Origin of the sequence: Arcicella sp. BE140 (genome assembly GCF_031456255.1) — a bacterium.
Lineage (GTDB): Bacteria > Bacteroidota > Bacteroidia > Cytophagales > Spirosomataceae > Arcicella > Arcicella aquatica.
On sequence record NZ_JAVDUE010000014.1, the window covers coordinates 1 to 115343 of the forward strand.

Sequence of the window (115343 nt, forward strand, 5' to 3'; positions counted from 1 at the left end):
CAAGAATGGTAGGTTTATTTTCAAATCAATGTAGCAAGACAACTAATCTATTAGTTAAAAACCGTAAATTTTCGCACAAATGTTATGAAAACCTCTTCTACATATTACGATAACAAAGTTGCCCATATTATAGCCAATGAATTACTTTATACTTATATGCTTACCAAAATCAACCCCGAAGAAAACCCCGATACTATTTTACAAAATTTAGATGCAAATAAGGATATTTCGTGGACTAATTCACAAAACGCACTTATTGAATTGATTTACGCCCTATATGTTTCTAATTCTATCACACACGGTAAAATAGGTATCAGAAAATTAGCATTGATTTTTCAAATCTTATTCCGAACGCCCTTAAACGATATACATCATTCTTTCCACCGAATGAAAACAAGAGCAGGCTCCCGAACCGCGTTTTTAGACCAACTCAAAATTTCCCTCGAAGAATATATGGATAAAGACCTTTAGCAGTATCAGCAAAGTGTTTGAAAGCAGTACATTTTTTGTACTGCTTTTTCTTTGCCCATATCTGCCAATTGGCAAATGTTGGCAAACTGCTATTACAAAATATCCCAAATGCTCCAAAACCCTTATCAAACAAGGGTTTTCGCTAATTGTAAAAATTTTCAAAAAAGTGCCAAACCAATGGGTAAGCATTGGCAGACAAACACTGCCACACTTCTGAATTTTGCCCTGTGAACATTAAACAACAGCGCAATGAATATTATAACAGTTGACGAAGAAGTGTGGAAGCACCTCAACGAACGGTTGAAAGCCATTAGCGAATATATCCTCAAACTGGAAGATACAAGCTACGATAGCTTGTGGCTCAACAACCACGAAGTCTGCCAGTATCTCCACATCAGCGAAAAAACATTATGGCGTATGCGTACCAATGGGCAGATAGCTTTTTCAAAAATGTACGGGCAGTATTACTATACGATTGGTGCGATTAAGGAAATGCTAAACGCTAACGCCGTGCAGACCACGGATGAATATGTTGAGCAGCTTATGGCAAAAGGCAAAAGCTATATCGAAAAAGGCAGAAAGCTGAAATCAGGTAATCATTAAAAGCGTACCCGTATGAATATCGACAAAATGGAATTTGTGGCGTGGATGGAACGCATAATGGACAGGCTGGACATTCTCGGCAACCACATAGACGATTTACAAAAGAAGCGCATAAGCGTTGGCATTGGGATTTGTCCGTTTACAGCAATGGCTCGTTTAGGTTTTTTCCTAAGATCACGGTGGTGTCTCTCACGTATAAATCGTATATAACTGTTTTGGAAAGATGATTTTCCTTTTTATTTGAGATATTATCATTGATTTTCTCTGCAGCTATAGTTTTTTTGGGGGACGTAGGCATTGTATGATGCTCATCCTGGGCTTTTATAGAAAGTGTCCCAAAGGAAATACATACGATTAAAGGAATAGTGAATTTCATATTATTTTGATTTTCTTTGAATTACAAAAAATAGAATAAATTCTGTTGAAATAGTAAGCAAGCCAAAAATTGAAAAAGCTTTTAATAGCCATTCGATATATTATCACGACTTTGTTAGTCCATCAAATGAAGCATCAAAAGAAAATTGAAAATTCTCAATTTGTTGTTTATGAACTTCCCTTAATTCTGAACTCACATAGAGTGTTGTATTTGAAGAGTATTCAAAAGTAACAAAATAAGCATACAATTGGCGGCTTTCTAGATATTCGTGCTGCATATTTGTAGCAGGGTTGTTAAGTTCTGATATTAGCATATAGCTCTTTGAAATTTTGACCAAATATTATTTGGGCGTACTTAATAGAATCATTGACATTTTGTCTGAGATAATTAAGAGAAATAGCATTAAATATTGCCATATTCACGGCTATATTTTGATGCTTAATTCTATTTGTTAGCTTCTTGATAATTGACATCTTTTACACAATGTAAGCGATTCTCAATACCCAATGTTTTCTGATTCCCTCAGCAAACTCTTTTGCAGAAAGCCATAAGTCACTTATACGATATGACACACTTTGAGTAAGATGTTCTTGTTGAGCTTGAGGTGTATGTTTCTTTCCTTTTTGAGTAACTTGCTTTTGAATCAAAATAAAAGATTTTAATTGCTTCCATTGTTGCTGAATGCTTTGATTTTCTATTCTATGAACCTTTACAAACCAATTGGTTAATCTTCCATGAGTATGTTATGTAACTTGATAAGTGTCCTGACATTCATTTTCCTGACTACAAGTTTGGATATATTTACAAAGAGCTCGCTGGTTTGCTTTGACTTGTAAAACATAGTGATTACCTGAATCAACAATAGCATTTACTGTTCTTTTTGAGTGTGTAAGGCATCCAATGTAAGAATTACTCCCTTATCTTGTAAAGAGTGTAATAAGCTTCTTACAATTTCTGCTTCACTGATTTTCTTATTACGAAAATCAGCAATACAATAAGTTAATCCAGTCTTTTGAACATAAAGACTAACAATGGAGCAAAAATCTTGATACCTTTCTGTAAAATCACTCAAGGTAGATTTTACAGATTTTCCGTCAGCACTTACCCAGTCTAAAGGTGATAAATCTTGATGAGAACACCATTCATTAAAACGTTGTTTGACAAGGTGTCTTTATCTAAAGCAAGTAATAGTTGCCGTAAAGTCACATGACTTGGGACTCCGTGTTTTAGACTGAAAATATCCGTAAAATAAGCTTCATTAGCTTTAGTAAACTTATGAATAGAACGATAACCAATACGTCCACAAGAAATCCCTAAAAAGATAATTCAAAGCATACTCTCAAATGGATAGCGTTGACCTCTACGAGGGTCAGAAAGGCTTTTTTAAAAATCATTAATCTCCATTTCAAAATATTATTTGGTCAAAATTAATAAATTGTCATAACTTAACAACCCTGCCATTTGTAGGGGTCAAATACTCAATATTTTTTACTTTCCCATCATCTGAAAAGTTTTGTCGTGCTACTTCGGTTGCCTCTTTTTGTTAATAATGGTTTGTGTAGTTCATGCTGACACCGCATGAACTAATTATATTTTTTTCTCTATCATGCTCTTTTGAATAGAAAGTTGGGTAAACAGGTTTCCCTATAAGGTAAACCAACCGAATATCAAAATTGTAATTAACTGTATCTTTTTGTTTAACTTTTTGAATAATTTCTTGTGGGTTTACCAGTTTTATTTCGCTTTTAATAGGATGAACATGAGCTTTTTGATGGTCTCAATGAATTTCATCCATGCCAGTAGAACCCAAATATAAGTATCCAATCGTCCAAAATAGAAATTGTATACTAAGAATTACTCAAAACCAATGATTAGACCTACCTATTTTACGATGAAACTCTGCTTTAAAATGAACAGTAATTTGTTAATATCATCTTCTGTTTATAAAACCTATTAGTAATTCTTTGTCTGTTTCATTTAGTATTTCATTGTGATAAAGCATTGTTAGGACTATAATGGTATTTCATTTGTTTTAATTTGCTTTATTATTCTATTTAATTGAGTTTGTTGCTTACGGCTACTATATTTGCCTCATTCGCTAAAGTTTAATTCTTTCTTTGCATTGTTAATATGATTTTCCACTATTGTTCTTGCTGGTTGAATTAGTCATACCAATGATAGTTTGTGTTATTATTATGGCAATCGTAGCAAGAGGTTCGCAAAATAAATGCAATGTTTGTTCTCTTATTATAGTATAGGTCTTTTCAAAATGAATGGGTAAAACCTGCCCATTATCAATGTTACGAGCAGGTTGATAAAACTGTATCAAGACAATTACCAAAAGTAAAAAAGAAATTATTCTATTTGTTTTTTTATTATGCATTTAAATAAAGGAATATTTTCAAAAGACAATTTACATTTTCATGCCAGCCATAGGGTCAGCACCATTTTTAAAAATAAATTCACTATTTAGTAAATAAGCACCAGAGGTTACGACTACATCTTTTATATTCAAACCACTTTTTATTTCAATCTTATTTTCACTCTCTATACCAATCTCTACCATTTTACTTTTAAATGTGTTTTTGCCTGTTTGTATCCAAACAGTTACCCCCTTATCATCACGAATAACAGCATCTGTTGGAAGTGTAATTGAATGTATGCTTGGATTTTCGATTATCACATAAACCGCCATTCCTGGTTTAAGTTTTTGGGCGTTATTCGCTACTGTAAATCGAACAGTATTTATTCTTGAGTTACTGTTTAATTCCGGATTAATGAACTCTACTTTTGCATTCATTTCAAGGTTATCTAAATCTGGGATAAGAATTTTAGACGAACTGTTTTTTTGTATCAGTGATAATTGAGATGAATATGCCTGTGTTTCTACCCACAATGTTGAGAGATTAGCTATATCTAAAATATTTCCACCTTCCATTACATAACTGCCTTCCTGAGTAACTATAGAAGTAATGTAGCCTGAAGATGAACTATAAAACGTAGTGGTATTCGATAAAGTTTTATTTGACTCTAAATCTTTTATTTGATTTTTTGAAAGCCCCCACAAAAGCAATTTATTTGCGGAAGCGGCAATTATATCATCGACATTAACAATTGCTTTATTGAAACTATTTTTTTGTTTTATAGCCAAAATATATTCTTGTTTGGCGTTATTAAGCTCTTCACTATAAATTTCGTATAATGGTGAACCTGCCACAACATAATCTCCTATACTTTTAAAATATAGTTTATCTATTCGTCCCATTATTCTTGAACTTATGGATTGCCTTTCATTTTGGTTATAATTGAGAACACCAGTTAAAACCATCTTTTCATTTAAATTTCCAATTGAAAGTGTATCAGTTTTAATATTACCTAAACGTAATTGGTCATCGTTTAAATAGATTTCTCCTGGATTTAAGCTATTATGTTTTTTTACCATTACCAAATCCATATGACAAATTGGACAAGTCCCCATTCTATCTGAAACTACTTGTGGATGCATTGAGCAAGTGTAGTAAGTATTATGGTCAGTGTGTACCATCTTTTTGTCTTTACAAGACATAAAGAATATCAAAATTGTTAAAAATATTATTACAGGTTTCATTTTTCATTTTTTTATTTTAATAAAACTCTCACTGTCCATTAAAAACTGAGCATTAATGGCTATGCTATCATTTTGAGTTAGTCCATTCGTAATTTCAATTAGGTTATTGTACTTAATACCTGTTTTAACTTTAACTGGCACTAAACCTTGTTGATATTTCTTTAACACTACATTTTCTAAGCCAATATCCAGTACAGATGTGCTTGCTACCCAATTTGAATGTTTGGGTTCTGTCATAATAGCTGCTTTAACTTGCGATCCAATAGGCAATTGCAATGATTTGTTATTAAAATATACCCTTACAGTCTGGTTTTTATTTTCATTCCTATAAAATGGTTCTATAACATCTATTTTTCCATAAATTTTTCTTCCTGCATTTGATTCGGGTGTTAATTCAACAGAAATCCCTTTTTGAATAAGAGATACATCATCATTATAGATACTTAGTAAAGCATAAACCTTGTCTTGATTAAAAATTGTAAATACTGTTTGTCCTTTTTGAACATACATTCCCTCCTTGATTTTTAATTCCGTATTATTTGCAGAAGCACCTGTACTATTCATTGATGAATTACTGTAAGCGTTACTGATTTGCATTTCGGCACTGGCATCTTGTAGATGACCTGTATAATTGGCGTAAACATTTATGTATGGATTCGATTTTAATGTTTTAATTACATTTTGAATATCTTTATCATCTACTCCTAATAAGTGCAAACGCTGTTTTGATGCATCAATTAGTGTGATATTGGTTTTATCGTTCTTTAATAAGAATATTAAGTTTTGTTGTTCTGTTAATAATTCTGGGCTATATATTTCCATAATTTTTTGTCCCTTATTAACCTTTTGATATTGGTATCTTATCAATAATTTCTCAATTCTTCCAGCAATTCTCGATGAAATACTTCCAACATAATTTTTATCGTAGCTTACAATCCCAAGAGCTTTTGTTAAAACATTAACAGTGGAATCCTGCAAAGTGATTAATGGTATGGAACTAATAGCAAACTCATCCGTTGGTTTAAGCAAAAAATCAAACGCTGCGTCTTCATCAGTTTTATTATTGTCTGAATGCTCCTCAAATTTAATAAGTTTCATCCCACATTTAGGACACTTACCTGGCTTATCACTAAAAACAGAATCAGAGGGCATCGGACAGGTATAGGATACTACCTGCGTTTTATTGTTGTTTATTGTATTGCAACCAATCAAAGCCAGTAATATGAAGAATATGATATTTAAACTTTTCATTTTTTTTCAATTAATTTATCTATTGAAACTTGTATTTCAAGAGCTTTATTAAAAATATCAAAGTATTCGAGTTGAGTCATATTTAATTTTTCCCAAGCATCAAACAACATAAAAAGCTCTTCGGTATTTTGCTCATATGCCAATTGCATTGTTTTGTAATTGTTTTTTAATGAAGGAATAATGTGCTCATCATATAAACTTAATTGTTGTTTTTTTAATTGAAACTCATTTAGCATACTATAACCCATACCACTATATTCAAGAATCATCATTTGTTTTTGTGATTGTAGTGCATTGTTTTTCCAATTTATACTTTTTATGTTAGCTGTATTCATTTTAGATGCCCAACTTACAATAGGTAATTTGACCATAGCCATAAGATTATATTGTAAAGGCTGCCCACCAAAGCCAAGCATATTTTCATATCTCACACCAAACTGTGGCTTTAGGCCTGCCTTTTCAGTTTCTATCTTTAAAACATTTAAGTTAATTTGTTTATCAATCACTTTCAAATCACTCCTATTACTATAAAATAGCGAGCTATCAAAACTGAATGAGGTGTAATCATTCCATTTAATGAGTGTGTCAATTTGAATATTTGAAAGTGGGTTTATATTCATTAATGCATTCAATTTTATTCTTCGGTCTCTTATTTCACTTTCATACATCAATTGCATATTTTTGGTATAGCCCAATGCGGCTTTTGCTTTGTAATAGGCACTTATTTTACTTAGACCATTTTTATATCTTAGTTCTGCATTTTTAATCATAAAATCTAAAAGTTCTTCATTGTTTTTCGCTAAGTTTAACCTTTTTTGAAGAATTAGCCAATCATAGTAAAATATTTTAGCTTGTTGAATAAGTTCATTTAGGTCAGCATTTTTCTTTTCCTTCTCAACTGACGACATAGCTTTCATATAAGCTTCATCTGCGTTCAATTTCTTTTTGTTTGGAAACATCTGTTCTGCAGATAACATAACCGAACCCATACCTAACATATCACCATTTCTTTTCCAAAGGTTTACATTATAGGGAGTCATAAATTGCCCGATACCTGCGGTTGGTGGCATCCAACTTTTAGCCCCTAAAGCTGCTTCATCCATCGAGCGTATCTCATTTTTGTACATTTCCACTACGGGATGATTTTTTTCAACACTATCAATAATGGCTTTTAATGAAAGTGTTTGTCCATAGCCATATTCTGAAAAGAATATCAAAAGGCTAAATATAAAACTTCTATTCTTTAACATCTATTAGTTCAATTTTACCTTTACGTAATAATTCTCTTTCCTTTATTATTTCAAACACTACTGGTGTGATAAGTAACACATAGATAGTAGAGGTAATCGTGCCACCAATTAATGGGATTGAGATGGGTCGCATCATATCACTACCTACGCCCGTGGCCCATAATATTGGAATCAGACCAAATAATCCTACACTGACTGTCATTAGCTTCGGGCGAAGTCTTTTGGTGGAGCCATCCATTACAAATTTTCTTATTATTGATGGATTAAGTGTCTCTTTTGAATTGCCATGTTCTTTAACCATTTCTATCATTGAAGCATTTAGATAGATTGTCATTAACATAGCTGTCTCAATTGCCATTCCAAAAAGAGCAATAAAACCAACCGCTACTGCAACGGATAAATTAATGTTATAAAAATAAACCATAAAAACACCTCCAACTAACGCAAATGGCACGGTAATCATAGTAATTAATGATTCTTTAAAAGAATGATAGGTAAAATATAAAACCATAAAAATGATTAATATCACAATAGGCATTATCAATTTTAAAGTACGGTTTGCCCGAATTTGATTTTCCCATTGACCACTCCATTCTATGAAATACCCTTTTGGTAACTTGGTAAGAAGTGCATTAAGTTTTTTCTGTGTTTCAGTTACAGTACTGCCTAAATCTCTTTCTCGGACATTAAATAAAACAGTACCTCGCAACATTGCATTTTCAGAATTTATCATAGGAGGCCCATCACTTAAAGAAATATCTGCAATGGATTCTAATGGAATTGTCCCATATTGCATTGTTTGTACTTGCAACCTTTTCAATGCGACAAGGCTGTTTCTAAAGTCTTGTCCGTATCTGGCATTCACAGAAAACCTTTGCCTTCCTTCTATTGTGGTGGTAAGTTTCATACCACCTAATGCACTTTCAACTACTACATTTACATCGTCAATAGATAGTCCATATCTTCCAATTTCATCTCTTTTTATGGTAATATCAATATACTTTCCCCCTGTAATAGGCTCAACATATAAATCTTTCACACCATCTATTCCTTGTAATTCTTTTTTTATTTTTTGAGAAAACGCATAAATAGTATCTAAATTCTGACCATATACCTTTACTCCTACATCGGTACGAATACCAGTTGAAAGCATATTTATGCGATTAATGATTGGCATTGTCCAGCCATTGGTTGTGCCAGGTATTTGAATTTTTGCATTCAGTTCATTTATAATATCATTTTTAGTAATCCCTTTACGCCACTCATTTTGTGGTTTTAGTAAAATAATTGTTTCAATCATACTGATAGGTGAATTATCTGTTGCGGTGTTTGCTCTTCCTGCTTTTCCTAAAACGTGAACTACTTCGGGTACAGACCTTATGATTTTATCCTGCACTTGCAATATTCTTTTAGTTTCAGAATTTGAAACATCAGGTAACGTTACTGGCATAAATAGTAGCGAACCTTCATCTAAAGGAGGCATAAATTCAGAACCTAATTTGGTCATCATTATCCCCCCAATTACTAAAGCCACTACATTTAATAAAATTGTAGTTTTTCTCCATGTTAGGCAAACCCTTAATATTGGAGTATATATTTTCTCTAAAAAACGAGTAATGGGGTTCGCCTCTTCAGGTTTTAGTTTACCTTTTAAAAGCAAAGAGATTAATACTGGAGTAAGTGTAATTGCCAAAAAAGCATCAATGAGTAAGATAAAAGTTTTTGTCCAAGCTAATGGATGAAACAGTTTTCCTTCCATACCCGTTAGCATAAAAACAGGAAGAAAAGAAGTAACCACAATAATAGTTGAATAAAAAACGCCTGGCCCCACCTGTTTAGAAGAGGATTCAATAATTTGCATTTTTTCATCCGCACTCAATGGGTCTATTTGTTTGGCAAATATTTTTTTTTTATTTAAGTTCATTGCTTTATTTTTTTAATTCTTGAGCGTGACTTATATGTCTGTACGCATTTTCAACCATTACGATTCCGTCATCAACTACTACGCCTATAGCCAAAGCAATCCCTGTTAATGACATTATATTTGAGGAGATACCAAACATTTCAAGGAAAATAAAGCCAGCGGCAACCGATATTGGCAATTGTATAAGAATTATTAATGCACTACGCCAATGAAACAGAAAAATGAATACTACAATAGATACCGTTATCATTTCTTCAATCAAAGTGCCTTTTACTGATTCAATAGCCGCTTTTATGAGCGTACTTCTATCGTAAGACGTTTTAAATAAAACACCTTCTGGTAAGCCTTTTTGAACTTCTTTCATTTTTTCTTTTACCCCTGTAATTACTTTATCGGCATTTTCTCCATATCTCATAACTACAATTCCTCCTACAACCTCACCCTTACCATCCATATCAAAAATGCCCAAACGTAAATCACCACCCATTTGCACCGAACCAATATCTTTTACTCTGACAGGAATGCCATTATTATTACTAATAGCCGTATTTTCTATATCCTCTAAATTTTTAATATACCCAAGTCCCCTAATAATATATGCCATATTGCTCATTTCAAACTTTCTCCCACCCACATCATTATTGTTTGCCTTTATTTTATTCATCACATCCATCAAAGTGATATTGTAATATTGAAGTTTGACAGGGTCTATTATTATTTGATACTGTTTTTCAAAGCCGCCAAATGATGCTACCTCAGCCACCCCAGGCACTGTTTGCAAGGCAAGTTTTACATACCAATCTTGTAAAGCCCTTTGTTCGCCCAAATCCATTTTGGGTGCATCAATATGATACCAAAAGATATGACCAACTCCCGTGCCGTCGGGACCTAAGGATGGAGTAACACCTTGCGGTAAAAGTCTTTGGGCGTAATTCAACCTTTCTAATACTCTTGTTCTTGCCCAATAAATATCAACATCGTCTTCAAAAATGATATAAACAAAACTCATTCCAAACATTGACGTACCACGTACATTTTTAATTTTTGGAATACCTTGTAAATTACTAACCAAAGGATATGTCACTTGATCTTCTATCACTTGAGGACTTCGACCCATCCATTCAGTAAAAACAATCACCTGATTTTCACTTAAATCAGGGATAGCATCTATTGGATTTTTTTGAATGGAATAAACACCATAGGAAAATAGTGCCATTGATAAAAGCATCACTATTGCCCTATTTTTTAGAGATAATGATATTAATTTTTCAACCATTATTATTTTATTTTAATATTCTTTTTTTAAAGTACCACACCTTAGCATTTCTGTACCATAAAATGGATTTTCTATTTCTTTTGTTTCGCTCAGCCAATTAGCTCCTTTATTGTCATCATACATTGGACAAAAATTCAGATAGAGTTTTTTCAAGGTACCAGTTTGGTTTATTAAATCAATAAAATCTTTGCTAATCAAAGCAAAATGTTCTCGTTGATGGTCTATTTTACCTACATTATCTCTGATATGTTCAGCATTTTCTTTGATACTATCTAGTATTTCTGATATTTCTTTATAGTCACTTTTACTTACCTTTTCGAGTGAAGCCAATAACGTCTTACCAGCCTCGCTTGCATTTTTGCTATTATCATCAACTAAGGCATCTTTTAAGTTAGTATAATCATTTAATAAGATATCAAAACTCCCCTTTTCAGAAATATTCAAATGTTCCTGATGATTACTCTCCATTGCAGACACAGCAGTTCCCACTTCAGCTTTGACAGAATCAGTATTATGAGAATGAGATCCATGTGAGTTAGAATTTGAATTACAGGATCAAAAGATACTTGAAATGATTATTAATGTGATTGTTTTACCATTTTTGATAATTTTTACACTTATTTAGCAATCTTTTCCATGATTTGATGATTATGACCAAACCGACAAAGAGCTTCGCAATGTTGGCGAAGTTCTGAGAATAAAATATATTTAATGGGCGTTTTGATTTGTTTGATGGATGGGCGTGAAAGTTGTACAATCACATCTTTTTCTCGACTATTGGGTATAATTAGATAGAAAACTTCATCACCATCAGCAATCGAGTAAGAGAGGTCTGTTAATCGTAGAATGCCTGAATAAATACTGGTACTTTTCTCTACTTCAAAAGCACAAATCACGTTGTTAGTTCCTTTTTCAAACCATAAAACATCAATCAATTTAATGGTATTAGCCGTTTCTTTGTCGCAATTAATGATTGGAAATTTATCTGGGCTTATAAATGAAAAACTTTTCCCTTCATAAGATCTTGAACGGTCATTAGATGCCACAAAAGCATCATATCCCAAGCTTTGTCCAATTTTTAAGAGGTGAAATTGCATTTCTGTGTGTTGATTATCTTCTTGCTTTTCCTCCTGTATTTCCTTTTGGCGTTTTTCGACACTTTTCTCTAATTTCTTTCTTTCTTCTTCACTCAAATATTCATCCTTTCCTATCAACATTTTTTGCGTTCCAATCTCAAAACAAAGCCCAGTTATTGCTCCTAAATCATTAGAAAGTTGGGTTTTGTATTTGCTATTGGTCTCCAATAGCACTTCTCTGATTTTTAGATATTCAGACCAAGAACCCAACTTCTTTTTATCATTGAATAACACATTAAATCCATTCACGATCGCAGTATTGAATGGCGGAAATAAAGTGGGATGCAGAAAATACAAAATACTCCCAACCGCTGGACCTAAACCTTTTATTTTCAAAGCATCTAATCGGACAATCTCTTTAATAATTTGTTCTTCCGATTTAGCATTGATACAGTTTTCCAAAAATTGTCCAAAAGCCATTTTATTCGCTTGGTGCTCGTAAATATCAGGAATTCTCAGTTTGGGTTTCCAGTAAAAAGGGTGTGAAATACCCACAAATATTTGTTTCTGCTCAGCTATACAACTCAACACAAACTCGAGAGAACTACCTTTAAAATCATTTGGAAAGGTTTTATTTTTTATGTCTTCTACCACCTGTAAAACACCTCTTCTAATAGTCCGAAAAGCTTTTAGACGCTGGTTATTATCAATGAACCACGTATTAAAGACACTTTGATTATCGTTTTTATATTGAGTAATAATGTGGTTTAAATCTGTATTCATAGTTGATGCGGTTCAATAGATAAATACTTTGTTTTGTAGGTGGTATTTTACTTTCTGTTCGGGGTTCCTACTTAAGGGAATATCAACCGAAAAAGTATTTTTAACATCAATCCATAACCTGCCTATCCAAAGGGATAGGCAGGTTATGGAGTTTTATTATTTTTAACAAAAACTCTTTATTATAAAAAAGACAATTTTATTTTTTGTTAAAACTTTGTTGTGGTATTTTGTGAATTTATTCAACATGTATATTATATATATTATAGAAATTGTAGAAAAGAATATTGCATCAAATAACCATGATTTAAAAGAATAGTATAAATAATTAATGGAATATTTCATTTCTAACTTGCTTTCAATTCTCCATCTCAAATAACCTACTTCTCTGATTTTTTTACCTTCTTCCGTTAATATAAAATTACATTGATTGAGTCTATAAATTATATTTTCAGATTCTAATCTATTAATCAGATTGTCTATTTCGGAAATTGGAATATTCAATTTTGTGGAGATTTGGTTAATTGAAGTTATATAGAATTGTCTATCGAATATCATTATTAGTTTATCTATTATCATTTCAATTTTATATTTTAGGGTAACAATTACATGAAAATTGCAAATAAGGCAGAAAGAAAAGCTTACTATTTTATTTATATTAAGCACCACATGTAAACTCTTCTTTCTGAATTCCAAAAGACTTTTAAGAGTTGGTCCTTATCAATAAACCAAGGGTTGGATGTGCTTTGAGTATCGGCTGTGTATTTATTAGCTCACATTAAAATAGGAAACAAGAAACTCTATCGGTTATGTTTCCTATCTTTATTCTAAAAATCAATGTTTATGTTCTTTCATTTCATCTTCGGGCATACAATGGTTTTCGTGTAAACAGTGAATTGCACAGGCAGCTTGTTGTTTATAATTATTGTGTAAGAGCATCACTATTTCACCTTTAGCGTTTGTCACCTTACACATTCCCGTATGGTTCGCTTTTCCAATGGTATATTTCTCTTGATTACCTTTGAAATAGTAGACAAATGAGTTACCATTTTTAGGAGCTTTACCGATTACTTTGCCCGTTAAATCTACCACATTTCCATTACCATCAATTCGGGTCATTGATTTACCCGATGGGTCAAAACTACCTTCTGGGGTCATTTTACCAATAATCGAATTGTGGTTCATAATATGCCCTTTATAATCAACCATAGGTGTTGATTTTTGTGAGAATACGCTTAATGAAGTGATAAAAAATAAGGCGATAATTGCGATTAATTTTTTCATTTTTCTATGCGGTTCGTCGCCACGTTTGATTAAATTATACTCTTAAATTTTAATTTTTTTTAATCTCAAAGCATTTATTATTACGGATACTGAACTGAAACTCATGGCAATGGCAGCAATCATTGGGGAAAGTAAAATACCAGAGAATGGATATAAAACTCCTGCTGCAATTGGAACACCCAATGCGTTGTAAATAAAAGCAAAAAATAGATTTTGTTTAATATTTCTCATCACGGTATGGCTCAAATTTTTGGCTTTTACAATTCCTTGCAAATCCCCTTTTACAAGTGTTATTTTTGCACTTTCAATTGCCACATCTGTTCCCGTTCCCATAGCAATTCCAATGTCGGCTTGAGCTAAAGCAGGAGCATCATTTATGCCATCACCTGCCATTGCTACTATTTTCCCTTCGACTTGCAATCGTTTAATCTCTTTCAATTTATCTTCTGGCAAACAACCTGCTTTGTACGAACTCAAATGTAGTTCAGTTGCTACCGATTTTGCTGTATTCTCATTATCACCCGTTAGCATTATTACCTCAACACCTTGTCGCATTAATTCTTTGATAGCATCTTTACTGGTTGTTTTGATGGCATCGATTATTGAAACAAAACCTATTACCGTTCCAGCAATGGAAATATAAGAAACGGTTTTCCCTAATTTCTGTTCAGCAATAATTTTTTGTTCAATATCATCTGGAATTATTGCCTTTACTTGCTCCATTAGCTTTTTATTACCCAAAGCTACTTTATTATTAGCCACTGTTCCGATAACGCCTTTACCCAAAACAGCCTCAAAATCTTTAACTTCTACTAGAGAAATACTTTTCGATTTAGCATATTTTACTACGGCTTCGGCTAATGGATGTTCACTATATTGATTTAAAGAAGCAATATAGTGTAAAATTTTTATCTCATCATTTTGACTTGTATAAACTTTTTCTACGGTAGGTTTTCCTTCGGTAATTGTGCCTGTTTTATCAGTAATTAATACATTTATTTTATTCAAGTTTTCTAAGGCTTCTGCATTTTTTATAAGAATGCCTGATGTTGCTCCTTTGCCAACGCCCACCATTACAGACATAGGCGTTGCCAATCCCAAAGCACAAGGACAGGCAATTATCAACACTGCAATTGCATTAATAAAGCCATAAACTAAGGCTGGGTCTGGTCCAAATTTTGCCCAAGCCAAAAAAGTTATGATTGAAATGACAACTACAATTGGAACAAAATATTTAGCAATGTTATCCGCTAATTTCTGGATAGGTGCTTTAGAACGACTGGCATTATTAACCATTTGAACAATTTGAGAAAGTAGGGTTTCCGCTCCTACTTTCTCCGCTATGATCACGAAAGATTTATTGCCATTTATCGTTCCTGAACTAACAGAATCACCCTCCATTTTATCTACTGGAATAGGCTCACCCGTAATCATGGATTCATCAATTGTGCCTTCACCATCAGAAATCTTGCCATCTACGGGGATTTTATCACCAGGTTTTACCCGTAAAAAATCGCCTTTTTTAATGTCGTTAATTGAAATAATACTATCGCTCCCGTCCTTAACCAAGGTAGCTTCGGTGGGAGCTAATTTTAGTAATTCTCTGATTGCGCCACTGGTTTGGCTATGGGCTTTTGCTTCTAATAATTGACCTAATAAAACCAATGTCAAAATAACTGCGGTAGCCTCAAAGTATAATGAAACTGTCCCATCCATACTTTTAAACTCATTGGGAAATAAATTTGGGAATAACATCCCTACAATACTGAACAAAAAAGCTACGCCTGTACCAATTCCTACAAGCGTAAACATATTCAGATTCCAAGTGATAATTGATTTCCAAGCTCTTACAAAAAACATCCAACAAGCGTAAAAAACTACTGGCAACGTTAAAATAAACTGAACATAATTCCATTTTTGCATATCCATAGTTTTCATTAATGGATTATTAGGAATCATAGAAATCATCGCAATAGCAAAAACGGGAACTGTGAAAAAAATGGCGACTTTCATTTTCTTCCACAAACCGTCATACACATTGCTTTCTTCACTAACAGTATTAGTTATCGGAATTAAGTTCATCCCACAAATTGGGCAAGCTCCCAGTGAATCTCTTATAATTTCGGGGTGCATCGGACAAGTATATTGGGCTTTTTGTGAGACAGTTTGTTCTTGAACTAAGTGCATTCCACAAACTGGACAATCTCCCGATTTATCATACATTTTTTCCCCTTCGCAGTGCATCGGACAATAGAATTTACCCATATCTTTTGCTATTGATCTTACTAGCTCAGCTGTTTTTATCTCATGGCGAGCATTCATTTTTGAGCCATGAGCATCTTCAATAATATAGTTTCCTACCTTAGAAAGTGCCATTTGCAACCTATCAGTAGTAATATGATGCTGCATCGTAATGGTTGCCATTGGTGGATTTAACGTTACTATGGCAGACAATTCCTCAATTTGATTCAGAGTATTCTCAACAGTTGAGCGACAACCATTACAAGTCATTCCATTTATATTATACGTGTGAGTCATAGCTTTACTATTTTACAAAAATGACATAATTACTTAGTTTAAGTATTCAGAATTGTATCATACAACAAGTTCTTATTATTAAACCTTTAAAGTATTATACAATTTTGAATATGTCTTATATAATTATCGGGTTTTTACGTTCATTTCAACGTCTCCGATACCTTTCCACAAGTAAGCATACTTTTTCCGTAGTACGGGTTTTTCACCGCAGCGTTATCACTCAGCCAATAGGCTTTTGCCATTGGGCAGTATTGTTGATAGATGGGGCTTTCATTAGCATTTAAGCCTTTTAGTAGGGCAAAAACATTATTCGATAAATCATTAAAATGCTCTCTTTGGTGCTTTACATCCTTCGTTTCATTAATATGGCTAGCATCAAATTTAATTTTTTCGGATAATCCCATGAAAAAAGTATGTTGCTGAGGACTTAATTTTGCCATTGGGAGTGCAGAAATAGACTTTACTAATTCACCAGCTTGCACATTGGCAGTATTTCCATCATCGGCTATTAAAGCATTTTTCAAGGCATAGTAATTGCCTAAACTTTTGGTGATACTTTCCTGTACTTCTGCATCCAATTTTGGTTTTTGTACAGTATTTTCTGTTTTCATATCCCCCATCCCTTTATCCATATCGTGTCCAGTGTGAGCATTGATGTTGGTTGTTTTTACACCCATTGTTTGTTGCCAAATAGCAATTTTTTTCTCCCAATTTTGGGCAATTGGAATGATATTTTGCTTTTTCGCTAATTCAACAGCTTTCTGTGCTACTGGAATTGCTTCTGCAAATTTGCCTTGACTTTCCAAAATATTAGCTTGTAAATTAGGATAATAAACATTGTCCATTTCCATCATCCTAGCTTTGGCAATCCATACATTTGCTTGGTCGAGTTCGATTCTTTGGTTATAATAATATTCAGCAGCTTGATAATAGAGCTTTGCATTTTCTGTTTTTAGCTTATTTATTTTGTGGTCAATATCTACCAAAATGCGTTCTTTGGCACTACTTACCAAATCAAACTTAACCATTGTGTTTTCCCACAAAATGTAAAGTATTCCGTTATCTTTCACAATATCAGAGAGTTCAATCGTGAAGGTTTCGTAAAAACGGGGGGCTTTTTCGGGTTTCACAGTAAAACGAAGCACGTCCTTTTTCTCATCGTAACCACTTGTTCCGTGTAAAGTCGTGTCAGTATTCAAGATGATTGTCCACTGCTCAATATTGGGAATGGTAAATAACGAATATTTCCCTTTAGCTATTTTCTTTCCGCCGATGGTAAGTTCATCATTGAAACTAATCGTGCTACAGTTACTCGCACCTGTCCGCCAAATCGCTCCATAAGGTATCATTTTCCCAAAAATATCCCGTCCTTTTACGCTTGGGCGAGCGTAATCCACTTTGACTTTGGTGAATCCCAAAGTCTGCGTAAATGAAGCCGATGGACTCGGCTCTGGAGTATTCAATTGTGCTTCTGCTGAAAAGCAAGCGAGCAATGAACAGATAACTAATATTTTTTTCATAATTTTTGAATTTTATGTTTTATAAATAGTCGAACAGATAAGCGTTAATCAATGATGTGGTTTGGCATCTTTTTACAACAACTTTCATCTAAATTCAAATTGTACTCCATTACACCTTTAGAAACACACATTTTTTCAATCGTTGCTTTACACATTTAGCAAATGGCAGAGATTGCTTTTTTTAACATTTCTAATTTTGGAGCAGAATCGAGGCTAACAACGGAAGACATTGTTAGCATGAGGGTTAAAATTTGTAATTTTCATTAGATGGAAATTTTAAGTTTAATTGATTTGCTAAGTATTGGGTTTTTATATAATGACAATCCCATTGGTTTTTTTTCCAACCGAAATCGTTTTTGTAACCTTGTGTTGCATCACATCAATTACTGAAACATTGGCTGCTTCTTGGTTAGTAACGTAAGCCATCATATCTTTAAACGCAATGGCGTGGCTACCCGCATCGGTGTTAAATGCTCCTGTGTAAACCATTTTTCCTGTAGCATCTTTTGTCCACCAATGCACCTTTCCAGCCATTGGGTCTGTTACCCACATTTCTTTCATACCGCCTTGGTATGCTACAAAACCCGGCATAAAGCCTAACACAATAGTTTCTACCACTTTCAAGGTTTTTACATCAATAATTGATACAGTTTGCCCGTCTTCATTGTCCACGTACATTCGATTAGCCTACTCTGATTTTTATAAACAGAAACAAGAGTGGTATGAAACAGAAACGATACAGTTTAGGCTAAAAAATTGAGTTCATTTTCTTGGTGAAATCAAGAAAATAGTAGGCAATTCTAAGCAACTGTATCAGATAAGAAAAGATTGAATAAAAACAAGAAGATTTCGCCCTGAAAGTGGCGGTGCTGGACTGTAACGATGAGGAATCTGAAAAGATACAGCTTCAGATGCCCAGATAGAGATAAATGATATTTTTGGGGTAATATCAATCCAATCATGATGTGCAAACCCTTGCGCTACATCATGACCATGAGAAGCATTGGTCGTAATTTTTAGAAAAGTTTTGTGTTCTTCACAACACTTTTTCTTCTTAATTACGGATGTACTTGATTGTTTTTTGTGCTGAATTTTATTCGCACAACATTGTGGTGGTTTTGTAAAAATGAACGTTTGCTTACCTTTTATCTTGCAATAATGTTCAATCATGGAAAAGCCTGTACTCATAAAAAGTACCTGCATTGCCATTAGCAAACAAAATATGCGAGTCAAACGTGTTTTCATTACTTTAGCTTGAATACAAATATACTAATAAGCCTATGTTTGGGTTGTTATATTTTGAGGTGTTTGTTTTATATAATTTTCGGATTATATAAATGGAATTGTACTTTCTAGCTTCTAGCACCATTTTCTTAAAGGCTTTGGATAATTGAGAATGTTCTGGTAGTGAATAGAACCTCTCTGAAAATATTATATATTGTAGCAAAATCCAAAAAAAGATTCATACTGGTTACAGTAAAACAGTGTTATTGAAACCACTTCGTTTTGTTACTTAGGTATATTTTAATGAACAGGGTTAATATTATGCCTATTCTAGGCTGTAGGCTACTGCTATAGTATAAAAGTATTAATAGTTAGTATGTTTATTTTGCTGATTCAGAGAACATTTAATACTCTAGTGTTGAAGGAATATTTTTCCTTATTTTAGCATCTTTAATTTTAAATTCAATCTTATTCTAAATTAAATGTTTGAATGACAGAACTAATCACATATTTCAAACATTACAATCCTCTTTCAGAAGAGGCGGTCAATGCGCTTTCTGGAATCTGTACACCAATTAAAGTCAAGAAAAATAAAGATTTACAAGCGATAGGACATACTTGCCGAACCATTTATTTTATCAAAAGAGGAGTCGCACGAATATATTATTTCAAAGAAGATATTGAGATAACGGAGTGTTTTGCATTTGAAAACTCCATTATAGCCAGAGTTGAAAGTCTTTTTACCGAAAAACCATCACGCAAAGCCATTCAGATGATAGAAGATTCAGAGTTAATTGCGATTGATTCTTCCAAACTTTTTGCACTTTACGACTCCTTTCCTTCTATAGAAAGATTATTTAGAAAAATATTTGAATCTGCTTATGTTGATACTGTCAATCGAGTAGAAAGTATTCAATTCAATTCTGCCGAAGAACGGTATAATACATTACTAAAAGAAAACCCAAGTGTTCTACAAAGAGTACCTTTAAAATATATTGCATCCTATTTAGGAATTACTCAAGTTAGCCTAAGCAGAATTAGAAGCATCCGTTGATTATTTATCATATGTAAAATATATAGGAATATCAAGTCCCTACCTTTGTATAAAAAACATAAAAATGGTAGAGATTAAAACACTTAATATCCTAACCTTGCGTAATTGGCTAGAAATTGGAGAACCTGTTTCTATACTAGATATTCGTCCTATTGAAGAGAGAGCGGAATGGTACATTCCTCAAAGCATACATTTTAACGCCTATGAAAAGTTGAAAAACAACGACTCACAGGCATTCTTAAGCTTACATCTTGACAAAAAAATACCAGTTGTTGTTTATTGCGGTGGTGGAAAAATGAGCTTAGTAGCTTCACGATTTTTACAAATGCAGGGCTATAAAGCTTACTCTTTAGAGGGTGGTTTGAAAGCTTGGAGTTTGGCTTGGAATACGGCAATGATTAATTTTCCAAATTTTAATGTTATCCAATTTCGTCGAACAGGAAAGGGCTGTTTATCATATATGATAATTGCCAATAATGAGGCAATCATTGTAGATGCTTCTTTAGAAATATCAGTCTATGAGCAATTTTTGAACGCTAATAAAGCAATTTTAAAATATGTCATAGAAACGCATACTCATGCCGACCATCTTTCAAGGTCGAAATCATTAGCAGATAAATATCATGCGGCACTGTTTTTACCAAGCCATAATCATTTAAATTTTGAACATCAGCTTATCGAAAACAATACTGTTTTTACCTGTGGGGGCATTTATATATCAGCTATTTCAACGGCTGGACATACACTAGAAAGTATGACTTTTAATATTGACAATAAATTATTATTGACAGGTGATACGCTATTTACAAATGGTGTTGGAAGACCAGATTTAAAAGCGGATAGCGATACAATGAAAGTAAAGGCAAGGCTCTTATACCAATCTATTCAAAAACTATTACGTTTTGATGACGACGTAATAATTCTTCCTGCACATTCAAATAAACCTATCGAATTTGACAAGAAGCCAATTAGTAGCACTTTAGGAGAAACTAAAAGCATGGCTATATTACAATTGAGCGAAGATGCGTTTATTGAAATGCTTATTAGTCGTATCCCTCCTACGCCAGCGAATTATCTTTCAATTGTTGAAAAAAATCTTCAGGGAGATTTCAACGACATCAATCCAATTGATTTGGAAGCAGGGGCTAATCGTTGTGCTATTTCATAAAGAAAACATGGAAACCAAGTTAGGACTCAAAGAAAACTGGCAACAGTTTACTCTATTGGTTATCGTAAATGCCTTTGTAGGCGGCATGGTTGGGCTAGAGCGTTCAATAATTCCACAGTTAGCTGAGACAGAATTTGGACTATCTTCAAAATCCGCTATTCTATCTTTTATCGTTGCTTTTGGTATTACGAAAGCTATGGCTAATTATTTCACAGGACGATTAGCTAATAAAATTGGTCGTAGAAAACTTTTGATAATTGGTTGGGTATTAGCATTACCCATTTCCATTATTCTCATTTACGCCAATAGCTGGTCATGGGTTATTGGAGCAAATATTCTCTTAGGTCTTAGCCAAGGACTTACATGGAGTAGTACTGTCGTAATGAAGATGGACTTGGTTGGGGAAAAGCAGAGAGGTTTGGCAATGGGAATCAATGAATTTGCTGGATATTTGGCTGTTGGTGTTGTTGCCTTTCTGACAGGATATATTGCCGAAAATTATGGTGTTCGTCCTTATCCTTTTTACATTGGTATCTTCATGTCTGTTTTAGGGCTTTTGCTGACTATAATTTGGGTGAAAGATACTAAAGTGTTTGTTTCACAAGAAGCTAAATTTTCAATCATTACTCATACGGAAAACGTATTTTTGAACACCACTTTTAAGAATAAAACATTGAGTTCTGTAACTCAGGCAGGGCTGGTTAATAATCTTAACGACGGTATGATTTGGGGGCTTTTACCTATATTGTTATTGCAATTAAAGCTCAACAATCAGCATATTGGAATAATCAGTGCAATTTATCCAACCGTTTGGGGTATTGGACAGCTTTTCACAGGAAAAATATCCGACTTGTATTCAAAAAAGAAAATGTTTCTTGGGAATGTTCTTGCAAGGAATAGCGATAGTACTATTGATTTTTACAAAAGACTTTTACTTGCTCGCTCTCATATCTGCATCGTGAGGGTTTGGAACAGTATTAGTTTATCCTACATTTTATTAACTATAGCCCAAGCTACCAATCCCAACCAACGAGCAGAAAGTATTGGTACATTTAGACTTTGGCGTGATTTAGGCTATGCTTTTTTGGCAATCATATCGGGGATTATTGCTGATATTTTCGGTATTCACTATGCTGTCGTTTTGATTGGACTGATAACAATTATTTCATCTATAATTATTCAAATACGGATGCCAATGGACAAACACAATTAAAGGGCGTTCAGTATTTGACAATTATTTTTTTCTGATTCACAATAATTATTAGCGCAATCACTAATACCATTAAGCATTTGAGCTTTTAGTTCAAGTAGATTCTTGATGGTATTGTCTATTTGTTTCGTTTTTTCTACTAATTTATCTGAAACATTTTTACATGAGGCATTTCCAACTTTCATTAAATTCAATAGCTCGGATGTTTCATGAAGTGTAAAGCCAAAGCTTTTAATCCGTTTGATTGTAAGTAGTTTGTCTAATGTTTGTTCAGAATATTCTTTATAATTATTCTCTCTTCTTTCTTTCCTACTAACTGTTATAAGCCCCTGCTTTTCGTAAAAACGAATAGTATCTCTTGATAATCCCGTTTTGTTTGATAATTCACCTATTAACATTGTTCAAAATATTTAAAATTTCTCTTGACAATGGACTACACTCCACTGTTTACATTTGCAAATGTAAATTTAAAAATATGAGGAAAATGAATAATATTAAAATTAAATCTGAGCCCCTCAAAAGAATTGGATGGCTAAGTCTTTTTACAGCATTTTCATCTTCGCTATGCTGTATAATACCGATTTTCGCCATATTAGCTGCTGGCACAAGTGGAATCGCTTCTAACTATTTATGGCTTGAATCTGCTAGACCTTACTTTTGGAGTTCAACTGTTCTAACTTTGAGTCTTGCATGGTATCAAAAATTAAAAGTAAGCGGAAAAGAATTGTGTCATTGTAATAATGAGACCTTATCATTTTGGCAGTCTAAACGCTTTTTGGGTATCATTACCATTTTATCAATTTTATTTTTATCATTTCCGAACTATGCACATATATTTTTACACAAGCCAGATAGTCATATAATTATTAATGAAGGAGTTTTTAAAGATAAAGTTGAATTAAGAATCAGTGGCATGACTTGTGTTGCCTGTGAACATCATGTGAAAACAGAAATAGATAAGATTAAAGGAGTAAAGAAATCAGAAGTATCCTACTCAAAAAGTAAGGCAGTAGTTGTATTTGACAAGAAACGGACGAGTATCAAGGACATTATAAGAGCGATAAATTCAACAGGATACAGTGTTGTATCAAAATAAAAAAATGAAGAATATAATTTTAGCATCTACAATAACTTGCCCACATTGTCTGTTCCAAAAAAATGAAATAATGCCAACAGATGCTTGTCAGTATTTCTATGAGTGCGAAAATTGCAAACAGATTTTAAAACCAAATAGTGGTGATTGTTGTGTATATTGTAGCTACGGAACTGTTAAATGTCCTCCCATCCAAAAAGGAATTACGAAGTGTTGTTAATTTAACAATTAGATAATAGAAAATTATATCTATTATCTTTTTTATTTTAATTATATATCGTAATATTGCAATATATCAATAATACAATAAATTAATGGGAATAACGAAAGCAGAGCATTATAGCACTGAACAAAACGAATTAGCAGGTATTATCAAAGCATTGGGACATCCTGCAAGAATAGCGATAGTTGATTATTTATTAACTGTTGATACTTGTATCTGTGGTGATATTGTAAATGAATTGCATTTAGCGCAGCCCACTATTTCACAGCACTTAAAAGAACTCAAAAATGCTGGAATTATTAAAGGTACTATTGAAGGAAATGCTATTTGTTACTGTATCAATGAAACTGCCATTGAAGGATTGAAATATTACTTTGATGGTATTTTGAAGAAACTAGGAAGTAAAAAATTAAACTGCTGTTAAAAGGAAAACCAAAAATGATACTATCAGAAATCAAAGCAATATTAGAAACTGCTCAAGAAGTAAGTTTTGAATTAGAAAATGGTCAAAGAGTGCCTGCGCATTTTCATGTAACAGAAGTAGGTGTTATCTCTAAAAACTTTATTGATTGTGGCGGAACGGTTCGCAATGAAAAAGTGGCAAATTTCCAATTGTGGAATGCAGATGATTTTGACCATCGTTTAGCACCACAAAAACTTTTAGGTATCATTGCGTTATCTGAAAAAGTTTTAGGAATGGAAGATTTACCTATCGAAGTTGAATATCAAGGAGAAACGATTGGGAAATATGGATTGTCCTTCAATGGTCAAAAATTTATATTGGTTTCTCAGCAAACAAACTGTTTAGCACAAGATAAATGTGGCATCCCTCCTGTAAAAAAGAAGATTTCTTTGGCAGACTTGGCAGTAGCAAGTCCTAACGCCTGTACGCCTGGCGGTGGTTGTTGCTAATAAAAACGAATAGAAAACGCCTTCTGAAAATAGCTTAGAAAAAGCAGAGGGCGTTAACACTAATTATAGGTGCAGTAAGTCTTTAATATCCATTTCAAAATGAAAATCGTATTATTTAGTGATATTCACGCAAACCTTCCTGCTTTGGAAGCGTTTTTTGCGGATGTAGAAACTCGTAATCCAGATGCAATATATTGCCTAGGCGATTTAGTTGGCTATAACATTTGGTCAAATGAAGTAATCAATGAAATTAGAAAGCGTAATATTCCTACCATTGCTGGGAACTATGATTTTGGTATAGGGCGAGCAAGTGATGATTGTGGATGTGCTTACAAAACAGATGACGAAAAGGCGAATGGAGCAGTCTCTATTTCATTTACCAATGAATCTGTGGGAGAAAAAGAAAGGTCTTATTTACGTACTCTTCCTGCTCATATTAAAGTTGAGTTTCAACTCAATGGCGATAAGTTAAATTTATTGTTAGTACATGGTAGCCCAAGAAGAATAAACGAATACTTATTTGAAGACCGTGAAGAAAAAAGTATGATACGCATTATGGAGCAAGCTGATGCTGATGTTATGTGCTTTGGTCATACGCATAAACCATACCATCGTATATTGAACTCAGGTATAAAAGGACAAGACCATTTTCGACATGCAATTAATATTGGCTCAGTAGGTAAACCAAAAGATGGTAATCCTCAAGGTGGATATGTGATGCTTACTATCAATGAAAATAGCTCGATACTGAATAAGGAAAGCATTCAGGTAGAGTTTATTCGCTTTGATTATGATGTTGAAAAGGCAGCTCAAGCTGTAGAAGAATCTCGTTTACCGAATGCTTATGCAGAAAGCTTAAGAAAAGGAATTTAATCTATACGAAATGAAAATTGTACTTTTTTCTGATGTTCACGCTAATTTACCAGCGTTTGAAAAAGCTTTAGAAGAGATAGAAAAACAAAAGCCTGATGCGATTTATTGTTTAGGCGATTTAGTTGGTTATCACGTTTTTCCTAACGAAGTAATCAATGAAATTAGGAAACGTTGTATTCCAACCATAGCAGGGAATCATGATGCAAAAGTCAAAAAACTTTCTGAAAAGCAATTAGCTGAAACGGGAAAGAACTATGCTTACAGGATTATTGGAGAGACTGAAAAACAGTATTTAGCGACGCTACCTGCTCATATTCGAGTTGATTTTGAATTAAATGAAGGTTCTCTAAAAATGCTTTTGGTGCATGGTAGCCCCACGAGTAACGAAGAGTATCTTTTAGAGAATAAAGATGAAAGTGATTTCATCAATGTCTTTAAAGAAGCAGGAGTTGATATTTTATGCTTTGGTCATTCTCACAAACCTTACCATCGCATTTTATCTGAAACCGTCGATAATACGACTAGGTACTATCATGCAATCAATACTGGATCGGTGGGTAAACCCAAAGACGGAAACCCACAAGGCGGTTTTGTAGTCTTACACATTCACAAGAATAGCGGGAAGTTATATCAAGAAAGCCTTCAGGTACAATTTATTCGCTTTGACTATGATATTGATTTATCCATTAAAGCGATTGAAGATAGTCCTCTTCCAAATGAATTTGCAGAAATGCTCAAGAAGGCATTCTAACTTTTAATCTTAAAACAAAATGGAAATACCAGAAGAATATTACTATTCAAAAGAACATACTTGGTTAAGAATAGAAAACGAAATTGGTATCGTTGGCATCACAGAATTTGCACAAAGCGAATTAGGAGAAATTGTGTATGTTGACCTTCCCAACGATGGATATAAATTTAAACAAGATGAGATTTTTGGCTCAGTCGAAGCACTAAAAACAGTCAGTGATTTGTTTATGCCAGTTTCAGGTCAAGTACTTGAAAGTAACAAGCAGTTATTAAAAGAGCCAACTTTTGTTAATTCAGACCCTTTTGCAACAGGCTGGATAATCAAAGTAGCAATAGAAAATATAGAGGAAGTGAAAAATTTACTTTCTGCTCAACAGTATAAACAAGTAACAAATCAATTTTTATGAGTGCTCTCAACTGTAATCCAACCCAACGAAAAAAGCTAAGTTTTTTAGACCAATACCTAACTTTATGGATTTTCTTAGCCATGTTTATTGGCGTAGGGATTGGCTATTTTATTCCAGATTCATCCCAATTTATTAATTCATTTTCAAGTGGAACAACTAACGTTCCTCTGGCTATTGGTTTAATTTTGATGATGTACCCACCTTTAGCAAAAGTACGTTTTGAAAATATGGGGGAAGTATTTAAAAATACCAAAATACTAAGTGTATCACTTTTATTAAATTGGATAATTGGACCAATCTTGATGTTTGCATTAGCAATTATTTTCTTCCATAATCAACCAGAATATATGGTTGGTTTAATTTTAATCGGTATTGCAAGATGTATTGCAATGGTTATCGTTTGGAATGAATTAGCAGAAGGAAATCGAGAATATGCCGCTGGATTGGTAGCTTTAAATAGCGTTTTTCAAATTCTATTTTACAGTATCTATGCGTATCTTTTTATTACTGTTTTACCACCATATTTTGGAGTAAAAAGTATGGAAGTAAACATTACCATTGAACAGATTGCAGAAAGTGTTTTGGTCTATTTAGGTATTCCATTTTTTGCTGGAATTATTAGTCGATATGTATTGATAAAGTGGAAAGGGATTGAATGGTTTAACAACAAGTATATTCCGTTTATTTCTCCCATAACCTTAATTGCCTTGCTTTTTACCATTGTTTTAATGTTTAGTTTAAAGGGAAAGCTCATTGTACAAATTCCATTCGATGTATTGACTATCGCAATTCCATTAGTGCTGTATTTCCTTATCATGTTTTTGGTAAGTTTTATAATTGGCAAAAAAATGGGAGCCGATTATTCTAAAAATACTGCGATTTCATTCACAGCAACAGGTAATAATTTTGAATTAGCGATTGCTGTTGCTATCGGAATATTCGGGATCAATAGTGGACAAGCATTTGCAGGTGTTATTGGTCCTTTAGTGGAAGTTCCTGCTTTAATTTTATTGGTAAGAGTTGCCTTCTGGTTTAAAAACAAATGGTACTCTGAATAAAGATAATTTTGTTGAATCATTTTATGATTCTCATATTGATGTAGTAGTGAAACAATCGAAATAATATTTCGATTGTTTTTTTATTTTACCTTGTCCCCCAATACAGATAGGAAATGGCTGGTGTAAGTAGAACAGAAGTATAATGATGAATAACATTATGTTTTTTGCAGAAATAATATTTACTTTTTGCAAACCTGTTGCACTTGTTTTTAATGTAAATTTGCTTCATGAAAATATATTCAGTCATATTATCAATGTACATACTAGTACTTGCATGTTTGCCTTGCGGAGATGTGAATGACTGTAATAAGGTTTCTGGCGATACTCACTATTCATTATCTAAAACAAACCATACAGAGCATACTGAAGATACGGAAACCTGTTCTCCTTTTTGTACTTGTGCTTGTTGTGGGATGAATATTGCTTTCCGTTTCTATCTCCCTACCTTGACGATTGAAAATGAAAGCTCTTTTTACACGGGAAAAACAATAATTGTTTATAAAAACGAATCTCCCCTTTCAAATTTCTACGGGAATATCTGGCAACCGCCCAAAGTCTAATTTCAAAAATTTTATGGTCACTATTATGCACCTGATTGATTAATCAGCATGGATATTATTTGTGGCATTACATGAGTTTTTAAAAATTAGATTTCAAAAGAATGTTAGATAAAATCATAGAATTCTCGATAAAAAATAAATTTATCGTTGGTTTATTTACGTTGGCATTAGTACTGGTCGGCATTTATAATTTAAGCCGATTACCTATTGATGCCCTACCTGATATTACCAATAATCAGGTACAAGTCATTACAACTGCTCCTACATTAGCTACCCAAGAAGTTGAGCAGTTTATTACCTATCCCATCGAACAAACAATGAAAACGATTCCAAAAATCGTAGAAATGCGTTCAATTAGTCGTTTTGGTTTGAGTGTTATTACCCTTGTCTTTGAAGAAAATGTAGATATTTATTGGGCAAGGCAGCAAATGAGCGAAAAGCTAAAAGATGCTGAACGCCTCATTCCCAAGGGTACAGGTATTCCAGAACTAGCTCCCATCAGTACTGGTCTGGGTGAAATCTATCAATACGTTATTTTCGCTAAAAAAGGCTTTGAAGATAAGTATGATGCGTCTAAACTTCGTAGCATTCAAGATTGGGTAGTTAAACCTCAACTGCTAGGAACTGCTGGGATTGCAGAAGTAACTACCTTGGGCGGGGATCTCAAGCAATATGAAATAGCCGTTCAGCCCGACCGACTCAAAAGTATGAATGTTACCATCACTGATATTTTTATTGCGCTAGAAAAAAACAATGAAAATACAGGAGGCGCCTACATAGACAAACAGCCTTATGTGTATTTTATCAGGGCTTTGGGTATGGTGAAAAACATCGCTGATATTGAAAAAATAGTGGTGAAAAATAACAATGGTATCCCTATTTTAATTCGAGATGTAGCCAAAGTGCAAGAAGGGTCTGCTTTGCGATATGGAGCTGTTACCAAAGATGGGAAAGGGGAAGTTGTAGGGGGTATGGTGCTGATGCTAAAAGGAGAAAACTCATCGGCGGTGGTTAACCGTACCAAAGCCAAAGTAGAACAAATCAGAAAATCATTGCCAGAAGGCGTAGCACTTGAGCCCTTCATTGACCGAACAAAACTCGTAAATAATGCTATTGGAACAGTTGAAAAAAACCTATTAGAAGGAGCTTTAATTGTCATTTTTGTCTTGGTTTTACTCTTAGGGAACTGGCGTGCTGGTTTGATAGTAGCATCGGTCATCCCTTTAGCCTTGCTTTTTGCCGTCACTATGATGAACCTGTTTGGCGTGAGTGGTAACCTAATGAGTTTAGGTGCAATAGATTTTGGGCTTATTGTAGATGGAGCGGTAATCATTGTTGAAGCCGTTATTCATCGACTTCAACAAAACAAAGAAGGACGATTGGATAATCAACAAATGGATGATGAAGTATTACATGCCGCTACCAAAATCAGAAGTAGTGCAGCATTTGGAGAAATAATCATTCTTATTGTCTATTTACCCATTTTGGCTTTAGTTGGTACAGAAGGAAAGATGTTTAAACCGATGGCACAAACTGTATCCTTTGCTATCTTAGGGGCATTTATTCTTTCACTTACTTACGTACCAATGGCATCGGCTCTATTTTTGAGTAAAACGATTAGCCACAAAAAGAATGTTTCTGATAAAATCATTGATTTTATATATCGTTTTTATCAGCCTATTTTAGATGGTGCTTTACGCTTAAAAGCTGTCGTTCTAAGTGTTGCTGTCGTATTTTTTGGGGTTGTCCTACTTATTTTTAGCAGAATGGGAGGTGAGTTTATTCCAACCTTGGAGGAAGGCGACTATGCTATAAATTTTAGAATTGCCAATGGAAGTTCTTTAAGTATGAGTATTGAAACGTCTATACAATTAGAAAAAAGACTGAGAAATAAATTCCCAGAGGTTGTAGAAGTTGTATCAAAAATTGGCTCAGCCGAAATACCAACCGACCCAATGCCCATTGAAACAGGAGATTTAATTATCATTCTAAAAGATAAATCAGAATGGACAACCACGAAGGATTTCTATCAATTAGCAGATATGATGAAAGAAGAATTAGAGCAAATCCCAGGTGTTGGTTTTGAAGTTTCTCAACCGATTCAAATGCGATTTAATGAATTGATGACGGGTGTAAGAAGTGATATTGCCATCAAGATTTTTGGAGAAGATTTAGAAAAATTAGCAGTAACTGCCAATAGTACCATCGGACTCATCGGTAATATTGAAGGCGTAGCGGATATTAAAGCAGAACAAGTAACTGGAATGCCTCAAATTACGGTACGTTATAATCCAGATAAAATGGCACTTTATGGCTTGAATGTAGGTGACTTGAACAAAGTAGTAAGAACAGGATTTGCTGGAGAAGCCACAGGAAAGGTTTATGAAGGAGAAAGACGTTATGATTTAGTGGTTCGTCTTGATAAAGATTTTCGTCAGGATATTTCTAACGTAAAAAATATTTTTATTAGCCTACCTTCAGGTAATCAAATACCTCTTGAACAAGTAGCAGATGTAAATTTTGAACAGGGTCCAGCACAAATAAGTCGTGAAGATGGCAGGCGTAGAATAGTTATAGGCTTAAATGTTCGTGGACGAGATGTGAAGTCGGTAGTAAACGATATTCAAGCAAGACTAGATGCTAAACTCAAATTGCCAGAAGGCTATTATATTACTTATGGTGGCCAGTTTGAAAACTTGGTAGAAGCCAATAAACGTCTTGCTGTAGCTGTTCCTGCGGCTTTACTCTTGATTTTTGTTTTGCTTTATTTTACGTTTCATTCTGTCAAGCAATCCCTTCTTATTTTTACGGCAATCCCTCTTTCGGCTATCGGCGGTGTTTTTGCGCTTTGGCTAAGAGGAATGCCTTTTAGTATTTCGGCTGGTATTGGTTTTATTGCTCTTTTTGGAGTGGCTGTACTAAATGGCATAGTATTGATTGGCTATTTCAATCAACTAAAAGCAGAAGGATGGGACGATATCTTAGCCAGAATCAAAGAAGGAACAAAAGTACGTCTTCGTCCAGTAGTTATGACTGCCGCAGTTGCTTCATTAGGCTTTTTACCAATGGCCTTGAGTAGCGGAGCAGGTGCTGAAGTACAAAAACCTTTGGCGACAGTAGTAATCGGAGGTTTAATTACAGCTACTTTATTAACCTTGATTGTCCTTCCAATTTTGTATTTTCTTTTAGAAAAAGGAATAAAACCTCCTAAAAAAGCAAGTATCGTTGCAAGCCTTTTGTTGTTTTTATTTTGGAGTAATGCTACTAATGCACAGGAAAAACAAACGCTCAACTTGAATCAAGCTATTGAATTAGGAACTAAGAACAATACGTTGGTTCAAGCCAACGAGTTAGCGATAAAAACGCAAAGTCAACTAAAACCAACGGCCATTGAATTACCCAAAACCTCCATCAATGCGATGTTTGGTCAATACAATACCAGAAGTTTCGACCAGAGTTATACTATTGCACAAAGCTTTAGTCCTTTTCAGTTTCAAGCAAAAAAACAGCTTATCAACGAAAATATCAAAAATAGTGAACTCAAATTAGCTTCGACTAAACATGATATTATTTATCAAATTCGGCAGTCTTGGAATATGATTTTGTACTGGTCGGCTGTCAATCAGTTGTTACAAAAACAAGAGGAATACTTAAAGGTATTTGTAGATGCTGCAAAATTGAGGTTTAAAACAGGTGAAAGTAATTTATTAGAGAAAACAACAGCCGAAACTAAACAGCAAGAACTGGCGCAAATCAGGAAGCAAAACGATGGATTGATAGTGCGTGAGAAAATCAAGCTAAAAAATATTTTGAACTTGAAAGAAGATTTTGTTTTGGCTGAAAATAACTTTTCTCCTTCAAAAGCCTTATATGCTGATTCACTTTATATCAATCAAAATCCGATGCTTCAAGTAGCGATGCAACAGGTAGAGATTGCTAATGCTTTCAAAAATGTAGAAAAAGCTCAAAGGAAGCCTGATTTTTCAGCAGGATATTTTTTGCAATCACTCACAGGGAATCAGGATATTGAAGGTAAAACCACTTATTACAATGGTTCACCACGCTTTCAAGGAGTTAATTTAGGTATCAGCATTCCACTCTTTGGCAAAGCAAGCAATGCTCGTATTAAAGCTTCGGGAACAGAAGTATTAGTTCAGCAAAAGAATGTAGAATATCTCAAAAATCAACTAAACAGCCAGTTACTGCAACAGATTGAAGAGCAAAAGGTCAATCAATCCTTGATAGACTATTATATCCAAACGGCTTTACCCAATGCCGAGATTATTAGTAGTAATGCTCAAAAAGCCTTTCAAAATGGAGAGATTGGCTATGTTGAATATTTACAAGGACTAGAAACAGTATTGAGCATTCAGCAAAATAACCTCAGTGTTATTAGCCAATTCAATCAAAATAATATCAATATTCAATATTTGTTGAACAATTAAATTTTTGAAAAATGAAATTCAATCATCATAGCATAGCAAAATATATTACGGTTTTTCTTTTAATCATGACTGTTTTGTCATGTAAAAAAAGTGCCGAAACTACAGCAACAGAAGAGCATCATGAAGATGAAAAAGGTACGGTAGAACTTACTCCTGCTCAGGTAAAAGCATCACAAATTGTTTTTGGAAATTTTGAGAGAAAAAATCTAAGTGAGGTAATCACAGCCAATGGTTATACTAAGCTACCACCCCAGAATCAAGCAGATGTGTCTGTTTTTATGGCAGGTATCATTAAATCCATTGCCGTTATCGAAGGACAGTATGTAAAAAAAGGACAAAGCCTAGCTACATTCCAAAGTGTTGAATTCAACAATCTTCGTTTGCAAAAAGTAAAATTGATGGATGAATTACAACAGGCTAAAGCCTCAATGGGCTATTTAAGCCTAGATTTTCTTCGCCAAAAAGAATTAAGTGATGAAAACGTAACAGCTAAAAAAACCTTTCAAAAAACGAGTGCTGATTTTGAAGCTATCAAAGGTAAAGTCGAAAATTTGGCACATCAAATTCAGATTCTGGAGCAAACAATTGCTCTTAGTAGCAAAGGGAATGGTACCACGATTGCCATTATAGCCCCTATTTCTGGTTATATCACTGCTGTAGAGGTAAAAATTGGTAGCAGTGTTTCTCCCAATACCTCTTTGTTTTCAATCGTTGATAATTCAAAAATGCACGTAGATTTGTTAGTGTATGAAAAAGACCTTTTTAGAATCAAGATTGGTCAAGATGTTCGTTTTGTACTTACCAATCAAGGTAATCAAGAAATTTTAGGAAAGATTTTTAGCGTTGGTAAAGCTTTCCAAAATGAAACAAAATCGGTGGCTGTTCATGCCGACATTAACAATAGCAAAGCAGGCTTAATTTCTGGAATGTATGTAAGTGCATTAATTGACATTGGCAAAAACGATGTAAATACGCTTCCTATTGATGCGGTTATCAAGGCAGAAGGAAAAGAATTTATTTTTATTCAAGAAGAACATGAAGATTTGAAAAATGGAGAAGCTAATAAAAATAGCCATGACGAAGGCGTCCATTTCAAGCGAATAGAAGTAAAAACAGGAGCAATCCAATTAGGATTTGTTCAGGTTACACCTCTACAAGACATCGCTGTTGGAGCAAAAATTGTTATAAAGGGTTCATATTATCTGCAATCATCCATTGCCAATGCCGAAGGTGGCGATGAGCATGGGCATTGATTTAAACTAATAACATGGAACATAAACACACTTACGACAAAGACGGGAAACAACTTTGTTGTACACAAGAGGAAAAAGTAAATAGAATGGCAAACCCCTCTTTAAAAAATAAAGCCCCAAAAGATAGTTGTTGTGCCAGCGACGACCAAAATGAACATGAATACGAACATTCAGACGATGACGGACATGATTATGCTGGTGGAAGTATAAGCATTACTCAAATGTTTTTGCCTGCGACAATTAGTTTATTTTTATTACTAATTGCCATTATGATAGATAACTATTTTCCTCAATCTTGGTTCACGGGCTGGATACGTATTATTTGGTATGGTGTTGCTTATCTACCTGTTGGTTTTCCTGTGTTAAAAGAAGCCGGTGAAAGTATTGGCAAGGGTGAAATATTCTCAGAATTTTTATTGATGAGTATTGCAACAGTTGGAGCCTTTGCTATTGGCGAATATCCTGAAGGGGTTGCGGTAATGTTATTTTATTCTGTTGGGGAAGTGTTTCAGACTTTAGCTGTAAAACGTGCAAAAGCAAACATTAAATCGCTACTTGACCAACGACCTGATGAAGTAACAATCGTGCAAAATAATCAGGCGAAAATAATTAAAGCAGTCTCTGCTAATATTGGCGACATTATTCAACTGAAAGCAGGTGAGAAATTAGGCTTGGATGGCGAATTACTTTCAGATACAGCCTCTTTCAACACGGCAGCACTTACTGGAGAGAGTAAACCAGATACCAAAACTAAGGACGAAACAGTATTAGCAGGAATGATAAACTTGAATACTGTTTCACAAGTAAAAATTACGACAGCATACAAGGATAGTAAACTTTCAAAGATTTTGGAGTTGGTTCAAAATGCCACCGCACAAAAAGCACCAACAGAGTTATTCATTAGAAAGTTTGCTAAAATCTATACGCCAATTGTCGTGTTTTTAGCCACTGCTACTTGTTTATTGCCTTATTTTTTTATTGGTGATTATATATTTAGCCAATGGCTGTACCGTGCATTAATTTTCTTGGTAATTTCTTGCCCATGCGCATTGGTTATCAGTATTCCTTTAGGCTATTTCGGAGGGATTGGTGCTGCTAGTAAACATGGTATTCTCTTTAAAGGGAGTAACTTTCTGGACATCATCGCTAATATTCAGAACGTAGTAATGGATAAAACAGGAACAATGACCGAAGGTATTTTTAAGGTACAGGAAGTAGTCATTAAATCTGACTTTAATAAAGATGAAATATTGCAAATGGTAAATGCCTTGGAAAGCCAAAGCACACATCCAGTAGCCACTGCCATTCATGACTTTGTAGGGAATGTAGATAACAGTATCGAATTGAAAAATGTAGAGGAAATAGCTGGACAGGGACTTAAAGCCGAAATAAATGGCAAGAAATTGTTAGTAGGAAATTTCAAATTGATGGATGCTAATTCGATTGCTTATGATATTGACCCTACTTCGATTGTTTATACCTTGATTGCAATTGCTTACGATAAAAAATTTGTGGGTTATTTAACCATTGCCGATAGTATTAAGGAAGATGCACAGGAAACCATCAATCAACTAAAAGCATTAGGTGTAAAAACTACTATGCTCAGTGGAGATAAAAGTAACGTTGTAAAATTCGTTGCAGATAAATTAGGGATTACTAATGCTTTTGGAGATTTACTACCTGAAGACAAAGTAAACAAGGTTAAAGCAATAAAAGCCAATCATGAAACGGTGTGCTTTATTGGCGACGGAGTAAATGATGCTCCTGTTGTAGCCTTGAGTGATGTTGGTATTGCGATGGGTGGTTTAGGAAGTGATGCTACCATAGAAACGGCTGATGTTGTCATTCAAGATGATAAACCTTCAAAAATACCAATGGCAATCAATATTGGTAAACAAACCAAAAAGATAGTTTGGCAAAACATCGTTCTCGCCTTTACCGTAAAAGCCATTGTATTAATATTAGGTGCTGGAGGATTAGCCAATATGTGGGAAGCGATTTTTGCAGATGTTGGTGTAGCTTTATTAGCTATTCTAAATGCTGTTAGAATTCAGAATATGAAGTTTTAAGCATTCTAACATAATCAAGATAAATAAAATGGGTTACTCAGAGTATTTGAGTAACCCATTTTTGTTTTTAAAATAAGACGAAAATAATAAAAACAATATGACTAATATAATATTTAGATTAGTCTAAATATTATACCTTTGTATTTCTAATATTTTAATTATAGCGTTATGAAAGCAAATTGTACCTTTTTAATAATGACATTTATCTTTTTTTTCGCAACTGCTTGTGAAAAATTACTTCCTGACTCTCCCGATGAAAATACAGTTTTAGATGGAACAATTGAAGAATTGTCCACTACTGAAACGGCTAAATTCCTTCGTGGCGATATAGCTTTTGCAAAGGTTTTTACAGCCAATACAGGCTTGGGTCCTTTGTTTGTTTCAAACTCTTGTATTAGTTGTCACGCAGGTGATGGAAAGGGGCATCCTGCTACAAGCTTAATTCGTTTTGGACAAACGGATGAAACTGGAAATCATTTTTTGACACAAGGTGGTCCTCAGTTGCAACATCGAGCCATCACTGGTTTTTCTCCTGAAAATATTCCTTTTGGAGTTTCCCAAGCTACTTTTATTGCCCCTTCAAATACAGGGTTAGGGTTTTTAGAGGCTGTTACTGATGATGACATTTTGGCTTTAGCAGACCCAGATGATAAAGATAATGATGATATTTCTGGTGTTCCGAACTGGATTACGTTAGCGGACTTTGTAACTCCTAAAGCCAATGCAATTACTAAAAATGGTAAATATATTGGTCGTTTTGGTAGAAAAGCAGGAGCGTATGATTTATTCAACCAAACTGTAAATGCTTACAATCAAGACATGGGCGTGGTTAGTACATATTCACCAAAAGATACATACAGTGGTGAGGAGCTTGACCCCGAAGTAAGTAATGCTGAAATAGCCGATTTGGTACATTACCTGCATACACTAAAAGCACCCATTCAAAGAAATGCTGACATAGTTGAGGTGAAGGAAGGGAAAGCATTATTTATCAAGATTCAATGTGGTAACTGCCATACACCAATAATGAAAACAGGTAATTCTACCATTCAAGGATTAAGCAATAAAACCTTTGCTGCTTATACCGATTTACTTATGCACGACATGGGTAAAGCTTTAGATGATAATTATACAGAAGGGTCTGCTAAAACTTACGAATGGAGAACAACCCCACTTTGGGGTTTAGGTTTATCAAAAGATTCACAAGGAGGTAAAATTCATTTATTACACGATGGGCGTGCCAAAAGCATTGATGAAGCAATAGTTTTACATGGTGGAGAAGCACAAAAGAGCCGTCTGCAATACAGCGCATTGAGTGCTAAAGAAAAACAAACATTAATAACATTTTTAGAAAGCCTTTAACATGAAAAGACGTGATTTTATTCGTACAGGTTGTCTGACTTGTATTGGGGGTACTGCTATAACGCTAGCTTTACAGGCTTGTAGTTCGGCATACTATGCCAAGCAAATAGATTTGAAACAAAATAACTTGGTAATAAAAAAAAGCGAGTTTATCGAAGTAAAAAAAGATGGAAAGCAAAATATTAGAAACGTAGTCGTGGCAAAATATGAGAAATTAGGATTTCCAATTGCCGTTTTTCGTTTGGGAGAAGACCAATACTCAGCTATCTATTTAGAGTGTACGCACCAAGGCAACGAAGTACAACCACATGGCAATTATTTGGTTTGTGAAGGTCATGGAAGTGAATTTGATAACAAAGGTAAAGTAACACAAGGTCCTGCGGAAAAGGCTTTGCGAACATTTAATGTGAAAACAGACGAGGAATATATTTATATCACTTTAGCCTAACAAGAATGAAACTAAAACTACTTTTATTGATACTATTATTGGTACTATCTCAAAATAATTTTGCTCAGATTGATACCACACTATTTAAACGAAAACCGATTTCAGATTCCACCAAAATGAACCTTGATGCTGTATATAACCGCCCGTTTTTACAGGTTGGTCGTACCCCATTAGGGGTTGGTGGATATGCAGAATTCAATACCATTTATGGGGTTACTGACGGCGTTGGAGAAGGTTTTTCTTTTCAAATGCGTAGAATGACTTTATTTTTAGGAGGAAGCCTACATCAGAAAATAAAATTCATGTCGGAAATTGAATTTGAAGATGGTACAAAGGAAATCAATATAGAATTTGCCGCCCTAGATTTTCAGTTTGCAAACCTCTTTAATTTCCGTGGGGGTATCATCATGAATCCAATTGGAGCATTTAACCAAAATCATGATGGTCCGAAATGGGAATTTAGCGATAGACCCATATCAGCAACACAAATGCTTCCTGCTACTTTTAGTAATGTTGGAATGGGATTCTATGGTAAAAAATATACGAAGCAATGGGTATTTGCCTACGAAACTTATTTGACTAATGGCTTTGATGAAACCATCATTGATAATGAAAACAGCCGTACCTCTTTGCCAGCAGCAAAAGCCAATAAAGACCGTTTTGAAGAAAGTAGCAACGGACAAGCTCTTTTTACAGGCAAAATAGCGATTAGAAACCGTAAAATTGGGGAATTGGGACTTTCATACATGGGGGGAGTTTATAATAAGTTTCAAGATGATGGCTTTATTTTAGCAGAAAAAAGGTCTTTGAATGTTTTTGCAGTAGATTTTAATACTGTTATAAAAAAAACCAAAACATCCATTATCGCAGAATGGGCATGGGTAAATGTAGATTTGCCTAATAATTACGCAGTACAATATGGCAGTAAACAAAATGGGGGCTTTGTAGATATTGTACAACCCATTTATAAAAAACCACTAGCAGGCTTTCCAAATTCTTCTTTTAGTATCGCTTGTCGTATCGAGCGAGTTGATTGGAATATGGACACATTTACTGAAACAGGAGATAAAATTTATGATGAAGTATTCTCAATTATGCCCGCTGTTAGTTGGCGACCGATTCCATCAACCGTCATCCGATTCAATTATCGTTTCCAAAAACAATGGGATTTATTAGGTAATCCACCAGCTAAGATGGGTGTAATACAATTAGGGGTTTCTAGTTATTTTTAAAGGGCTTATTTATATTATTACATTGAATAGCATAGAAGGGCTCACAGGTTTTGTAGTGTATTTATATTTAAATATTTAAACAGAAAATTATATAATAATGAGCGAAAAATGTATGATGTAGAATTATCTTTTCAAATGTTATTTTACTTTATAATAAATAGGACTTCTGAAAAAGAAGCTAATTCGTATATTTTGTTTTCTAATGGCAATGCAAGTGCTTTTGTAAGTATAGGCTTTGTATCATAACAGTTAATATAAATAAATCTTCTTGAGAGTTCAATTCCTGTAAAGTATAATTTTCACATTTAAATTATCAAAACAATGCAAAAATTAGCAATAGTGCTCATTATATTAATGAGCTTTTTTACACAGAACTCATTTGGTCAAAAAACTCGTTCTGACTTCAAAGGTCATATAATTGATTCAAAGGGTGATGTTTATTTGGAAGGTACGAAAATAGGGTCTGTCGCCAGAGAAGGTCTTATAAAAGACGCTAATGGTCAGAAAATAGCTTTCGTAAATACAAATGGTTCTTTGTTGGATGTCAATGGAAAGAATCTAGGAAAAATGGGGAAAGATGGGAAAACGTATTATGATGCAAACGGCTTGGTTGTCTTCTCTGTAAACGACGTCGATGGTGTAACCTGTGATATATTAGATGCTAAGGGGAAAAAAATTGGGAATGTACATGACAGTTATAAAGGCGTAGCCTGCTCTTTACATTGTTTTACCAATAAAATGGACATGAAAACACATAGCAAAAAAAAATAATCTTACATAAATCATTTCAAGTACAACCCCAGAAATGATTTTAAGCATACTAAAAAACTTCCTTTGGGTGAGGTATTAAGATAAAATGAAAACCACCAAATTTATTGCTGTTTTTATGCTCTTTGCGAGCACCTCAATTATTAATTCTTTTGGACAAGAACCCAATACCAATAAGAAATCCAAAACAGAAACGAAAATAAGCTATGTGTGCTCTATGCATCCAGATATTAAAGGGAAAAATGGAGACAAATGTTCAAAATGTGGCATGGCATTGTCCGAGAAGAAAAAGCAAATTTATACTTGCACCATGCATCCAGATGTAATGAGTAATAAACTTGGAAAATGCTCGAAATGTGGCATGGATTTGATTGAGAAAAAAACTAAAATGTAACGATTAAGTATTAACGCATAAACCTTCTTTGTTCAAATACTAGCAAAAAAACAGGTTAAAAATAGGCTGTCCAATTGTATTTGGTGACAGCCTATTTCTTTTAGAAACTTATCTAAGCTTGAATTTAGAATATCTGTTTCAATCACTAATCTTAATATGTTTGACTGAAAAATTGCTGTTTAGCTTTTAGAATATTTAATACTTTAGTTTTGGTTTATAGAACCATATTTTTCTTATATTTATTGTGTTCTATCATTAATCTATAAAATTTGGAGTATAAAAACTGAAGATGAAGAAAAGACAATCTTACCTGAAGAGTTAAGCCATCCTGAAGAGCCTCTCAAAGAGGCAAGAACTAAAATAGAAGCCATCGACACTCAAATTAATAATACCAGACCTGACAGAGTTTCACAATCTGCCTATCCCTATCCATTCCCTTAAATGAGAAAAGCGACAATCCCTTTCTTTAATTCTGACGTATCAATCCCAAACTAGTCTTAGGAAATCCTAAGACCTAAAACAAGTAAGAGCGTAACGCTCGAAAGTGCTTATTGAAAATATTAAAATGTTTAAAGGCAAAAGGAATATTTATGCCTGATACATTGTACGTGGTGCCGCTCTTTAACATTTTGGATTGTAGGAAACAACCTGCGACCAGTTTGATATATTATTTGTCTTTATAAGAATAAAATTCTATCCATTCATTTAATTCTTCAATTAACAAATAAACCCTTGTACTTGGATTCGCATCAATAGGTTTAATATTTTTCATTTTCTCATCTAAAACTTTAGCTCTTTGAATAGCTAATTTTAAATCACCTAACTCAAAAATAATATCAATAGTTTTTGGATTTGGTTTTTTATGATCATAAGTATAGGATTTATACTTATGTGTTTTTTGTATCTGTGATTCTAACAATTTATAAATTTCATTGCGTGGAATTGCTTTCTCAGAGTTAATCTCTTTCAAATGAAGTAAAAGCCATAATTCAAAAACTTCGTTGCTATAAGCGATTTTAAATTTATTTTCCCTAGCATTTTTGAAAGCATCATAAAAATTTTTGATTTTAGTTAAATTTTCATCTGCACTATCTTTATCAAAGACAACCCAAACTGTATCGATTTCTTTTTTAACAATATTTTCAAGTAATAATTTCTCTTCTATTGCTTTGTTAACAACACCTTTTGGGTCTCTTCCGGTTCCAACAGTTTTTAAATACAAAGTATCCTCAGGAATTCTCGATTTAAACTTACTGAAGTATAATGGTTCTGTTTTTTCGTCTTCACAAACAATTAGAAACAAGTATTTATATCGCTTAATCCTTTCAGGGCGTTCTTGTGTTTCCCTGAAAGCAAATTTTTCAATTTTACCTTTTTTTGCCATTTTCTTATAAATGTTAAAGAAAAAAATCAGAAAGTATCGGGATTGCACCATATCGACCTTCAAAATATCTTTTCCCCTTATCTGAGTCTGGTCTTTCTCTTTTCGATTTATTCGCCTTGTCGATATATATGAAATCTGAAAGAGAATATATTTCAGTAGATTCCCAACTGTTTTTCTCAGAAAAATAAATTTGGTCTCTTCTTAATTTTGAGTAGGATAATAGATTTGTATCGTGTGTTGCAAAAATTAATTGAGCATTGTTTGGATTTGTTTCCTTTTTAAGAAATAAATTTATTGTATCTAAAGTCATTATAGGATGTAGCTTAGCTTCTATTTCATCAACAATTAAAACACCTCCATTTGATAAAGCCCATAGAATAGGACCGCTAAGGTGAAAAATTTTGTTTGTACCTGCTGATTCTCGCTCTTTTATATCCCAATTAATACTATTATTTGTGATGTTACCTTCTTCATCGTAGAGTTTGTGAATCGTATTGATAATAGGTCTTTTTTTTCCTTTCAATTGATTGATAATCTCATCCCTTGTATTTTCATTCAAGTTCTTGGGTAATTCAGATGAATCAAATTCTTTGAAAGCGACATCAATATTTAACACGCCTAAGTTTAGTCTTTCAAAATACTCACCAATTTTAGATTTATAGTTTTCGTTTTCCCACAGATTTACAGTATTAAGGACTTCATCTTCCGTGTTTAGACCGTCAATCATAACAAAGTGTTTAAACCATTGAAAAATTTCTTTAGCTTCATCTATATTGAACATATCACAGGTAGATAAAAATAAAGCATTTGGTTTAGTTGCTTCAATTGCTAAATCAATTATTTTGGGATTACCTTTAAAAGCAGATGATGTGTCAATTAATTCTCCTTTTCTTAAAAATAAATCAACTTCTCTTCCTTTAGATTTTTTAAACAACCATTCAGATTCTATTTCATTTTCAAAAAACATAATACCATATCTATATTTGGCATCATTTAAGATAAAGGTTATTTCAAATTTTGTTGGTTTCTGGTTAAATCCTTTTCTTAATAAAAAAGGATCATAAGGAAGCTTTGTTGTTGAAGAAGATCTTGCAGATAAGTGTACTAGCTTATCTAACAAACTCATAGAGAGAAGGAGATTGCTTTTTCCACTTGCATTATTGCCATATATGGCAATTGAGTTTAATGCTTTATGTTTACCTTTTTCAATAATATTGTCATTTGGATCTCCTTTTTTCTTATCAGGAACCAAACTTAAAATTTGTTCTTCACCAATTGAACGATAATTCGAGACCCTAAACTCTATCAACATATCTTTTTTTTCGTTTTATTTACAAATATATATAAGTTCGTAACTAAAAACACCTTTAAAGTGTATAGTTTATTGTTAATGTAGTTTTGAGTAAGTTTAGATATGCTTGCAGCCAACTCTCTAATATGCGAAAGTTTTGTAGTACTTTTTGTATTATTTTATGTTATTCTTATTTTACGTTGTACTAATAATGTTATACTTTTTATATTGTTTTGCCAGTTTTTGTAATTCCTAAAGTAGTTGTTTTCTTAGTAATTCTAAACAATTCACTTATTTTAAATTTAATTGGTCAAACGGACTAATAATTTTCAAAAGACTTACTTTAAAACATGGGTATAACTATAAATGAGAAATAAGTCTTAAAAAACAAAAAGAGCAGGCAAAACCTGCTCTTCCAAAATCTTCAAGTCGAACAACAACTCCATAAAAGACACCACCGAAGCCGACCGCTCAGGTTAAGTTCAACACCGCCTTCATGGTTTAGCTTGCAGCCACGACGAAGGCGATGTTATTGGTGGCAGGCGTTCTACGCATTGTTGTTCGCCAAGTTTATCCTGAAATAGTTTAATAAAGTTTCTTTAAACTCGGCTTCTCGCTTTTCAATGTCTTCTTTCACCCAATCATTTTTGGGATAATTTGAAAGTTCAATTACAGTTGCTATGCTTGAGATTTTATACTTCTGCTTTTTTACTCCAAAATACCCATTGCCCGCTTGTATGTTTAATTTTTTCTCAAATACTGTTTTGTTACCAAACTTGTCTAAATACAAATCTGCGTCGGCTTTTGTCCATCCATTATAATTTGTGTCTTGCCATTTTTTAGGGAAGATATGTTCTATGTCAAAGGTGTATGGTATTTCTTGTGTTTGATTAGGGTTTTGATAAGCAAACAGTAATAATAATGCTCTTGAAATTCTTGAAGAAGAGTGTCCATCAATTTGCTGACTTAATAATTCTTCGTTTAATGAAAATCTGTATTGCAATTCATTGTTTGTATTTAGTGAGATGCAAGAATTATAAATGTCGTCTTTAATTGCGTTGACAGAAGGTTGGTCAATAAACTTTGCAAATAAGAATGCGACTAGCTTTTGTAACATGTTTTCAATGTCAATGGCAAAAGTTTTACTGTCTTTGTTTTTCATAAAGAAAACACTTGTCGCATATTTCCAAAATTCGTTAGGGTAACAACTCAAACAATGCAAATGAGAATGTGTCTTGTCTGTAAATGAGTAAGTGAAGTCAATATCTGGTTCAATGTCCTTATTTATAAATCGCCAGAAATAAGCCAAATCCAGAATTTCAGTAATTAAGTTTTCATCTTTCAATCGCTCATATTTATTTTCAGCGTAAAACTTTCGTAAACCAACCTCTTTGGTTTTATCATTTTTCCTTGCTCTTAAAATATGTGTGTAATAGCGGAAAATGTCGTCAATTGAAAAGTAACCTTGTTTGCATATTTGAGTTAACTCTTTCCAAGTTTCTGTAAATTCCTTTCTCTTTTCCTCTGTACTGCAACTACGATAAATTTGTGCTTTGAAAATATCACTGTCTGCCAACGGCATTCCTCTGTCATTAAGTGTTGAGAATATTGTTAACGCTGTATCCTGTGCGTCACACTCAATAGGCAAAATGATACATTTCTGTAAAATTGTTACACAAAGCTCCTTCCATTGCATTGGATTTAAAGTAGCATAATCATCACACTTTTTTTTGAAAAAGCGATAATTCATTGAGTAATTGTCTTCTGTATTGTCTATAACATTTCCTGTTTCCAAAATCTTATGAAATGTTTCGTTATCTTCTTCCGTTGCTACTTCTGAAACAATATGAATTTTGGTTTTATTTGTTACTTTTTGTGAAATTGGATTAATGTCCCAAATGCAAGGTGCAAGTTGATTTTTCAAACCAATTACATCCTCATCTTCCGCCGCCATGTCGTCAAGTTTTTTATAAAACGACCTTAGTAACAACATGAACGAAGTGATACGCTGTTGTCCGTCAATTATTTCTTGATTTTTATCTTCATTGACATAAGAAACAATTGTTCCTAAGAAATAATCAGCACCGCCTTTTGCGTCTGTTTGTGCAAAGTTTTCTATGTCATTCCAAAGGGTTTCACATTTTTCAATGTCCCACTTATAGGGTCTTTGATAATCAGGAATTACAAACTTTTTATTTTGCATTTCGCTAAATAATTTTCCAACCGTCTTTTTGCTAACGTGTAAATCTGCCATAATTTATTTTGTCTGTTTTGATTATTAGGGTGTGTCTGATACGCTTGCCGCCAATCTCGTAAATATACGCATGTTTGCTGTTTTTACATAAACTAAGCAATAGATATAAACAAAGCAATTATTACCTTTCCATAATTTATAAGTGACTTATTTTCAAATAATTACATTTATACTAGATTGCTTTGAGTGTTTTTTTCAAGATATACCCAACCCTATCTTATAGTTAAAATCACATTAATCCCATTATTTAAAATACACATCCACCATCCTACTCCCTAAACTTCCATCATTTAATAAAATAGGTCTTTTCATTGATTTTAGGACACCTTTTGAAACAGCATATCTGAGTCCTTTTGAGAGTTCGTCTTGCTGAAATTCCCTATTCAATTCTTCTCTACAATAATTCGTAATCTCTTTTAAGTATTTGTAGCGGTCATTAAAAAGACCTGTATTCAGTAAAACTTCATTAATAAATGAATCAATGCTTCGTTTAGATTTAGCACTTAAAAAATACTCAACGTTCTTTTTGTTGTCATTTTTGAATCTTATAAGAGCTTCCGATTTATTGACATAATTGGGAATATTAGAATTTAGGTTGAATATTTTCATTCCATCAAACCCTAATTTATCACCTATTTCTCTGGCAAAGGACTCACTTAGAAATCTAGAACCATTCAAAATGCCATATAAATGTGAGGGAGATTTATCTAAAAATTCAGCAAAACCCGGAACTTCCAAATCTATGATTTCCATAAGCCTTCGTAATTTGTTGGCTATTTTTTCGGAATATTCAATATTTTCTTCTTTCATCCAGTAAAAGGATGAAAATATTTACGCTAATAATTATCATATATTTACTTTTTTTTGAAAAATATATTTTATATTTGAATAAGTTATAGCTAATAGCTATTTCACTATTTTTTTGGCATTAAACTAAAGAGTCTCGACAGCAAATTCCGACAATTTGATAAGGCGAGACGGTAGATTTGATGCCTGTGTGGCTACTTTTGCGTAATTTTAGCAGTGTAGCACACGGGTTCTACCGTTTTACCGTCCTTGTCGCCGTCGGAAGCGTGCTGTGCGGTAGGTAAGTAGCTCCCTGTGCTACATTGCTTTTCAAAGCCTTCTGCAAGAGACTCGTAAAATAGGTGCGAGTTATGAAACATTTCTTTTTTTATCCCAATCATGTTAAGGCTGTGTTCAGCCTTGATGTCAGCGCATGCCCTAAACAGCGCTATAAGAATATCATCAAAGCACCGGTATAAGGTAGCTTTCACGCTTTTGTTTTAATACATTCATCTCAACAAAAAACCCATGAACGCAAAAATATGCGTAAGGGCATTGCTATGCCTTTACTTTTACATATCTGTACATTATCTAACCGCCCAGTCGCTTAAGGTGGGAAACTCTATCCCACCTGAGCTTTGGAACTTGTCCCTCAAAGTCGCTAACCACCCACAAGGCAAACAATCCCTGACACTCAGTGAGTATAAGGATAAACTAATCATCCTAGACTTTTGGGCTACTTGGTGTGCACCCTGTATTAAATCCCTCAATAAGCTGGATTCTCTGCAAAAGCAGTTTGGCTCGGCAGTGGTAATCCTGCCTGTCACCTACGAAAACAGCAGTAAAGCTCTTCCTCTATTTCGTAAAAGGGCTTGGAGCCTATCCACTGTGGTGGAAGACACCTTACTAAAAAGCTATTTTCCCCATACAGGTATCCCTCATCAAATATGGATTCGAAATGGCGTGTTTTTTGGAGCGTCTGCTGCTTTAGAATATACCAATACCTATAATCTACACCGTGCATTAAACGGAGAGGCTTTTGTACTCTCTCAAATTACTCCGCCTGTCAGTTTTAACCGTGATATGCCCCTCTTTCTGGATGGAAACGGAGGTAGTCTAAAGGATACCCGAATAAGGTCTTTACTCTCCAAACGCATCAACGTCAATATCGGAGGAATCACCAGAAGTGCTACCAATATTCGGGCTTATAATGTACCATTCCGTAGCCTTATTTATGAAATGTATAGGCTCGATATTCCTTATGCTGGAAGATTTAACCGAATCGTTTGGGAAATAAGTGATTCACTCAAAGAAGAATTGATTGGCACACATAGGCAGAAAACAGGTATTTATGAAAATGACCTAGCCTACTACCAATGGCTAAAAGAACATTCCTACTGTTACGAACTAGCCATTGACTCTTCCCTGAATATTTCAAGAAAAGCACTCTATGAGTTGATGGAACAAGACATCAACCGCTATTTCAAGCTTGAAAAGGGAATCATCGCCGTCCTGGGAAAAAAGCAATTGCCTTGTTATGCAATTATCAATCGAGATAGTCCACCATCTGTTTCAGTCTCTTCTGATAAGGAGGAAAACGTAAAGACTGAGAACTACTTCTTGATGGAGAACCAACCTATCGAGCAACTTACTAATTATATCATCGCTGTACTGGCACATCAGCCATATCCTATCATTGATAGAACTACCGCTAAACAAAAAGTATCCATTCGGCTAAACAAAGCAAACTTGACCATCCCCGCTATCAAACAGGAGCTGAATAAGATTGGGCTTGATTTGGTATTGCAGGAACAGGAAATACCAGTCATCATCGTCAAATATGCAAACCTTTAATCTATTCATCTAATGAAAAAAATCTTCTTATTGTTAATGTTATTGATGGGAAATTGTGCCATGCTCTATGCCCAACGATTAAAAAGCAGGGTGCTGGACGCTACAGATGCACACCCGATACAAGGAGCCTCTGTCAGGCTGGTGCGGGCTGCTACTGGTACCATTACAGATGCCAACGGCTCTTTTGAGATACTTAGACTTAGTAAATACCAAGCTGATACCCTTGTCATTTCTAGTATCGGTTTTAAGACAACAGTCATCGCCGTTGATAACCGTTCTCTGCCTGAAAGTCTGTTGATGAACAGGCAATCCTTTGCCCTTGATGAAGTGGTCGTTTCTACGGGATATGCTAAAATCAGTCGGGAGCGTGCTACTGGTTCTTTCACTCACATCAGCAATGAGCTAATCAACAGGAGTATTAGCCCCGACATCATCAGTCGTTTAGAGGGGGTTACGCCCGCTCTTCAGTTCTACAGAAGTACTGTCACACCTAAAGGAACCACCTCAGAGCTTAGAATCAGAGGGGTGAGTAGCATTTTCTCCGACACTGCTCCACTAATCGTGGTAGATAATTTTCCCTACGAGGGAGACATTAATAGTATCAATCCGAATGATATAGCCGACATTACGATCTTGAAAGATGCCGCAGCGGCTTCCATTTGGGGTGTTCGGGCAGGAAACGGGGTCATTGTGATTAATACTAAACAAGGGAAATATAATCAAAAAACTTCGGTTAGCCTTCAGTCGAATATCACTGTTGGGGAAAAGCCGAATCTATTCTATAATCCTTCCTTCTTAGCTTCACAGGAATTGATTGATTTTCAGCGATTACGATTTCAACAGGGTGGTTTTCAACAAAATAACTGGACATTACTCCCTGAGGCGATTGAGATACAGATTGCTAGACAAGAAGGAAAGCTTTCAGCTGAAGAAATGGAGCGACAATTAAAACATCTAGCCACGAAAGGCATCAGGAAAGAGATGCTTGCTAATCTTTATCAAAAAAGCCTGAATCAGCAATATGCTTTCAATATTTCAGGGGGGAATAATAGCCTTAAATATATTACCTCTCTTGGCTTTGACAAAAATCTTTCTGGGAACGTCGGGTTTAATTCTTTGAGAATAACCCTCAATAATCAGTTTACCTACCGATTCAATCAAAAACTGGAACTCTTTACTAGCTTGTATTATGCCCTCCAGCATTTTAGCAATAACGGACTAGAGAGAACAGACCTCATTCCTCGGGAGGGTGGTGCCATACAGTCTTATACAAGTCTTAGAGACGAAAATGGAATGCCGACTTATATTCCTTATAAATACCGCCAGACTTATATCGCTGCTGCGGAATCTCAAGGATTACTTAACTGGCAATACAATCCCCTTGATGAACTTGCTCTTTCTGATAAAACTTCCAAAAATAATGAAACGAGGATCAATGCAGGTTTACGTTATGCACTGATTCCAGATCTAGCCTTGGAAGTAAAATATCAGTTTCGTCTTGCGCAAGGAGCATCCAGACAATATTATTCTCCACAAACGTATTACGTCAGAGATCTCGTGAACCGATTTACCCAAGCGAATGGCACTAGTGTAATTCCTTCTGGTGGTATTTTATCGGGTAATCAAAGCAGTGGAGATAGTCATTATGGAAGAGTACAGCTTAATTATAGCAGGCTTTTTCAGCCGCTGCACCAATTGGATGCCCTCGCAGGTGCTGAAGTCAGACAAGATCGTTCTCAGTCTGGCCCTGGATACTTGTTATACGGTTATGATGACCAAATACTCACTAGTGCTCCTTATCTTAATTATGAGACGAGTTATCAATTACGCCCTATTTCCTCGGGAAGAATACCTTCTCCTGTCAACGATATTGGATATTTGACTGACCGTTATCTCTCTTACTTTGCTAATCTGGCTTATACTTACGATAAGAAGTATACGCTTTCTCTCAGTGGTCGGTGGGATGCTTCTAATATTTTTGGCGTAGCCACTAATCAAAAAGGTGTTCCTCTGTGGTCAGTAGGTTTGCTTTGGAATATCAAAGAGGAATGGATGCCAGACATTGAATCTATTGACTTACTTAAATTAAGGGCTACGTATGGGGTTAATGGAAATATCAACAAGCAAGTAAGTGCGCTTCCCAATATCTCTCTTTCATCTGGTGTGATTACTAATTATCCTTATGCACGTATAACCACTACCGGCAACCCTAATTTACGTTGGGAAAAAGTAGTGGTCTGGAACATGGCTACTGACTTTTCTTTCTTTCATAACAGGATAAGAGGAAGTCTGGAGTATTATGAAAAAGCTGGGATAGACCTGATAGGTTATGATTTTCTGGATCCTACGACGGGTATTTTCCAGTCTCCTTCTGGTTTATATACCATTGACAACCGAATCAATTATGCCAATCTACTCACCAAAGGAGTAGATTTGGAAATCAATGGGGCTATTACGACGGGTAAGTTTAAATGGTCAACGGTACTAATGGCCTCTTGGACACAGAACAAAGTAACTAAGTATAATGCAGCGGAAGCGCCTACCTTGCTTTCTTTTCTTCCTGCCTCCAACGCTGGGCGTGCGCCTGCAACGCAAGGTAAATCTGTGGATATACTCTATGCTTTGCCTTGGTATGGGCTGAATCCTACTACTGGTGCTATGCAGGTGTATGATAGCAAAGGTGGTGGTGCTGGTACGCTGAGCGAAAACTATGCTGCTTACTGGGCTTTATTACAGCAAGCAAATCTCAAGGAAATGGGGGTTACTGTGCCGGTATTCTTTGGCAGTATCAGAAATACATTTACTTGGAAGGGATTGAGTGCTAGTGTTAATATGGTTTATAAAGCTGGTTATCAGTTCAGAAGAAGTAGTATCAATTATTCCAATCTGATTAACTATGGTGGGGGACATCGGGATTATGAAGCAAGATGGAGGTCTCCTGGGGATGAATTGCATACTGCTGTTCCAGCAGTTACCCTTACAGCCAATACGACTCGTGATAATATTTATTTAAGTAATGAAAGGCTGATTGAAAACGGAGCGCATCTAAGGTTAAAAGACATTAATCTTAGTTACAAGCTCTCTGCTACTAAATTGGGACTAAGCAATGTATCGGTTTTCATGTATCTCAATAATGTTGGGATACTGTGGCGTGCCAATAAACAAGGCTTAGACCCTGATTTCCCAACCTCCGATTATCCTCCTATCAGAACTTATTCTTTGGGATTTAAAATTGACATTTAAAACTTGAATGCTTAAAAAAATCAACAACTTAAGAACATGAAAAATATTTATTCAATCCTATATTGGGTATGCTACTGTGTACTCAGTCTCTTGATGACTTCCTGCTATGGGGATTTCCTAGAAATTGAACCTAATCGTAAGCTGGCTGTACCAACTACCTTAAAGGACTTAGATGCTTTAATGGACAATACTACTTTGCTGAATGCCAATTCTTTATTAATCATGGGTGAGCTTGGGACGGATGATTATTATTTGAATGAAACAGACTGGAATTCTCTGACCAACCCTTATCAAAAAAATGGCTATGTTTGGGCTAAAGACATCTACGAAGGGCAGCAATGTCCAGGATGGAATAATGCCTATCAGAAAATTCTCTATGCCAATGTGGTGTTGGAAAGTATTACTAAGCTTGAACGAAATCACAAAAATGAGGTGCAATGGAACAGGATAAAGGGAACTGCTTTGTTTTGGAGGGCATGGCAGTTTTTCCAATTGGCTCAGATTTTCTGTGATGATTACCAAAAGGAGACGGCTAATCAAAAAATGGGGATTCCGATTAGGCTTGCATCGGATATTAATCAGCAAAATACAAGAGCAACCATTGAAGATACCTACAAACAAATTGTGCAGGATCTTACTGAAGCTGGAGACTTATTGCCTGCCTTGGCTGAGGAGAAAACTCGTCCTTCTAAACAAGCAGTGTATGCACTACTGGCTAGAACTTATTTGCAAATGAAAGAATATACACTGGCCAAACAGCAGGCGGAAAAGTGCTTAGCTATCTCGGATGTATTAATATCCTATAATGAAGTGAATAGTAGTTTAAACTTCCCTTTTCCCCTGTATGCTCGTGGAAATACTGAGCAACCTTTGCTTGATGCCATGATTAGGACGCAGACATTTGCTTCTTTCCTAAAAATAGATACTACATTATTACGATCCTACGAATCTGGAGATTTAAGAGTTGTTACTTATTTTTCAGTATCAAATGGATACTATGTTTTTAAAGGAACCTACAATGGTTATGCTACCTACAATCCTTTTCCTGCCCTTGATGAGGTTTATCTCATTAGGGCTGAATGTAATGAGCGATTGGGGAATCATGATGATGCGCTCAAGGATCTTAATAACTTGCTGATTCATCGCTATCAAAAAGGTACTTATCAACCTAAAACGATGGAGAATACTAGAAACATCCTGACGGAGATTTTAAATGAAAGACGTAAGAGTCTAATATTTAGAGGGGTAAGATGGAGCGATTTGAGAAGATTAAGAACAGAAGCTACTTATGCAAAAACGATTGTTAGGGTACTGGGTAATAAAAGATATGAATTATCCCCTGAGCAGGAGCATTTGTACACTTGGCCTATCCCTGATAATGTGATTAAGCTGGGTGGTATTGCTCAGAATGTTAGATGAATGTGATACCCGGTGCTTCTATTGTAGAAGCACTGGGTAATTTTTAATCGAACCCAAAGATTGTACTTATCTAAGATTGTATCAATATTCACTAGCGGTAAATTCACTTGTTTAATCATTCTTTCTGTGCTATGAATATGCGAATTTTTTAGCGCTGATTAAGATTATTGACAATACCTATCAATTGTTTTTGGGGAGGTTGCTCTTCTTTTGTAAACAGATTTTGAACCTTCCACTAGAGTATCATCTAACGAATGTAGGCTGCTCTTGATATTTTTAAGCCTTCTCCTTTTGTTTAATCTCTTCAAATTATGTCTGGGAGAGTCTCGATGGAATAACACCTGCTAAGGCGTCTTCTAAGCTAAATCGTCCTGATTGTTTTGGCTTCTTTACTTCCATAGGTTTTGATATTTTAGGTTGATGTGTAAAATTATTTTTTCTGCAAAAGTGCTTGCACGGTAGTTTATGTATACATAATCTCCATCTTGCTTCACTACTCAAGTAGTGAAAAATTATTTAACGCTATACTAAATCAATACTCCTATCTCAATTCCTTAATCTTACACTAACTTTATACTAATTGTTCATAAATTTTACATTAACTACCTTGTTTACACTAATTTGACAATAGTCTTATACTAATCTTACACTATTTTGACATAAATTTTACATTATGAATCTTTTTGCCAGAATTCGTATAAATATCATATAATCATCTCTATTTTAGGGGATAAAGCAGGTAAATTAGCTGTTAATTAAACAACTATCCAAGCCCTTTTTTCTAGCTTAGTAGCTACAAGGTTTACACATACCACCAACTATATTCTCTCAGTATTTACGCTATTCTTACTTCATTAAAACTCTTCTCCCTCCTACTTACGGATTGTTCCTTCCAAGTGTTATTCTTTGATGTCTTAGGTATTTTCTGACTAAACATTCATTTTTTTTATGTAGAATATATGTTCTAACTTTACAGTTATGTTAAGCTTAGACGGCTGTATATTAGTACATAATATTTTGTACTTTTCCGATACTGCTAAAAAATATTAAAACATGTCGATACCCTTAAATATATCCACCATTCTACAAGGTAAAACAGTAGAATCAGAACGATTAGAATTTAAAAAAAGTTGGAATCCAACTGCTATCATTCGAACTGTTGGAGCATTTGCTAATGATTTTGAAAATTTAGGAAGTGGATATATTGTTGTAGGTATCGAAGAAGAAAACGGTATGCCCAAGCGTCCTGTTTATGGTTTTCCAACAGAGGACTTCGACAAAGTGCAAAAGCAAATGCTTGGTTTTTGTAATTTAATTCGTCCTACCTATTTCCCAAAATTATCAATTGAAGAAATTGATGGAAAACATGTATTACTAATTTGGGTGAATGCTGGTAGCAATCGTCCTTATGAAGTTCCTAAAGATGTACTTAGTAATCAAAAAGAGTACGCTTATTTCATTCGTCGGTTTTCAAGTACAGTGCAAGCCAATACTGAAGAACGCAGAGAGCTAATCAATTTAACAGCTAACATTCCTTTTGATGACAGAGTAAACCACAGAGCTAGTATCGCTGATATTTCCTCTATTTTGATACAACAGCATCTCAACGGTATTAATAGTCGGCTTTACGAAGAATCGTTTCGGATTTCGCATTTAGAACTATGTCGTCAAATGAATTTGGTTGAAGGATCAGACGAGTACGTGTTGCCAAAAAATGTAGCGTTAATGATGTTTAATCCTCATCCTGAGAAATTCTTTCCAGCAACTACCATTAATCTTACTGAATTTCCTAATGGTTTGGCAGGAGAAAGCTTCATTGAAAAGAATTTTGATGGGCCTATTCAACAGCAATTAGTTGATGTATCAAATTACATAAAAAATCAGGTTATCAAATCAAAAACGGTTAAGATAAAGGGAGAAGCCATCGCAAAATCTTTTCATAATTATCCATTTGCCGCGATAGAAGAAGCTTTAGCTAATGCTGTTTATCATAAAAATTATGAAATTAGAGAACCCATAGAAATACGAATTCTTCCTGACTGCCTTGAAATTATTAGTTATGGAGGCACAGACCCATCTATCCGTAAAGATGACCTTAATAATGGCGTTATTCGTGCAAGACGCTACAGAAATAGGCGTATTGGCGAATACTTAAAAGAACTTCGACTAACAGAAGGTAAAGGTACAGGCATTCCAACGATTAGAAAGGCACTTGAAAACAATGGTTCACAACCTGCTTACTTTGATACAGATGGAGTAGATAGACGTTTTTTTATCGTTACTATTCCTGTTCATCCAGATTTTATTCCTTTAACAACAGTCCAAAGTAACCAAGATAAGCCAGAAAGTAACCAAGATAAGCCAGAAAGTAACCAAGATATACAGAAAAAGGAAGTTCAAGAATATACTCTTCAAAAGCTAGAGAATGAGTTATTGATGCCAGAGCAAACTATCAAAAAATCTGTATTGATACGAATGTTAGAGGTATTGGAATATTGTGTTACAGCGAAATCGAAAGTAGAAATTCTACAACATATTTCCCTAAGTAAGCAATCGAAGAATTTTCATCAATACTTGGAACCAATGATAAGTAAAGGACTTATTGAACGAACACAACCTGACAAGCCAACAAGTAAGCATCAAAAGTATTTTACCACAGCAAAAGGTAAAAGTTTATTTATCAATTATAACAATGCTTGAAGTTGCTATGTAAATTGAATTCTATTTTACATAGTAACTTATCTTTGTATTTACTCCCTCCTATTTGGCTCATTTTATAAAGCAGTCCAAAATCTAACTACGAGAAAAACCCCGTCAGCATTTATTTTAATTATTTACATTAAAAAAAAAAAAATCTAACTAATATTAGTAGTTATACTATTATTAATACTATTATACTATTGTATGGATTTTTTCTTTTAAGTATCTGTAAGTCAAATGTTTACAAAGTCTAACTACGAGAAAAACCCCGTCTAACTACGAGAAAAACCCCGTCAACTACGAGAAAAACCCCGTCTAACTACGAGAAAAACCCCGTCAATTACGAGGAAAACCCCGTTAACTACGAGAAAAACCCCGTCAACTACGAGAAAAACCCCGTTAGTTTTTAAATGCTTAATTTTCAAAGGTCATAGATGATTGTTTTGAGTATTTCTAGTGATTGTATTCGTATGAACTACGAGGAAAACCCCGTCAATTAAATTTATAATATTTTATTGCGAGTAGATTTGTGTTTTCTCGTAATAAAATATTATTTTTGAACCTATGAGACAGCAAAAGAAACCTACAATTCTAGAATCAGATATAACTGTTGCACAGCACAATGAGTTAGTAAAAGCCAGATTCAATATGTCGTTGATGGAAACTCGCCTATTCATTGCTTTATTAGGTCGCATCAATAAAGGCGACACAGATTTTTCTTTATGCAGAATACCTATCTCAGAAGTTTCCTCTAATGTTGATGGAGGGAAAGCATATCAAGATGTTAAAGAAGCTGTTATTAAACTATCGAGTAAAGTTATTACAGTAGAGACTGTTGACCATAATGGCAAACGTGAAATTATCAGTGACCCGTTGATGGCTACTTGTCGTTATAAAGATGGCTCTGGTTTTATTGTTGCTCAGTTAAATAGTTTTGTAAAGCCCTACCTTTTACAATTAAAAGGAAACTTTACAGTTGCAGAAATCAAAGTACTTCTTCAATTGCGTAGTTATTATTCATATCGAATTTACTGGTTACTGAAGTCATTTTCTTATAATTCAAATACCTTTAGCTTAAAGGTTGATGATTTGAAAACAATGATGGGCATTGAAGGACAGTATCCTAATTTTTATGATTTTAAAAAATGGGTGTTACTGGTTTCGCAGCGTGAATTAACCCAAACAGATATGGCTTTTTCTTTTAATGAAATAAAGGAAGGGCGTTCAGTGAAGCAAGTGGAGTTTTTCATCAACAGGCAACTTTCGTTACCAATGGAAGAAGAGTTGAATTTACCGAATCATCTTCAGAGTCTGCTATCTGAAATTGGTGTGAGTCTAAATTCTATGCAAGAAATTAGCGAAATGCTCAACAGTGGAAAAATAGACGAAGATTACATTTACTATGTTATTAAAGAATTAAAAGATAAAAAATCCAAAGGAAGTATTAAGTCGCTTTCAGGTGCTATTTACTCTGCCATTACGAAACAACATTTAATGGAAACATATATTAGCCAGAAAAATGATAAAATATATAAGCAACCAATTTCAGTAAAAAGTAAAGAAGCTAGCCCAAAAACTGTTAAATTAAAAGTAAAAGAGCAGGAAGAAGGTTTTACGGCAATGCTAAAAAGGGGAGTAGCACCCGCAGAAGATTTTGATACTTATGTGGCTTCTCTATTGGTAGAAGGATTTAGATTAGAACTTATAAATGGAGAGGAATATTTAATTAAAGACTAGTATAAAATTATATGAAAGTATTTTCAATTACCAATAATAAAGGCGGAACAGGGAAGACCACCACCACGCTGAATTTAGGGGCAGCTTTGGCTCATAAAGGCTTCAAGGTGCTCTTGATTGACCTAGATGCCCAATGCAACCTTAGTATTGCCTTAGGAGTGAAGAATAACGCCAATCACATAGGGGAATTACTAGTAGGAGAGTCAACGTTTGAGCAAACCTTGATTAAAAAAGATAAGATGGATATTTTACCATCGAGTAGATTACTTTTGAGTTTTGAGTATAGAATTAATATGGAACCAGACTCTGGTTATTTTTTACAGGAACAACTTGAAGGAAAAGATTATGATTACGTTTTGATTGACTGTCCACCAAGTTTGGGTTCTTTGACAGTAAATGCACTTGTGGCAAGTGATTATTTTATTGTACCCATTCAAGGAGAAAACTTTGCTTATGTTGGTTTAGATGAAATTTTGCAATTATGTGCTAAAATCAGAAAGCGAATGAATCCAAATATTCAATTAGGTGGAATTCTGTTGAATAAATTTGATATGCGAACAAAATTTAGTCAGATGATTTATACAAAATTGTCGGAAAATTCCGACATCAAACTTTATAAATCTAACATTCGTCAAGACGTTTCTTTGATGGAATGTACAGCATTTGCGCAAAGTATTTTCGAATATGCACCTGAATCAAGAGGAGCGAGCGATTATATGGTACTTTGTGAAGAAGTACTCAATCAATAGGAGGGAAGCTTTTTGTAAAAGTAAAAGAGGTAGAAAATTTAGTAGTTTAATTGAGCATAAAAATGGCAAAGAAAAGCTTTAGTAATGATTTATTAAGAGATTTGCATAGCGAATCACTGTTAACAGATATTGTCCCACAGGTAGAAGAATCGATAACTCTTTCAGCTTTAAACACAATTGAACTAGATAGATTATCATTGTGTGAGTCTGTTATAGAGAAGGGTTTAAATACCTTTGTTGAGGTTGGAAATGCTCTTTTTGAAATTAGAAATAATAAATTATACAGAGATAAATTCACAACATTTGAAAGCTATTGCCGAGATAGATGGAATCTAAAAAGACAAAGAGCTTATGAATTAATGGATGCAGCAGCTGTCGTAAATACTTTGTCGGAAATTTCCGACAAAAATGAGCAAGATAGTCAAGTGTCAATTATTGTTCCTACAAAAGAATCTCATGCTGCTGCTTTGAGTAAAGTTCCAGAAGAATTTAGAAGTGAAGTGTGGGAAAAAGCATTAGAAAAAAATCAATCATCTGGAAAAGTAATTACTGCAAAGATGATTGATAGTATTGCAAAGGAACTAGGCAATATTGCTATAGACGTATCGCCTGAAATGGAGGAGAGAAAAGGTTTAGTAAAACAAATACGAGAGAAAGTAAAGAAAGCCAAGCTAGACCAAATTTTAGTAGAAATCAAAGGAGAGTTTTTGATAGAAAACGATTTAGTTTCGGTTTGGCAATCCCTAAATCAAGATTCTTCGGTAATTACTGAAACATACAAAGCATATATTTCTTTAGGACAAGCTGAGGAATTGGGATTGATACGTAAAGCTTGGTAAATAATATTTTTGATGGCAAAGAAACTAGATTAAATAAAATAAAGGGTAGTGTTACAGAATGTATGTGATGAGTCAACACTCCCCTACACTGATTACTAGCGGTTTGATAATAAACAAAATCACTTGAAAAATCCACAATTTTAAAAGCAAAAAAACAAAAGATTAGAGAGACAAAACATCAACGTCAGAACTAATCTGAAAAGATTATATCGTAAAAATTTCTGTTTTTTTAAAAATATGATATGTACTATGGGTTTATAAAGGCTTACATATTGCTTAAAAATGCCTTAATCTAACAGTATACATTCTGAAACACGTCCATAATTTTTTTAGGCTAATAGTGTCTCCAATTTCATTTTCCACTTTTCCCAGTCCTTCATTTCCTTGGTTTGCAAATCTATAAATTTCTGAGTGTGGTCGTGATGAACTAAATGGCAAAGTTCATGGATGATTACGTACTCAATACAGGCTTTGGGAGCTTTAATCAATTCGGGATTTAAAATAATTTTGCCTTTTGGTGTGCAGCTTCCCCAACGTGTCTGCATTTCACGTAACACAATCGAACTCGGCACAACTTCATACTTTTTGAATTTATCAATCAATGGCTGGGCAATTGATTGAAACTTTGTACGTGCATGTTGCAAATACCAATTATTCAATAAGTCCTTTGCTCTTGACTTTTCACTTGCAGTTACTTCAATAAACTTCCCTTTTAATTTTACTGACTCTTCGTTTCCAATTTGAATTTGCAAACGATATTGTTTCCCTAAATACAAATGTGTTTCACCACTAACATATTTCCGTAATGGTGTCTTTGGCTGAAAAGATAGAAAAAAGCTTTGTTGTTTTATTATCCAAGAAGCTTTCTTTCTTATTTTCTCTTTTACAATTTCCACAGAAGTATCTATTGGGGCTTTTACCAACACGTCCATTTCGGGAGTTACGGTAATACCAAGGGATTTTCTATTCGAATATTCCAAATGAAAACGAATAGTTTTGCTTCCGAATTCTATCGCTTCTGTCATAACTTATATCGGATTTTGGCCACGTCTATACAATCGTCGGCAATCTTATCCATTTCTTGGAACGATAAACTTACATTGTATTTATCTCTTACTTCATCAATCAAATAGTCTCCAATTTCAATAAGCAGCTTGCCTGTGATATTGGTTTTGAACTGCCAGTCAACAATAGGTTTACCATTGTCGAGAACATAATTTTGTATGAGTTCATCAATGTACAAAGCGGTCTGAGTAGAAACCTCTTTCCGAATTTTATTGTCTTGAATTTTATCGGTTAATGCTTCAACGGTCAAACCATAAAATGCTTTTGCCACCTCTTTGTATTGCAATTGTGTGGGTATATCGTTGTCGGTATAAGCCAATACATTATTCATGATGTCACGCACTCTAATCAAGTATTGGGCTTCACTGATTCTTTTAGCTTCGTAGTCGGCAATGGTTTCTTTAAGCATTTGCGAAAACTTCTTATAAAAAGCAGGGTCTTCATCCATTTTTTCAGATATATGCTTTGCTGTTCTACTAGCAATCTTATCCGCTTTAGCTGCTTTTCCCGTTGTATTTTCAACTTCCTGTTGAAATTTATCTTTATCAAAGATATTCACTAGTTCCGTAATGGTTTCTATTTTCTCAGTAGTAATGTGGGTATCAATCAGTTTTTGAATCTGACCTTCATATTGCTTGTAGTTAATCACATCGCTATATCTTTCAAGTACCGCCAATCGTAATTTTAAGAACATAGTCAAATCTTCTTTGTAGCGATTAATCGTCTTTTCTTCAACGTTTTTATGGAATTGAATAGATGATAAGGCAAGTTTTAAACTTTTTGCAAAAGCTGCCAGTTTATCATAAAACAAAACTCTTATCACTTCATCTTTCAATAATTGCTGATATGCTTCTGCATCCCTTTTATTAGCAATGGTTTTAAATATATCCCAAAGGTTAGAATGCTTTTGTGGGAGCTTCTTGATTTCATCCGAAATGTTGTTGAGTGTTCCAGCTAAATCTTCATCATCAAATTCCTCAAAAGATGAATACATCTGTAAAGCATCATCCAAATTTTCAATTACACCATAATAATCAATGATGTACCCAAATTCTTTATCTGCATAAATACGGTTTACCCTTGCAATGGCTTGCAAAAGTTTATGGCCTTGCAAATTTCTGGTGAGATACAAAACTGTATTTTTAGGCTCATCAAAACCAGTGAGCAACTTATCAACTACTATTATGATTTCAGGGTCTTTCTGATTTTTAAAACGACTAATAATGTTCTTCTCATAGCTTTTTGAGTTGCCATGTTCATCCATCATCTTTTTCCAAAACTTATTTTCCTTCTCGGTTGATTTCTCGTAGGCACTTTCTTCACCTTCTCTTTCATCAATGCTTGAAATCAATACTTCACTGCTTACAATACCAATTTCATCTAAATACTCTTTGTATTTGATGGCATTGTCTTTCCTACCACAAACTAATTGACCTTTAAAAGGTGTTCTACCTTGCCAGTTGTCACGGAAATGATAACTGATGTCCCATGCAATCATTCGCATTTTCTGCTCGGCTGAGTTCAAATGGTCATATCTGGCAAACTTCCTTTTAATATCCGCTTTTTGATATTCGGTTAATGGCTCTGAAACCATTCCGAAAAATGTATCAATCGGACTTGCATTTACACTTTGCAAAGCCAACCTTCCTTCATATAATAAAGGAACAACGGCTTTGTCTTTTACGGCTTGGTCAACTGTGTAAGCATCTATCAACCCTCCAAATTTTTCTGCTGTACTTTTGTCTTTTTTGAAAAGTGGTGTTCCAGTCATTGCAATAAAACAAGCGTTGGGCAATGTCTTTTGCATATCTATATTAAACGTTCCATGCTGTGTGCGGTGTCCTTCATCAACCAATACAAAAATATCGTGGCTCTCCAATGGTATGTTAATTTTCTTAACCGCTGCCACAAATTTATTGATGATGGTAGTAACCACTGCGTCGCTTTTGTTTTCCAACAAATCCACCAATCGCTGTCCTGTGGTGGCATTTTCTACAAATTTGCCACATTTACGGAATGTTCCTGTGATTTGATTATCCAAATCGGTTCGGTCAGTTACCAATACAATCTTAGGATTGCGAATGCTTGATTCCATTGCAATGGCTTGTGCGAGCATCACCATCGTTAATGATTTCCCGCTGCCTTGCGTATGCCAGATTACTCCACCTTTACGTTTACCACCTTCAACGCTCTTGATGCGTTGCATAGATTTTTTTATGGCGAAAAACTGTTGGTATCGGGCTACTTTTTTTTCACCATTATCGAACAAAATGAAATTGAAAATAATGTCCATCAGCCTTTCAGGACGGCACAACCCAAATAAGTAATTATCCTGTTCTGTTGGTAATATTTGTTCTAGTTCTAAGGCATCAAAGTATTCACGAACGTACTTAAAGCGGTCGAAAAATAATTGTTCTTTGACTTTATCTGAAAGCGGTTTGTTTTTTAGTTCTATTAATTGGGTTTTGTAATTCCGTTCTTCTTCTTCATTACTAAATTTTTCCTGCCATTTCGCCCAAAATTTTTCGGGAGTGGCATTGGTAGCATAGGCTGCTTCTTGTGTGGCAATACTCAGTGTCAATTGAGAATACACAAACAAACTGCGGATACCGTCTTCTTGTTGATTTCGTAAATGCTGACTAATCGCTTGTTTCAATGGCTCTTTCATATCGGGGCGTTTACATTCGATAATACAAAGCGGAATACCATTGACAAACAACACCAAATCAGGTCGATAATGTTCCTTGCTGTTGCTCCGTATAACGCTGAACTCCTCCGTTACATGAAATACATTATTATTTATATTTTTCCAATCAATGTATTGCAACGTAAAACTCTTTTTGTCGCCATCGATACTTTGCTCAAGTGCATGACCCAAAGCAAGCAAGTTATATGCCTTTTCACAAGCGACTATATAACCTTCATTCATAGGCAGGTTTTTCAAGACCAATATGCCTCGTTCGATATTCTCATCAGTAAAAATACTGGTTTTCGTGGTACTTACCTTGATACTGTTGATTTCCTTCAACTGCTTCCGCAATATATCTTCCAACAAGACATTAGACCTTTTACCACCTCTCAGCCGTTCAGCTTCTGCGGGACTCAAATAGGTATAACCCAAATTAACCAGCATTTGTAATGCAGGTATCTGGCTGATATGGTCTTCTTTAAAACTTGGTGTTTCCATTTAGCTTAATCTTAGACTTTCAGGTAAAAATTTATCAATCTCTGCATTAGAGAATGTAAACTCTTCATTTTCTTTTAATGCTTTTGAAGCGATTGCATACGCTTTATTAATCGTCTTGGGTGCTCCTCGATAAGTATTCAAAAGTTGTTCATTTAACTCATCCCTTTTTTGTTGAAGGAGCTCAATTTCTTTATTCCCAATTCTAATATCTACAAGTAATGAGAGTAACTTCTCCCGTATTTCAAGAATATTTAATGCAGCTTGCTTATGTTTTTCAGCGATTGCTAATAAATTGAAATCTTTTGAATAAAGGGTGAGTCCAAGCAAAATTGTTGAGCAAAGAGCAGCTATCAGTTCAAATACTTTTCCACTACCAAATACAACAACCAAAATAGTTGTTGTTGTGGTCGCTGAAAGCAATATTTCAGCGAACTTCATATAGTCGCTTCTTTTCTTGAGAACATCTGCACACTTTTCATGAGTTTTATGGGTATATACTACTCTACCATAAATCTCCCTGATTTGCGATTCAAGTATTCTTTTTTGTTCGTTCATAATTTAATTTTTTGTTATTCAGAAATGGGTACATCAATTGTATCTTTCGCAACCACTTTATTATCCTTAACTATGTAGCACTCGACAAGATGACTTCCCTTAAAATTTGTACTTTCTCTTCTTTCAAGAGACCCCAAATCACTCATAATCTGGCCTCTAATACAATTTCGCTTTATTGCTTGTTCCCCTCGATTCATTACTTTCCATTTTACTGTATATGGTGCAGGTACATCTACTTTATCAATGTAAAATCTTAAAGACTTATTAGGCATTAACCTGATCTTATTATCGAGAAAGTCCCGTAATAAGCCATCTCGAAAACCATTTTGCTTTACTTCACAGTCTATTTTCAAATCGTACCTAATATCAACCGAGTATTGTGATTCAATAAATTCTTCCGTGTTATGGTAGCTTTCATTAATCGCCTTGGCTTCCTTCTCTTCACTTTCGTATTTAGGAAAATCATTCCCAAAAATATCTCTCCATTTATTGTGTTTGGTTTTGTCAGAAGTAGTCTCAATTGCTTCTACAGCTAAATCAAAAGCCTTCTTTGCTTTCTTTTTAAAGGGTTTTCTGACTTTTACACGTTGCTTACTACCTAATGCACCATATTCTGTTTGGTCTTTTGGTTGGTCATATAGATACTCAAAGAAGTCTCTACACATTTCGTCATAATAGTAGAAACTCTTTGTATCGTAGGTAGTTGTTGATTTTAGGAAATTATAAGCCAAAGTGTCAATTAAAAGCCCTCCCATACAAACGCCATGTTTATTTTTCCACGCTCTTGCCATCTTACAAAGCCTCCTAAGATTTCGATTCTTATTCTGCTCAAATTCTACCATAGCATCCATTTCTTTTCTTGGCTTTGTAATTTTCCATGAACCATCTCCATAAGTATCAGGGTATTTGTAGTCTTGCTCTTCAAGTTCAAATACTGGTTGTACATCAATATGAGAATCTGTAAAGTTTACAGTAACTACACATCTATCAATCTTAATATCAGATTCAGAATAGGTTTTCGCAATCGCTGCTTTTGTATCTTGTAGCAATTTAGTTTGTCCACCTGATTTAATATAATCTGCCCATTTTGAAGCAGGTATAATATACAACATATCTAAATCCGAAATACCGTTTATTCCAGTATATCGTCCATACGAACCAACTTGTAAACTGTTTGCTGTTTTTGATTCCGTTTCACGAAATTCTATATTTAAAGCCTTAGTAATACGACCATACCTATATGAGATTGTATCCGCTTTATCTTCACTAATTTTAATATTTGAAAGAAATTGACTAAAGTTTTCTGCTACATTCATATTATTCGTTTACGTTTAATCTTATTTTTCCGGTCAACAACTGTTGCATTAGGCCCTTCTTTTGCTCTCTTAACTTATCCGCTTTGGCTTTGAGCAGACTTATCTCTTTATCTGCCGCTTGCAGAACTTGGGCAATGGCGGTTTGCTCTTGGATAGATGGAAGTTTCATTTCGAGTTGGAGGAAAGTATCAAAATCAAAAGTCATTTTCTCAATATGCACGCCGTAACTTGAAATATAAGTTTGATGATAGAAATATGGTGTTTGTGAATACCATTGAAAAAATTCCATATTCAATTGCTTCTTATCTTTTGGAACCACAGCTATGTATGAGCCTGAAATCTTTGCTCCATCGAACTCCTTTGTAACTAAAGCTGATGCCCCATGAAGAATTTGCATCTTTGAAAATAAAAAATCTCCTTCGTTAGCAGTGCGTAAAGTCTTGACTAAAATTTGATGCCCATACAAAGCCTCACGGTAAAAAATTCCTCCAGACCTTCGTCTTACACTAATCAGGTTGTATAATTCGTTTTCATCCCAATCAAAATTTCGCTTTACCACTTTCAGTATTTTTTCATAAGAATGTTCTTTCCACTCCTCACCAAAGCCCTTCAACCTTTTATTCCCCGTAAGCAATTGCTGCATGAGCCATTTTTTGCGGAGTTCTTTTTGAGCTATGAGTTTTTCGGTGGTGTTGATGGCAGAATCTGCCGTACTCAGCACTTGGGCTATGGCTTTCTGCTCTTTGAGTGGGGGCAGAATAACTTTCATTGAAGCTAAATCTTGAATACCAACATTAGCTTGGTTCCCAGTCCCACCTCTAGCAGAAAAGAAAAACTGATTTAAAAATCTATTAGTTTTAATTTGATAAGAAACATAAGTTGGGTCTCCCTTGGTCACTTTTATTTTAGCCACTCGCTGATTCAACAGCAAATTCTCTTCCGCTTCTATTTGATATGAATATCCATAATCACGCTTACCTATTGTGCCAGTTAATGTTATAATAATGTCTCCTTGGGTTAAGACATATTCTTTCTCCTGCTCGGTTAAATCATCAAGAAAGGATTGAGACCTAGATAAATCAAGTTGATTTTCATAAAGGTTACTCATCTTTATTACCTGATACTTTCCAAATTCTTTGAATTTGGTGCTGTCAAATGCGAAACCACCTTTGATATCAGCTATCTCATTAATTTTCGCACTTTTCCAATCATTGGGAATACTACTAAAATTCAACGCTTCTATTTCTGCTATATCATTATTCATTATTTCACCAATTGATTTAAGTATTGACTAATCTCAGCTTGAACTTTCACCAACTCTTCCTCCAGTTGCACAATCTCTTTTTGCACGTCTGCAATGTCCACTTCGGCTTCTTCTTCAAAGGTGTCCACATAACGAGGAATATTCAAGTTAAAATCGTTTTCCAGTATTTCTTCTGGAGTGGCTACATAACTGTATTTATCTTCTATTACCCCAAACTCAAGTTTACCATCTGTGAAGTCACGGTAGGTATTTACTATTTGTTCAATATCGCTCGCTCGCAGCTTATTTTGGTTTTTGACACTTTCAAAATGCTTGCTGGCATCAATAAATAAAAAGTTATTACTGCTTTTTTGCTTGTTGAAAATAAGAATTGCTGCTGGTATGCCTGTACCAAAAAACAGGTTTGCAGGTAAGCCAATCACTGCTTCGAGCAGATTTTCTTCAATGGTGCGTTGGCGTATGCGGCTTTCGCTGCTACCTCGAAACAACACACCGTGTGGCACTACCACTCCTGCTCTGCCATGTTCGTTCAGCGTTTCTATCATGTGGCTGATAAATGCCCAGTCGCCTTTGCTTTTGGGTGGTACACCTCTCCAAAAACGGTTGTATTTGTCTGTCTCTGGGTCATAGCTAACGGTGGTTTTATCTCCATCCTTGTCTTCAACTTTTCCCCATTTATCCAATGAAAAAGGAGGATTTGCCACCACAGTATCAAACTTCATTAACATATCGCCTTCCTTCAATTTTGGATTTCGGATGGTATCACCCCAACGAATAGTGGCATTGTCAAAGCCATGCAAAAACATATTCATTACCGCCAATGCCCAAGTACTGCCATTGGCTTCCTGTCCGTACAACGAGAAGTTATCCGAACCAACTTCTTCACCTGCTTTAATCAACAACGAAGCAGAACCACAAGTAGGGTCACAAATTCGAGAACCTGGCTTAGATTTAGTAAGTTTGGCTATGAGGGTAGATACTTCTTTTGGCGTAAAAAATTCTCCAGCTTTTTTCCCGGCATCGCTGGCAAAGTTTTCAATCAGAAACATATATGCTCCACCAATAATGTCCACACCATCCAAATGTGAAGGACGAAGATTTAAGGCATCCTTGTTGAAATCGAGCAAAAGATTTTTCAATCGAGTGTTTTTGTCTTTTGGTTCACCCAACAAACTACTGTTAAAACTGATATTTTTAAATATCCCCGAACCATCTTCGCTATATAGCTTTTCTCGATTGGCTTCCTCCAAATCAGTAAAAGCAATATCAATCAATTCGCCAATGTTGGCTTCATTCCGATGGTCATACAAATATTTAAAGTGACTTTGCTCAGGCACAATAAAACGTTCGTGTTGCATGGCACGTTTGGCACGTTCAGCATCCCCATTGTATTTTTCAAGGTAGCCCTCCATTTTATCATCATGTACATCGCTAAGATATTTTAGAAAAAGCATAGTTAACACATAGTCTTTATAAACGCTCGGGTCGATGCTACCTCTAAATGTGTCGCAAGCTTTCCAAACTGCATCGTTAATGTCTTTTTGTGTAATTTTTGTCATTATATTTATTTTATTGCGTTAATGATTTGTTGTTGAATTTGTTTTTCACGAAGCATTTCGATTTGCTGTTTCAATTCCTTTTCTCTGTTGCGAAGCTTTGTAATTTGCAAAATCGCTTTTTGCGTTTCGATATTTGGTACGGATATTTCCAGATTCTCCAAAACTTGTTTTGAAATAGAAGGAATAGAAGTGCCAATTGCTTGTCCTTTTAAAAGTGTTTGTGTCTCATAGCTATTCAGAAACCAAGTCAAATATTGAGGCAATATTCTATTGTCCATCAGTTTTATAACGAAGAAGGACGTTGAAGCCACAGCTGGTTCATTATGATTCTCAAAAACGGCTGCAAAGTTTTTCGTTCCTTTAGCCGCAAATAGCACATCACCTTCTTTTAAAAGGTGTTTTTCTGAAATATTATCAGCCTCTAAATCTGGATAAAGTATATTTTGTAACTGTCCATGTTCATTAAAATGCTTGGACTGCAAATACATCACATTTCCTTTGCCAGAAGGCTTTCCAAAGAACCCTGTTTGTAGGCTCGATATTTCTTTAATTAGTTTTTTCAATTTTATTTCTAAGTAATCGTTCTACAAAACTACAAAAGGTTTGTCAAAAAAGTTCAGTCTAATCAATATTTTTAAGATTATTTTTAAGTATAGAATCTACAAAAAAAAAGAATATGGCTAAATAAAAGTAATATAATCGCCATTTGGGCCTAAACATCTCACTTTTACTTCATTCTTATCGTGAATTTTCAGTGCTACTTTGCCTTCAAGAAGTCACCAGTAATCAAACAGTTTTTGGCAGTATTTGCAATGCTTTTGCCAATACTGCGTGGATTAACAGGTAAGAAATGGATTGGTTCAATTTTTAGTTTTAAACAAACTTATAAGTTATATGCTGAGATGGAACCACAGCCATTATGATATGAAGTTTTTTTGAGGAATTTCCATTCTTTCTTTCCAAGGAACTTATCCCATCTTGTTGGAAAACATTGTTTCAATGTTGAAGGGTTCTTAATAGGAATATCGTGATATTTAGCAACTGTACTAATGCTTGCCCGACTTTGTAAAATAGGTTCAATTATTCTATAAATTCAAGGAATGTTCATTTTTCCATTTTATAAATTTTTAAGATAAAATGTATTTTTATACTCCATTTTAAACGGTCGTATTGTAACATTGAATTATTCGATGTATATTACTATTATTACAGAATGAATAAATTCATTATAATACAATTTAATACCTTTTCATAGAATTACAAGATTATGACAAGAAATATTGCTTATTTAAGGGTATCGACCATCGACCAAGACCTTGAAAAGAACAAAGCCCAAATTTTACATTTAGCTAATGACAAAAATTTAGGTAAAGTTGAATTTGTCGAAGAAAAAGTGTCTGGAAGGGTAAACTGGCGAGAAAGAAAAATAGGAGAAATTATTAATCAACTCTCAGCAGGAGATTCAGTGTTGTTAAGTGAGTTTTCTCGTTTGGGTAGGAGTATGCTTGAATGTATGGAAATCATTGCCATAGCTACTCAAAAAGGAATTAAAATGTACACCGTAAAAGGTGGATGGCAATTGGATGATACCATCCAGAGTAAAGTGATGGCAATGGTTTTTTCGATGGTGGCAGAAATTGAAAGAGATTTGATTTCTAAAAGAACTAAGGAAGCATTGCAAACCAAAAAAGCTAGTGGAGTCAAACTTGGCAGACCCAAAGGTGCTGGAAAAAGTAAACTTGATAAGTATAAAGTAGAAATAGAAGCTTTGATAAAAAATGGTTCAACCAAAAAGTTTATAGCCAAACGCTACGGAACATCTGAATCTAATCTATTTAACTGGTTGAATAAAAACAATTTATGATGGAACTGAATACCTCAAATTAAACACTTTGATAAGCATTTACCATGATAAAATTTGGGTATGCACTGACTTGGACATCGGAAGAGAATATAGATTTGCAGTTAGATATTCTTCGTCTGGAAGGCTGCTGGAAAATCTTTACGGATAAAGTTTCGGGTGTAAAGTTTATTCAAATTGAGTTTGAGTAATTATTAACTTTGGCAAAAGAGGGCGATACCATTGTGGTTTGTAGATTCTTAAACTTAGGAATAGATATGGTTCAACTTATTAAACTGATTGAACAATTGAAATTGAGAGGAATTCACCTACAATCTTTGAACGAGTCTTTTGATTCCACCACTCCAATGGGAGACTTATTTTATCGTTTGATGTGTATTTTGGCTGATACCGAAAGAAGTTTAAGAAGAGAAAACACTTTAGAAGGGTTAAGAATTGCCAAGGAAAAGGGTATGCAAGGAGGAAGAAAATTTATTGGATTAAACAAACAATACCAAATAATTGCTCCCGAAGTTAAGAAAGTCCATGATTCGATGATGTATTCAAATAAAACCATCAGAGAAATCTTTTCAATAAAAATAAGGCAATATTTTACCAGATATTAGCTTTTGCCAATAAAAAGGAAAGGGTAGAATAGCTGATTCACTCCGAATTTACTACATGAAATTTAGACTTGTGTTTCATAAAAATCAAGTCTAAATGTATAGATAGAAACACCCCAATACTACTAAAAATTTACAGCAAAATTGGGCTGATGTGTGTCAAATTTAACGCTAAGTTTTTTTGCTAAAAATACGCAAAATAGCACTAAAAAATTACGGCAAAATTGGACTAAAAGTGACAGACATGAGTAGATCTTGTGTCCGTTTAAAACTTCCAAAATGGAAGGAATAAGTAAGACTATCCCAATAATATAATTTGAGACTACCTTTTATTTTATTGTTGACTTCAGAACGAACATGTATTAGTTAACTTGTTTGTTTTAAAACAATGATAAATGTATGCCAACCATTTTGGAAATGATAAGTTAAAGTCCAACGATTTAACACACAAATTTCTTTAATAATAGCTAGCCCCAATCCCGTTGATGAAGTATTCTCTGGATTCTTGGTGAATCTATCAAAAATGTATTCATCTGGAAAACCTAAGGGAGAACCAGTATTGGAAATCATGAGTATATTGTTTTTCAGACTTATCTTAACTGTACCATTTGTTGAGGTATATTTAAGTGCATTCGAAAGAAAATTTGAAATTAATATATCTATCAAATATTGATGGGAATGGATAATTGTCTTGTTTAATGTTTCTATTAAATTAATATTTTTAGCTAAAAAAAGATCTTCCATATTTCGAAGATGTGAATCTAAAACATCGTTAAAAACGATTTCATGTTGTTCCGTAAATAGCTGATTATCTAATTTTGCCAGTAATAAAAGACTTTTGTTCATCTTTGATAAACGATTTACACCAGATTTTGCCTGTGTAATATAACTAGCCATTTGTTCTGTAATCTCAAGTTGGCTCATCCTATCAAGCTTAGATTGAATAATACTTAAAGGGATTTGAATTTCATGAGAAGCATTTTCTGTAAACTCTCTGAGAGCTAAATACTCTTTTTTGCTTCTTTCTGTTAGGTCTTTTAGTGTAAAATTTAATTCTTTAAATTCTGTGATAGCTGAATCATGAAGTTGAAGACTATGAGGTGAGCTAACCGAAAAGGCTTGAACATTCTTTAAATTTTCAAAAAAAGGTTTCAGAATCTTCTTATTAGAATAATAATTAATTAAAATGCCAGAAAGAGTAAGTAAAATAGCCGTCAATAGAAAAATGAAGAAGATAGTCAGATAATAATTATCCCAACCAATGTGCGAACTCATTACTGTTACATGGTATCGAGAGTCTCCTATTCGTTGGGTTTCTTTAAGGTAATGATATTCTTCTATTTCTTTTTGAACTCGGTCATAAACCATAGAATCTCCAAAAATCAGTCCTAAGGATGTATTATTTGTAACTTTTTCTATTTTAATCAATGGGGCATTGACATGATTACCAAGCCTGATGCTCTCAAAAATTTGATCTGCTTGCAATTCTAATTGCTCATTCATTTCATCACTTACTGCTTTTTGGAGTATCACAAAAAGAGTAAATCCCGTAAATATTAGAATAGATACAGAGGCAATTAAATAGTCTCTTGTAGTTTTATGAAGTAAAGTCATTTTCTAAACTAAAACGTTTTATTTATTCATTACGCAATCCATTTATATCCCATTCCATATACCGTTTTGATATAGTCAATTCCTGTGTATGTGGTGATTTTTTTTCGTAAATTCATCGTATAAACATATACAGTATCATAATTTTCGGCCATATCATAATGATCTCCCCAAAGGTGTTCTGCTATAGCTTGTTTACTTACAACACGATTTTTATTGACAATAAAATATAATAGCAGTTCATATTCCTTTTTAGTTAAAACAATAGATTCGTCTTTATAACTTACAGTCTTAGTAACCATATTAATAACAAGACTGTCAAACTTTACTTCATTTTCTCCATCAAAAGTTCTTCTTCTTAGCAAGGAGAAAATTCTAGCATTGAGTTCTTCCAGATGAAAAGGCTTTGTAATATAATCATCAGCACCCATTTCCAAACCTGTTATTTTGTCATACAAAGAATCTTTGGCTGATAAAATCAAGACTCCCACATTTTTATGTTGCTTTTTTAATATTTCAAGTAGTGATAATCCGTTACCACCAGGAAGAGTAATATCTAATACGATGGCATCGTAATGATACAAATGTAGTTTTTCCTGCCCTTCAGTATATGTTGTTGCTTTTTCGCAACGATAACCTTGTTCAGTCAGGTAAGTATCCATTTCTTCTAAAAGAAATTGCTCATCTTCTACCAATAAAAGCTTCATAGTTTGCTAAAGTTTATAAATAAAGTGCTATTACTTGTGAACACAAGATTAAAAATATTTTTTAGTAACGCAACGAACGCTTACAATTTACCGTAAAGGGTTTTATTTAATTAAATATTCATTAGTTGCTTGACTCGTTTGAGAAAATAAAATTACTTGATTGCTCTATCCTTCTGGGTTGTATATTGGTTTTAAATATTCAAAAGTAAGTTTATCAGCAATAAAAAAGGTTTTCCAAATGATTCTAAAAGCTAAAGTCGTCAAAAATATTATTTAGAATTAGATTAATTTAAAAAAAATTCAGAATTCACTCTTTATTTTGTGACATGGAAATTCTCATAATGGAAAGTTCTGGGAAGTTTAGCGATGAGATTGCCAATGATTTATTAGGAATGGGACATAGGACAGAGTTCGTAATAAACGCCCTAGAATTGAAGCAAAAAATTAAAAATTCTATATACGATTGTATTGTAGTTGACTTGACATTCGAGGAAAACAAAGGCTTACAACTCATTAAAGAAATAAAGAAAACTAATAAGCATGCTGGGCTTATTGTTATTTCTTCAGATAATTCTTTTCAAAAAAAGATAGATGCTTTATATCAAGGGGCAGATGATTTTTTGAATAAACCTTATGAAGCATCAGAATTAGTAGCCAGGATATTCTCGTTGCTAAGAAGAAGTAAATTGAGCAGTAAAAATATTATCAGGTATAATGAATTGCAGATTGATTTGTTAGCGAAGTCTGTTTTGGTGAATGAAGTATTGCTTGGATTAACAAAAAAAGAATTTGAATTACTCGTGTTCTTTTTAGAACATAAAAATAAAGTAGTTACCAAAGATGTTCTGCTGACATATTTGTCGGGACAGTTAGAAGATTCCAAAAGTAATGCAGATATAATTTATGCACATATCAAGAATCTTAAAAGAAAGATGAGTGATGCTGGATGCAAAATATACCTCAATACTATATACGGTATTGGCTATAAATGGGAGGACTATAGAGGTGCTATAAAATAGCCCTATTTTTTTGACTATTTGTTTGGAATAAGTCTAAATATAATTAACAAAGAATAAATAAATTTTTGAATATAAATAAATAACTAATTCCTTATTACAATGTTTAAGAGAACCTACAAAATGAAATTTGTGTTAGTTGCTTTAGCAATTGCAGGCATGACCTCGTGTAAAGATGATGATGCAGTAGTGGCACCATTACGTACTACCAAAATTGATTACGCAACATTGACAGCTACCACACCATATAGTAATGCTTTTGTTGACGGAGGAAAAACTACAGTAGATTTAAGTAATGGTAATAACCGTTATAAAATGTTTCAGGCATTAAATACTTCAATGAGTTCATCAATTAGTGGTAATAAAGTGATAAATGCTACTGTGTTGAAAAATATGTTTGCTAATACTAATAACCCATTTGTTGATAGTACTAAACTAAATACTTCAGGTGTACAGTTACGTAATACTGTAGCTTCTTCTTGGTCAACAGCCGAGGCAGAAGTAGTAAAAGCAAAAATAGAAACGCTTTTTGGTGAAATTGCTGAAGCAAGTAAATCAATTACTTCGACTGCTGAAAAAGGTAAAGCAGGAAAGTTAGGGAGTCGTTTGGTTGATGCTAAAGGTATTGAAACAAACCAAATTATTCAAAAATCATTAATTGGTGCTTTACAGTATGACTATATTGGTAATGTATTGTTAACCAAAGGGCTGGATGCTGATAATAGCAAGCTTGTAACAGGTAAAAACTATTCTCAATTAGAGCAAAACTGGGACGAAGCCTATGCTTTTTTAACATTAAACCAAGCGTATTTAGCTGGTTCTACAAATACAGTAAGAGGTACAACTGAATTTGCGTTAGGCTCTTATGTATGGGAATACAACCAAGCGGCTTATCCACAAGTTCACCTTGCGTTCTTGAAAGGTCGTGCAGCGATTGTTAATAACGACAAAACAGAATTGAAAAAACAAGCTGATTTTATTAAAGCAGCGTTTGAAAAAGCAATTGCGGCAGCAGCAGTAGGTTATTTAGGAAAATGGGGAAATAGAACCTCTGAAGCAGACAAAGTTCATGATATTGGTGAAGGTGCTGGTTTTATCTATTCTTTACGTTTCTGTACAGTTAATGGTGCAAATGCTAAGTTTTCAGACGATATTTTAACAGCATTGTTAGGTTCAGCAAATGGATATTGGGACTTAACTCCTGCTAAAATTTCAGCAGCGTCTGATGCCATCAAAGCAAAGTTCGCTTTATAAGAACTTATTTTTTAATAATAGTAACCAAGTGGGTTGGTGGCAATGGTATTGCTGTCAACCCATATTATCGTTTAATGTGATGACTAGAATAGACTTAAAAAAAGTAAGTATTTTATTGATTGCAATTGTATTGATGTTGGCATGTTCAAAAACTGATGACCCACAAAATACAACGCCAGATTTGAATAAAGATCGTGCCGCAATATTGACCAATTTGGCCGATAATGTCATTGTGCCATCCTATACCAATTTTAAAGCAAAATTGGATTTGATGTCTACTAAGTCTCAAGCTTTTATTGCCAAGCCTGAAGCCTCTACACTTACTGAATTTCGCCAAGCATGGGTAGATGCTTATATCAGTTGGGAAACTGTTGAAGGTTTTGATTTTGGTCCAGGAACCAAGACAGGGATTCGTAATTATTTCAATATATATCCAACAAATGTTGCTGGCATTGCAACATACATAAACAATCCGTCTGAAAATTTTGAAGTAACTGCCGCTTACGACAAACAAGGTTTTCCTGCATTAGATTATTTATTGAATGGAACAGGAAGTACCGATGCTGAAATCATAGCCTATTTTAAATCATCTACAGATGGTGCCAAGCGTTTGGCATACGTTAAACGAATTGTTGACCACATGAATGAGCTTATTACCAAAGTAATAAGCAGCTGGGGTACTTATCGCAGTGAGTTTATTTCAAAGACGGGTACAGATATTGGTTCGCCAATGGGTGAAATGATAAATGGCTATATTTTACATTATGAAAGATTTATCCGTTCTGGTAAATTCGGTATTCCATCAGGAGCTATGCTCAATGGTGTTGTGTCGGCAAATAAAGTAGAAGCATTTTATAAAAAGAATATTTCTAAAGCATTGGCACTAAGTGCACATCAAGCAGCTGTTGACTTTTTTAATGGTAAAAATGTAAAAACTGGTGCAGAAGGCCCTTCTTTCAAAAGCTATCTTGATGGTTTAGTGGCAAAAGATGTTACTACAGGAAAATTATTAAGTGAAATAATCAATACACAGTTTGTGGCTAATAAAGCTAAAATAGATGCGTTAAAGCCTAATTTTTACCAAGAAGTGGTAGATAATAACGTAGCGATGAAGGCTGTTTATACTGAACTACAAAAAGCGATAAGAATGCTAAAAGTAGATATGACCTCGGCTATGAGCATAACCATTACTTATACTGATAATGACGGTGACTAATCCTTGGCTTAACAACACTTTATATACTAATTATTTTAAAAAAGAGACTTCTGTTGCACCATTGGCAGTATTCAGAATTGCTCTGGGCTTTATGCTTTTCGTAAGTCTTTTGCGCTTTTGGAGCAAAGGTTGGATTTATGATTTGTACATAAAGCCTCATTATTTTTTCCCTTTTTACGGATTCGAGTTTATTCGTCCTTTAGGGCAATATACTTACATGCTGTTTGTAGTGTGTATTGCGTCGTCGATTTTGGTAATGATAGGCTATTTTTATAGAATAGCCATTGTAAGCTTATTCCTGAGTTTTACTTATATAGAACTCATGGACAAAAGCACTTATTTAAACCACTATTATTTTATCAGTTTACTTTGTTTAATCATGGTGTTTCTACCAGCCCATAGGTATTTTTCAATAGATGCCTACAAGAACAAAGCCTTATTGGTAGATAAAGTGCCTGCATGGTGTATAGGTGTTATCAAGTTGTTGGTTTTTATACTTTATTTCTATGCTGGGCTTGCCAAATTAAATAGCGATTGGCTTCTAGAAGCTTTACCTCTAAAGATATGGCTTCCAGCACGTAATGATATGCCTATCATAGGTTTTTTGTTCAATTACTCATGGGCACCCTATGTTTTTAGTTGGTTCGGATGTGTATATGATTTAACTATCGTCTTTTTCCTATTGAACTCTACAACAAGGCCAATCGCTTATTTAACTGTTGTAGTTTTTCATGTTTTTACGGCCTTGTTGTTTCCTATCGGTATGTTTCCATATATTATGATAGTGACAGCATTGATTTTTTTCTCTCCTAATTTCCACCAAAGCATTATTCAACAACTTGCAAGAGTGTTGAAAGTACCAGCCAGTTTTTTACAGGCTGATAAAACTTATTCGTTTACTCCTGTAGCCAATAAGCTTTTAATAGGTGGGTTTGTGATATTCTTCACTGTCCAGTTGATATTTCCATTTAGGTACCTGATGTATCCTGATGAACTTTTTTGGACGGAAGAAGGCTATCGGTTTTCGTGGAGAGTAATGTTGATGGAAAAGGCAGGTAATGCACAGTTTACTGTAAAGGATAATGATGGACACCAACAGATAGTTAATAATACAGAGTTCTTGACAACCCTACAAGAAAAAATGATGGCTACTCAGCCAGATATGATTTTATATTATGCACATATCTTGAGAGATTATTATCAAAGCCAAGGCTTTCGATCACCTCAGGTATATGTCGATGCTTATGTTACCCTGAATGGTAGGTTGGGTAAAACATTTATTAATCCTACTACTGATTTAGCCAAAGAAATAGAATCCTTCCAGCATAAATCCTGGATTATTCCCCTCAATAATGAAATTAAAGGTTTTTAGTACAGTTATAATCTGTTTTTTTGCAACATATACTTTTGCTCAATACCGTTTGAAAGGTATTATTAAATCAAAAAACGATAGTGCCTTGGTGGCAGCATCGGCGGTTTATCTTGATGGCAATCATAAAACGTTTTCTAACGCTGAAGGCATATTCATATTCCCTTCTATCACTAACGGAGAACATACTTTACAAGTTATTTCTCCAGATTTTAAGCCCATAAAACACAAAATTGTTATCACAGGTAAAAATGAAGAAATAGTAATTTACCTTTCTTCACGTGATGAAACACTGAATGAAGTTGTGGTATCGGATAAGAAAACCGATTTCGGTTTTTCAAGATTAAGAGGTGTTGAAAATATGGGTATTTATGAAGGCAAGAAGTCGGAAGTAATTACACCAGATCAACTAGTTGCTAATTTATCAACCAACAATGCCCGACAAATTTATTCAAGAGTAGCTGGTCTTAATATATGGGAAAATGAGGGTGGTGGTTTACAACTAAGTATCGGAGGAAGAGGATTAGACCCCAACCGAACGTCGAACTTCAATGTTCGACAAAACGGATATGATATAAGTGCCGATGCCTTGGGTTATCCAGAAAGTTATTATACCCCTCCGGTAGAAGCCGTGGGACGAATCCAAATTGTTCGTGGAGCAGCGTCACTTCAATATGGTACTCAGTTTGGAGGGCTCATTAATTTTATCATGCGGAAACCCGTTCTTGATAAAAAACTTGAAGTAGTGGCGAGGCAAACTGTAGGTTCTTTTGGATTTTATAATGCTTTTACCAGTGCAAGTGGTACTGTAGGGAAACTTAGCTATTATACTTTTTTTCAATATAAAAAAGCCGATGGCTGGAGAGCAAATTCACATTTTAATAGCTACACATTTTATTCATATATAGATTATAAAATATCAGAAAAAACCTCTGTTGGCTTAGATGTAACCCACATGGATTACCTAGCCAAACAACCAGGGGGGCTGTCAGATGCTATGTTTGCACAAGATCCAAGACAAACGAACCGAGAACGTAATTGGTTTGATGTAAATTGGAATATGTTGGCTGTTCATTTCGATCATAAGTTTAACGAAACCAACCAGTTTAATCTCCGTTTATTTGGGCTGTCAGCTCACCGATATTCGTTAGGGTTTAGACCAAACCGTGTAGCAACTATTGATGATAACAGCGACCGAGATTTAATAAAAGGAGAATTTGAAAACTGGGGAACAGAAACAAGGTATTTAAAACGTTACTCTATCGCCAAAAAACAATCTATACTGTTAGTAGGAGGAAGATATTATCATGGATTCAACCACAGTTTACAAGGACTAGGAAGTACAGGAAAAGATGCGAACTTTAATTTTGTAGAGCCCGAACGCTTTATTACATACGATTACAGTTTCCCCAACCGAAATGTATCATTGTTTGCTGAAAATATTTTCTACCTAAACGATAAACTTTCCGTAACTCCTGGTATACGCTATGAATATATTAGTACTAAAGCTGATGGTTATTATGGGAGTATCATGCGTGATTTAGCAGGAAACGTAATCAATATTACCAGAACAGATGAAGTACGTGTAAATAACCGCCAATTTGTGTTGGCTGGAATTGGCATTAGCTTTAAACCATTTGAACAGACTGAAATCTATGGTAACATTTCGCAAAACTATCGTTCGATTACCTTTAGTGATATGCGTATTTCAAATCCTTCGTCGGTGATAGACCCTGACATGAAGGATGAAAAGGGATATTCAATAGACCTTGGTATTAGAAGTCACCAAACATCTTTTTACAATTACGATGTTAGCTTGTTTTACCTAAATTATAATAACAGGATAGGTGAAATACAATTTTATGACGAGAGCAACAGAATATTACGTTTACGAACTAATGTAGGGCAAGCTGTGATTATGGGGATAGAATCGTATGCAGAAGCTGATTTCTTCCGATTATTTAAGCCAGAAAATCAAGATATAAGTACAGTGCTATTCGGTAACCTTGCATTGATTAAATCTGAATATCGTGAAAGTAAGATGGTAGGAGTAAAAGGCAATGAGGTTGAATTTGTACCTAAAATAAACCTTAAAACAGGCCTAAAAGTCGGCTACAAAAAACTGAAAGGCTCATTTCAATTTACCTACTTAACAGACCAATTTTCGGATGCGACAAATGCTAGAGATGGGGGAATATCATCTGTAATAGGATTAATTCCAGCTTATAAAATTATGGATTTAAGCTTTTCTTATGACTTCAAGAAGATTAAGCTAGAAACAAGTATTAACAATGTTGCTAATGAAATGTATTTTACCAGAAGAGCTACAGGTTATCCAGGTCCAGGAATTTTGCCGTCTGATGGTAGAAGTTTTTATTTTACAGTACAATTTAAAATATAAAGGTCTTTCCTTTTTGTTAAAATAGAGGCTGTATTATTTGTACAGCCTCATATTGCTCAATAAAATGTTTGTTCTAATTCTAAACCTTAAGCCCTCTTAATTTCTGTTACAGAAGCTTTCTGTAACATGAACATGAGTAGTGTTGATGGTGTAAAAGAAATAATACCTCAATAACCCAACGTAATCCCTGCACCAAATCCCATGTCACTGTCATAATGCGTTGAAATACCCAAATTACGACTTACAATATATTTGAAACCTGCCATGTATTCTTTATCAGTATTGGGCTGGAATCACCATTTGGGCCAAATCTAAACTAAGTCTCACAAGTTATTGATTTTCAATATTTTGCAAATTTCGTTCTTGTCCCATTTCTTCTAAATATCGGTAAACAGTAGCTCTACCAACTCCAATAATTCCTGCGATTTCGATGGCAGATTTCTTCTGTTTGTATAACATTACTGCCGTTTCTGCCTTTTTCTTGGCTTCTGGACTTAATCCCTTCTTTTTCCCACCCATTCTACCCCTTGCCTTGGCTGCCGAAAGTCCCGCTTTGGTGCGTTCACGGATAGTATCTCTTTCAAATTCGGCTAATGAACCAAAAATGTTCAATAATAATCGCCCTTGAACGGTAGATGTATCAATGGAATCTTTGATAGAGGTAAAATTTACTTTTTTTAATCTAAAAGTTTCTACCAGATTTATCAGCTCTTTTAATGACCGTGCCAATCGGTCTAACTTCCAAACCATCACGGAATCTCCCTCTCGAAGATTCTCAATCATTTTCATTAATTGAGGGCGTTCTTTACCCGAAGACACTTTTTCTTGGTAAATCTTCTGACATCCCAATCTTGTCAATTCATCCGTTTGTAAATCTAAATTTTGGTCTTGGGTTGAAACCCTTGCGTAGCCTATAATCATTTCGGTTTATCGTTAAGCTTGTCTCATTAACTCATCAATATTTTACTTATCTAATTTTGTTTTACAAGATAGCAATTTGAGACGGCATAATAGCGTATTTTTGTATTTTTATCATTGCTTGTCTCACTCTCATAGAATGCTCGTTTTGTGAGACCCGTTTTAAAATCATTTTAACTTTATGAGTCGGATTAAACTTTTGCAACCCAAAGAAGTAATTTTATTCAACCAAGCCCCCTTGCTTAATTTAGATGAAAAATCTTATTTCTTTTCCTTGCCATCGCCTTTCGATGAAGAGTTCAAAGAGCTCAGAGATGGATATGCAAAAATTGGATTTATTTTACAATTAGGGTATTTCAAATATTCGGGTCGATTTTATGGGGCAAATCAGTTTCACAAATCTGATATTGAATTCGTAATTAAGCAATTGGGTTGGAAAGATTGGGAAAATAAAGTTGCTATTTTTCAAGACAATTATAGTTATCAGGCATCCTATAAACACCGATTGAAAATCTTAGCTTTATCAGGCTGGTCTTCTTTTGAAGAAAAACAAACGGAATTCAATCATCGGATTCGTTTGTTGATTGACCAGCAATTATTACCCCGAAAAGTTCTCTGGAAATCTCAGGAATACTTATTCAATAATCGAATAGAATCCCCCTCTTATGATACTTATCGAAGGACTATCTCTCAAGCTCTCATTGATTCATCGGAAGAGATTTCGGCAACGCTATTCAAACACCTTTCAGACCAAGATAGAGGAGTTTTGGATTTATTCATCCTTCGTGATAAAAGTTATCAAAAAACAGAAATAGCTTCTTTCAGAACGGTTATCCAGTCCCTAAGACCTTCGGATATAAAAGAAAATGTGGTTATTTTCAAAACCTTAAAAGACCGATTAGTAAGGCTTGATTCTTTGGTAAAAAAATTAAACTTGACGGATGTTGTCATTGATTATCACGCCCATTGGGCAAGTATTGCTGATACCCAAAAGTTAGTGGCCCACTCAGATAAATACTTATTTTTACTTTGTTTTCTTATCCATCAAGTCAGAATTAGGAACGATTATTTCATGGACACTATCCTCCAATGTGTTAATTCAGCCAAGAAATATTCGGAAAGATTGGAGGTGAAAGATTATTTCGAGAATCGCAAACAGCGAACAAAAGCTATGAAATTATTGGTGGATTCTCGTAAGGATTATAAGCAACAAGTTGAAGCCATCAAGACCATAGTCAAAAGTCCCCATGATGCTCAACAAAAAGTAGATTTCATCGAAGACCTCTTTGAAATTGATACAGATTTACAGCCCGAAGATGAAGCGTTAGTAGCTTTAATTGAAGCTGAGTTAACCAAAAGTAAGGAAAAGACTTTCCATGATATTTGGGAAAAACGTAGTATTTGGTTGTCAAATAGGGTGGCTGAGATTATTCAACATTTACCCTTTAATGCTGAAACAACCGACCCCATTTTGTTTCAAGCGATTACCCATTTCCAAAGCAATAAAGGGAAATTAACCAAACCGCCCAAAGATATTTCGTGGCTCTCAAATGCAGAACAAGATGCTCTCACTACCTATGATACAGACACTCAAAAAGAAAAATTCAAGGTAAAACTGTACAAAATGTTCTTCTTCCAAGCTCTCGAAAATGGCATTAAATCAGGGGAGGTATTTCCTGTATATTCGTATCGGTATCGGAGTTTAGAGGAATATTTAATTGACAAAGAATATTTCCAACTCAACCGAAAGCAACTCTTACAGGATGCAGACCTAAGTACTTGGAGCGACCCAAAGGTAGTCATAGAATCCCTTGCATTGGAATTAGATACTCTTTTTCATGAGGTAAATCAAAAGATTAATAAAGGGGAAAATCCTTATTTTAGCATCAATAAGAAAGGGAAACCTTACATAGAAACGCCCAAAGTTGAAAAACCAGATACGCAACTTATCTCTAATTATTTTACACCCGTTCGGTTTGTGGCGGTTTCAACGCTTTTATCGGAAGTTGAAAAAGTTAGCCCTTTTTTGAATATATTTGGTTATCAAGGCAAAATACAAGAGAAGTTTCGTCCCAGTGATGAAACATTTTTTGCCACCTTGATTGCCCAAGGATGTAATGTTGGCATTGATAAAATGGAAAGAATTGCCAAGGGAATACAGGGACATAGCTTGAAACATATTGCCGATTGGTATCTCAATCAAGAAGCCTTACAAGACGTGAATGATGCCATTATTAAGTTTAAGAATACATTATCCTTACCAGATATTCATAGGAGGGAATCTGATAAAATTCATACTGCCAGCGATGGGCAAAAAATATTAGTCAAACGAGATTCTTTAAATGCCTCTTACTCCTACAAATATCCTGGCTTTACCAAGGCATCAGTAATCAATACGGCTATTGACGAGCGAATGAGTGTTTTTAAAATCAATGTTATTAGTGCTTCGGAACGAGAACACATCAACGTGGTAGAGATGCACTTAGGAAATCCAGTTATCAAAGCCGACACGCATTCAACTGATACACACGGCTCATCTGATATTGTTTTTGGGATGATGTATTTTTTGAATGTGTTCAATGCTCCAAGATTAATGGATTTACCCGATAGAGTGCTTTACAGTTTTGAACCATTCAAGAAATATGCAGCACTTGACTACCAACTTCTACCAACAAAATATCTTGATAAAGATGAAATAATAGATTCGTGGGATGATATATTGAGACTGATGGTATCGTTAAAATTAGGTAAGACTACTGCCTATCAAGTATTCAAACGGTTAAACTCCTACGCCAAACAAAACCCTTTGGAAGCCGCTTTCAAAGAATTTGGGCGAATTATTCAAACCATTTTTATTCTCAAATACTACGATGATTTAGCCTTACGACAGGCAATTGAGAAACAATTGAGCCACGTAGAATTAATGAATCGTTTTTCAAAGGTGGTCTTCTTTGGACAAAATCAAGAGTTTCAGGCTGCAACCAAAGAGGAACAAGAACGCATTATTTTGTGCCGAAGTATCATTCAAAATGCTATTGTGCTGTGGAACTATCTGTATTTATCAGATTTACTCTCAAAAGTGGAGCAGCAGGAAGAAATTGAGGAGATAATAGTAACGGTTAGGAATTCAACCGCTCTTACTTGGAAGCATATCAACTTTATTGGGGAGTATGACTTTACTAACTTATTAAATGACAAGGAGTTACGATTTGATATGGCAAAATTGAAGGCTTGGAAATATCAAAAACCATTAGAAATAAAATTGCCTCAAAATATTGATAATCAGTAGGTTATAAGACTTAGTTTAGATTTGGCCCAAATGGTGATTCCAGCCCGATGTTGACATTGTAGGGTTGCTCCAAATAGTCTCTATGCAATCGCTTTGGATGCAAGGCCTTCAAGTTGTATGGGCTTTAACTTTATCGCATTACATTCATTGCTATAGTACTGAAGAAAATTAAAAAGTCAAGATGACTTCAATATTAACTACTCTAGTTACCTTAGTTTAATTTTATAATAAACTAACTAATAATTTGTATTCTATGCTCATCAAAATCATCGCCATTGCAGGCTGTTTGACTTGGACAAAAGGCCCAGAACCTACATCAAAAGCAATTCCAAGCAAAGGACTACTACGCCATGTAGTTGTGGTAACTTTCAAAACTAATACTTCTATTGACTTGATTCGAAAAGTTGATATTTCATTCAAGAATTTATCTAAATTGTCCATGGTAAAAGGTTATGAATGGGGAATTGTTAAAGATGACAAAAACACAAAAAAAGTAAAACATGTTTATGTCACTACTTTCGAAGGCCAGAAAGAAGAAGATGCTTATGGTAAGTCGCCAGAACACCAAAAACATATTAAACTAGGTGCTGAGAATATCGAGTCTGTAGAATCTATAGACTATTTCTTGCCATAACTATTTTGATAGCATAATAATACTCTCCATCATAACGACTTAATGTTTATGATGGAGGGTATCATTATTAATTACTAACACGTAAGTAGGAAGACGTTATTAGTTAATCGCATATTGGTTATTTAAGGTATTCATAATCAAAAGGTTATATTCAAATTACACCTCAGATATACTATTAATTTAATCTTTCCTATTACTTACATTGAATTATATACTAGGCTGCAAAAGCAATACTAAAACTGACTTTTTCATTAATTTTCTAATATTGTTTTTTCGAGTGCTGTCAGTTTGGGAAATAAAATATTGTTTTCTAAATGTACATGTTGCGTCAAATCACTATCTAATTCTTCTAATTTGGATAGCATTACAATATGCGAATTACAGGCGTCTTCGGGAGGAGTATAATTATTGGTAATATCTCGTAGTCTGAACAATAACTCTCCCGCTTCTTCGTGCTCGCTATTCATCATACTGATTGGATTTTTGACCGTACGAAAAAATGGAGGAGATACATGGGCATGCTCCTCAGAGGCAGTTACGAGTGACTTGCCATAAGGAAATATTACATTTTCCTCTTTAGGCAAATGCGATAATAAATCTTCTTCAAGTATCTTATAAACTGTAGCTAATTCTGTCAGATAAGCATATTTATCCTTATGTTTGGTATAGACTTTTTCTACAAAATATCTGATTTCGGGTAAATTTTTATACAAAAATTGATGATGTACATTGTAGATATAATCAATCAAAAAATCTAGTTTTAAGTTATTAAAATCTAAAGACTTGTCTCCTGTATTAGATAGCAACTCTATTTCTTCCCAAATTTCTGCTGGATTTTGCTTCTTCTTCTTACATTCTTCAGTAAAGCTCTTATTGCCCCCACAGCAAAAATCAATATTTAGCTTTCTAAATACACTTGCTGCTTTGGGGTTATGGGCTACTATTTCGCCTACAGTTTTAGTATCAAAATTTATCGTTTCCATAAAGTATTTGAGTTAAAATTTTCTACAAAAATAAAAGACTTTTTTATCTTCTATTATGACTAATATCAAAATAAGAACTAATAAAAATCAGAATTTATCTTATGAGGCCTATATAGATTTGCACAATAAAAGACTTTTTTATCTTTTATTTAATCTTAATTACTTACCGAATGAAGACATCATTATTAACTATCGCAATTGTGACTTTGACGCTCTGGGGATGCGGTGGCGCCAGTCAACGTGCCGAAAAACCCGAAACCAGTGATTCGGTACTTCAACAGCAAGAAGAAGTCCATGGTACAGAAGTAAAAGAAATAGCTCTGACAAACCCGCTCAGTCAGCTAATGGTAGACGAAGGTCAAAAAATCTATGATATGAAGTGCTCTTCGTGTCATAAACTAACTGATGAGCGTTTGGTTGGCCCAGGCTGGTTGGGAGTTACCAAAAGACGTAAGCCTACTTGGATTATCAATATGATTACCAATGTAGACATGATGTTAGAGAAAGATACCGAGGCTCAAAAGCTGTTAGAGCAATGTTTGGTACGTATGCCTAACCAAAATATAACTGAAAAAGAGGCAAGAAGTGTATTGGAATTGATGCGTAAAAATGATGGCGAAAAATAAAAACATTTTTAATATGAACTTAAAGTCTATTATAGGAGGAGTTGCAGTAGGTATTATTGCAGTTGCTCAAATCAGCTGTAAACCCAACAACAAAGGAGGTGTCAGTGGCAGTTCTGAACTAGCAGGCGACGCAGCTCAAAAAGTATATGTGGCGCCAGGCACACACGATGAGTTTTATAATATCGTTTCGGGAGGTTTTAATGGACAAATTTCTATTATAGGGCTTCCTTCAGGACGCACACTTAGAGTTATTCCGGTATTTTCTCAAAGCCCAGAAAATGGTTATGGTTTTAGTGAAGAAACCAAACCTATGCTCAACACCTCACATGGATTTGTACCTTGGGACGACTCGCACCATATTGCCCTATCCACTACCAACAGTATTCACGACGGTCGTTGGGCATTTATTAATGGCAATAATACTCCAAGAATAGCCCGAATCAGTCTAAAAACGTTTAGAACTGAAGAAATCATAGAATTGCCTAACTCAGGCGGTAATCACTCTTCGCCATTTATTACCGCCAATACCGAATATGCTGTTGCAGGTACTCGTTTTTCGGTACCACCCGACGACAAGGCTGATGTACCAATTAGTTCTTTCAAGAAAAACTTCAAGGGTTATATCAGTTTTGTAAGTATTGATAAAAATACAGGTCGCATGGGCATCAAGTTTCAGCTCAAAACACCTGGCGTAAGCTTCGACTTGGCTCGTGCTGGTAAAGGGAAGTCGGCAGATTGGTTTTTCTTTTCTACCTATAATACTGAGCAAGCCAACTCGCTTTTGGAGGTAAATGCTTCACAAAAAGACAAAGATTTTATTCTGGCGGTCAATTGGAAAAAAGCTGAACAATACCTAGCACAAGGAAAAGGGAAAAAAGAAGCTGCTAAATATGCACATAATGTGTATAGCGACAAAGTACATTCGGCAACATCAACCATTATGACAAAAGTAATGACGCTTGACCCCAAAGAATGTCCAGATATGCTTTATTTTATTCCATGTCCTAAGTCGCCACATGGTTGTGATGTAGACCCAACAGGACAATACATTGTTGGATCGGGCAAATTGGCTGCGGTAATTCCTGTTTTTTCATTTGATAAAATGCAAAAAGCCATTGCAGCAAAAACTTTTGATGGAAACTTTGACGGAATCCCTGTACTCAAATACGATGCAGTGTTGCACGGAGAAGTACAAAAACCAGGTTTAGGACCACTTCACACGGAATTTGATGGAAAAGGCAATGCCATTACCTCGTTTTTTGTATCGTCTGAACTTGTTCGTTGGAATATCGAAAAGCTAGAAGTTATCGACCGTGTACCAACTTATTATTCTGTTGGACACTTGAGTATTCCTGGAGGACCAACAGCCAAACCTTGGGGTAAATATGTAGTAGCTTATAACAAAATCACAAAAGACCGTTATTTGCCAACAGGCCCTGAACTAGCGCAATCGGCTCAGTTATATGATATATCGGGAGATAAAATGAAGTTATTACTCGATTTCCCAACCACAGGAGAGCCACACTATGCCGAATCTATACCTGCTAGTTTGATTGAGAAAAACTCAACCAAAATTTTCAAAATAGAAGAAAATGCACACCCATATGCTGCCAAAGGCGAAAAAGAAGCTAAAGTAGTACGCAAAGGTAATGAGGTACACGTGTACATGACTGCCATTCGTTCGCACTTTACTCCTGACAATATCGAAGGTGTAAAAATGGGAGATGTAGTGTATTTCCATGTAACCAACCTTGAACAAGATTGGGATGTGCCACATGGCTTTGCTATCAGAGGAGCACTCAATGCTGAGCTATTGATTATGCCTGGCGAAACCCAAACCCTCAAATGGATTCCTACCAAAGTAGGTGTAACCCCAATGTATTGTACTGATTTTTGTTCGGCATTGCACCAAGAAATGCAAGGATACGTAAGAGTCTCTCCCGCAGGAAGTAACGTGCCATTAACATGGGGTACTGGCAAAAATCCTGTTGCTGAGGCTGAACAAAAAGTAGCTAAAAAATAGCAAGCGCCAATTCACTTTGTAAAATAACTAGTCTATGAGCTGTAATAGGCTCATAGACTTCAAAATCATCAAAAAATGAAGCCACTTAGTAAAATCTCTCAAGTTCTTATAGCTCTAGGTGCGCTTGGGTTAATAGCCACCTATTTTACTCCCTTGTGGCGCATTGACTTATGGGCACCACAATATCCAGAAGGGCTATCTATGCAAATTTGGCTAAATAAACTTTCAGGACAAGTTGATATTATCAATGGTCTGAATCACTACATTGGTATGGCACATATCAAGGAAGAGATGTTTCCTGAGTTCAAAATTTTACCTTATTGTGTTGGTTTCTATATTGTTGCGGGGCTTGTAACAGCTATTTCAAAAAGTAAGAAAATTTTACTGAGCTTTTTTATACTTGTTGTTCTTGGAGGCGTTTTGGCTCTGTATGACTATTGGAAATGGGGTTACGAATATGGACATAATCTTAGTCCAGATGCTGCCATAAAAGTTCCTGGTATGTCTTATCAGCCTCCTATGTTGGGCTACAAAGAACTCCTCAACTTTGGCGCTTACTCTATTCCTGATATAGGCGGTTGGTTTTTTATACTACTTGGTTTAATCTGTGTTGGTACTACTGTTTATGAATTCAAATACAATCGCTAAAATGAAATTTTCTATCATAATCCTACTTTGCATTGGAATAGCCATGTCGGCATGTACAACCCAAACAGAACCCATCTATTATGGAAAAGATAACTGTGGTTTGTGTAAAATGACTATTATGGATTCCAAATATGCTACCGAATTAGTAACTCCTAAAGGTAAGGTCTTTAAGTTTGATGATTTAAGATGTATGGTTATTTTTATGAAAACCAACCATACATCTTCTGCCGATTATGCACATCTTGTTGTCAATAATTTTGATAATCCTCAAGAGTTTATCAATGTTACAGAGGGTACTTTTGGACAAGGCACTCTATTCAGAAGTCCCATGAGAGGAGACTTGGCTGCTTTTAAAAGCCCTCAATTTTCTCAAAAATTGAAAGAAAAAGATGCAACTATAAAGTTTTTTTCGTGGACTCAAATCCAAGAAATGTTTAATTAATAGTTCGATATGAAAAAACTAACGGTCATATTCATTTTACTTTCACAACTAACTTTTGCTAAAACGTGGAAAGTAAACAATACTTCGGAGTTATTGAAGAGTGTTGCTCATTCATCAAAAAATGATAGTGTCATTGTCAAAAAAGGAATATATCATATTACAAATCTTATTATTGACAAACCTATTTATTTGATTGGTGGCGAGTCTCAACCACAAAATTACCCCATCTTTGATGCCAACTATAAAGGCGAAATTATTACGGTAAAATCTTCGGGAGTGTATATCGGTAAAATTGAATTTCGGCATGTTGGCGAAACCAGCTCAATCGACTGGGCAGGTATTAAAGTGCTAGAGTCCAGTAATGTGACTATTAAAAATAATTATTTTAGAGATTGCTACTTTGGTGTTTATCTATCGGCTTGTACCAAAATTCAAGTGCTTGGCAATACGGTTATTGGGCATCCTAAAGAAGAGCAAACTACAGGCAATGGTATCCATGCCTGGAAATGTGACAGTATTCAGATTGCTAATAATTATGTGCAGGGGCATCGTGATGGTATTTATTTTGAATTTGTGACCAACTCTTTGATTCGCCAAAACTTTACCACTCAAAATATTCGCTATGGTTTACATTTTATGTTCTCACACAACGATACTTACGAACTAAACCAGTTTGTGAATAATGGAGCAGGAGTGGCAGTCATGTACACCAAGCATGTTACTATGCGAAGTAACCTTTTTAAAAATAATTGGGGTGGCGCTGCCTATGGTATTCTCTTGAAAGATATTTCGGATAGTCAAATACAGCACAATCAGTTTATTTCCAACACAGTAGGAATATATCTTGAGGGGTGTAGCCGAACCAATATCACTCAAAATGAATTTTCGAATGATGGTATCGCCATGAGAATTCAGGCTAGCTGCGATGACAATTTGATTCAAAATAACAATTTTATTGCTAATACTTTTGATATAGCAACCAACGGAAACTCTGTATATAATACTATCTCAAAGAATTATTGGGAAAAATATGATGGCTACGACCTCAATCATGATGGCATCGGGGATGTAGCGTATAGACCCGTGAGTTTATTTTCGACCCTTATCGAAAGGGTTCCTCAAACCATGATGCTATTACGGAGTTTTACGGCTAGTCTTTTGGATAAAATAGAAAAAATTATCCCTAGCCTTACCCCTGAAAACCTAAAAGACGAATCTCCGCTAATGAAGCCTATTCGACTAGTACCATTTAACCCAAAAGCTGTAACCGTCCAAAAATCATAATCCAATGATAAGATTTGAAAATATCAGCAAGACATTCGGAAAACATACCGTTTTACAGAATATAGCTCTCACCTTTGAGCAGGGACAAGCTGTGGCAATTGTCGGTCCAAATGGTTCTGGCAAAACTACACTTATCAAAAGTTTGCTTGGTATGGTTATACCAGATACAGGATCTATATATGTTGATAATCAGAATATTAAACATGATTTCTCCTATCGCTCCAAAATAGGATATATGCCTCAGATAGGGCATTATCCCCCCAATTTATCTATTCGTCAGCTTATTGAGATGATGACCGATATTAGAAAAGGTATTATAGACAGCAAACAGCTTGATTTTGACATTATTAAAGATTTCGAGCTTGAAAAAATTTATGAAAAAAAATTAGGGACTCTTTCTGGAGGCACCAAACAAAAAGTGAGTGCAGCTTTAGCCTTTTTATTTGATCCACAAATATTAATTCTCGATGAACCTACAGCAGGATTAGACCCCCTTGCTAGTGAAATATTGAAGCAAAAGATATTTAAGGAAAAAAATAAAGGGAAACTAATTCTACTTACTTCTCATATTCTTTCTGACTTAGAAGAGCTATCTAGTCATCTTCTTTATATCCAAGATGGTCAAATACAGTTGTTTAAGCAACTAAGTCAGTTGAAGGAGGAGTATGACGAAACGCGTTTGAGCAAAATTATAGCTCGACTCATGCAAGTAAAATTAAGTCCTAGTCTTCCACAACCTTACTGGGTATAAACAGAAGTGCATAGATAGGAGTGATTTTTTCGGGTTTAGTTTCTGATTACCAGATACTTATATCAATAATTAAATCAATTGTGTTTTGCATTGTTGCGCTTTAGGTAGTAAGCCCAATAAAATATTTATCGCTTTCTGTGGGTAAACTCACAACCCTTTCTAATTTCTGAAATCATGAATAAAGTTATCAAATATGTAATCTATGATATTCTTCGCAACAAGTTTGTGATGAGTTATACGCTGTTGCTGTTATTGGTAAGTTTGGCTTTTTTTGGTTTTGAAGCCGACGCCAACAAGGGCTTATTGAGTTTGCTCAATATCATTTTGATGGTTGTCCCTTTAGTAAGTATTATTTTTACAACTATACAATTTTACAACTCTTATGAGTTTTTGGAGCTGTTGTCCGCACAGCCTATAGGGCGCAAAACAATTTTTCTGAGCCAATATTTAGGTATAGGAATATCACTTTGCTTAGCATTTGTTATTGGTGTGGGCTTGCCTACGATTTTATTAGAAGGTACAACCAAAGGACTTACACTAATTTTGTGTGGATTGTTGTTGACGCTAGTTTTTGTTTCGTTGGCATTGTTAGCGTCTGTTTGTACCAAGGACAAAGCAAAGGGTATTGGTATAGCCTTAGCAATATGGTTTTACTTTAGCATTGTTTACGACGGATTTGTACTTACAGCCTTGTTGTCTTTTAGCGATTATCCTTTAGAAAAAGCATCCTTATTTTTTACTACTCTCAATCCATCTGACTTAGCTCGTATTATTATATTGATGAAACTCGATATTTCGGCACTTTTGGGAATGACTGGAGCTATCTTTCAGCAATTTTTTAGCTCAATCTTAGGAATATTTATCGCTATTGTACTTTTGATACTGTGGATTATAGTCCCTGCGTGGAGAGCCTTGGCTATTTTCAACAAAAAAGATTTGTGAAATTACTTCAGAAAAATACTCCAAATAACAAAAGGAAGGCATGGACAGGTTTCTACACCAAACGAAAAGTAGAGGTCTGGATTATCTTTTTCAGTAAAAGTATCAGGTATTTATACCTGTTTTAACTAATCTGATTTATTATTTTTATATAGAATAAATTGTTCGTTCCGAAGTTATTGAATTCAAACATAGATCAAAATGAATCCGAATAATTTATTGAATAAAAATCTTCAAAATGCCCAAGAATCTTATCTCCAATTTTTTGTTTAATTAAACCTAATCTTCACGACATATTTCTTTTTTAGTGCTTGGTAAATATAATTCTATTTTAATATACAGAATAACTGGTGTTGAAATTGTTAAATTGAATGATTTAAATGATAGAGTGTTTGATTATGCCAGAAGTAAGATAAGAATACTATATTTTGTCGCAAAAACTACCTTTTATTGCGACAAAATATAACAAAATATCAATTCAATGTATTGATTATGAAGTGATTGTAAAGATAGAAAAAGCGAAGGAGAGATAGCTTTTTTGCCGAGGATTTTCTTTCTTTTGAGACTGCTAAAGCTGTATTTAAAGCTTTTGAATGTTTGGATCTCAAAGGAGTGCTACTAGTGTAGTTTTTGTGGTAGATCTTCAGATGCTTGCATTTTATTCATATAATGGTATCATATTATTTTCATTAAGTGAATAACTTTCGTTTTCGAGATACAATTTTTGAAATGTAATAAATCGTTTGGTTTATCTTCAAGCATCTGATGCATTTCACTAAAAAACTTATCTGTCTAATCCTGCATTGAAAATCGTTGCCAATCAAATATCGCTTTTATAATTCCATAAAAAAATGATGAGCTGGTTAGAGATAAAATAATCCATTGAGATTTAAAATACAACCTTTGCTTCCATCAATCTCTCATCAAAGGTTTTAATAATATATCCCAAATCTTTTGCTTCAGGATTTAGCCAATCTTGATAATGCTCTTTTGGAATAATCAGTGGCATTCGCTTTTCAGTTTTTTGATTATTTTTTTGTATCTCAGCAATTAGAGGATTTGCTGGGACTGTAATAATGGCAAACGACCTAATGTAACTACCCTGCTTTTGAGGATTCTTCCAAAAACTCCAAATTCCGCCGATTGCAAAACAATCTTCATCCTTTAATCTTAATATATAATTGATGCTGTTTTCTTTCTTATTCTCAGATTTTCTTTCGTAAAATCCATCAACAATAACTAAGCACCTTCTATTTACACAATCTTTGTAAGAAGCAAGCTCATTAATTGATTCAGCTCTGGCAATTAGTGTTTTTTTTCTAATAGTTTTTGCTTTTTCAATTGATGCCCAATGAGGTATTAAACCCCAATAAACATTCGCAATTAATCTAGGGTTATCATTCATGATTATTGGAGTTCTTGGATTATCAAATCCATTTACCAATAATTTTGGCTCATACTCTGTACCTTCATAGAATTCAGCCTTAAAGGCTAATTCTAACTTCTCTTTCTTACTGTTGAGTAGTGTGTAATAGCACATATCATTTTTATTAAATTATACTTATTCCATTCGTGGGTCAACTATAAATGGCAATTTTTGCATCCAATTTATTTGAATGGAGCAATGACCATACTCGACACAAACTTTTCCTTTTAAATGATAAACTCCTTTCCCTCTAAACGGATACATCTTTGTAGCATTAGGGAAGTGAACTGTATCAAAAAATTCTCCTTGTTCATCAACCCAATACCCAAAAAACATTCGTTCACCTTTTTTGGTCCTTGTTGGTTTTAGACTAACTAAATAGCCCAAAATTTCAATAACTTTCCCGATTCCAGTTGACAAATTACTCGCAAAATATTCACAATTTGGCTTTTGAAAAACTAATAAAAATGGCTTTTGCAAAGTAAATCCAAGAAGTTCAAATTCATCATAAATGTCTTCAGCAGGATGATGATAGAGTGATGGTAATTGATAATGTACGTCTTCTACATAAAATAATTCTGAAGTTTGCAATGTGTTCTTTTTGTTTACTTTAAAATGTGTTTCCCAAAGCAGTTCTTTTTTTGAATATCCAAACATTCTAAATGCTGAAATCCTAATCAAAATAATCATTTGCTCAAGTCCGATATAAACTCTTTTACAGAAATCATCAAAAGAGCTAAATGGTCTAATATTGCGTTGCCCAATTATTTGATTGATTGTTATCTTTTCAAGCCCTTTGACATGTATGAAGCCTAAAGTAATAATATTACCTTTTAAGTCTGTCAGTAAATTGCTACCATTAATATCTGGTAGCTCAATTATCGCACCTACTCTTTTTGCTTCATGTATATAAAACTCCGTTTCATAAAAGCCACCGAAGTTATTTATAACACCAACCATAAACTCATGAGGGAAATATGTTTTTAAGTAAAGGCTTTGATAACTTTCGACAGCATAGCTTGCAGAATGTGCTTTTGAAAAGCTATAACCAGCAAAGCTTTGTATTTGCCTCCAAACTTCTTTAGCAATATCATCATCGTACCCAAATCTTTTACAATTCTCAAAATACTGTTCAACTATTTTATCGAATTCTAACCTCGAACGATATTTTCCAGACATTCCTCGCCTAAGTACATCAGCTTGAGCTAATGATAAACCTCCGAAACTATGAGCAACCTTTATCACATCCTCTTGATAAACCATTACACCATAGGTTTCAAATAACAGTTCTTCCATTTTTGTATGAATATATTCTACAGTCTCTGGATTGAGGTGTCGTTTTATAAAAGTTCCCATCATTCCTGAACTGGCAACACCAGGTCTAATAATTGAACTAGCGGCTACTAATGTAATGTAGTCTTCACATTTTAACTTCCAAATGAGTTGTCGCATGGCAGGAGATTCAATATAGAAACACCCCATTGTTTCATGCTTTTTGAGTTGATTTTTGATGTTTTCATCATCTTTGAAATCCTGTATCGCATGGATATCAATACTAATTCTCTTATTTTTCCACACTAAATCTACTGTATCTTTAATGTGCCCTAAACCTCTTTGAGAGAGAACATCAAACTTTGCAAAACCAATATCCTCACATGTGTACATGTCAAATTCACCTATTACAAAACCTTTTGGCATAGCTAACAATGATGTGTAATTTGTTAGTTTTTCTTCACTTATTAAGATACCCCCTGCATGAATACTTAAATAGTTAGGAAAATCTTCCATTAGCTTGCCATATCTAAGAATAAGTCTTGTGTATGAATTTGATGGGTTTTCTCTATAACTACTTACCAATTCATCTATCTCATGTTTGGGAAGCCCGAAAACCTTTCCGAGTTCTCTGCATGCAGATGAATAATGAAAGGTTACATGAGTTGCAAGTAAACATACATAATCAGCACCATATCGTTTAAACGTGTAGTCGATTATCTCATCTCTTTCATCCCAACTAAAATCCAAGTCGAAGTCTGGGGGAGAGGTTCTACTTGGATTAATAAACCTTTCAAAATATAAATCAAGTAAAATAGGGTCAACATCGGTTATCTCTAAACAATAAGCAACGATTGAATTTGCTCCTGAGCCTCTACCTATGTGGAAGTACCCCCTACTGCGTGCATATTTTATAATATCCCATGTTATAAGGAAATAGCTACAAAAATCAAGTTGGTCGATTATTCTAAGTTCATTATCAATTCTTGATTGAGCCTCCTTATTATTTACACCGTACCTTTTAATCAAACCATCTTTAGTAAGTTTTCTCAGTAATTCAAGGTCATCTGCTTTAGAAGTGGTATAGAATTTTTTATTTTTAGGAGTATCGAATTTGAAAATAAAATCACATTTTGATATTAGCTTTTTAGAGTTTTCAACAAGCTCTGGATAGTTTTTAAAATGGTTTATCAGTTCGTCTGGAGTAACAAAATATTCATGTTCTTTTGCTTCCTTTGATTTTGGGAGTTTACTAAGCAAGCAATTACCATCAACAGCACGTAGTAAACGATGAAGGTTATAACCTAATTTATCTAAAAAAGTTACAGGATGAATTACCACAAATTTCTTGTAGTCATATTTATAAAGTTGATGTATTTCGTGTAGTTGAACACCAATAAACTCATTCTCATTTAACACAAATTCATTACATTCTAAAGGATAAATTGTACAAACATTTAAAAAAGAAGGAACACGGTTGGGGAATGGCTCTTTTGAAAGATTATATTTATTTCTGAACTCATTTATTTCACTTAGACCTTCTTGATTCTTTGCTAAACAGATAAATTGTAGCTTGTCGTCAACCCTAAACTCAACCCCCACAACAGGCTCAATGCCTCTTTTTTTACAAAGCGATACAAAATCAAAAATTGCTGAAGTACTATTTATATCAGTTAGTGCGATTTTTTTAATCCCTAATTTAACAGCAGTTTCAACTAATAACTCTATCGAAATAGTACCATACCGAAGGCTAAAATATGTATGACAGTTTAAGTACATTAATTACTCAGGTTTTCTTTTGTTTAAATCGAAGTTAAAAGCTCTTCCTATTGAATCAGTCCCATATCTGTTTTTAATGTTATCTATTGCTCCATATAAGCTAGCCAATTTAGCACTGTTGTCATAGAGTGAAAGTTGTTGTTGCCCACGTACTAATTTAGATGCCCTAATCCCAATAAGTCGTATCAATATTCTTCTATCAAATAACTTTTTAAATAGTTCAATGGCATGATGTATTAAGTCATGGTCTGCTGAAATTGGAGCTACATTTATTTGTCTTGTTAATGTATCAAAATTGCTATATCTAATTTTAAGTGTAATACAGCAAGTACAAAAACCAGATTCTCGTAAATCATAGCCCAGTTCCTCTGCCAATTTGCTAATCAATCTGGATAAAAAAACAATATCAATTGTATCCTTTTCCAAGGTTATTTCTTTCGACTTTGATTTTTGTTCAGAATAAGGAATAACCGGTGTATCATCTATTCCATTTGCTCTTTCCCATAATAGCTTTCCAGTTTTGCCAAAAGTGTTTTGAAGTAGTTTAACTGGCATTTGGCTTAAGGTATCAACGGTCAGAATACCCATATTTCTCAATGTTTGGGTAGTAACTGAGCCACAAAAGGGAAGTTTAGAAACTGACAGTGGAGCTAAATAGCTTTTTTCATCTCCCTGTAATATTTGAATTTGACGAGCTGGCTTTACTTCATTAGTGGCCACCTTTGAAACGGTTTTATTGGTTGCTAATGCCATCGATATTGACAAACCCGTTTCGGTAATAATCTTTTGTCTTAATTCTGAAGCAAATTTCCATGTACCCAAAAAACGTTCAAAGCCTGTTAGGTCGGCATAAAATTCATCTATTGAAGATTTTTCAACGATGGGAGCACTTTCATAAATAATGTCCGTAACCATTGATGAATACTGTGAATAAGCTTCATAATCTCCTCTCAAAACAACAGCATCCGTACATAATTGACGAGCCATTCTCATAGGCATAGCTGAGCGAACCCCAAAAGTACGAGCCTCATAACTACATGCACTTACAACACCTCTATCTGAAAGACCACCAACAATGACAGGTTTGCCATTAAGCTTTGAATCTCGCAACCTTTCCACAGCTACGAAAAAGCAATCCAAGTCCATGTGGACAATAGCTTTATCAATCATTACTTCTTATTATTTTGAATACAAATATTATTCATTTTTAATCATAATGCCAAACAAAATAAATAATAATGTTATTAAAAATAAATAAAATGGCTTATTTGAATAAAAAATGTATTCAAAATCGAATAAATTGAAATACCTTAAAATGAGAAAAGCCCATCAATTGATGGGCTTTTAATGCTTGAGAAATAATAGTTTAGGCAAAGTGAAAACGATATTTATAGAATTATGTAGTTTTTATGCCAAAAAGATTGATGAATATGATTTTTTAGTCCATCATGAATTGAATTCACCAAAGAGTAAAAGTTAGACCATACTTTGTGTCCAAGTTTTTAGCTACTGTATTTAAAGCATATAAGCTTCCTATCTGATAGATTTTCAAATAAAACCGTTTCAAATTTACATTTTTAGCATATGAATACCTGATTTATAAATTAAAACGAATATATTTTTTCCTTTTAATTGCTATTGGAATAGTGAAAAAATCACATCCCTTTTTTGCTATTTTAAAAAAATTGATTAACTTTATATCAATAGGTGTAGAACTATTAACTAAAATAGCCTAAGGGATTTTCCCTTAGGCTATTTCTTTATAATTATCTTCAAAGATTAAAATCCCTTTCAAAGAATGTAAATCTTGTTACAAAATTGGTTCAATCAATCACAAACTTCATTGGATAGCTATTGATTTTGCAAGAATCGCAGAATGGTTGTGTTTTAACTATATAATATATCTCTTAAAGAAGATATATTATATGATTTTTTATTAATCAGACATCTAATGAATAAAACTATAATTATAAAAAATAGCATAATTAGCTCATAATCAATACTTTTATTATAAAATATTCTATTTAATTTTGATTTCGTTAGATATTTTATTTCATTTGATAGAGAATTATTTTTGATTATGGATTTGTAGGTACTTCCACCGCCTTCAAATTCATAGTTGATGCTTAACAAGGATTGCGTTTACTTCTCTATCTGCTTTGATATATCCATGAATTATTGATTGCCTAGAAGGTAATACTTACCTGTAAGGGCGACGAGTTTGTTAAAATGTTAATTCTTCAAATATTAAGCAGTATGGAAAACTATCTATCAAACAAAAGCTTCAAAGATTATGAAGACATCCCTAACTTGGATATATTCCAAAGGGCAAAGGCACATGAAGAGTACCTTGATTACCTCAAAGTCAGCGGGTACATGAACTACCGATTACTAGTAAACTCAGGTTGTGGCCCTGAAGTCGAATTAGCTGAGGATGGAGATATTAAAAAGGGAAGTTATGTGAGCTTCGTATGCAATGACTATCTGGGCTTTACACAACATCCAGCAATTAAAAAGGCAGCTATTTCAGGAATTGAAAAATATGGTACTGGAGCTGGCTCGTCTCCACTAATAGGAGGCTATTTTGATTATCATCAGGAATTAGAGGATAAGCTTTCCACTTTTTTCAAAAAGCCTAAGGGTTCTTCTATTGCATACACTACTGGTTATACTTCTAATAGTGCGTCCTTGCAATGTTTGTTAAAACAAGAAGATATCGCTATTGTAGATATGGCTGTACATGCTAGTGTTTACGAAGGGATACAAGCAACCACGGTCAAGCGTTTCTTACATAATAATCTGGATGCCTTAGAGCGTATACTCTCAAACGTCAAGGATAAATACAGAACTAAAATGGTCATTGTTGACGGGGTTTATTCTCAGGATGGAGATTTAGCTCCCTTAAAAGAAATTATTACCCTTACGCATCATTATGGAGGCGTTGTTCTGGTAGATGATGCTCATGGGATTGGAGTAATCGGTAATACTGGACGTGGGGCGATGGAGTACTTTGAAGTGATGGACAAAGTAGATATCATTACTGGAACATTCAGCAAGACATTTAGTAATGTAGGAGGTTATTTGATAGCAAACCCTGAACTGATTTCTTACTTACAGTTTCAATCCAGACAGTATGCTTTTTCAGCGGCAGCGACTCCAGCTATTTCAGCGGTGAGCAGGGCTATTGAGCTAGTTGATGAAGAGCCTCATTGGCAGAAAAAGTTATGGGAAAATATAACCTATTACAAAAAGGGTTTAACAGACTTGGGATTGGATATTGGTACTACAAATTCTGCTATCATCCCTGTAAAAATCGGAGATGTACAGAAAAACTGTGAGGCGGGAAAGTTACTACTAGAATACGGTATTTATACTAACCCCATCATGTATCCTGCGGTATCACTCAAGGACTCAAGGATAAGAATGAGCTTGATTGCCACCCACACCAAAGAACACCTAGATAAAGCACTAAATGCGTTTGATTATGTCAATAAAAAGTTGAACATTGCGAAATCTATGAAATAAAAGCAATGGGCAAACAAAAAAATACAGATTCCGAACAAAAAAGTGAAAAGTCAAGAAAAGTAACGGCTGGTCCCATCAGAGAGAAAGCTCGATCAATAACAAGATTAGTAGCAGCAGTAGGTGGGGTTATTCAAAAGAAAGGATATACCGGTCTGACTGGACCAAATATAGCCAAAGAAGCTGGTTTAGATAAAAAGCTTATCTGGACTTATTTTGGTAGTATAGACAATCTGGTGGAAACCTATATTCTGCAAAGGGACTTTTGGAATATGGCTGACCAGAAAATTATTTCGGAATTACTAAAGAACCCAGAAAACATCGGGAAAAAAGACATCACAGCCTTGCTTCATGGGCAGTTGGAGCGGATGATGAAAGACAAAGTGCTACAACGGATTATTCATTGGGAAATTGGAGAAAAGAATAAAACACTTCGTAAGGTAGCAGACGAAAGAGAAAAAATAGGAGAGCATTTATTTGAGATTATCGAACCAGACTTCACAGACACTGGCGTGGACATAAGAGCTAAGCTGGCTCTTCAGATTGCGGGTATTTATTATCTTGTCCTTCATGCCAAGTATAATGGCAGTTTATTTTGTGGAATAGATATTAATAAAGTGACGGATTTGGAACGTTTACAAAAAGCAATACAGGATAATGTAAACGCCATGTATGATGAGGCAAAAGTGAATAAATAGCTTTTATTCACAATTATCCTTTTTGTTTAATTATGAATGAGCCGTATGAATTTCTATATGACTATCCGCCCAAAAGCATTCAACAGGCATTGCCTGAAAGTTGCCTTTATTCTTTTGCCAAGGCTCAAAAATCACTGTACACCTTGTTTGATTCAGCAAGTTTGATAAGCCAGAGACTCAATTTTCGACCCTTTTACATTGAGTTGCTGGAAGTGAACAATGATTTGCCTTTCCGAATGACTTATAGGGTTACTGAAAAGCAACATTTCTTATTTTTTGTACTACATGGCAGCATAGATTTCACCGATACTGAAGGGCTTTTTATCTCTCATGCCAGACAGGGGTATTATGCAATGACTTATAATGATATAGGTCTATATCGGGTAAAGATGCCACCTGGAAGAAACATCGTCTTATGTATCTCCATATTGCCAGAATGGCTAACATTTGTGACTAAAGATTTACCCGTTTTAAAGGAGTATCTGACTACATTGGAAGCAGGAGTATATCCAAACGCCATGTTGCCCTATTGTCAAATGGATTTACATATACAAAGAAGGCTCAAAACGATTTATTCTGAGATTTCAAACGGTGTTGGTTCTCTTGACGGCTTGCTAAGACTACAAATTTCAGGAATATTGGAGCGGTACAATGTATTGGCTGAGCAGCAGTTGAACAGTATCCCTTATAAGGTAAAGAATTACCTAGACAGACATTTCTACGATACAGACCTTAATTCCCAGCAAGTGGCTGACTATTTCGGAAGAACCGAACGTACACTCAGAAATCATTTCAAGGCAACTTTTAATATCACCATACGAGATTACTATACTTCGTGCCGCTTACGTCAGGCTTTACTATTGATGAAAAGTAAAAATCTACCAGTGAGTGATGTCTTTTACCAAGTGGGGTATAATGATGAAAGTACATTCAGGTATGAGATGAAAAAGTACAAAATACGGATGGCATAAACAGTAAATAGGTGTGTCAAAATACAAGGAAAAATGATTGAAACGAAATAAGGTGAAAAATTGGAAAGGAGGGAGGCTGATTACCCTGAAAACCGTTCCAATATTCTGTTTCGTATATCAAGGAAGGTTATGAACTTTGTCAGGTAAAATCATTACCAATATGAAGATAAAGTTGATACTCCTGATATTGCTGACACTTTGGATACCCGTAACGGTAGATAAAGTCATGGATTTTGAAATCTTTAAGACAGGCATCCTCAAACAACCCTTCGATGATACTTTGGGGTATATTCTTATCTACACCCTGCCTTTGCTGGAAGGTCTTACAATACTATTTCTTCTCATCCCACGGATGCAATACTATGGGATGCTACTTTCTCTTGGCTTGATGTTAGCCTTTACGACTTACGTAGGTCTTGCCCTAGGCGGAGCTTGGGAAGAACTACCCTGTGGATGCGGGTCTGTAATTAGTTGGATGAACTGGAAACAACACTTCTGGTTTAACCTATGTTTTACTACTCTAAGCGGATGGGGTTTTTATCTAGTGAAACTAAAGCGAAGCAGTGACGCAGGAGACGTTACCGCTGAGGGCGTGCCGGCCTAATGGCTAAATAAATTTTCAAACCTTATAAATTCAAAAAATCATGAAAAATTTAATGAAGAAAAACCTCTTGTTTGTTTTTGCCCTATTTATAGCGACAAGCACCATGTCCTTTAAATTGGCAGAGCAAAGAAATGTAGTCGATTATTGGTTTGCTGTAGATGTTGATGGTGACACCATTATAGGTTCTACAGATGCCCCATCACCAGTTGATGACTGTAATGAAGAAAACTCCTCAAACCTTTGTAAAATTCGTTTGAATACTGCTAGTGCACCAGCTACAGTAACACAAGCCAACGCATCTAACCTCGTTACAGGGGATGCTCATAGAACACCTTGATTAAAAATTACCCGGTGCTTCTATTTTAGAAGCACCGGGTATCACATTTATCTAGTATTTTGAGCAATACCGCCCAGATTAATCACATTGTCAGGGATAGGCCAAGTATATAAATGTTCTTGCTCAGGAGATAATTCATATCTCTTATTCCCCAGCACCCTAACAATTGTTTTGGCATAAGCAGTTTCTGTTCTTAACCTTCTCAGGTCACTCCATCTCACTCCTCTGAAGATTAAACTCTTACGTCTTTCATTCAAAATCTCCGTCAGGATATTTTTTGTATGCTTCATCGTTTTAGGTTGATAAGCACCTTTTTGATAGCGATGAATCAGCAATTGATTAAGATCCTTGAGTGCATCCTCATGATTCCCCAGTCGCTCGTTGCACTCTGCCCTAATGAGATAGACCTCATCAAGGGCAGGAAAAGGATTGTAAGTGGCATAACCATTGTATGTTCCTTTAAAAACATAGTATCCATTTGATACTGAAAAATAAGTAGCCGCTCTTAAATCTCCAGCCCCGTAGGAGCGTAATAAAGTTGTATCTATTTTCAGGAAAGAAGCAAATGTCTGCGTCCTAATCATGGCATCAAGCAAAGTTTGCTCCGTATTTCCACGAGCATACAGGGGAAAAGGGAAATTTAAATTACTATTCACCTCACTATATGCTATTAATACATCCGAGATAGCTAAACACTTCTCCGCCTGTTCTTTGGCCAGCGCATATTCTTTCATTTGCAAATAAGTTCTAGCCAGTAGCGCATATACCGCTTGCTTAGAAGGGCGAGTTTTCTCCTCAGCCATGACAGGAAGTAAGTCTCCAGCCTCAGTAAGATCCTGCACAATTTGTCTGTAAGTATCTTCAATACTCGCTCTTACATTGAGCTGATTGATGTCGGAAGACAATCTAATCGGAATTCCCATTTTTTGATTAGCCGTCTGCTTTTGATAATCATCACAGAAAATCTGAGCCAATTGGAAAAACTGCCATGCCCTCCAAAACAAAGCCGTTCCTTTTATCCTGTTCCATTGCACCTCATTTTTGTGATTTCGTTCAAGCTTAGTAATGCTTTCCAACACAACATTGGCATAGAGAATTTTCTGATAGGCATTATTCCATCCAGGACACTGCTGCCCTTCGTAGATGTCTTTAGCCCAGACATAGCCATTTTTTTGATAAGGGTTGGTCAGTGAATTCCAGTCTGTTTCGTTCAAATAATAATCATCCGTCCCTATTTCACCCATGATTAATAAAGCATTAGCATTCAGCAAAGTAGTATTGTCCATTAAAGCATCTAAGTCTTTTAAGGTAGCAGGTACAGCCAGCTTACGATTGGGTTCAATTTCCAAAAAATCCCCATAGCAGGAAGTCATCAAGAGACTGAGTACACAGTAGCCTACCCAATATAGGATTGAATAAATATTTTTCATGTTCTTAAGTTGTTGATTTTTTTAAGCATTCAAGTATTACATGTCCATTTTAAATCCCAAAGAATAAGTTCTGATAGGAGGATAATCTGAGGTTGGGAAATCTGGGTCTAAGCCTGCTTGATTGGCACGCCATAGTATTCCTATGTTATTTACATACATGAAAACCGACACATTGCTGAGTCCTAGTGTAGGAGCAGATAACTTGTAACTTAGATTGATGTCTTTCAACCTAAGATGCGCTCCGTTTTCAATCAGTCTTTCATTGCTTAAATAAATATTATCACGAGTCGTATTGGCAATAAGCGTAACTGCTGGAACAGCTGTGTGTAATTCATCCCCAGGAGATTTCCATCTTGCTTCATAATCCCGATGTCCCCCGCCATAATTAATCAGATTGGAATAGTTGATACTACTTCTTCTGAACTGATAGCCAGTTTTGTAAACCATATTAACACTAGCAGTCAATCCCCTCCAAGTAAAGGTATTTCGAATACTGCCAAAGAATACCGGCACAGTAACCCCCATTTCCTTGAGATTAGCTTGCTGTAATGAAGCCCAGTAAGCAGCATAGTTTTCACTCAGAGCACCAGTTTTGTTATCATACACCTGCATGGCACCTGTTGTAGGATTTAGCCCATACCAAGGCAAAGCATAGAGTATATCCAAAGATTTACCTTGCGTTGCAGGCGCACGCCCAGCGTTGGAGGCTGGAAGAAAGGAAAGCAAGGTAGGAGCTTCCGCTGCATTGTATTTGGTTACCTTGTTTTGTGTCCAAGAGGCCATTAGCACTGCTGACCATTTAAACTTACCCGTAGTAATGGCAGCATTGATTTCAACATCTGCACCTTTGGTGAGCAGATTCGCATAATTGATTCGATTGTCAATGGTATATAAACCAGAAGCAGATTGGAAAATACCCGTCGTAGGATCCAGAAAATCATAGCCGATGAGGTCTATTCCAGCTTTTTCATAATACTCCAGGCTTCCTCTAATTCTGTTATGAAAGAAAGAAAAGTCAGTAGCCATATTCCAGACCACTACTTTTTCCCAGCGTAAGTTAGGATTGCCGGTAGTGGTTATACGTGCATAAGGATAATTGGTAATGACACCAGATGACAGAGAGATATTAGGAAGTGCACTTACTTGCTTATTGATATTCCCATTAACCCCATAAGTAGCCCTTACTTTTAGTAAGTCAATAGATTCAATACCTTGCATCCACTCCTCTTTTATATTCCAAAGAAAACCCACCGACCAGAGGGGAACACCCTTTTGGTTGGTTGCTACGCCAAAAATATTAGAAGCATCCCACCGACCACTTAGAGAAAGCGTATACTTCTTATCGTAAGTATAAGCTAGATTAGAAAAGTAAGAGAGATAACGGTCAGTCAAATACCCAATATCGTTGACAGGAGAAGGTATTCTTCCAGATGAAATAGGGCGTAATTGATAACTCGTCTCATAATTGAGATAAGGAGCACTGGTGAGTATTTGGTCATCATACCCGTATAGCAAGTAACCTGGACCAGATTGAGAGCGGTCTTGTCTGACTTCAGCACCTGCGAGGGCATCCAATTGGTGCTTAGACTGAAAAAGTCCACTATGTCCAGCATAACTATAATTGAGTTGTACTCTTCCATAATGACTATCTCCACTGCTTTGATTCCCCGATAGAATCCCACCAGAAGGTATCACACTGGTGCCATTCGCTTGGGTAAATCGGTTCACGAGGTCTCTGACGTAATAGGTTTGTGGAGCGTAATATTGGCGGGATACTCCTTGCGCAAGACGAAATTGATATTTTACTTCCAAGGCTAGATTTGGAATCAGCGCATAACGAATTCCTGCATTCACCCTTGTTTCATTATTTTTGGAAGTTTTATCAGAAAGAGCAAGTTCATCAAGGGGATTAAAAGCCCAGTTGAGTAATCCTTGAGATTCTGCTGAGGCGATGTAAGGTTGACGGTATTTATACGGAATAGCAGTTGGCATTCCATTGTCATCCCCAAGGCTTGTATAAGACTGAATGGCACCACCTTCCCGAGGAATGAGGTCTGTTCTCTCTAGTCCGTTATTGCTAAAATGCTGGAGGGCATAATACAGACTAGTAAAGAGTTCTAGCTTTTGGCTTAATCGGTAGGTAAACTGATTATTCAGGGTTATTCTCGAAGAACTAAATCCAACGTTCCCAGAAAGATTTTTGTCAAAGCCAAGAGAGGTAATATATTTCAGGCTATTGTTTCCTCCTGAAATATTTAAGGCATATTGCTGATTCAGGCTTTTTTGATAAAGGTTAGCGAGCATCTCTTTCCTAATGTCCTTCGTGGCTAGCCGTTTCAATTGCCGCTCCATTTCTTCAGAGGAAAGCTTTCCTTCTTGTCTAGCAATCTGAATCTCAATCGCCTCAGGCAGTAATGTCCAGTTATTTTGTTGAAAACCTCCCTGCGCAAAGCGCAATCGCTGGAAATCTATCAGCTCCTGTGAAGCCAAGAAGGAAGGATTATAAAACAAATTTGGCTTTTCCCCAACAGTGAAATTAGACTGAAGACTGACCGAAGTTTTTTGATTGTATTTTCCTTGTTTAGTAGTGATCACGATGACGCCATTTCCTGCCCGAACACCCCAAATGGACGCTGCTGCGGCATCTTTCAGGATCGTAATATCGGCTATATCATTAGGATTGATACTATTAATGTCTCCCTCATAAGGAAAATTATCTACCACGATTAATGGAGCAGTATCGGAGAAAATGCTACTCACCCCTCTGATTCTAAGCTCCGAGCTAGTTCCTCTGGGTGTTACAGCGCTTCTGTAGAACTGAAGAGCGGGCGTAATCCCCTCTAAACGACTGATGATGTCGGGACTTACACTCCTGTTGATTAGCTCATTGCTGATGTGAGTGAAAGAACCAGTGGCACGCTCCCGACTGATTTTGGAATATCCTGTAGAAACGACCACTTCATCAAGGGCAAAGGATTGTCTCTGCATCAACAAACTTTCAGGGAGTGAACGGTTATCAACAGCGATAGCCATTGTCTTAAAACCGATACTAGAAATGACAAGGGTATCAACTGGGTATTTACTAAGTCTCATTATCTCAAAAGAGCCATTGGCATCTGTGATGGTACCAGTAGCAGCACGCACCAGCCTGACAGAAGCTCCTTGTATCGGGTGGGCGTCTGTAGCGTCCAGCACCCTGCTTTTTAATCGTTGGGCATAGAGCATGGCGCAATTTCCCATCAATAACATAAACAATAAGAAGAATTTTTTCATTAGCTTGAAGATTAAATGATAAGGATTAGATGAATGAATTAAAGCGTTGCATATTTCACGATGATGACGGGTATTTCCTGCTGCTGCAATACTAAATCAAGCCCAATCTTATTGAGCTCCTGTTTGATAGTGGGGATGGTCAAGTTTGCTTTGTTTAGCCGAATGGATACATTTTGTTTAGTGCTAGTCCTGTCAATAATGGGATATGGCTGTTGTGCCAGTACAGCGATGACGTAATTGGTGAGTTGCTCAATGGGTTGGTTCTCCATGACAAAGTAGTTCTCTATCTTATCAGAAGAAACAGCATTAGAAAACCCAGCAACAGATGATGAACCATCTCGATTGATAATCGCATAACAAGGCAATTTCTTTTTTCCCAATACGGCGATGATTCCCTTTTCAAGCTTGAAATAGCGGTTGATGTCTTGCTCCATCAACTGATAGAGTGCTTTTCTTGAAATATTCAGGGAAGAGTCAATGGCTAGTTCGTAACAGTAGGAATGTTCTTTTAGCCATTGGTAGTAGGCTAGATCCTTTTCATAAATACCTGTTTTCTGCCTATGTGTGCCAATCAATTCTTCTTTGAGAGAATCACTTATCTCCCAAACGATTCGGTTAAATCTCCCAGCGTAAGGAATATCGAGTCTATACATTTCATAAATAAGACTACGGAATGGTACATTGTAAGCCCGAATATTGCTAGCACTTCTGGTGATTCCTCCGATATTGACGTTGATGCGTTTGGAGAGTAGAGACCGTATTCGGGTATCCTTCAGACTACCACCGTTTCCATCCAAAAAGAGGGGTATATCACGGTTAAAGCTGACAGGCGGGGTACTGTTTGAAAGTACAAAAGCCTCTCCGTTTAATGCACGGTGTAGATTATAGGTATTGGTATATTCTAAGGCAGCAGACGCTCCAAAGAACACACCATTTCTAATCCATATTTGATGAGGGATACCTGTATGGGGGAAATAGCTCTTTAGCAAAGTGTCTTCCACCACGGTAGGGAGGCTCCATGCCCTTTTACGAAATAGAGTAAGAGCCTTACTACTGTTTTCATAAGTGACAGGCAGGATTACTACAGCCGAGCCAAACTGCTTTTGCAAAGAATCTAGCTTACTGAGTGATTTAATGCAAGGTGCGCACCAAGTAGCCCAGAAGTCTAGGATGATTAGTTTATCCTTATAGTCCCTTAGGGTCAAGGTTTGTTTGTCTTGGGGATGGTTAGCCAATTGAAGGGACAAGTTCCAAAGCTCAGGTGGGATATTGTCTCCCACCTTAAGCGCCTGAGCGGTTAGATAATGTACAGATATGAAAAAGTAAAGGCATAGCAATGCCCTTACGCAGATTTTTGCGTTCATGGGTTTTTTGTTAAGATGAATGTATTAAAACAATAGAGGATAAGCCACCTTACACAGGCGCTTTGATGATATTCTTATAGCGCTGTTTAGGGCATGCACCGACATCAAGGCCGTACAGAGCCTTAGCATGATTGGGATAAAAAAAGAAATGTTTCATAACTCGCACCTATTTTACGAGTCTCTTGCAGAAGGCTATAAAAGCAATGTAGCTCTGGGAGCTACCCACCGCTTAGCAAGGTTCCGACGCCTTCAGGAACGGTTGAGGGTAGCAGCCCAGATGCTACAGTGCCTACAAAAATAGACAAAATATCATTCTGGGCGTCAAATCTACCTCTCTCGTCCTAGTTCAAATTGTCGGAATTTGCTAACGAGACTTTTAGTTCGACACCTATTTTTCGTTTATAACGAGAAATAATGAATTAAACTTACAAAACAATTTCTAAAAAAGCAAATATTTGCACGTTTTGAAATCATTTACTTGTTCAAATTAGCCACATGGCTAATTACAGTAAAGAAATATTACAAAATAACGTTTTTAATCTTCTTCGTTTTTCAGGTATTACATATGAACAATTTGCTAATATTCTTGAAATTTCATTACGAAAATTGAAATATGTTAAGAATGGAGAATCTGAATTTTCGATAGCAGATGTTAGTAAAATCGCTATATTCTTTGATAAGAGTTTTGCAGAAATTACAACAAAAAAAATTGAAGTTGATAGAAATTTCAGGAATGAACTTCTAAATATACATCGCAAAAATGTTGAGTATCGTAAGATATTGGAAGACCGCCCTTCAATACCCTATGCTATTGAGTTCATACTTGTTTTTGACTCAGAATTTGAAAATTCAGAACTTGAGGTAAAACAGATTCTGCAAGTCTTTAGAAAATATGGTTGGGATTATAGAAGCCCTTCAGTTTCAAAAGAATTGAAGAAGATGAAAAATATAATCTTATCGAAACCTCACCACGAAAAGAAGGGTACAAATTTATATTCAAAAGCTATTTTACAACAGAATGTTTAAAAATAAGTCACTTATTAATTATGAAAAGCTAATAATGGCTTTTTAATGTCTATTACTTAGTTTTAGAAAAAAATAGCAAATATGTGTATATTTACGAGATAGGCAATAGTAAAATGACATGTATGCTAAAAATTGAAATCAGACATAAAAATGAGAACTCGAACAACAAATACGTTGTAGTAAATGACGTTGAAGATATTGATTCGTATTATTCAGATAGATATTATCCCTCTGTCTATATATATAATGAAGATGTTGAAAATATTTTGACTTCACATTCATTCAATGAAGTTGGAAAATTCTTTTCACAAATGAAATTTTCATATGTCTTCAATTGGTGGGAAAGCACAATAAGATTTGACGTAATCACAAATGATTATTTTGAAAATAAATACCCTGCAATAAGGATTGACTTACATATTGAAGAATTGGAACACTGGGCGAAACCTTGGAGTATAGAAAGCGTTGCAAAACAGTTTGAAACTAATGTCGTTAAGCTGAATAACAAGACATTAAAATATTGGCAAGATGAAGAAGGTATACTTAATGGATTTGGTGTTGAGTATTTTCCTGAAAATGATTTGACCATAATTGATGATGAGTTAGAGACTGTTCTCACCTTATTAGAAAACCTTGCTGTTGAGACAAATCGAGATTTGTTAGCTTCAATAGACAATAATTCCGTTGTGACTTTTTTTCAATTCCCTAATGAGTCAAAAACTGCATGTAAGCAATACTTATTATACTTCGCTCAATTTTTAGCTGACATAGGAGTTGATGCCGACACAGAAATAAAAGAAGAATTACAGCAAACACTTTTTAAGGTAATACCGACAGACAAAAACCAAAGTTTGGAACAAATTCGACAAGCCCTTTCAGTATATCTGCAAGCACCAAGCGACAACACTTTATCGACACAATTTGCAAACAATTCCGACATTGCCATTCGACAGTGGGAAGCCAACATTTTTCACTTGAAATCGCAATTAGCTTTAGTGACAAGTATCATTCAAGCAAAAGAAACAACAATAGAAATGCTTCAACTTTCAAATTATCAATATAAACAGTTACTTGAATCACACAGCGACTCAAAGGACAAAAACAAAGAAGACATAATAAAAGGAATTGTAACAGTTGATAAGTTTGAAACTAAAGGACTGACAATTAACATAGCAGAAATAATCAGACGACTTAAACGAACAATTGGAAGATGAAAACTACAGCCTAGAAAGCAATATTGAACTTAGGCTCTGGTAGTGGTCGGCTTCGGTAGTTTATTTATAGAGTTATCGTTCGATTTGAAGATATTGGAAGAGTAGGTTTTGCCTGCTCTTTTTGTTTTTAAAGCTTGTTTCTCATTTATAGTTATATCCATGTTTCAAAGTAAGGCTTTTGAAAATTGTTAGTCCGTTTGACCTATTAAATTTAAAATAGGGGAATTGTTTAGAATTACTAAGAAAACAACTACTTTAGGAGTTACAAAAACTGGCAAAACAATATAAAAAGTATTTGTAATACTTTTTATATTAGCGAGTTGCCTGCCATTAAACCGACCATCATGACAAGTCAAGACGAAATTGAGAAAGTACACGGAAACGGTGTTCATTTAGTAATTCTTGGAGCTGGTGCAAGTATCGCTTCCACATTGAGAGACCCAGAACTCAACGGAAAAGTCTTGCCAGCAATGAATAACATTGTTGATATTGTCGGTCTGCAAGACATAGTTTCTACATTACCGAAAGACCTGCAAGCTCTCAGCAACGACTTTGAGAAAATGTATAGTAAGCTTTATGATGCAGCAAATTTGAGAGCGGAAAAAGAAGAAATAGAAAATAGGATTTATGATTATTTCAAAGATTTAAAACTTCCTGAAACGCCTACAATCTATGATTATCTTGTTATTTCACTTCGCCACAACAAAGATGTAATTGCAACTTTTAATTGGGATCCTTTTTTATATCAAGCATATGTACGAAATGGAGAGTTCACAAAATCTCCCGGCATCTTGCATCTGCATGGTAATGTTGCTTTAGGGTTTTGTGAGTTTGACAGAACAATTGGTCCGGCAGGTTGGACATCAAAAGCTACTCTCAAAGATTTTGAACCTACAAGGCTGTTGTATCCTGTTGAAAAAAAGAACTACAATTCAGACACTTTTACTACAGGACAATGGGAAGCCCTACAAGACGAATTGAAAGTTGCACAAAGGGTTACAGTTTTTGGATATAGAGCGCCTCAATCCGATATTGAGGCTATTCAAATAATGCAAAATGCTTGGGGAACTCCGGATGATAGGGCAATGGAGCAATTTGAACTAATTGACATACGAAAAGAGGAAGATGTGAAAGCTTCATGGGATAAGTTTATTCATAGTCACCATTATGATTACCACACGGATTTTTTTAAATCTTCTATAGCACGTCATCCAAGAAGAAGCGTCGAAAGCTATCATCACTGGTCAATGCCAATGACACCAAGCGAGGCATTTCAAGACGGCAATCCCGTACCACAAAATTTCAAAACATTAGAAGAAATGTGGGACTGGTATAAACCATTAGTAGAAGCAGAGGAAAAATTCTACAACGACAAATAATGGCAGGTAATAATTAAGCCTTCGTCGTGGCTGCAAGCCAAACCATGAAGGAATGAGGGAAGAACTTAACTTGGGGCATCGGGCGGCTTCAGTGGTTTATTTTATGGAGTTATTGTTCGACTTGAAGATTTTGGAAGAGCAGGTTTTGCCTGCTTTTTTTTAGTGCTTGTTTCTCATTTATAGTAATCCCCATGTTTTAAAGTAAGTCTTTTGAAAGTTGTTCGTCTGTTTGACCAATTAAATTTAAAATAAGTTAATTATTTAGAATGACTGAGAAAACAACTACTTTAGGAAGTATAAAAACTGGTACAACAATACAAAAAGTATTGCAAAACTTTCGCATAGTTGCGATTTGGACATAACTCAAGAAACCAAGCAAATATTGGATTTAAATTTAAAATAATAATGCCAAACTTAAAGGGATTAGGTTTACAAAATTTCAGGACTTTCAATAACAAAGAAAATCTTGAGTTTTCACCAATTACATTAATCACAGGTACAAATAATGCTGGGAAAAGCTCTGTTTTCAAAGCAATACAATTCTTGGTTCATAATTTTAAAGACGGAATTGTTTCAGAAACCTTAGATTTTAAGTCTATGAAACATGAACTTGGAAATCTTGAACGTATTTTTAATAGAGTTTCAATGGCAACATTTAAAAACTCAAAAAATATCAAAAGCCAAAGTATGTATTCGAGACTTTCGGATTTTCATAGAGAATATGACAACAAATCCAGAGAACTTGAACTTCCAATTTTTGAAGAGGACGAAGATTTAGTTTTTGCATTTCCAATAAAATTTGGGGGTAGTCGAGAGATAAGTGCGACTTTAGAGGTTAGATATGAGTTGAATCAATTTAAACATCAGGAAGGAGATAAAGAACAATCTGTTGTTTCACATAATATTAAAAGCATTGCTATTGTAAAGGATGGGAAATATCTACATTGGTCGAATATAATCAGGTATAGGGAAGAGTATCAAGATGATGCTGCTGAATGGGAAATGAAAACAAGTATTGATTTGAAAAAAATCATTCAACTTATCATAGAAACACCTTTTATAGAAATAGAGGAAGAAATTGAACCTAATAAAAAAACTGAAGACTATTTTACTATTGATTTATTTAGTAGGATTGAAAAGTATAAGGGTGTATTTTTTGATTTTCCTTTTTCCAAATACAAAAAAGATAACTACCAAGACTTTACTGAAAAACTTATCAAAGGGAAAAGCTTATTCTCTGATTATTCGGAATTAACAGAAGAAGAAGAAAAGTCAAAACTATTAGCATTAGAACAAAAGGTTACTGCTGAACTTCTTAAAGGAAGAGATAATAGCCAATTCAACATTTTAGATTGCTTCAAAAGGAATAATTTTTCTGGCATGTTTAACGGAATGGAAAGAGACATTGTGAGAGCTGAACTAAAAAAAGAGAGTCCTGATGAAAAAAAAGAAACTAGCATTAAATTGAATTTGAGTAATTTATTAATAAAAACAACACCTAACAGCCAACTTTTTACAAGTCTTTTGGAAGCAATAGAAAAAGATTTTTTAGATGCTATTCAGAAAAAAATTAATAGTTTAAAAAAGGTTTACTTTTTACCAACTACAAGAGGTAGAAATAGAGAATGGTTTATTGACGAACAGAATAGTGAAGACATCCAGATTGTAAGAGATTTCTCAGCTATATATTTAGAAACTCACCAACAAATCAAAGAATTTATAAACTTTTGGATTGGGAAAGGAGAGACTAACGAACTGGATGAAAATGGAGAAAAGAAACTTAAAGGCTTCAAAATTGGAAAAGAACTTTCAGTTTATAGAGATGAAGCGATAGGGTTAACTAAGATTTTTTTGATCAATTTTGACGACACAAAAACGCCTTTGGTTGATTTGGGGTATGGAATATCCCAATTACTTCCAATCATTATGAAAATAGCTATTATTGCCCAAAAGCATCAATTAATACATGAATATGATTGGGATGATCAAGATAGATTTAATGAAGAACGAACAATATATTTTAGCCCTTCAACTTTATTAATCGAAGAACCTGAAGCGAACCTTCATCCATCTTTACAATCAAAAATGGCAGAATTATTTATTGATGCTGCCTCAAGGTTCAATATTCAGTTTCTTATAGAAACACATAGTGAGTATCTAATTTATAAATTTCAAGAATATGTAGGTCAAAAAATAATATCTCCAAGTGAAATTAAGATGTATTACTTCAATCATCCCAATGATGTCAGAGAAGGGGTGAAAGATAAGTACATCAGTCATGTACAGATAGGTGAAGACGGTAGTGTTGATTATGACAAGTATTTTGGGAAAGGATTTTTTGACGAACAGACTAATTTGAAACTAAGTTTGTTAAATATTCAAAGAGATAGATTTTTACATGACTTTGATGAATTAAAAAAGAATAAAGAAGAGTATGAAAATAAAATAACTGAATTAGAACAAAAAATTGACGATTATATTAATAAATTGGACATCCAGATGTATCAAACGGTTATAAATACTCGGTTTGATGTTTCCAAAATATCCTCAATTAGTGCTAAATATTTGTCTTCTGGTCAACTTTTACTTAATACAATTCATGAATTAAGCGATTTCTCACCAGTCATAATTCAATATGGGAGAACTATAGAGAATGAGCTAAAGGAGATTTTTATTGCAATTGGAATTACAGATGTTAAAAAATTAATGCTTGGAAAATTTCAAGGCTCTCTTGAAAAATATAAAACAGGAACAACAACTCAAAGTCCATTTAGTAATAATGAATTAGTCCAATTACCCTCAGAAATGTCGAA

General features: G+C 34.8%; 94 protein-coding genes and 4 pseudogenes (1 of these 98 running past the window's edge). 58 read left to right on the top strand and 40 right to left on the bottom strand.

What is annotated here, in order from left to right:
• Positions 1-96: 96 nt before the first annotated feature.
• The 3 genes and pseudogenes from J2Y60_RS17985 to J2Y60_RS17995 form a co-directional block, all read left to right on the top strand.
• Positions 97-471 (top strand): annotated as a pseudogene (locus tag J2Y60_RS17985) (RteC domain-containing protein); the annotation flags it as partial.
• 249 nt (positions 472-720) lie between these two features.
• Complete coding sequence (locus tag J2Y60_RS17990; RefSeq protein WP_013632656.1) at positions 721-1074, top strand: helix-turn-helix domain-containing protein; 354 nt, start codon at positions 721-723, stop codon at positions 1072-1074.
• Positions 1075-1086: 12 nt separating this feature from the next.
• A pseudogene (locus J2Y60_RS17995) lies at positions 1087-1194 on the top strand (DNA-binding protein); the annotation flags it as partial.
• A gap of 19 nt (positions 1195-1213) precedes the next feature.
• On the opposite strand, the gene J2Y60_RS18000 reads toward J2Y60_RS17995, so the two are convergent.
• From J2Y60_RS18000 to J2Y60_RS18070, 17 genes and pseudogenes are all read right to left on the bottom strand, one after another.
• Entirely contained in the window at positions 1214-1450 is a 237-nt protein-coding gene (locus tag J2Y60_RS18000; protein WP_309994721.1) for a hypothetical protein, read from the bottom strand.
• A 103-nt stretch (positions 1451-1553) separates the two neighbouring features.
• Positions 1554-1727 (bottom strand): hypothetical protein, encoded by a 174-nt coding sequence (locus tag J2Y60_RS18005; RefSeq protein WP_309994711.1) that lies wholly within the window; start codon positions 1725-1727, stop codon positions 1554-1556.
• A gap of 199 nt (positions 1728-1926) precedes the next feature.
• Positions 1927-2097: a hypothetical protein gene (locus tag J2Y60_RS18010; protein WP_309922320.1), complete on the bottom strand. Its 171-nt coding sequence runs from the start codon at positions 2095-2097 to the stop codon at positions 1927-1929.
• 463 nt (positions 2098-2560) lie between these two features.
• A complete protein-coding gene (locus J2Y60_RS24780) occupies positions 2561-2776 on the bottom strand; it encodes a transposase family protein (protein WP_409014238.1) in 216 nt (71 codons plus the stop codon).
• An 836-nt stretch (positions 2777-3612) separates the two neighbouring features.
• Positions 3613-3690: pseudogene (locus tag J2Y60_RS24785) on the bottom strand (heme-binding domain-containing protein); the annotation flags it as partial.
• Positions 3691-3863: 173 nt separating this feature from the next.
• Positions 3864-5057 carry an efflux RND transporter periplasmic adaptor subunit gene (locus J2Y60_RS18015; protein WP_309922317.1) on the bottom strand — a complete coding sequence of 398 codons (1194 nt, stop codon included), beginning with the start codon at positions 5055-5057 and terminating at the stop codon, positions 3864-3866.
• A 3-nt stretch (positions 5058-5060) separates the two neighbouring features.
• The gene (locus J2Y60_RS18020) at positions 5061-6308 is read right to left on the bottom strand and encodes an efflux RND transporter periplasmic adaptor subunit (RefSeq protein ID WP_309922315.1); all 1248 of its coding nucleotides are present in this window, start codon (positions 6306-6308) and stop codon (positions 5061-5063) included.
• The gene (locus J2Y60_RS18025) at positions 6305-7558 is read right to left on the bottom strand and encodes a TolC family protein (RefSeq protein WP_309922312.1); all 1254 of its coding nucleotides are present in this window, start codon (positions 7556-7558) and stop codon (positions 6305-6307) included. The genes J2Y60_RS18020 and J2Y60_RS18025 overlap by 4 nt, the downstream gene beginning before the upstream one ends.
• On the bottom strand, positions 7545-9482 hold the full coding sequence (locus J2Y60_RS18030; RefSeq protein WP_309922309.1) for an efflux RND transporter permease subunit: 1938 nt from the start codon (positions 9480-9482) through the stop codon (positions 7545-7547). The genes J2Y60_RS18025 and J2Y60_RS18030 overlap by 14 nt, the downstream gene beginning before the upstream one ends.
• A gap of 4 nt (positions 9483-9486) precedes the next feature.
• Entirely contained in the window at positions 9487-10758 is a 1272-nt protein-coding gene (locus J2Y60_RS18035; protein WP_309922306.1) for an efflux RND transporter permease subunit, read from the bottom strand.
• Positions 10759-10770: 12 nt separating this feature from the next.
• Positions 10771-11226, bottom strand: a complete 456-nt coding sequence (locus J2Y60_RS18040; RefSeq protein WP_309922303.1) for a DUF3347 domain-containing protein — start codon at positions 11224-11226, stop codon at positions 10771-10773.
• Positions 11227-11375: 149 nt separating this feature from the next.
• On the bottom strand, positions 11376-12617 hold the full coding sequence (locus tag J2Y60_RS18045) for a hypothetical protein (RefSeq protein ID WP_309922301.1): 1242 nt from the start codon (positions 12615-12617) through the stop codon (positions 11376-11378).
• An 831-nt stretch (positions 12618-13448) separates the two neighbouring features.
• Entirely contained in the window at positions 13449-13898 is a 450-nt protein-coding gene (locus J2Y60_RS18050) for a DUF3659 domain-containing protein (RefSeq protein WP_309922298.1), read from the bottom strand.
• 42 nt (positions 13899-13940) lie between these two features.
• Positions 13941-16436 (bottom strand): heavy metal translocating P-type ATPase, encoded by a 2496-nt coding sequence (locus J2Y60_RS18055; protein ID WP_309922295.1) that lies wholly within the window; start codon positions 16434-16436, stop codon positions 13941-13943.
• 140 nt (positions 16437-16576) lie between these two features.
• On the bottom strand, positions 16577-17956 hold the full coding sequence (locus J2Y60_RS18060) for a DUF2911 domain-containing protein (RefSeq protein WP_309922292.1): 1380 nt from the start codon (positions 17954-17956) through the stop codon (positions 16577-16579).
• Between the two features lie 309 nt (positions 17957-18265).
• Complete coding sequence (locus tag J2Y60_RS18065; RefSeq protein ID WP_309922289.1) at positions 18266-18634, bottom strand: hypothetical protein; 369 nt, start codon at positions 18632-18634, stop codon at positions 18266-18268.
• A 135-nt stretch (positions 18635-18769) separates the two neighbouring features.
• Entirely contained in the window at positions 18770-19201 is a 432-nt protein-coding gene (locus J2Y60_RS18070; protein ID WP_309922284.1) for an HYC_CC_PP family protein, read from the bottom strand.
• 469 nt (positions 19202-19670) lie between these two features.
• On the opposite strand from J2Y60_RS18070, the gene J2Y60_RS18075 reads away from it, so the two are divergent.
• From J2Y60_RS18075 to J2Y60_RS18085, 3 genes are all read left to right on the top strand, one after another.
• Positions 19671-20234: a Crp/Fnr family transcriptional regulator gene (locus tag J2Y60_RS18075; protein ID WP_309922281.1), complete on the top strand. Its 564-nt coding sequence runs from the start codon at positions 19671-19673 to the stop codon at positions 20232-20234.
• Positions 20235-20298: 64 nt separating this feature from the next.
• Entirely contained in the window at positions 20299-21402 is a 1104-nt protein-coding gene (locus J2Y60_RS18080) for a rhodanese-like domain-containing protein (RefSeq protein WP_309922278.1), read from the top strand.
• Between the two features lie 7 nt (positions 21403-21409).
• On the top strand, positions 21410-22615 hold the full coding sequence (locus tag J2Y60_RS18085; RefSeq protein WP_309922275.1) for an MFS transporter: 1206 nt from the start codon (positions 21410-21412) through the stop codon (positions 22613-22615).
• On the opposite strand, the gene J2Y60_RS18090 is transcribed toward J2Y60_RS18085, so the two are convergent.
• Entirely contained in the window at positions 22612-23010 is a 399-nt protein-coding gene (locus J2Y60_RS18090) for a MerR family transcriptional regulator (protein WP_309922270.1), read from the bottom strand. The two genes, J2Y60_RS18085 and J2Y60_RS18090, sit on opposite strands and share 4 nt — an antisense overlap.
• A gap of 86 nt (positions 23011-23096) precedes the next feature.
• On the opposite strand from J2Y60_RS18090, the gene merTP reads away from it, so the two are divergent.
• The 17 genes from merTP to J2Y60_RS18175 all read left to right on the top strand — a co-directional run bounded on the left by merTP (position 23097) and on the right by J2Y60_RS18175 (position 40459).
• A complete protein-coding gene (gene merTP, locus J2Y60_RS18095; protein WP_309922267.1) occupies positions 23097-23708 on the top strand; it encodes a mercuric transport protein MerTP in 612 nt (203 codons plus the stop codon).
• 4 nt (positions 23709-23712) lie between these two features.
• Positions 23713-23925, top strand: a complete 213-nt coding sequence (locus tag J2Y60_RS18100) for a GDCCVxC domain-containing (seleno)protein (protein WP_309922264.1) — start codon at positions 23713-23715, stop codon at positions 23923-23925.
• Between the two features lie 94 nt (positions 23926-24019).
• A complete protein-coding gene (locus J2Y60_RS18105) occupies positions 24020-24352 on the top strand; it encodes a metalloregulator ArsR/SmtB family transcription factor (protein WP_309922261.1) in 333 nt (110 codons plus the stop codon).
• 14 nt (positions 24353-24366) lie between these two features.
• Positions 24367-24840, top strand: a complete 474-nt coding sequence (locus tag J2Y60_RS18110) for a DUF6428 family protein (protein WP_309922256.1) — start codon at positions 24367-24369, stop codon at positions 24838-24840.
• Between the two features lie 99 nt (positions 24841-24939).
• Positions 24940-25713, top strand: coding sequence for a metallophosphoesterase family protein (locus tag J2Y60_RS18115; RefSeq protein WP_309922253.1), 774 nt, complete (start codon positions 24940-24942; stop codon positions 25711-25713).
• A gap of 10 nt (positions 25714-25723) precedes the next feature.
• Positions 25724-26464, top strand: coding sequence for a metallophosphoesterase family protein (locus tag J2Y60_RS18120; RefSeq protein ID WP_309922250.1), 741 nt, complete (start codon positions 25724-25726; stop codon positions 26462-26464).
• Positions 26465-26483: 19 nt separating this feature from the next.
• Positions 26484-26870 (top strand): glycine cleavage system protein GcvH, encoded by a 387-nt coding sequence (gene gcvH / locus J2Y60_RS18125; protein WP_309922246.1) that lies wholly within the window; start codon positions 26484-26486, stop codon positions 26868-26870.
• The gene (gene arsB, locus J2Y60_RS18130) at positions 26867-27928 is read left to right on the top strand and encodes an ACR3 family arsenite efflux transporter (RefSeq protein WP_309922241.1); all 1062 of its coding nucleotides are present in this window, start codon (positions 26867-26869) and stop codon (positions 27926-27928) included. Before gcvH ends, arsB begins: the two co-directional genes overlap by 4 nt.
• Before the next feature lie 227 nt (positions 27929-28155).
• Positions 28156-28488, top strand: a complete 333-nt coding sequence (locus tag J2Y60_RS18135; RefSeq protein WP_309922238.1) for a DUF6660 family protein — start codon at positions 28156-28158, stop codon at positions 28486-28488.
• Between the two features lie 101 nt (positions 28489-28589).
• Positions 28590-32933: a CusA/CzcA family heavy metal efflux RND transporter gene (locus J2Y60_RS18140; protein ID WP_309922235.1), complete on the top strand. Its 4344-nt coding sequence runs from the start codon at positions 28590-28592 to the stop codon at positions 32931-32933.
• 11 nt (positions 32934-32944) lie between these two features.
• Positions 32945-34186, top strand: a complete 1242-nt coding sequence (locus tag J2Y60_RS18145) for an efflux RND transporter periplasmic adaptor subunit (RefSeq protein ID WP_309922232.1) — start codon at positions 32945-32947, stop codon at positions 34184-34186.
• Positions 34187-34272: 86 nt separating this feature from the next.
• Positions 34273-36255, top strand: a complete 1983-nt coding sequence (locus tag J2Y60_RS18150) for a heavy metal translocating P-type ATPase (RefSeq protein WP_409014239.1) — start codon at positions 34273-34275, stop codon at positions 36253-36255.
• Between the two features lie 195 nt (positions 36256-36450).
• Positions 36451-37617 carry a di-heme oxidoredictase family protein gene (locus J2Y60_RS18155; RefSeq protein WP_309922225.1) on the top strand — a complete coding sequence of 389 codons (1167 nt, stop codon included), beginning with the start codon at positions 36451-36453 and terminating at the stop codon, positions 37615-37617.
• A 1-nt stretch (position 37618) separates the two neighbouring features.
• Positions 37619-38065 (top strand): Rieske 2Fe-2S domain-containing protein, encoded by a 447-nt coding sequence (locus J2Y60_RS18160; protein ID WP_309922222.1) that lies wholly within the window; start codon positions 37619-37621, stop codon positions 38063-38065.
• A gap of 5 nt (positions 38066-38070) precedes the next feature.
• On the top strand, positions 38071-39297 hold the full coding sequence (locus tag J2Y60_RS18165) for a hypothetical protein (RefSeq protein WP_309922218.1): 1227 nt from the start codon (positions 38071-38073) through the stop codon (positions 39295-39297).
• A 321-nt stretch (positions 39298-39618) separates the two neighbouring features.
• Positions 39619-40068, top strand: coding sequence for a 5-fold beta-flower protein (locus tag J2Y60_RS18170; protein ID WP_309922215.1), 450 nt, complete (start codon positions 39619-39621; stop codon positions 40066-40068).
• Between the two features lie 85 nt (positions 40069-40153).
• On the top strand, positions 40154-40459 hold the full coding sequence (locus tag J2Y60_RS18175; RefSeq protein WP_309922212.1) for a heavy metal-binding domain-containing protein: 306 nt from the start codon (positions 40154-40156) through the stop codon (positions 40457-40459).
• A gap of 667 nt (positions 40460-41126) precedes the next feature.
• On the opposite strand, the gene J2Y60_RS18180 is transcribed toward J2Y60_RS18175, so the two are convergent.
• The 5 genes from J2Y60_RS18180 to J2Y60_RS18200 form a co-directional block, all read right to left on the bottom strand.
• Positions 41127-41843, bottom strand: coding sequence for an RloB family protein (locus J2Y60_RS18180; RefSeq protein ID WP_309922209.1), 717 nt, complete (start codon positions 41841-41843; stop codon positions 41127-41129).
• A gap of 13 nt (positions 41844-41856) precedes the next feature.
• The gene (locus J2Y60_RS18185; RefSeq protein ID WP_309922206.1) at positions 41857-43155 is read right to left on the bottom strand and encodes an ATP-binding protein; all 1299 of its coding nucleotides are present in this window, start codon (positions 43153-43155) and stop codon (positions 41857-41859) included.
• A 526-nt stretch (positions 43156-43681) separates the two neighbouring features.
• Positions 43682-45388, bottom strand: a complete 1707-nt coding sequence (locus J2Y60_RS18190) for a DUF262 domain-containing HNH endonuclease family protein (RefSeq protein ID WP_309922203.1) — start codon at positions 45386-45388, stop codon at positions 43682-43684.
• A gap of 243 nt (positions 45389-45631) precedes the next feature.
• Positions 45632-46198 carry a hypothetical protein gene (locus J2Y60_RS18195; protein WP_309922200.1) on the bottom strand — a complete coding sequence of 189 codons (567 nt, stop codon included), beginning with the start codon at positions 46196-46198 and terminating at the stop codon, positions 45632-45634.
• 191 nt (positions 46199-46389) lie between these two features.
• A complete protein-coding gene (locus tag J2Y60_RS18200; protein ID WP_309922198.1) occupies positions 46390-46575 on the bottom strand; it encodes a hypothetical protein in 186 nt (61 codons plus the stop codon).
• A 127-nt stretch (positions 46576-46702) separates the two neighbouring features.
• Here J2Y60_RS18200 and J2Y60_RS18205 point away from each other — a divergent pair, with 127 nt between their 5' ends.
• The 8 genes and pseudogenes from J2Y60_RS18205 to J2Y60_RS24790 form a co-directional block, all read left to right on the top strand.
• Entirely contained in the window at positions 46703-48028 is a 1326-nt protein-coding gene (locus J2Y60_RS18205) for a TlpA disulfide reductase family protein (RefSeq protein ID WP_309922195.1), read from the top strand.
• A 12-nt stretch (positions 48029-48040) separates the two neighbouring features.
• A complete protein-coding gene (locus J2Y60_RS18210; protein ID WP_309922192.1) occupies positions 48041-51271 on the top strand; it encodes a SusC/RagA family TonB-linked outer membrane protein in 3231 nt (1076 codons plus the stop codon).
• A 36-nt stretch (positions 51272-51307) separates the two neighbouring features.
• A complete protein-coding gene (locus J2Y60_RS18215) occupies positions 51308-52690 on the top strand; it encodes a RagB/SusD family nutrient uptake outer membrane protein (RefSeq protein ID WP_309922189.1) in 1383 nt (460 codons plus the stop codon).
• 1053 nt (positions 52691-53743) lie between these two features.
• Positions 53744-55390, top strand: coding sequence for an RNA-binding domain-containing protein (locus J2Y60_RS18220; RefSeq protein ID WP_309922186.1), 1647 nt, complete (start codon positions 53744-53746; stop codon positions 55388-55390).
• Positions 55391-55954: 564 nt separating this feature from the next.
• Positions 55955-57127: a replication initiation protein gene (locus J2Y60_RS18225; RefSeq protein WP_309922184.1), complete on the top strand. Its 1173-nt coding sequence runs from the start codon at positions 55955-55957 to the stop codon at positions 57125-57127.
• Positions 57128-57138: 11 nt separating this feature from the next.
• On the top strand, positions 57139-57876 hold the full coding sequence (locus J2Y60_RS18230; RefSeq protein WP_309922182.1) for a ParA family protein: 738 nt from the start codon (positions 57139-57141) through the stop codon (positions 57874-57876).
• Between the two features lie 62 nt (positions 57877-57938).
• Positions 57939-58715 (top strand): hypothetical protein, encoded by a 777-nt coding sequence (locus J2Y60_RS18235; RefSeq protein ID WP_309922179.1) that lies wholly within the window; start codon positions 57939-57941, stop codon positions 58713-58715.
• 162 nt (positions 58716-58877) lie between these two features.
• Positions 58878-58976 (top strand): annotated as a pseudogene (locus tag J2Y60_RS24790) (hypothetical protein); the annotation flags it as partial.
• 68 nt (positions 58977-59044) lie between these two features.
• Here the strand turns inward: J2Y60_RS24790 and J2Y60_RS18240 are convergent.
• Genes J2Y60_RS18240 through J2Y60_RS18270 form a run of 7 tightly spaced genes read right to left on the bottom strand, consistent with a single transcriptional unit; the run spans position 59045 to position 68224 of the window.
• A complete protein-coding gene (locus tag J2Y60_RS18240; protein ID WP_309922176.1) occupies positions 59045-59740 on the bottom strand; it encodes a SprT family zinc-dependent metalloprotease in 696 nt (231 codons plus the stop codon).
• Complete coding sequence (locus J2Y60_RS18245; RefSeq protein WP_309922173.1) at positions 59737-62967, bottom strand: HsdR family type I site-specific deoxyribonuclease; 3231 nt, start codon at positions 62965-62967, stop codon at positions 59737-59739. Before J2Y60_RS18245 ends, J2Y60_RS18240 begins: the two co-directional genes overlap by 4 nt.
• Positions 62968-63522, bottom strand: coding sequence for an SLATT domain-containing protein (locus J2Y60_RS18250; RefSeq protein ID WP_309922171.1), 555 nt, complete (start codon positions 63520-63522; stop codon positions 62968-62970).
• A 14-nt stretch (positions 63523-63536) separates the two neighbouring features.
• Complete coding sequence (locus J2Y60_RS18255) at positions 63537-64838, bottom strand: nucleotide-binding domain-containing protein (protein WP_309922168.1); 1302 nt, start codon at positions 64836-64838, stop codon at positions 63537-63539.
• Between the two features lies 1 nt (position 64839).
• The gene (locus tag J2Y60_RS18260) at positions 64840-66102 is read right to left on the bottom strand and encodes a restriction endonuclease subunit S (protein WP_309922165.1); all 1263 of its coding nucleotides are present in this window, start codon (positions 66100-66102) and stop codon (positions 64840-64842) included.
• A complete protein-coding gene (locus tag J2Y60_RS18265; protein WP_309922162.1) occupies positions 66102-67661 on the bottom strand; it encodes a type I restriction-modification system subunit M in 1560 nt (519 codons plus the stop codon). Before J2Y60_RS18265 ends, J2Y60_RS18260 begins: the two co-directional genes overlap by 1 nt.
• A 5-nt stretch (positions 67662-67666) precedes the next feature.
• The gene (locus J2Y60_RS18270) at positions 67667-68224 is read right to left on the bottom strand and encodes a restriction endonuclease subunit S (protein ID WP_309922157.1); all 558 of its coding nucleotides are present in this window, start codon (positions 68222-68224) and stop codon (positions 67667-67669) included.
• A gap of 180 nt (positions 68225-68404) precedes the next feature.
• On the opposite strand from J2Y60_RS18270, the gene J2Y60_RS18275 reads away from it, so the two are divergent.
• The 4 genes from J2Y60_RS18275 (at position 68405) to J2Y60_RS18290 (ending at position 70127) form a co-directional block, all read left to right on the top strand.
• Positions 68405-68584, top strand: coding sequence for a hypothetical protein (locus tag J2Y60_RS18275; RefSeq protein WP_309994715.1), 180 nt, complete (start codon positions 68405-68407; stop codon positions 68582-68584).
• 344 nt (positions 68585-68928) lie between these two features.
• Positions 68929-69525 carry a recombinase family protein gene (locus tag J2Y60_RS18280; RefSeq protein WP_309922154.1) on the top strand — a complete coding sequence of 199 codons (597 nt, stop codon included), beginning with the start codon at positions 68929-68931 and terminating at the stop codon, positions 69523-69525.
• A gap of 44 nt (positions 69526-69569) precedes the next feature.
• Positions 69570-69713, top strand: a complete 144-nt coding sequence (locus J2Y60_RS18285) for a hypothetical protein (protein ID WP_309922151.1) — start codon at positions 69570-69572, stop codon at positions 69711-69713.
• Positions 69714-69722: 9 nt separating this feature from the next.
• Positions 69723-70127 (top strand): recombinase family protein, encoded by a 405-nt coding sequence (locus J2Y60_RS18290; RefSeq protein WP_309922149.1) that lies wholly within the window; start codon positions 69723-69725, stop codon positions 70125-70127.
• Between the two features lie 363 nt (positions 70128-70490).
• Here the strand turns inward: J2Y60_RS18290 and J2Y60_RS18295 are convergent, their stop codons facing one another.
• Positions 70491-71738: a HAMP domain-containing sensor histidine kinase gene (locus tag J2Y60_RS18295; protein WP_309922147.1), complete on the bottom strand. Its 1248-nt coding sequence runs from the start codon at positions 71736-71738 to the stop codon at positions 70491-70493.
• Between the two features lie 29 nt (positions 71739-71767).
• Positions 71768-72442 (bottom strand): response regulator transcription factor, encoded by a 675-nt coding sequence (locus J2Y60_RS18300; RefSeq protein ID WP_309922145.1) that lies wholly within the window; start codon positions 72440-72442, stop codon positions 71768-71770.
• Positions 72443-72768: 326 nt separating this feature from the next.
• Between J2Y60_RS18300 and J2Y60_RS18305 the strand changes: the two genes are divergently transcribed.
• From J2Y60_RS18305 to J2Y60_RS18325, 5 genes are all read left to right on the top strand, one after another.
• Positions 72769-73461, top strand: a complete 693-nt coding sequence (locus J2Y60_RS18305) for a response regulator transcription factor (protein WP_309922142.1) — start codon at positions 72769-72771, stop codon at positions 73459-73461.
• 99 nt (positions 73462-73560) lie between these two features.
• Positions 73561-74712, top strand: a complete 1152-nt coding sequence (locus J2Y60_RS18310) for a DUF4856 domain-containing protein (RefSeq protein ID WP_309994717.1) — start codon at positions 73561-73563, stop codon at positions 74710-74712.
• Positions 74684-75928, top strand: coding sequence for an imelysin family protein (locus J2Y60_RS18315; RefSeq protein WP_309922137.1), 1245 nt, complete (start codon positions 74684-74686; stop codon positions 75926-75928). The genes J2Y60_RS18310 and J2Y60_RS18315 overlap by 29 nt, the downstream gene beginning before the upstream one ends.
• Complete coding sequence (locus J2Y60_RS18320; protein WP_309922135.1) at positions 75915-77300, top strand: HTTM domain-containing protein; 1386 nt, start codon at positions 75915-75917, stop codon at positions 77298-77300. Before J2Y60_RS18315 ends, J2Y60_RS18320 begins: the two co-directional genes overlap by 14 nt.
• On the top strand, positions 77281-79698 hold the full coding sequence (locus J2Y60_RS18325) for a TonB-dependent receptor domain-containing protein (RefSeq protein WP_309922133.1): 2418 nt from the start codon (positions 77281-77283) through the stop codon (positions 79696-79698). Before J2Y60_RS18320 ends, J2Y60_RS18325 begins: the two co-directional genes overlap by 20 nt.
• Before the next feature lie 330 nt (positions 79699-80028).
• On the opposite strand, the gene J2Y60_RS18330 is transcribed toward J2Y60_RS18325, so the two are convergent.
• Positions 80029-80619: a recombinase family protein gene (locus J2Y60_RS18330; RefSeq protein ID WP_309922131.1), complete on the bottom strand. Its 591-nt coding sequence runs from the start codon at positions 80617-80619 to the stop codon at positions 80029-80031.
• 178 nt (positions 80620-80797) lie between these two features.
• Here J2Y60_RS18330 and J2Y60_RS18335 point away from each other — a divergent pair, with 178 nt between their 5' ends.
• Positions 80798-83905, top strand: a complete 3108-nt coding sequence (locus tag J2Y60_RS18335; protein ID WP_309922128.1) for a Tn3 family transposase — start codon at positions 80798-80800, stop codon at positions 83903-83905.
• Positions 83906-84158: 253 nt separating this feature from the next.
• Positions 84159-84539: a Dabb family protein gene (locus J2Y60_RS18340; protein WP_166580155.1), complete on the top strand. Its 381-nt coding sequence runs from the start codon at positions 84159-84161 to the stop codon at positions 84537-84539.
• A 251-nt stretch (positions 84540-84790) separates the two neighbouring features.
• On the opposite strand, the gene ric is transcribed toward J2Y60_RS18340, so the two are convergent.
• On the bottom strand, positions 84791-85522 hold the full coding sequence (gene ric, locus J2Y60_RS18345) for an iron-sulfur cluster repair di-iron protein (protein ID WP_166580156.1): 732 nt from the start codon (positions 85520-85522) through the stop codon (positions 84791-84793).
• 170 nt (positions 85523-85692) lie between these two features.
• Here ric and J2Y60_RS18350 point away from each other — a divergent pair, with 170 nt between their 5' ends.
• The 7 genes from J2Y60_RS18350 to J2Y60_RS18380 all read left to right on the top strand — a co-directional run bounded on the left by J2Y60_RS18350 (position 85693) and on the right by J2Y60_RS18380 (position 92238).
• Positions 85693-86148, top strand: coding sequence for a c-type cytochrome (locus tag J2Y60_RS18350; protein WP_166580157.1), 456 nt, complete (start codon positions 85693-85695; stop codon positions 86146-86148).
• Between the two features lie 13 nt (positions 86149-86161).
• Positions 86162-88171, top strand: a complete 2010-nt coding sequence (gene nosZ, locus J2Y60_RS18355) for a Sec-dependent nitrous-oxide reductase (protein ID WP_309922124.1) — start codon at positions 86162-86164, stop codon at positions 88169-88171.
• Positions 88172-88246: 75 nt separating this feature from the next.
• The gene (locus J2Y60_RS18360; protein ID WP_166580159.1) at positions 88247-88819 is read left to right on the top strand and encodes a hypothetical protein; all 573 of its coding nucleotides are present in this window, start codon (positions 88247-88249) and stop codon (positions 88817-88819) included.
• A 1-nt stretch (position 88820) separates the two neighbouring features.
• Positions 88821-89261, top strand: a complete 441-nt coding sequence (locus tag J2Y60_RS18365) for a nitrous oxide reductase accessory protein NosL (protein ID WP_309922121.1) — start codon at positions 88821-88823, stop codon at positions 89259-89261.
• A 9-nt stretch (positions 89262-89270) separates the two neighbouring features.
• The gene (gene nosD / locus J2Y60_RS18370) at positions 89271-90545 is read left to right on the top strand and encodes a nitrous oxide reductase family maturation protein NosD (protein ID WP_166580161.1); all 1275 of its coding nucleotides are present in this window, start codon (positions 89271-89273) and stop codon (positions 90543-90545) included.
• A 4-nt stretch (positions 90546-90549) separates the two neighbouring features.
• Entirely contained in the window at positions 90550-91296 is a 747-nt protein-coding gene (locus tag J2Y60_RS18375) for an ABC transporter ATP-binding protein (protein WP_166580162.1), read from the top strand.
• A 174-nt stretch (positions 91297-91470) separates the two neighbouring features.
• The gene (locus tag J2Y60_RS18380; protein WP_166580163.1) at positions 91471-92238 is read left to right on the top strand and encodes an ABC transporter permease subunit; all 768 of its coding nucleotides are present in this window, start codon (positions 91471-91473) and stop codon (positions 92236-92238) included.
• A gap of 886 nt (positions 92239-93124) precedes the next feature.
• On the opposite strand, the gene J2Y60_RS18385 is transcribed toward J2Y60_RS18380, so the two are convergent.
• Genes J2Y60_RS18385 through dinB form a run of 3 tightly spaced genes read right to left on the bottom strand, consistent with a single transcriptional unit; the run spans position 93125 to position 97882 of the window.
• Positions 93125-93775, bottom strand: coding sequence for an SOS response-associated peptidase (locus J2Y60_RS18385; RefSeq protein ID WP_309922118.1), 651 nt, complete (start codon positions 93773-93775; stop codon positions 93125-93127).
• Between the two features lie 21 nt (positions 93776-93796).
• Positions 93797-96712 (bottom strand): DNA polymerase III subunit alpha, encoded by a 2916-nt coding sequence (locus J2Y60_RS18390; protein ID WP_309922116.1) that lies wholly within the window; start codon positions 96710-96712, stop codon positions 93797-93799.
• A 3-nt stretch (positions 96713-96715) separates the two neighbouring features.
• Positions 96716-97882 (bottom strand): DNA polymerase IV, encoded by a 1167-nt coding sequence (gene dinB / locus J2Y60_RS18395; RefSeq protein ID WP_309922114.1) that lies wholly within the window; start codon positions 97880-97882, stop codon positions 96716-96718.
• A gap of 1086 nt (positions 97883-98968) precedes the next feature.
• On the opposite strand from dinB, the gene J2Y60_RS18400 reads away from it, so the two are divergent.
• From J2Y60_RS18400 to J2Y60_RS18420, 5 genes are all read left to right on the top strand, one after another.
• Positions 98969-100237, top strand: coding sequence for an aminotransferase class I/II-fold pyridoxal phosphate-dependent enzyme (locus tag J2Y60_RS18400; protein ID WP_309922110.1), 1269 nt, complete (start codon positions 98969-98971; stop codon positions 100235-100237).
• Between the two features lie 5 nt (positions 100238-100242).
• A complete protein-coding gene (locus J2Y60_RS18405; RefSeq protein ID WP_309922106.1) occupies positions 100243-100932 on the top strand; it encodes a TetR/AcrR family transcriptional regulator in 690 nt (229 codons plus the stop codon).
• Positions 100933-100964: 32 nt separating this feature from the next.
• Positions 100965-101903 (top strand): AraC family transcriptional regulator, encoded by a 939-nt coding sequence (locus tag J2Y60_RS18410; protein ID WP_309922102.1) that lies wholly within the window; start codon positions 100965-100967, stop codon positions 101901-101903.
• Positions 101904-102129: 226 nt separating this feature from the next.
• Positions 102130-102507 (top strand): MauE/DoxX family redox-associated membrane protein, encoded by a 378-nt coding sequence (locus J2Y60_RS24795; RefSeq protein WP_409014237.1) that lies wholly within the window; start codon positions 102130-102132, stop codon positions 102505-102507.
• Between the two features lie 40 nt (positions 102508-102547).
• Complete coding sequence (locus tag J2Y60_RS18420) at positions 102548-102844, top strand: hypothetical protein (RefSeq protein ID WP_309922096.1); 297 nt, start codon at positions 102548-102550, stop codon at positions 102842-102844.
• A gap of 47 nt (positions 102845-102891) precedes the next feature.
• Here the strand turns inward: J2Y60_RS18420 and J2Y60_RS18425 are convergent, their stop codons facing one another.
• The 3 genes from J2Y60_RS18425 to J2Y60_RS18435 are packed head-to-tail and all read right to left on the bottom strand — an operon-like array spanning position 102892 to position 108827.
• A complete protein-coding gene (locus J2Y60_RS18425; protein WP_309922092.1) occupies positions 102892-104274 on the bottom strand; it encodes a RagB/SusD family nutrient uptake outer membrane protein in 1383 nt (460 codons plus the stop codon).
• Positions 104275-104310: 36 nt separating this feature from the next.
• Entirely contained in the window at positions 104311-107547 is a 3237-nt protein-coding gene (locus tag J2Y60_RS18430) for a SusC/RagA family TonB-linked outer membrane protein (RefSeq protein WP_309922091.1), read from the bottom strand.
• Between the two features lie 38 nt (positions 107548-107585).
• Positions 107586-108827, bottom strand: a complete 1242-nt coding sequence (locus J2Y60_RS18435) for a TlpA disulfide reductase family protein (RefSeq protein ID WP_309922088.1) — start codon at positions 108825-108827, stop codon at positions 107586-107588.
• Between the two features lie 579 nt (positions 108828-109406).
• Here J2Y60_RS18435 and J2Y60_RS18440 point away from each other — a divergent pair.
• The 4 genes from J2Y60_RS18440 to J2Y60_RS18455 form a co-directional block, all read left to right on the top strand.
• Positions 109407-109937 carry a helix-turn-helix transcriptional regulator gene (locus J2Y60_RS18440; protein ID WP_309922085.1) on the top strand — a complete coding sequence of 177 codons (531 nt, stop codon included), beginning with the start codon at positions 109407-109409 and terminating at the stop codon, positions 109935-109937.
• A gap of 122 nt (positions 109938-110059) precedes the next feature.
• Positions 110060-111151 (top strand): hypothetical protein, encoded by a 1092-nt coding sequence (locus J2Y60_RS18445; protein WP_309922082.1) that lies wholly within the window; start codon positions 110060-110062, stop codon positions 111149-111151.
• A gap of 344 nt (positions 111152-111495) precedes the next feature.
• Positions 111496-112530: a hypothetical protein gene (locus tag J2Y60_RS18450; RefSeq protein ID WP_309922080.1), complete on the top strand. Its 1035-nt coding sequence runs from the start codon at positions 111496-111498 to the stop codon at positions 112528-112530.
• A 405-nt stretch (positions 112531-112935) separates the two neighbouring features.
• Positions 112936-115343, top strand: the 5' portion of a protein-coding gene (locus J2Y60_RS18455; RefSeq protein ID WP_309922077.1) for a DUF3696 domain-containing protein. It continues 166 nt past the right edge of the window; 2408 of the gene's 2574 nt are visible here — the first part of the coding sequence; it begins with the start codon at positions 112936-112938; its stop codon lies off the right edge, out of view.

Bases quoted from the DNA above. Each gene is read 5' to 3' on its own strand.
- J2Y60_RS18065 (WP_309922289.1), bottom strand. From the start codon at position 18,634: ATGTACGTGGACAATGAAGACGGGCAAACTGTATCAATTATTGATGTA.
- J2Y60_RS18235 (WP_309922179.1), top strand. From the start codon at position 57,939: ATGGCAAAGAAAAGCTTTAGTAATGATTTATTAAGAGATTTGCATAGC.
- J2Y60_RS18205 (WP_309922195.1), top strand. From the start codon at position 46,703: ATGAACGCAAAAATATGCGTAAGGGCATTGCTATGCCTTTACTTTTAC.
- J2Y60_RS18450 (WP_309922080.1), top strand. From the start codon at position 111,496: ATGACAAGTCAAGACGAAATTGAGAAAGTACACGGAAACGGTGTTCAT.
- J2Y60_RS18025 (WP_309922312.1), bottom strand. From the start codon at position 7,558: ATGTTAAAGAATAGAAGTTTTATATTTAGCCTTTTGATATTCTTTTCA.
- J2Y60_RS18080 (WP_309922278.1), top strand. From the start codon at position 20,299: ATGGTAGAGATTAAAACACTTAATATCCTAACCTTGCGTAATTGGCTA.
- J2Y60_RS18100 (WP_309922264.1), top strand. From the start codon at position 23,713: ATGAAGAATATAATTTTAGCATCTACAATAACTTGCCCACATTGTCTG.
- J2Y60_RS18305 (WP_309922142.1), top strand. From the start codon at position 72,769: ATGGAAATTCTCATAATGGAAAGTTCTGGGAAGTTTAGCGATGAGATT.
- J2Y60_RS18385 (WP_309922118.1), bottom strand. From the start codon at position 93,775: ATGTGCTATTACACACTACTCAACAGTAAGAAAGAGAAGTTAGAATTA.
- J2Y60_RS18200 (WP_309922198.1), bottom strand. From the start codon at position 46,575: ATGATTGGGATAAAAAAAGAAATGTTTCATAACTCGCACCTATTTTAC.
- J2Y60_RS18115 (WP_309922253.1), top strand. From the start codon at position 24,940: ATGAAAATCGTATTATTTAGTGATATTCACGCAAACCTTCCTGCTTTG.
- J2Y60_RS18145 (WP_309922232.1), top strand. From the start codon at position 32,945: ATGAAATTCAATCATCATAGCATAGCAAAATATATTACGGTTTTTCTT.
- J2Y60_RS18170 (WP_309922215.1), top strand. From the start codon at position 39,619: ATGCAAAAATTAGCAATAGTGCTCATTATATTAATGAGCTTTTTTACA.
- J2Y60_RS18330 (WP_309922131.1), bottom strand. From the start codon at position 80,619: ATGATTATAGGCTACGCAAGGGTTTCAACCCAAGACCAAAATTTAGAT.
- gcvH (WP_309922246.1), top strand. From the start codon at position 26,484: ATGGAAATACCAGAAGAATATTACTATTCAAAAGAACATACTTGGTTA.
- J2Y60_RS18180 (WP_309922209.1), bottom strand. From the start codon at position 41,843: ATGGCAAAAAAAGGTAAAATTGAAAAATTTGCTTTCAGGGAAACACAA.
- J2Y60_RS18240 (WP_309922176.1), bottom strand. From the start codon at position 59,740: ATGACAGAAGCGATAGAATTCGGAAGCAAAACTATTCGTTTTCATTTG.
- J2Y60_RS18015 (WP_309922317.1), bottom strand. From the start codon at position 5,057: ATGAAACCTGTAATAATATTTTTAACAATTTTGATATTCTTTATGTCT.
- J2Y60_RS18350 (WP_166580157.1), top strand. From the start codon at position 85,693: ATGAAGACATCATTATTAACTATCGCAATTGTGACTTTGACGCTCTGG.
- J2Y60_RS18215 (WP_309922189.1), top strand. From the start codon at position 51,308: ATGAAAAATATTTATTCAATCCTATATTGGGTATGCTACTGTGTACTC.
- J2Y60_RS18255 (WP_309922168.1), bottom strand. From the start codon at position 64,838: ATGAATGTAGCAGAAAACTTTAGTCAATTTCTTTCAAATATTAAAATT.
- J2Y60_RS18340 (WP_166580155.1), top strand. From the start codon at position 84,159: ATGCTCATCAAAATCATCGCCATTGCAGGCTGTTTGACTTGGACAAAA.
- ric (WP_166580156.1), bottom strand. From the start codon at position 85,522: ATGGAAACGATAAATTTTGATACTAAAACTGTAGGCGAAATAGTAGCC.
- J2Y60_RS18295 (WP_309922147.1), bottom strand. From the start codon at position 71,738: ATGACTTTACTTCATAAAACTACAAGAGACTATTTAATTGCCTCTGTA.
- J2Y60_RS18390 (WP_309922116.1), bottom strand. From the start codon at position 96,712: ATGTACTTAAACTGTCATACATATTTTAGCCTTCGGTATGGTACTATT.
- J2Y60_RS18285 (WP_309922151.1), top strand. From the start codon at position 69,570: ATGATAAAATTTGGGTATGCACTGACTTGGACATCGGAAGAGAATATA.
- J2Y60_RS18360 (WP_166580159.1), top strand. From the start codon at position 88,247: ATGAAGCCACTTAGTAAAATCTCTCAAGTTCTTATAGCTCTAGGTGCG.
- J2Y60_RS18150 (WP_409014239.1), top strand. From the start codon at position 34,273: ATGGCAAACCCCTCTTTAAAAAATAAAGCCCCAAAAGATAGTTGTTGT.
- J2Y60_RS18405 (WP_309922106.1), top strand. From the start codon at position 100,243: ATGGGCAAACAAAAAAATACAGATTCCGAACAAAAAAGTGAAAAGTCA.
- J2Y60_RS18140 (WP_309922235.1), top strand. From the start codon at position 28,590: ATGTTAGATAAAATCATAGAATTCTCGATAAAAAATAAATTTATCGTT.
- nosD (WP_166580161.1), top strand. From the start codon at position 89,271: ATGAAAAAACTAACGGTCATATTCATTTTACTTTCACAACTAACTTTT.
- J2Y60_RS18375 (WP_166580162.1), top strand. From the start codon at position 90,550: ATGATAAGATTTGAAAATATCAGCAAGACATTCGGAAAACATACCGTT.
- J2Y60_RS18220 (WP_309922186.1), top strand. From the start codon at position 53,744: ATGTCGATACCCTTAAATATATCCACCATTCTACAAGGTAAAACAGTA.
- J2Y60_RS18440 (WP_309922085.1), top strand. From the start codon at position 109,407: ATGGCTAATTACAGTAAAGAAATATTACAAAATAACGTTTTTAATCTT.
- J2Y60_RS18155 (WP_309922225.1), top strand. From the start codon at position 36,451: ATGACATTTATCTTTTTTTTCGCAACTGCTTGTGAAAAATTACTTCCT.
- J2Y60_RS18035 (WP_309922306.1), bottom strand. From the start codon at position 10,758: ATGGTTGAAAAATTAATATCATTATCTCTAAAAAATAGGGCAATAGTG.
- J2Y60_RS18335 (WP_309922128.1), top strand. From the start codon at position 80,798: ATGAGTCGGATTAAACTTTTGCAACCCAAAGAAGTAATTTTATTCAAC.
- J2Y60_RS18175 (WP_309922212.1), top strand. From the start codon at position 40,154: ATGAAAACCACCAAATTTATTGCTGTTTTTATGCTCTTTGCGAGCACC.
- J2Y60_RS18265 (WP_309922162.1), bottom strand. From the start codon at position 67,661: ATGACAAAAATTACACAAAAAGACATTAACGATGCAGTTTGGAAAGCT.
- J2Y60_RS18420 (WP_309922096.1), top strand. From the start codon at position 102,548: ATGAAAAATTTAATGAAGAAAAACCTCTTGTTTGTTTTTGCCCTATTT.
- J2Y60_RS18090 (WP_309922270.1), bottom strand. From the start codon at position 23,010: ATGTTAATAGGTGAATTATCAAACAAAACGGGATTATCAAGAGATACT.
- J2Y60_RS18315 (WP_309922137.1), top strand. From the start codon at position 74,684: ATGCCATCAAAGCAAAGTTCGCTTTATAAGAACTTATTTTTTAATAAT.
- J2Y60_RS18380 (WP_166580163.1), top strand. From the start codon at position 91,471: ATGAATAAAGTTATCAAATATGTAATCTATGATATTCTTCGCAACAAG.
- J2Y60_RS18055 (WP_309922295.1), bottom strand. From the start codon at position 16,436: ATGACTCACACGTATAATATAAATGGAATGACTTGTAATGGTTGTCGC.
- dinB (WP_309922114.1), bottom strand. From the start codon at position 97,882: ATGATTGATAAAGCTATTGTCCACATGGACTTGGATTGCTTTTTCGTA.
- J2Y60_RS18410 (WP_309922102.1), top strand. From the start codon at position 100,965: ATGAATGAGCCGTATGAATTTCTATATGACTATCCGCCCAAAAGCATT.
- J2Y60_RS18445 (WP_309922082.1), top strand. From the start codon at position 110,060: ATGCTAAAAATTGAAATCAGACATAAAAATGAGAACTCGAACAACAAA.
- J2Y60_RS18000 (WP_309994721.1), bottom strand. From the start codon at position 1,450: ATGAAATTCACTATTCCTTTAATCGTATGTATTTCCTTTGGGACACTT.
- J2Y60_RS18030 (WP_309922309.1), bottom strand. From the start codon at position 9,482: ATGAACTTAAATAAAAAAAAAATATTTGCCAAACAAATAGACCCATTG.
- J2Y60_RS18260 (WP_309922165.1), bottom strand. From the start codon at position 66,102: ATGAATAATGATATAGCAGAAATAGAAGCGTTGAATTTTAGTAGTATT.
- J2Y60_RS18325 (WP_309922133.1), top strand. From the start codon at position 77,281: ATGAAATTAAAGGTTTTTAGTACAGTTATAATCTGTTTTTTTGCAACA.
- J2Y60_RS18210 (WP_309922192.1), top strand. From the start codon at position 48,041: ATGAAAAAAATCTTCTTATTGTTAATGTTATTGATGGGAAATTGTGCC.
- J2Y60_RS18400 (WP_309922110.1), top strand. From the start codon at position 98,969: ATGGAAAACTATCTATCAAACAAAAGCTTCAAAGATTATGAAGACATC.
- J2Y60_RS18165 (WP_309922218.1), top strand. From the start codon at position 38,071: ATGAAACTAAAACTACTTTTATTGATACTATTATTGGTACTATCTCAA.
- J2Y60_RS18190 (WP_309922203.1), bottom strand. From the start codon at position 45,388: ATGGCAGATTTACACGTTAGCAAAAAGACGGTTGGAAAATTATTTAGC.
- J2Y60_RS18040 (WP_309922303.1), bottom strand. From the start codon at position 11,226: ATGGAGAGTAATCATCAGGAACATTTGAATATTTCTGAAAAGGGGAGT.
- J2Y60_RS18020 (WP_309922315.1), bottom strand. From the start codon at position 6,308: ATGAAAAGTTTAAATATCATATTCTTCATATTACTGGCTTTGATTGGT.
- J2Y60_RS17990 (WP_013632656.1), top strand. From the start codon at position 721: ATGAATATTATAACAGTTGACGAAGAAGTGTGGAAGCACCTCAACGAA.
- J2Y60_RS18310 (WP_309994717.1), top strand. From the start codon at position 73,561: ATGTTTAAGAGAACCTACAAAATGAAATTTGTGTTAGTTGCTTTAGCA.
- J2Y60_RS18245 (WP_309922173.1), bottom strand. From the start codon at position 62,967: ATGGAAACACCAAGTTTTAAAGAAGACCATATCAGCCAGATACCTGCA.
- J2Y60_RS18060 (WP_309922292.1), bottom strand. From the start codon at position 17,956: ATGAAAAAAATATTAGTTATCTGTTCATTGCTCGCTTGCTTTTCAGCA.
- J2Y60_RS18365 (WP_309922121.1), top strand. From the start codon at position 88,821: ATGAAATTTTCTATCATAATCCTACTTTGCATTGGAATAGCCATGTCG.
- J2Y60_RS18320 (WP_309922135.1), top strand. From the start codon at position 75,915: ATGACGGTGACTAATCCTTGGCTTAACAACACTTTATATACTAATTAT.
- J2Y60_RS18105 (WP_309922261.1), top strand. From the start codon at position 24,020: ATGGGAATAACGAAAGCAGAGCATTATAGCACTGAACAAAACGAATTA.
- J2Y60_RS18185 (WP_309922206.1), bottom strand. From the start codon at position 43,155: ATGTTGATAGAGTTTAGGGTCTCGAATTATCGTTCAATTGGTGAAGAA.
- J2Y60_RS18300 (WP_309922145.1), bottom strand. From the start codon at position 72,442: ATGAAGCTTTTATTGGTAGAAGATGAGCAATTTCTTTTAGAAGAAATG.
- J2Y60_RS18280 (WP_309922154.1), top strand. From the start codon at position 68,929: ATGACAAGAAATATTGCTTATTTAAGGGTATCGACCATCGACCAAGAC.
- J2Y60_RS18225 (WP_309922184.1), top strand. From the start codon at position 55,955: ATGAGACAGCAAAAGAAACCTACAATTCTAGAATCAGATATAACTGTT.
- J2Y60_RS18195 (WP_309922200.1), bottom strand. From the start codon at position 46,198: ATGAAAGAAGAAAATATTGAATATTCCGAAAAAATAGCCAACAAATTA.
- J2Y60_RS18250 (WP_309922171.1), bottom strand. From the start codon at position 63,522: ATGAACGAACAAAAAAGAATACTTGAATCGCAAATCAGGGAGATTTAT.
- J2Y60_RS18230 (WP_309922182.1), top strand. From the start codon at position 57,139: ATGAAAGTATTTTCAATTACCAATAATAAAGGCGGAACAGGGAAGACC.
- J2Y60_RS18045 (WP_309922301.1), bottom strand. From the start codon at position 12,617: ATGAATACAGATTTAAACCACATTATTACTCAATATAAAAACGATAAT.
- J2Y60_RS18050 (WP_309922298.1), bottom strand. From the start codon at position 13,898: ATGAAAAAATTAATCGCAATTATCGCCTTATTTTTTATCACTTCATTA.
- J2Y60_RS18075 (WP_309922281.1), top strand. From the start codon at position 19,671: ATGACAGAACTAATCACATATTTCAAACATTACAATCCTCTTTCAGAA.
- J2Y60_RS18430 (WP_309922091.1), bottom strand. From the start codon at position 107,547: ATGAAAAAATTCTTCTTATTGTTTATGTTATTGATGGGAAATTGCGCC.
- nosZ (WP_309922124.1), top strand. From the start codon at position 86,162: ATGAACTTAAAGTCTATTATAGGAGGAGTTGCAGTAGGTATTATTGCA.
- J2Y60_RS24795 (WP_409014237.1), top strand. From the start codon at position 102,130: ATGGATTTTGAAATCTTTAAGACAGGCATCCTCAAACAACCCTTCGAT.
- J2Y60_RS18110 (WP_309922256.1), top strand. From the start codon at position 24,367: ATGATACTATCAGAAATCAAAGCAATATTAGAAACTGCTCAAGAAGTA.
- J2Y60_RS18425 (WP_309922092.1), bottom strand. From the start codon at position 104,274: ATGAAAAATATTTATTCAATCCTATATTGGGTAGGCTACTGTGTACTC.
- J2Y60_RS18070 (WP_309922284.1), bottom strand. From the start codon at position 19,201: ATGAAAACACGTTTGACTCGCATATTTTGTTTGCTAATGGCAATGCAG.
- J2Y60_RS18160 (WP_309922222.1), top strand. From the start codon at position 37,619: ATGAAAAGACGTGATTTTATTCGTACAGGTTGTCTGACTTGTATTGGG.
- J2Y60_RS18135 (WP_309922238.1), top strand. From the start codon at position 28,156: ATGAAAATATATTCAGTCATATTATCAATGTACATACTAGTACTTGCA.
- arsB (WP_309922241.1), top strand. From the start codon at position 26,867: ATGAGTGCTCTCAACTGTAATCCAACCCAACGAAAAAAGCTAAGTTTT.
- merTP (WP_309922267.1), top strand. From the start codon at position 23,097: ATGAATAATATTAAAATTAAATCTGAGCCCCTCAAAAGAATTGGATGG.
- J2Y60_RS18120 (WP_309922250.1), top strand. From the start codon at position 25,724: ATGAAAATTGTACTTTTTTCTGATGTTCACGCTAATTTACCAGCGTTT.
- J2Y60_RS18005 (WP_309994711.1), bottom strand. From the start codon at position 1,727: ATGCAGCACGAATATCTAGAAAGCCGCCAATTGTATGCTTATTTTGTT.
- J2Y60_RS18085 (WP_309922275.1), top strand. From the start codon at position 21,410: ATGGAAACCAAGTTAGGACTCAAAGAAAACTGGCAACAGTTTACTCTA.